The following is an 82,665-nucleotide window of genomic DNA, read 5'->3' as shown; positions in this document are numbered from 1 at the left end:
GCGGGGTGGAGAGAAACGAGGAGAGGGGGGGGGAAGGAGGGGAAGAAAGGGAGGGGGGGGGGGGGGGGGGAGGGGGGAGGGGGGGGAAAAAAGACCAAACAAGGAGGGAACGCGGCGGTGTCCCCCCCCCCCGCCCCTTCTTCCCGGACGGGCGCAGCCGGGTGAAGATGCTGTGCCGAACACACGAGCCCCCGATGAATCTCCTGTCACACCCCCGGCGTACGCTGTATGGCTGTCATAGGCCGCACCTGCCGCTCCCCCGCGACGTCGCGGCACGGCACGGACCGGTCACGGGGGTAAACGGGGAGTTGCGGTGCTCGAGGGTCTCGAGGACATGGGTTCGCTGACAGCGGCCCCATGGATCTATGTGGTGGTAGCACTGTCGGTCCTGCTGGACGTGTTCGTCCCCGTCCTGCCCAGCGGCGTCCTGGTGATCACGGCCGCGACGGCGGCGGCCGCGGGCTCGGGTGCCGCGACCGGACAGGTCCCCGGCGAGGTCCCGGACATCCTGGCCCTGACGCTCTGCGCCGCGACGGCCTCCGTCCTGGGCGACCTGGTCGCCTACCGCCTCGCCTGGCGCGGCGGCGACCGGCTGGACCGCGCGATCGCCCGCTCCCGCCGCCTGACAGCAGCGCAGGAACGTCTCGGCACCGCCCTCGCCCGAGGCGGCGGCGCCCTGGTGGTCCTGGCCCGCTTCGCCCCCGCAGGCCGCTCGGTGGTCTCCCTGAGCGCCGGCGCCGCCCGCCGCAGCGCCCGCGACTTCCTCCCCTGGTCCGCCCTGGCCGGCCTGACCTGGGCCACGTACAGCGTGGCCCTCGGCTATTTCGGCGCCCAGTGGCTGGGCGCGACGTGGCTCGCGACGGCGGTCTCGGTGGGGGCACTGTTCGCGGCGGGTGCGGTGGCCACGTATCTGATGCGCCGGAAGCCCGCGTAGGCCCTCCGCCCGGGTTGCGGACGGCGAATGGCCGTACGCCGCCGGGCTCGGGAGGAGCAGTCGGGTGCCCCGACCCCGCGGACGCGGGGCAGGACACGGATCCGTTCGGGCGGCGCACCCGCCCGCAGACACACCACAGGGCCCCGTACGGCGGCGGGCCCGCCCGCCTACGGAGTCGGATCCGTCCCGTGCGCTACCCGGCCCTGCTCGCCACCGTGGCCCCTCGCACCTCCAGGCCGTCGAGCAGGTCGGCCGTGGCCTGCGCGATCAGGTCGACGGCGCGGTCGAAGACCTCCTGGTTGTGCGCGGCCGGGGCCCGGAAGCCGGAGACCTTGCGCACGTACTGGAGGGCGGCGGCCCGGATCTCTTCCTCTGTCGCCTCGTCGGGCAACGCGGGCGGACGAAGCGTCTTGATGCTGCGGCACATGTCCAACAGTCTCCCTCGGGGAGGGGCCTGTCTGCCATGATCACCTCAGAGGCGGCCACCGTCGAGGGGCCGACCGACGAGAGGAACCGCATGACGGCACACCACACGACGGCGAACGACCCGCTCACCGTGGCGGTACTGGGCCCGGGCGGCATCGGCGGCCTGCTCGCCGCGCTCCTGTCCAGGGCCGGCCACCGCGTCGTCTGCCTGGCCGGCGACGAGACGGCCAAGGCCCTGCGCACGACCGGAGTCCAGGTCCGCAGCGCCCTCTTCGGGGACTTCACGGCCGAGGTCGAGGCGGACACCGAACTGCGCGAACCGGTCGACGCCTGCCTGATCGCGGTCAAGGCCACCACCCTCGACGCGGCCCTGACCCGCGTCCCGCCCACCGCACTCGGCGACGCCCTGATCGTCCCCTTCCTGAACGGCGTGGAACACCCGGCGACCCTGCGCGCCCACTACGGCCCGGACCGGGTCGCCCCCGCCGTCATCCGCGTCGAGTCGACCCGCGTCGCCCCGGGACGGATCGAGCACGCCAGCCCCTTCGCCGAGATCGACCTCACCGGCGACGCGGTCCCCCGCGACCGCCTCGACGCCCTGGCGCGAGCCCTAGACACGGCGGGCCCCACCACCCGCGTCCTCACCGACGAGACGGCGGCCCTCTGGGCGAAGATGTCCTTCCTGGCCCCGTTCGCCCTGCTGACCACCCGCCACGCCCTGCCCCTGGGCGACGTACGCACGCTCCACCGCGAGGAGTTGACGTCCCTGGTCGAGGAGACGGCGGCCGTCAGCCGCGCCTGCGGCGGCACCGCCGACCCGGCCCAGGCCCTGGCCCGCTACGACGCCTTCCCGCCGAGCACGAAGTCGTCGATGCAGCGCGACGCGGAGGCGGGCCGCCCCCTCGAACTGGACGCCATCGGCGGCGCGTTGCTGCGCGCGGCGGAGCGCCACGGGGTTGCGGTGCCGGCAACGGCGGGCCTGGTGAGGGAGTTGAGGGAAGCCGGCCACTGACCGGCCTCCCCGGGGCCGGACGGCCCGGGCCCACCGAGCACCGGCCTTCCACACACTCGTACGCATGAACCACCCTGAGAAGCTCGCAACCCAAAATCGAACAGGCGTAGCATTGGCCCGTGGCTACGCCCTATGACTTTCCGAGTGACCTCCTAGCCGGCCAGGAGGAACTGCATCAGGTCCGGGCCGAGCTGTCGGCCCTGTTGAAGCGGCTCCCCTGGTCGGTCGTCCCCCTGGACGCCTTCAGCGACGACAACGGCTGGCGCAAGGTCGAGCGCCCCGCCTCCCCCGGCTGGACGGAGGACGAACAGGCCGAGGTGGAGAAGCTCCGGCAGCGCGAGCACGAGCTCGCGGTCTTCGTCAGCGGCCACCGCTTCTGGTCGGAACTCACCGGGACGGAACGGGTCGACGCCCGCACCCGGCTGAAGCACGCCCACAAGGCGCCGCCGACGCCCCAGGAAGGCTGAAAAACACGGAGGACCCCGACCGCGAACGGTGGGGGTCCTCTGCTGTGGTGGGCGCGGACGGTTTCGAACCGCCGACATCCTGCTTGTAAGGCAGGCGCTCTACCCCTGAGCTACGCACCCGTGAGTGAGTCGACAGCCTACCCTGCCAGGGGCCATGCCCCGCAAACCCGTATCGCGGACGGTCCGGGACGTCCGGGGAACACCTGGGGTTAACCCCACCACGGATCCGGGAGCGGCCCGGATGCCCCGGCGGGCGCGAGGTCCGTACGGTCGAAGGACCGTCGCAGTCCTGGGCCGTCGAGGTCGGTCTCAGGGAACTCGCAGAGAAGTCTCAGGGGGAGATCGCCATGGCCCGTACCGTTCCCGTCCGCGCCGCAGCCGTTGCCGGTGCCGTGGTGGTGCTCGTCGCGGGTCTCGCCGCCTGTGGCGCCTCCGCGGGGGACGACAAGGATCCCGAGCACCGGTCCTTCGCCCTGGAGGGACGGACGCTGACCATCGACTCCGACGACTCGGCGCTGGAGATCGTCGCCGCCGATTCCCACAAGGCCGGCACGGTCGAGGTCACCCGGTGGTTCCAGGGGTCGGTCGCGATCGGCTCGGACCCCAAGGTGACCTGGGCGATGGAGGACGACCGGCTGGTGCTGCGGGAGAAGTGCTCGGGCATGATCGCCAACTGCTCGACCAAGCACCGCGTCGAGGTGCCGCGCGGCGTCACCGTGAAGGTCGAGGACGGGGACGGAAGCGTACGGGCGCGGGGGTTTAAGGACGCGCTCAGCATTCGCACGGGGGACGGGTCCGTGCATGTCACCGACTCCAGCGGTCCGCTGGACCTGAGGACCGGCGACGGCTCCATGCGCGTCGCCGACGTCTCCTCGCGCAAGGTGAGGGCGCAGAGCGGGGACGGCTCGGTGCGGCTCGAACTGGGCACCGTGCCGGACCTGGTGGAGGCCCGCAGCGGCGACGGTTCGGTGACGATCGAGCTGCCCCGGGCGACGTATCGCGTGACGACCGAGACCGGTGACGGCTCGGTGGATGTGTCCGTGCCCCGGGACGAGACCAGCTCCCATGTGGTCTCCGCCCACACCGGCGACGGAAAAGTCACGGTGCGAACCGCGAACTAACCGGCCCGTGTGTTCGTCCTAAACCGGTGGGAGAATGAACCGGCAGGGTGAATGACAGCACGGGAGAGGGATGTGACGGCGACACCTCCGCAGCCGAACTCGCCGTCAGTGCCGGGCGCGCAGGGGCACCCCGCGCGGCAGGTCCCACAGCTCGCGCGTCGCGCCGGAGGCGATACGGTCCGCGTCCCTCGCGGCACCCTCCGCAGCACCCCGTCCGGCGCACGCCGCGCCCTCCGCGACACCCTCACCCTGGTCGCCCTCCCCCTTGTCGCCGCCCTCGCCCTGCCCGCCGCGTTCGCCGGCGGCGGCACGCGGCGCTGGTTCGGCGGGCGGGCCGAGACCCAGCGGGCCGAGGCGCAGGCCGCGAAGGACGCCGCGGCTGCCGCGTTCTACGAGCTGGACACCGCCCAGCGGGATCTGCGGATCTCGATCGAGACGATCGCGGCCGTCGACGACACCCCGGCCGCCCGCCGGGCGATCACCGACTTCGAGGCGCTCGGCCGCCGTATCGACGAGGCCAGCCACCAGTACATCCAGGCCGTCGACGCCCACGACCTCGACCGCGACGACCTGGAGGCCTCGGCCGCCGCCGGCGCCCGTACGCAGCTGACGAAGGCCAAGGACGAGCTGGGGCGTGTCAAGCAGGAGCTGGACCGGTTCGCGGACGGGCTGGGGCCGCTGCTCGGCAAGGCCGAGACCCAGCTGGCCCGCCTCGCCCCGGCCGTGGAGCGCGCCCGGCAGGGCCTGCTCGCCGCCTCGAACGCCCTGGACGCCGTACGGCAATCGGGGCTGACGGCGGACGACCTCGCGGCGCGGCTCGCGGCCCTCGCCCCGGCGCTGACCAAGCTGAACCAGGGCGCCGGCCAGCATGGCGTCCCCCAGACGCTGGAGCGCGCCGAGCGGGTCGCGCGGGAGGCGGAAGCGGTCCGGGTGGAGGCCGACCGGCTGCCGGAGAAGGCCGCCGAGATCGATCACCGGCTGGTCTCGTTGCGTACCCGCGCGCAGGCGCTCACCACGCGTGCCGGGCAGGTCGAGCCGGTGCTCAGCGAGCTGCGGCGGCGGTTCACGGTGGCCTGCTGGCAGGACCTTCAGAGCGTGCCGGACGGGGCCGCGGAGAACGTACGGCAGGCCGAGCTGAAGCTGAAGGAGGCGCAGACGGCCCGTGACGAGCAGCGCTGGCCGGACGCCACCGCGCTGCTGTCGACCGTGCGGGCGCTGCTGAACAGCACCGACGAGTCGGTGTCCGCCGCCGGTGACCGGCTGCGCCGGCTGAACGCCGTCCAGAAGGACCCCCAGCAGGAGATCGACCGGACCCGCTTCGCGATCCGGGACGCCCAGCGGCTGGCCATGGCGGGCCGCAACACACCCGACCCGCGGCACGCGCGCCCCCTGGACGACTCCGTCGCCCGGCTGGAGCGGGCGATCGGCACGCTGGAGGGCCGTCACCCGGACTACTGGCACTTCCTGACCGAGACGGAGGCGGTACGGCAGTCGGTGGCCGGTGTCGTCGCCCAGATCCGCGAGGAGCGCGGTGGCGCCCACTGACCGGGCTAACCTGTGCGCATGCCTCGCTACGAGTACCGCTGCCGCAGCTGCGGCGACACGTTCGAACTGAGCCGTCCGATGGCGGAGTCCTCCGCCCCCGCGAGCTGCCCGGCCGGGCATGACGACACGGTGAAGCTGCTCTCGACGGTGGCTGTGGGCGGCACGGCCACCGCCCCCGCGGCGCCGAAGCCTGCCGGCGGCGGGGGCGGTGGGTGTTGTGGTGGGGGCTGCTGTGGCTAGGTAGGCCCCGGTGCGTTGTTTGCCGCGGGTGCGTGGGGGTTGATCACGCAGTTCCCCGCGCCCCTATCGGGGCGCCTCCGTGCGGGTTGCCTTCAAGAACTCCCGCAGGATGCGCTCCCCCGCCAGCACCCCCCGCTCCGGCAGCGCACTGATCGCCGGGGCGGTGAAGTCGGTGTCGGCCAGCTCGCCGTGGCCGGGGCGCCAGCCCCGGTCGGCGGCGAGGAGGAGGTCGGCGTCCAGCAGGGAGTCACCGGCCGCCAGCGTCAGTTCCGCGCCGGTGCGGCGGGCGACCTCGTGCATGGCGGCGCTCTTGGTGAGCGGCTTGGGGACGGCGTAGATCTTGCGGCCCTGCAAGGACACCGTCCAGCCGCGGTTCTCCGCCCACACCGCGAGTTCCTTCACCCACTCCTCGGGCAGCAGCTCGCGCTCGACGACCAGGTAGGCGAAGAGGTCCTCGGCGATGCGGTGCTTGCGCACCCAGGCCGGGGACGCCGACGCCATCAGGTGGTCCTGCACCTCCGCGAGCGGGGCGCACTGCTCGGCCAGCCGGGCCTGGACGTGGGCGTTCCAGTCGGGGTCGGAGACGCCGTCGACCAGCAGATGGCCGCCGTTGGCGCAGATCGCGTACTTCGGCTCGGGGCCCGGCAGGTTGATCCGCTGGTACTGCTTGCGGGTCCGGGTCGTCGTCGGCACGAAGACCGCCGCGTCGCCGAGGTCGGTCAGCAGCTGGGCCGCCGTCTCGGTCATGTACGACAGCGGCCTGCTCTCGTGCACCTCCACGCACAGCAGCCTCGGCGCCCTCGGGTCAGGCATGGTCAGCGCGAGGGCCGCGGCGGAGTAGATGAGCGTACGGTCGAGGTCGCTCGCCACCAGCACCGGCATCAGAGGTTCACCGCCCTGCCGTCGGCACCCGTCGCGCCCCGCGTGTACTTGGGGTGGATCAACCCCACGCAGGTGTACGGCAGTTCGGCCACCTCTTCCACCGGAACCCCTCTCTGTTCGGCCAGCAGACGTACATGGTCCAGGTCGGCGCCGGCACCGGCCCGCGCCAGGATCTTCCAGGGCACGCGGCGCAGCAGCACGCGCGTGGTCTCGCCGACACCGGGCTTGACGAGGTTCACGTCGTGGATGCCGTACTCCTCGCTGATGCGCTCGACGGCCGCCCAGCCCTCCCAGGTCGGCGCGCGGTCACCGGAGAGCAGCTCCTTGACCGTCGCGTCGACCGCGTCCAGGACCTCCGGGAAGCGCGCGGACACGGCGTCGAGGAAGGCCACGGACACGTCACTGCCGGCGAGTTCGCGGTAGAACTTCGCGCCGTGGTAGTCGTGCGGGCCGACCAGGTCGGCGCGCAGGACGGTGCGCGAAATGAGGCCGGACACCGTGGAGTTGAGGCACGCGGACGGGATGAGGTAGTCGTCGCGGGTGCCGTACGTCCGCACGCACGAGCCCGGGTCGGCCAGTACGGCGATCTCCGGGTCGAAGCCGGTGATGCCGTCGGACGCCTCGAACTCCCGTATCGCCGCCGTCAGTTCACGGGTGATCGCACCCTTGCCCGTCCAGCCGTCGACGAAGACGACATCACGCGGGTCGTGGTGCGCGGCCAGCCAGCGCAGGGCGTTGGCGTCGATGCCGCGGCCGCGCACGATCGACACGGCGTAGTGGGGCAGTTCGAGGCCGTGCCGGAACTGGGCCCAGCGGCGCATCAGGACGCCGACGGGGGTGCCCGCGCGGGCGAGCGAGACCAGCACCGGGCGGGGCGAGCGCTCCGCCAGCACGATCTCCGTCACCGCGCCGGCCGCCTGCGCGAGTCGGGCCGCCGACTCCTCCAGCGCCGCGTGGAACAGCGCCTGGTACTGCTCGCTCGGCTGGTACTCCACCGGCAGCGACTCCGCGTAGTGCGCGCCGCCGCTCTGGATGGCCTCCTCGCGCTCCTCGGTCGGCGCCTCCAGCGTCACGTCCGAGAGGTCCTGGAGCAGCCAGCCGACCTCCTCGGGGGCGTACGAGGAGAAGGCGGGGCCACGGAGGGGCTCGGGCAGCATCGGGTGCCTTTCGGGAAGGGCCTGGGGTCCTGGGACGTACGCCGGTACGACCGCGAGGAGGACGTGCGGGGTGTGCGCGGCGAGCTGCGCCAACAGGCCCTCGGGCGCGTGCAGTTCGGGGGTGTCGGCGGCCGAGTCGACGACGGCTATGACGGCGTCGAAGCCGGCGCCCGCGACGTTGTAGGCGTAGCGCTCGCCGGGGCCGTCGGCGGGGTCGTCGTGGGCCGGGAAGACGAGGCGGGTGCGTATCGCGTAGCCGGGGTCGTCGACGGCGAGGACGGGTGAGCGGGTGGTGGTCGAGTAGCGGACCTCTACGCCCTCGGCGACCTGCTCCAGCTCACGGGCGAGCCTGAGCGGCGCGTACATCAGCTCCTCGAAGCCCAGTACATGCACGCGCCGGGGACCCTCGGGCAGCGCCTCGGCGAGCCGTGCGGCCATGGCAGGGAGGGCGGCCTCCAACCGCGCCCGGTGCGCAGGGGTGAAGCCGTGACGACCTCCGTCGGGGAGGCCGGGGGGCCAGTGCAGGTCTACGCGGGCGATGTGGGGGTGGGTGCGCTCGTCTGCCGGGTGCGGGCCGGTGGGGGCTGGTCGCGCCCACGCGGCGGTAGCCGCAGATTCAACACAGCCCCGCGCCCCGAGGGGGTCGCCCTGCACGTCGGCTGCAACGGCAACGCCGCCGTCCGGGGGCGCGGGGAACTGCGCGACCGGCCCCAACGCACCCGCAGACGACGAACCACCCTCCGCGGCACTCTCGGCCTCGTACCGCGCCACCAACTCCTGCCCCTTCTCCAGCACCCCCTCCGGCAGCCGTACCGTCCCCGAGGCGGCCGCCACCAGATCCACCCGGGCACCGATCTCCCCGGCGAAATCCGCGAGGCGCCCCGCGTCGGCAGCCGACCGCATGTCGACCAGGGCGACGACCACGTACCTGCGCCGCGGATACCGCTCATGCAGATCCCGGATGGTGTTCAGCACCGTGTTCCCGGTGGAGAACTCGTCGTCGACCAGGACCAGCGGCCCGTCGCCCGCCAGCAGGGCGGGATCCTCCGGCAGCAGCAGATGCGACGTGGCGTGCGAGTGGGACTCCTCAAAACCGCCCGCTGGGGCGACCCCGGCGACCGGACGCCGCGTGGAGTGCAGATACGGCGCGTCACCGACCCCGTCGGCGACGGCGTGGCCGAGCCCGGTCGCGGTCTCCGCGTAACCGAGGACGACAGCGTCGCCCGCTTCCTCCGCGCCCAGAAGCTCCCGTACCCGGCGGCCGAGGGCGAACCCGGCGCCGTACACCACGGACGGCGACTGCGGGACGTGCTTGCCGAGCACGTTGGAGACCAGCAGATGCGCCCGCTTGGGGTTGCGCCGCAGGGCGAGCCCCAGCATCCGCTTGAGCTCGTCGTCGCCCATGAGCTGGACTCCGAGCCGCTCGGCGACCCAGCTCCCGGACCAGACCCCGTCGTTCACTGCGTTGTTCATGCGTCCCTTGGATATAGAAGCCGGTCAGCCGGCTCGCGGCCAGTCGAGCGGTCGGAGGCCGTCGGCCCGGTCAGCCCGGGATCCCGGCGGCGAGGAGCTCCACGAAGCCGATGTCCTCGTTGGCGACACCGAATGCCTCGGCCCGCAGCAGGGTCCGCTCGGCCCAGGCGCGGTGCGGCTTCACCTCGTTCATCTTGTTCGTGTACTGCGACCTGAGTACACCCCCGCCGCAGCGTTCCGGCCGCAGGATGTCCTTGGCGTCACTGAACTCCTCGTGACTGACCACGGACAGTGCGTGCACGGGCAGTACGTGGGAGGGGTGGATGCACGTCTTGCCGAGGAGGCCGTTGGCGTGGTCCAGCGTGATCTCGCGCAGCAGGCCGTCCATGGAGTGCTCGATCAGCGCCTCCCGCAGTTCCTCGGCCTGGCCCTCCAGGAAGGGGCTGCGGCGCAGCTGAGGCTTGAACATACGTTCCTGCACCCGGAAGTACTCCCACACCGGGCCGGTCACCGTGAACCCGGTGCCGTCGGCTCTGCCCAGCATGTTCACCACGTCGGCGATCACGGAGGCGACGATCTGGACGTCGTACGCGGTCATGTCGGGGGCGCGCCGCAGGCCGTACGACGAGCAGAAGTCGGTGACCCCCAGCCGCAGCGCCAGCACCCGCTCCCGGTACTTGTCGACCGCGCGGGAGATGCCCTCCAGGGTCTCCACGCGCGACTCCCGGTACATCAGCTCGGGCGACTCCAGCACCGGCATGGCGAAGAGCCGCCGCCCGCTCTGCGCCTCGGCGCTCGCGAGGGCCTCCAGGAAGGGCATGCCGGGCTCTTCGGTGAACTTCGGCAGCACGAACCCGGACAGCAGCCGGACGGTGGGACCGAGCCTTTGTACGAGGTCGGGAATCTGCTCGGGGGTGCGGACCCGGATGAAGAGCAGCGGCGGCTCCACCGCGCCCTGACGTCCCGCGAGGTCGGCGAACTGCCGGACGAGGTTCTCCTCGCCCTCCGCCACGTCCTCGTCGCCGATCGAGTCCTCCAGGCACAGCACCATCGAGGCCACGCCGCGCCCGGCCTGCTTGACGATGTCGTCGGCGAGCCGCGGGCGGGTCGCCGGACTGTAGAGCGTGGCGCCCAGGGCCGCGGCGAGCAGCCGGGCCGGGGAGTCGGCGGAGAACTCGCACGGCTCCTGGTGGAAGAGGCGCTGCCGCACCTCCGGGGCGATGTGCCCGAAATGACGCATAGAGCTCCCCCGTGGTGACTCCAGTGGCCCCTGTGACCGGTTCACAGGTGGCCGGTAATAGTACGTAGATACCCATGTCAGGGGTTCCCGCAGGGCATGAATTTCTGGTAACGCGGACGAACACAGGCGCGCACGGTCCGTCGCACCCCCGCGTTGTCGTGACCAGGACGGAGAGGGCAGGATGACCGTATGACGCACGCGATGTTGAAGGGGTCGAACGTCCCGCTCGAAGCCACGACGGTACGCGCCGTGCTGCGCTGGACGCCCGGGCAGGGGGTCCCGGATGTCGACGCCTCGGCTCTCCTCCTCGGCCCCGACGGACGTGTGCGCTCCGACGAGGACTTCGTGTTCTACAACCAGCCCCGGCACCCCTCGGGGAAGGTCTGGCGGCTCGGCAAGAAGCGGGGCACCGAGGGCCTCACCGACACGATCCAGACAGATCTGGCCGGTGTCGAGTCCGGCGTCGGTCAGATTCTCCTGGTCGCTTCGGCGGACGGCGTCGCCTTCGACCGCGTACGAGACCTGCGCATCGTGCTGTACGACGCGGCAGCCGCCGACGGCGACCCGCTGGCGTACTTCGACATCAAGCCGGAGACCGGCCAGGAGACGGCCCTGGTCTGCGGCGAGCTGTACCGCCGCGGCGAGGGCTGGAAGTTCCGCGCTCTCGGCGAGGGCTACTCGGACGGCCTCAGGGGCCTGGCCACGGACTACGGCATCTCGGTGGACGAGTCGGAGGCCATGGCGGAGTCCACGCCGACCCCCGTGCCGGAGGTCTCGCAGCCTCTTCCGCCGGAGCAGCCGACGACCGTGGTCCCGCCCCAGCCGGCCTACGGCTACCCCCAGCAGCCCCCACCGACCCAGCCGGCCTACGGCTACCCCCAGCCCACCAGCCAGCCGGCCCTGTCCGCGTCGGGCTACGGCTATCCGCCCCCGGTCACGGCAGCACCGGGCCAGGAGTTCCGCCTACCGCCACAGGGCCCACAATTCATCGGACGGTAGCTGTCACCCCCCAGGGGCGCGGGGCTGTGTTGAATCTGCGGCTACCGCCGCGTGGGCGCGACCAGCCACAGCCCACCTGCACACTCGAGACGACACGGAACCCCGAGCTATTGGGCGCACCGGCCAAGACCCAGCGTCAGCGCTCCGCCTTCGTCTTGTATCCGCGCCCCCACTGCAACCCCCACCCGAACAACCGGTCCAGCTCGGCCTGGAACCCGTAGACGAACTTCACCTCACGCCGGACCCAGATCTCGCCCTTCACGTTCTCGATCATCACCACCGCGCAGGACCGTGCCTGCGGGTGCCGCTCGTCGAGGCCTATCTCGATCCGGGGCCCGTTGCTCGGGTACAGCGTGACGATCGCGTGCGTGCGGTCGAACGCCGGCGTCTGGTCGTAGATGTACACAAAGACCAGCAACCGCTTGATGTTCTCGCGGTGATCGAGGTTGACGTAGATCGTCTCCCCGGACGCCGACCCGAACCGGTCGTCCCCGCTGAGCTTCACGTACGGCGGCGCGTTGACGTCCCCGAGGAACCCGCCCAGTGGCTGGACGACGCCCTTCGTCCCGTCGGTCAGTTCGTACAGCGCCCCGAGGTCGAGGTCGACGTTGACCATGCTCTGGCTGTGCCCGAGCACCTCCGGCGGCTTGAGCGCCCTGAACGGGTGCCGTAGCAGGCTCTCCCGCTGCGACCCCCCGATGTCGGACGTACGCATCCGCCAGGTGAGGTTGATCCGCAGATGCCCGGTGGCAGCGCCCTGCTTGGTGAGCGAGACCCGGTCGTGCCGCTTCGTCAGCTCGATCGAGTTCGATGACGCGCTGCCCGAGTCGAACTCGGCCTCCCGGCCGCGCCGGAGTCCGTCCAAGAAGCCCATTCCGCCCCCACGTCCCACGAAAGAACCGCGTTCACCACGAGAAAACCACGGTCACCTGGAAAAACCGGCGGGGCGGCCGGAGGCCCGGCCGCCCCGCTCAGAGCGTTCCTCACCCGCAGGGGTGTCACACCCCGGACGAGACCTCAGTCTTCTCGTCCGAGCCCTCCGCTTTTCCCTCCGCGGCCGCCAGCGCACGGTTGCGGCGCACCGAGGACCAGAAGGACCAGCCGATCAGGATGACGCCGATGGAGCCGGTGATGAACTCGTTGATCTCGTACTGGATGGTGACCAGCAGGATCCCGGCGAGGGCGCCGATGGCGTAGTGCGCGCCGTGCTCCAGGTAGACGTAGTCGTCGAGGGTGCCCTCGCGGACCAGGTACACGGTCAGCGAACGGACGTACATCGCGCCGATACCGAGGCCCAGGGCCATCAGGACGATGTCGTTGGTGATGGCGAAGGCGCCGATCACGCCGTCGAAGGAGAAGGACGCGTCCAGGACCTCAAGGTAGAGGAACATGAAGAACGCGGCCTTGCCGGCCATGGCGACGGCGGTGCGGGGCTTGCCGGAGCGCTCGGCCGCTTCCTCGGCCTCGTGCTCGCGCTCCTCCTCCTCTTCGAGCTTGTCCTCGAAGTACCCGGAGAGACCGCCCACGATCAGGTAGGTGATGAGGCCCCCGATACCGGAGAGCAGAACCGTCTCCGCCTTGTCGACATGTGCGCCGCCGTGCTGGTGGGCGTTGGTCGCGAAGGTCATCGCGCTGATGAGCAGCACGATCAGGGCGATGCAGACGGTCAGCATGTCGACCTTGCCGAGCTTGGCCAGCGGGCGCTCCAGCCAGCCCAGCCACTTGATGTCCCGGTCCTCGAAGATGAAGTCCAGGAAGATCATCAGCAGGAACATGCCACCGAACGCGGCGATCGCCGGGTGGGCGTCGGTGACGAGCTGCTGGTACTGGTCCTTGTCGCTGAGCGCGAGGTCGACGGCCTCGATCGGCCCGAGCTGCGCGCTGATCGCGACGATGACGACGGGGAAGACCAGTCGCATACCGAAGACGGCGATCAGGATGCCGATGGTGAGGAAGATCTTCTGCCAGAAGGCATTCATCTTCTTCAGGATTCCGGCGTTGACCACCGCGTTGTCGAACGACAGCGAGATCTCGAGGACGGAGAGGATCGCCACGATACCGAGGGCGGTCCACCCCCCGAAGAGGACCGCTGCAACCAGGCCGAGCGCGGTGACCGCGAACGACCAACCGAAGGTTTTCAGAACCACTGGCTACCCAATCCTGTGTGTACGGGGCTCCCCCGCGCCGCACTCGGCTTTACGAACTTTTGAAGCCGAAGTCTAGTTCGGCACCTCTTCGCACCCCTACCCCGGCCCGGCTTTTGCTCATATCGCGTTATGAGACGTTGACTCCGAAGTCGAGCGCGATGCCCCGAAGGCCCGACGCGTACCCCTGTCCCACTGCCCGGAACTTCCATTCGCCCTGGTAGCGGTAGACCTCGCCGAAGATCATGGCGGTCTCGGTGGAGGCGTCCTCGCTCAGGTCGTAGCGGGCGAGTTCCTGGCCGTCGGCCTGGTTGACCACACGGATGAAGGCGTTGCTCACCTGACCGAAGGTCTGGCCGCGCTCGTCGGCCATATGGATCGAGACCGGGAAGACGATCTTGTCGCAGTGGGCCGGCACCTTGGAAAGGTCGATCAGGAGCGACTCGTCGTCGCCGTCACCCTCACCGGTGAGGTTGTCCCCGGTGTGCTCCACCGAGCCGTCCGGGCTCTTGAGCTGGTTGTAGAAGACGAACCACTCGTCGCCCAGGACGCGCCCGCCGCTGCACACCAGTGCGCTGGCGTCGAGGTCGAAGGGGGCTCCGGTGGTGGAGCGCGCGTCCCAGCCGAGCCCGATCATCACCTGGGTGAGATTCGGTGCGGCCTTGGACAGGGAGACGTTTCCTCCCTTGGCGAGCGTGACGCCCATGATGCTGGTCCCTCCCCGCGTTTCACTTCTCTGGTTGTCCTGCGCATCCGGCGCCGCACCCAAACGGATGCGGCGCCGGACTCAGCCAGTGGTGTCCTGGACGGTCACCTCGGATGCGAACTCAGACGTTCACACCGAAGTCCTGCGCGATACCGCGCAGACCCGACGCGTAGCCCTGGCCGATGGCGCGGAACTTCCACTCCGCACCGTGCCGGTACAGCTCGCCGAAGACCATCGCGGTCTCGGTGGAGGCGTCCTCCGAGAGGTCGTAGCGCGCGATCTCGGCGCCGCCGGCCTGGTTCACGACGCGGATGAACGCGTTGCGCACCTGGCCGAAGGACTGCTGGCGGTTCTCGGCGTCGTAGATCGAGACCGGGAAGACGATCTTCTCCACGTCCGCCGGGACACCGGCGAGGTTGATCTTGATCTGCTCGTCGTCGCCCTCGCCCTCACCGGTGAGGTTGTCGCCGGTGTGCTCGACCGAGCCGTCGGCGCTCTTGAGGTTGTTGAAGAAGACGAAGTTCGCGTCGCTGCCGACCTTGCCTTCCGGGTTCAGCAGCAGTGCGCTGGCGTCCAGGTCGAAGTCGGTGCCGGTCGTGGTGCGGATGTCCCACCCCAGACCGACGATGACCGCGGTCAGACCGGGCGCCTCCTTGCTCAGTGATACGTTGCCGCCCTTGCTGAGGCTGACTCCCACGAGTCCTCCATTGGTGTCCAGGGGCGGGGAGCCCCGCCGTGCGTTTGATATCGGATCAACGAGTCGATCCTAGTGACGGGTTCCCGTACCTCGCAGGCCCTGGTGCCGAAGAATCACAGGTGTCGGCCACCAGGGGGAACGGACGGGATCGGACGGATCAGAGGGTGTCGAGTGCCTTGACGTACTCGCTCAGGTCACGCGCGTCCGGCAGGGCGTTGACGACGGTCCAGCGGACGACGCCCTCCTTGTCGATGACGAAGGTGCCGCGCACCGCGCAGCCCTTGTCCTCGGCGAAGACTCCGTAGGCGCGGCTGACCTCGCCGTGCGGCCAGAAGTCGCTGAGCAGCGGGTACTCCAGGCCCTCCTGCTCGGCGAAGACCCGCAGGGTGTGGATGGAGTCGTTGGAGAGGGCGAGCACCTGCGTGTCGCGGTCGGAGAACTGCGGCAGGTTGTCGCGCACCTCGCACAGCTCGCCGGTGCAGACGCCGGTGAAGGCGAAGGGGTAGAAGAGCAGGACGACGTTCTTGGAACCACGGAAGTCGGAGAGCTTCACGACCCTGCCGTGGTTGTCCTTGAGCTCGAAGTCGGGGGCCTTGTCGCCGACCTGGATCGCCATCGTCGTGGATGTCCCTTCGGTGGGGCTGTTCGGGTGGAACCCCACCCTATGCAGCGACCACCGCGGCCCGTGCAGGAGGCCGGGCCGGGCCTTTCGGCCCGGCCCGGCACCGCCACCGGTTACTTCTTGGACTTGGCGGCCTTGGGCGTCACCAGCCGGCTGCCGCTCCAGTCCTTGCCGACGCTGACGCTCTTGGATGCCGACAACCCCGCCGTGGTGGAGGCTTCCGAGATTTCGCTGGGCTCCACGTAGCCGTCACGGCCGGTCTTCGGCGTCAGCAACAGGATCGAGCCGCCCTCTTCGATGTACGTGGTGGCGTCCACCAGTGCATCCGTCAGGTCGCCGTCCTCGTCGCGGAACCACAGCACCGCGGCATCGGCGACGTCGTCGTAGTCCTCGTCCACGAGCTCTGTGCCGGTGACTGACTCAATGGCCTCGCGGAGTTCCTGGTCTACGTCGTCGTCGTAGCCGATCTCCTGGACCACCTGCTCGGGCTGGAACCCCAGCCTCTCGGCAAGGGTCCGCTCCTCCGCGTGGTCCGCGGTCGCGCTCACGGGTTGCCTCCTGATCATGTTTTGGGAATGTCTCAGCCACGCGCGTGCGCGAAGCATTGGCCGTAGTCCACACGGGCGGGGCGGATCGCGCAAGTACCCGGCCGTTCAGACCGCCGAAACGGTGACGATCCTGAACGTGTCACCGCAACTCCAGGCACACCCTCATCGTCTCAGGGTGACGCGCACCACACCAATCTGCCCCCTTTGTTCTTTTGGGAACCAACCGTTGCGGCTCCACCGTTCCCCAGGAAACGGTTACCCCACAGTAGAGATGACGTTTGGCGCCCCGAGGTACACGATGGGGAGCGGTGCAGACACCCAGAAACCCCCAAGACACGGCCCTCTGACAGGTAAGGAACAGCGTGGCTTCCGGATCCGATCGCAACCCGATCATCATTGGCGGCCTTCCGAGTCAGGTTCCTGACTTCGATCCCGAGGAAACCCAGGAGTGGCTCGACTCCCTCGACGCCGCCGTGGACGAGCGCGGCCGGGAGCGGGCCCGCTATCTGATGCTGCGACTGATCGAGCGGGCCCGCGAGAAGCGTGTCGCCGTGCCCGAGATGCGCAGCACGGACTACGTCAACACGATCCCCACCAAGAGCGAGCCGTTCTTCCCCGGCAACGAGGAGATCGAGCGCAAGATCCTCAACGCCACCCGGTGGAACGCCGCGGTCATGGTGTCCAGGGCCCAGCGCCCCGGCATCGGCGTCGGCGGTCACATCGCCACCTTCGCCTCCTCCGCCTCGCTCTACGACGTCGGCTTCAACCACTTCTTCCGGGGCAAGGACGAGGGTGACGGCGGCGACCAGGTCTTCTTCCAGGGCCACGCCTCGCCGGGCATCTACGCCCGCGCGTTCCTGCTGGACCGCCTCAGCGAGCAGAACCTGGACGCGTTCCGCCAGGAGAAGTCGAAGGCGCGGTACGGCCTGTCGAGCTACCCGCACCCGCGGTCGATGCCGGACTTCTGGGAGTTCCCGACCGTCTCGATGGGCCTCGGCCCGATCGGCGCGATCTACCAGGCACGGATGAACCGCTACATGGAGGCGCGCGGCATCGCGGACACCTCCAAGTCGCAGGTCTGGGCGTTCCTGGGCGACGGCGAGATGGACGAGCCGGAGTCGCTCGGCCAGTTGTCCATCGCCGCCCGCGAGGGCCTGGACAACCTCACGTTCGTGGTCAACTGCAACCTCCAGCGCCTCGACGGCCCGGTGCGGGGCAACGGCAAGGTCATCCAGGAGCTGGAGTCGATCTTCCGCGGCGCCGGCTGGAACGTCATCAAGCTGATCTGGGACCGCACCTGGGACCCGCTGCTCGCGCAGGACCGCGACGGCATCCTCGTCAACCGGATGAACACCACGCCGGACGGCCAGTTCCAGACGTACGCCACCGAGACCGGCGGCTATATCCGCGACCACTTCTTCGGCGACGACCAGCGGCTGCGCGCGATGGTCGAGGGCATGACCGACGACCAGATCCTGCACCTGGGCCGTGGCGGTCACGACCACAAGAAGATCTTCGCGGCGTTCTCGGCGGCCAAGGCGCACAAGGGCCAGCCGACGGTGATCCTCGCCAAGACGATCAAGGGCTGGACGCTCGGACCCAACTTCGAGGGCCGCAACGCCACGCACCAGATGAAGAAGCTGACAGTCGACGACCTCAAGCGCTTCCGTGACCGGCTGCACCTGCCGATCGCCGACAAGGACCTCGACAGCGGGGTTCCGCCGTACTACCACCCGGGGCGGGACTCCGAGGAGATCCAGTACATGCACGACCGCCGCAAGGGCCTCGGCGGTTACGTCCCGACGCGTGTCGTGCGGTCGAAGCCGCTGGCGCTGCCGGAGGACCAGACGTACGCGACTGTGAAGAAGGGCTCGGGCCACCAGTCGATCGCGACGACCATGGCCTTTGTCCGTCTCCTCAAGGATCTCATGCGGGACAAGGAGATCGGCAAGCGGTTCGTGCTGATCGCGCCGGACGAGTACCGCACGTTCGGCATGGACTCGTTCTTCCCGAGCGCGAAGATCTACAACCCGCTCGGCCAGCAGTACGAGTCGGTCGACCGCGAGCTGCTGCTCGCCTACAAGGAGTCGCCGCAGGGCCAGATGCTGCACGACGGCATCTCGGAGGCGGGCTGTACGGCGTCGCTGATCGCGGCGGGTTCGGCGTACGCCACGCACGGCGAGCCGCTGATCCCGGTGTACGTCTTCTACTCGATGTTCGGTTTCCAGCGCACCGGCGACCAGTTCTGGCAGATGGCGGACCAGCTGGCGCGCGGTTTCGTCCTGGGCGCGACCGCCGGGCGTACGACGCTGACCGGTGAGGGCCTCCAGCACGCGGACGGCCACTCACAGCTGCTCGCCTCGACGAACCCGGGCTGTGTCGCGTACGACCCGGCGTACTCGTACGAGATCGCGCACATCGTGCAGGACGGCCTGCGCAGGATGTACGGCAGCTCGGCCGAGCACCCGCACGGCGAGGACGTCTTCTACTACCTCACCGTCTACAACGAGCCGATCCAGCACCCGGCCGAGCCGGCGGACGTCGACGTCGAGGGCATCCTCAAGGGCGTCCACCGGATCGGCGAGGGCACGGCGGGTTCCATCCCGGCGCAGATCATGGCGTCCGGCGTGGCCGTCCCCTGGGCGGTCGAGGCGCAGCGGATCCTCGCCGAGGAGTGGAACGTCAAGGCCGACGTCTGGTCGGCCACCTCCTGGAACGAGCTGCGGCGCGAGGCCGTGGAGTGCGAGGAGCACAACCTGCTGCACCCGGAGGAGGAGCAGCGGGTGCCGTGGGTGACGCGAAAGCTGAGCGGCGCCGAGGGTCCGTTCGTGGCCGTCTCCGACTGGATGCGGTCGGTGCCGGACCAGATCGCGCGGTGGGTGCCCGGGACGTACCAGTCGCTGGGCGCCGACGGCTTCGGTTTCGCGGACACCCGCGGTGCGGCCCGCCGCTTCTTCCACATCGACGCGCAGTCGATCGTGGTGGCGGTGCTGACCGAGCTGGCGAAGGAGGGGAAGGTGGACCGGTCGGTGCTGAAGCAGGCGATCGACCGGTATCAGCTGCTCGACGCGTCGGCCGCGGACCCGGGGGCGGCCGGGGGCGACGCGTAGCGTCCGTCAACTGATCGATGGGGTGGTGTGCCCGTGGGTGACCTGCGGGCTACACCACCCCTTCACATTTCCTACGATGCGGCCATGAAGCAACCGCCCGCGCAAGTCCGTTGGGAACGGCTCACCCAACGGCCCCTGTTCGGTCTGGCCCTGGTGTTCGCCGTGGCCTACGCCGTGCCGATCGTCGAGCCCGACGCGAGCCGTGACGTGGTGGCCGTGTGTCTCGCGGTGGAGTGGGTGGTGTGGGGCGCGTTCGCGCTGGACTACGTCGCCCGGCTCGCGCTCGCGGAACGCCGCCTGGAGTTCGCACGGTCGCACTGGCTGGACCTGTGCGCGGTGCTGCTGCCGTTGATTCAGCCGCTTCGGTTGCTGCGCCTCGTGTCGACGCTGACGCTGGTGGGCCAGCGGGCGCGGATGGCCTCGCAGATACGGCTGACCACGTATGTCGCCGGGGCGGTGGTCGGGCTGCTGATGTTCGGGTCACTGGCCGTGCTCTCCGTCGAGCGGGACTCACCGGACGGGAACATCAAGACGCTGGGTGACGCGGTGTGGTGGTCGTTCACCACCATGACGACCGTGGGGTACGGAGACCACGCGCCGACCACCGGCGTGGGGCGGATGCTCGCGGTGGGCCTGATGCTGTCCGGGATCGCCCTGCTGGGTGTGGTGACCGCGAACATCGCGGCGTGGTTCATAGCGCGGTTCGAGATGGACGACGTGGAGGAGCGGCGGCAGACGGAGGCGATACGGCTGTTGACGGAGGAGGTTCGCGCACTGCGCGCGGAGGTCGCTTCGCTGTCGGGGCCACGGGTGCCGGAGCAGGTGGGTGAGGAGAGGGCGCGTTAGCTCTGGCCCGGGGCGGGGGCCGGCCGGGGGTTGGCCGACCGCCGGCGCTACGTGCCGGGGCAGGTGGGGTGCGGGTAAAGCCCGCTGGCCGCGGAACTCGGGGCCTTGGGTTCGACGGGGGCTGCGGGTGGTGGTGGCTGCGGGTGGTGGTGGCTGGTCGCGCGGTTCCCCGCGCCCCTGAGGGGGCGCTGCGCGCCCCACCCAGGTCGGCCCCGACACGGGCGAGCGGCCCGCTAGAACAGACCGCCGCCCGGGGCTGCCGCACCCGCCAGCCAGATGATCGCCAGCAGGGTGTCGATCCCGCCCAGGACCAGGGCGATCAACGCCGGGACGGGACGGGCTCCTGACCAGGTGCGGTTCATGGACAGCCAGCCGCAGACCATCGCCGCCGGGCCGAGGATGATGCCCAGTACGAAGAATCCGGCGAAAGCGCAGACGGCTCCGATGATCCCCAGTGTCGCGCGATCCGGCCCGGTCCGTGACCACGTCCGGCCACGTGAGCGGGGGTGCCTGCGCGTACCGTGCGAGAAGCCCGCCATCGTCAACTCCCTGAATCGGCGTTCGACTTGGCGAGTACCCACGGTGCGCTTGTCATGCCTACGCGTCCGGGCCTGAGCGCGCTGACCCCCTCCGGCAGCGCGCCACAGGCCCTGGCTTGACCCACTGTGACCTGCGGCGCATGCCGGTGGGAGGGATCTTCGGCGTTGTCACCCTGATAGGGGAACTCCCGCCCTCGCTCCCTCCGTTCGTCAGATGTGCGCCGCGCCCGCACCCGCCTCCGCGTTCTCACCGCGCTTGGTCAGGAAGGCCACGAAGACGGCGACGACGGCCACACCGGCGGCGACCAGGGACGCCAGGCTCATGCCCGAGATGAATGTGTCGTGTGCCACGTCGGTGATCTTCGCGGCGATCTGCTCGGGAGTACCCGGGGCCAGCGGCGGCACGCCGACCTGGACCGCCTCGGAGGCCTGGGCCTCCTGGGCAGCGGTCAGCGGCGGCAGGCCCGCGGACGTCCAGTTGCCGGCGAGGTCGCTGTCGACCTTGGAGGCCATCACGGCGCCCAGCACGGCCGTACCGAGGCTGCCGCCGATCTGCATCGCGGCCTGCTGGAGACCGCCGGCCACACCGGACAGCTCCATGGGCGCGTTGCCGACGATGACCTCCGTGGCGCCGACCATGACCGGCGCGAGGCCGAGTCCGAGCAGGGCGAACCAGAGCGACATGACGGCGCTGCCGGTGTCCGTCTCCAGCGTGGACATGCCGTACATGGCGATCGCGGTGAGCGCCATGCCGCCCGCCAGCGGGACACGCGGGCCGAGCTTGGTGATCATCGCGCCCGCGAGCGGGGAGCCGACGATCATCATGCCGGTGAGGGGAAGCAGGTGGAGGCCGGCGTCGATCGGGCTCATCCCGTGGACGTTCTGGAGGTAGAACGTCACGAAGAACAGGCCGCCCATGAACGCGATGGCCATCAGGACCATCAGGACGACACCCGCGGAGAGCGGCACCGAGCGGAAGAGGGCCAGCGGGATCAGGGGCTCCCTGACCTTCGTCTCCCAGAACGCGAAGAGCGCGAAGCCCACGACCGAGCCGGCTATGAACAGCCACGTCCTGCCGTCGCCCCAGCCCCACGCCGGGGCCTTGATCAGGGCCCAGACCAGGCAGAACATCGCCGTCGAGAGAAGGGCTATGCCCAGGACGTCGAAGGAGCGCGGGGCGTTCTCGGGGCGGTGGTCGAGGAGGATCAGCACGCCGAGGACGACGGCGAGGATGCCGACCGGCACGTTGATGAAGAACACCGACTGCCAGTTGACGTGCTCGACGAGGACGCCGCCGAGGATCGGGCCGCCGGCGGTGGAGGCGCCGATGACCATGCCCCAGATGCCGATGGCCATGTTGAGCTTCTCGGCCGGGAAGGTCGCGCGCAGCAGGCCGAGCGCGGCCGGCATCAGCAGCGCGCCGAACAGGCCCTGGAAGACACGGAAGACGACGACCGCGGCAATGCTGCTGGACAGTCCGATCGCGCCGGAGGCGGCGGCGAAGCCGACCACGCCGATCAGGAATGTCTGGCGGTGGCCGAAGCGGTCACCGAGCTTGCCCGCGGTGATCAGGGCGACCGCGAGGGCGAGGAAGTAGCCGTTGGTGATCCACTGCACCTCGGCGAAGGACGCGCTCAGGTCCTTCTGGATGGCCGGGTTGGCGATCGCCACGATGGTGCCGTCGAGGGCCACCATCATGACCCCGACCGCGACGGTGATGAGGGTGAGCCAAGGGTGGCCGCGCAGCCCCTTGGCCGGCGTCGCGTCCGACGGGGTCGCTGGTGCCTGGTCCCCCGGCCCCGTCGTCTTGATGGTGGTCTGACTAGTCATGTGTTCGAGGCTAGTGACAGCCACTGACAATTGACAAACCAATTCACAAGTCGGTAACTGACACCTATGGAAACACTGCGCGAACGCAAGAAGCAGCGCACCCGGGAAGCACTGCTGCGTACCGCGCTGGAGCTCTTCACCACCCAGGGGTACGAGCGCACCACCGTCGACGACATCGCGGAGGCCGTCGACGTGTCGCAGCGCACGTTCTTCCGCTACTTCGCCGGCAAGGAGGAGGCGGCCCTCGCCCTGATGGAGGTGACGGTGGCGCACTTCCTCCAGGGGGTGCGCGAGCGCCCGCCGCACGAGGCGCCCATGGAGGCGCTGCGCCAGGCCGTGCTGGAGGGCTGGGACACGCTCAACGACGTGATCCAGGCCATCGCGCCGGTCGAGCTGTATCTGCGCATGTGCCGGGTGATCGAGTCGACACCCGCCCTGCTCGCCGCCCATCTGCGCCGCTCGGTGGAGGTCGAGGAGGCGATGGCGGGCATCCTCGCCGAGCGCGAGGGGGTCGACATGGACACGGACCCGCGACCGCGGCTGGCGGTGGCCGTCTTCGGCGGTGTGATGCGGCTGACGGAGCGTCAGTGGAGTGTCGGCGAGGACTTCAGCCTTGACGCCATGCGGGCACTGACCGTCTCATATCTCGAACAGGTGGGTCCGGCACTCAGCGAGAGCTGGCGAACACACTGAGGTCATCGGCGTGTTAACACCGCCTTGATCGAAACGTGATACCTGTCACTTGGTTAACGCGAGACCCTGTCGTTCTCCTAGTGTGTCCTCCCAGTGACTTCCTTCGATACGTCCCCGCAACTGAACGTCTGGCGCGCTCTGCTCGCACTGGCCGTGGTGTTCGTGATGCTGGCGACCACCGGCTGGACCGCCCTGCGCCACCACCGGACCCCGGCACCGCTCCAGGCCTCGCTCAGCGCCTGGGAGCACGGCAGCATCGCCGGTCACCCGCTGCCGGCCGTGAACTCCTCCCCCACGCGGCTCGCCCAGTTCTTCACCTCGCTCACCGACGGACAGCGCGCCGACCTCGTACGCCGCTTTCCGCTCGCGGTCGGCAACATGAACGGCGCCCCCGTCGAGCTGCGCTACCGCGCCAACCGCGTCGCCCTCGACGAGGCGCGCGAGGTCGAGCGCAAGCGCATGCACGACCAGAAGCTCACGCCCGACGGACAGCGCGAGGCGGGCCGTCGTATGCATCGCTTCGAGTCGATGATGGGGGCGGACCGGCGCATCCTCGCCTTCGACCCCGAGGGCTCGGGGCGGGCCGCCGAGGTGTTCGGCGACTTGGCCGGGGCGGAGCGGATCTCGGTCGTCGTGCCCGGCGTCGACACCGACCTGCTCACCTTCCAGCGCTCCAGCCGCCAGTACTCGGCGCCGGCCGGTATGGCCCAGTCGCTGTACGCGGCCGAGCGCGAGGCCAGCCCCTCGACGCGTACGGCCGTGATCGCCTGGGCCGACTACACCGCGCCGAGCGGGCTCGGCATCGACTCGGCGACGGCGATGCGGGCCGCGGACGGGGCCGTACGCCTGGAGGCGCTGGTGCGCGGACTGCCCGGCGGTTCACCGGTCTCCCTCTTCTGCCACAGCTACGGCTCGGTGCTGTGCGGGATCGCCGCGCCCACCCTGTCGGAGCGGGTGGCCGACATAGCGGTGGCCGGGAGCCCCGGAATGCGGGTCTCGAAGGCCGCCAACCTGCGCACGTCCGCGCATGTGTGGGCGATGCGGGACGCGGACGACTGGGTGCAGGACGTGCCGTATCTGGAGGTCGGCGGGCTGGGACACGGGGAGGACCCGATGTCCTCGGTCTTCGGGGCCCGGGTGCTGTCGGCGCGGGAGGCGAAGGGGCACGGCGGCTATTTCGAGCCGGGTACGGACAGTGTGGCGAACTTCGCCGAGATCGGGGTTGGCGCGTACCGCTCGGTGCGGTGCGCAGACGATGCCGAGGCCTGTCGGGCGGGTTTGTCCGACACGGCGTCGGCCGGACGCGCGTAGAGGCGCAGGAATCGCGGTGTGCGCGGGGTGGCGACGGAGAAGCACGTGCCGCATACGATGAGCCGCATGGGTGACGTACTGGCCGGATTTCATGCCGCCTGGGAGTTCGAGTCCGACTCCGTGCTCATCCGCTACGAACGGGGCATTCGAACACCCAAGCTCTTCCAGTCGCTGGGGGAACGCCGGGTGCCTCTTGAAGCGATCGGCGGGGTCACGCTGACGCCGGGGAAGCGCGGGACGGTGGTTCTGCGCCTGGAGCTGCGGCCCGGTGCCGATCCGTTGATGGAGGCGGCTGCGGGGCAGTTGAAGGAGGGCGGCGATCCGTATCGGCTGGTGCTGCCGGCCGAGCGCGAGACGCTGGCCGAGTACTACGCCGACGAGTTGCGCGCGGAGCTGACGGCGTCGGGGCCGGCCGAGGAGTTCCTCGTGGGGGCGCCCGATGTGCCGTTGCAGTTCAAGGCGTACGACGGGAAGGCGTCGTTCGACGGACAGACGGTGCGGTTCCGGTGGTTCTGGACGGGTGCGTCCTCCGCGAAGTGGAAGGCGGGGGATCAGAGTTTCTCCGTCGCCGAGTTGAGCGGCGTCGAGTGGCGGTCGCCCGAGGTCTTCGAGGGGTACCTGCGGTTGCTCCGGCGGGACTCCGCCGACGAGCGGCTCGCGCCGGAGCAGGTCGATCACGATCCGGCGGCCGTGGTGTTCGGGCTGGGGTACGGGCCGGTGCACGAGTCGTTGCCGTTCGCTGCGGCGGTGTTGTCGGCGGTTCGCTCCGCCGGGGTGGCGGTGGCGGCTGTCCCGGCGGCGGCTGCGCCGCGCCGGGATCCCGCCGACATCGCCGAGCGGATTCGTCACCTCGGGGAACTGCATCAGGCCGGGTTGGTGACGGATGAGGAGTTCTCGGTGAAGAAGGCCGAGTTGCTGGCGGAACTTTAGGGCTGAGCGTCTGCCGGGTTCCGTTGTCGGTCGGGTGCGGGCCGGTTGTGGCTGGTCGCGCAGTTCCCCGCGCCCCTGAAAGCCTCTCCCCCGCGGCCCGCCGAGAAGACCTGCTCCTCCCCGCCGGCCAAGACCTCTCCCCTCCGCCCGCCGAAGCCGCTACTCCCGGCCCGCCGACGCGAACCGCATGTCCGCGTACCTGTCGCCCGCCACCTGGGCCGCGATCGGGTCCAGCAGGGCCAGCTCCTCCCCGCTCAGCACGATCCGCGTCGCGCCTGCGTTCTCCTCCACTCGCGTCGGCTTGCGGGTGCCCGGGATCGGGATCACCGGGAGGTCGTGTACGGCTGCCTGCTGCTGGACCCAGGCCAGCGCGATCTGCCCCGGCGTGGCCCCGTATGCCTCGGCGACCTTGCGGATCGGGTCCAGGAGGGCGGCGTTCGCCGTCGCGTTCTCGCCCGTGTAACGGGGCTGTTGGCGGCGGAAGTCGCCGGCCGTCAGGTCCTCGGCCTTGGCGAAGGAGCCCGTGAGGAAGCCCCGGCCCAGCGGGGAGTACGGGACGAGGGCGACGCCCAGCTCGCGCGCCGTCGGGACCACGTTCGCCTCGATGTCGCGGCTGAACAGGGACCACTCGGACTGCACGGCCGCGATGGGGTGGACCGCCTGCGCGGCGCGCAGTTCCCCGCCCGTGATCTCGCTCAGGCCCAGGTGCTTGACCTTGCCCTCACGGACCAGCTCGGCCATCGTGCCGACGGTCTCCTCGATGGGGACGTTCACATCCCGGCGGTGCATGTAGTAGAGGTCGATCACGTCGACGTCCAGGCGGCGCAGGCTCGCCTCCACCGCCTGGCGGATGTACGGCGTGTCGTTGCGGATGATCCGGCGCGTCGGGTCGTCCGGCGGGATCGCCAGGGCGAACTTCGTGGCGATGACGACCTCGTCCCGGTGCGCCTTGAAGAACGGCGACAGGAACCTCTCGTTCTCGCCCGCCCCGTACGCGTCCGCCGTGTCGTACAGCGTGACGCCCAGTTCCAGCGCGCGCTCCAGGGTGGCCCGGGACTCGTCCGCGTCGGAGGGGCCGTACCCGAAGCTCATGCCCATGCAGCCGAGGCCCTGGACGCCCACCTCGGGGCCCGTCGCGCCGAGTCGTGCCGTCGCGATCCTGCTGTCCGTCATCCGGCCTTCTCCACCTTTTCCGTCTTGTGCTGCTCGTACGTCTTGTCCTGCTCGTACAGACGCCCCGCGTCCGCGTAGAAACTGATCTTCCGGTCGAGGACCGCCAGCGTGTCCTGGAGTTCGGCGATCCGGGCGAGGACGTCGCTGCGGGTCGTCTCCAGCAGCTCGAAGCGCTCGCCGAACGTGTGGTCGCCCTCGCGCACCAGCTCGGCGTACCGGACCATGTCGGCGACCGGCATACCGGTCAGCCGCAGCTTGCCGACGAGGTCGAGCCAGTCCAGGTCACGGTTGCTGTAGCGGCGCTGGCCGGTGTGCGAGCGGTCGATGTGCGGCATGAGGCCGATCCGCTCGTACCAGCGCAGGGTGTGGGCCGTCAGACCGGTGAAGGCGACGACCTCGCTGATCGTGTAGCTGTCCTGGCCCTGCGGCCGCCGGTGCGGGTGCGGCGGAGCGGCACAGCTGTCGGTCCTGGTACTCGTGGTCTCCATCACCGTCATACGCTCAACGCTATGGCCTTGGAGTGCGCTCCAAGCAAGCGGAAAGGGTAAGAAATGCACGGGACATGGCGTGATCGTCGCCGCTAGCGTGCGGGCATGAGTCTCGTACGCCGTGCCACACCCGAGGACGCGGAGGAAGTGCTGCGTCTGCGCCAGGTGATGATCGACGCGCTGCCCGGCGGGGACACGTCCAGGGAGTGGCACGCGGGCTCGCTCCCGGCGCTGCGGGGGAAGCTGGGCGCGCCGGACGGGGACTTCGCCGCGTTCGTCGTCGACCACCCGGACCGGCCGGGGGAGCTGGCCGCACTGGTGGTCGGGACGGTCGACTACCGGATCGGTAAGGCGGGCAATCCGGGCGGGCTGGCGGGGTACGTCTTCAGCGTCGCCACCGACCCGCGGGCCCGGCGTCGCGGGTACGCGCGCGCGTGCATGGACGAGTTGCTGGCGTGGTTCCGGGAGCGGGGTGCCGGGCAGGTCATGCTCACCGCGTCGGCGGAGGCCGAGCCGATGTACGCCTCCCTCGGCTTCGTCCACAAGCCGGACCCCACGATGATCCTGAAGCTCTGAGCGCCTTAGGCTCGTGAGCATGTCCTTGCAGAGCCTCGCGCTGATCGAAGACTGGCCGGTTCCCACCGCCGCGGCGGGTGTCGTACGGGCGGACGGCACCGTCCTGGGTACGCACGGTCCGGTCGGGCACCGCTTCCCCCTCGCCTCGGTCACCAAGCCGCTGGCCGCCTACGCCGTGCTCGTCGCGTACGAGGAAGGGGCGGTCGAGCTCGACGAGCCGGCCGGGCCGCAGGGCTCGACGGTGCGTCATCTGCTCGCGCACACCTCGGGGCTGGCGTTCGACGAGCACCGGGTGACGGCCCCGCCCGGGGAGCGGCGGCTGTACTCCAACGCCGGATTCGAGCAGCTCGGGGACCATGTCGCCAAGGCGACGGACATTCCGTTCGCCGAGTATCTGCGGCAGGCGGTGCTGGAGCCGCTGGGCATGACGGCCACGTCCCTGGAGGGATCCCCGGCGAAGGACGGCGTGTCGACGGTCGAGGATCTGCTGCGGTTCGCGGCCGAGGTGCAGGCGCCGCGTCTGCTGGACCCGCGCACGGTCGCCGAGGCGATGACCGTGCAGTACCCGGGGACGAAGGGCGTGCTGCCGGGGTACGGGCACCAGAACCCCAACGACTGGGGGCTCGGCTTCGAGATCCGTGACGGCAAGTCCCCGCACTGGACGGGCGCTTCGTCGTCGCCGCGCACCTTCGGTCATTTCGGGCAGTCGGGTACGTTCCTGTGGGCCGACCCGGACGCGGGAGTGGCCTGCGTCGCGCTGACGGACCGGGCGTTCGGTCCCTGGGCCGTCGAGGTGTGGCCGACGTTCACGGACGCCGTGCGCGCCGAGGCCGGACGGTAGCCGCGGTCACCTGTCCCGGGGGGACCCCGGCTCCGGCAGGGCGCCGAGTTTCTCGCCGGTGCCCTCCGTGTCGATGTGCGGCAGGATCCGGTCCAGCCGGCGCGGCGTCCACCAGGCGTGCCGGCCCAGCAGTGTCATCACGGCCGGCACCATGAGCAGCCGGACCACCGTGGCGTCGATGAGCACGCTGACGGCGAGGCCCAGCCCCAGCATCTTGACCACGATGTTGTCGCTGATGATGAAGGCCGCGAAGACGCTCACCATGATCAGCGCGGCGCAGGTGATGACGCGCGCGGTGATCTCCAGCGCGTGGGCGACCGAGTCCTTGGCGTCCCCGGTGCGCAGCCATGCCTCGTGCACCCGGGACAGCAGGAAGATCTCGTAGTCCATGCTGAGCCCGAAGATGATGGCGAACATCATCATCGGCACATAGCTCTCGATGGGCACCTTGCCGTGGACCCCCAGGGCGGGCCCGCCCCAGCCCCACTGGAACACGGCGACGACGACGCCGTACGAGGCCGCGATCGACAGGACGTTGAGGACGGCGGCCTTCACGGCGACGAGCAGGCCGCGGAAGACCGCGAGGACGATCAGGAAGGCGAGGCCGACCACGACCGCGATGATCACCGGCAGCCGCTGGGCGACGATGTCGCGGAAGTCGACCTGGGCGGCCGTGGTCCCGGTGACGTAGCCCTTGGCGTCGGTGCCGGACAGCGCGCCGGGGAGGGTGTCGTCGTAGAGCCGGTTCGTCAGGTCGGTGGTGTCCTTGTTCTGCGGGGACACCGACGAGTAGACCGTGCCGACCAGGACGTCGCCGTCCTGGGTCGGCTGCAGCGGACTGACGAAGGAGGTTCCGGACGCGTCGTTCAGGGCCTGCTGGGTCTTCGAGGCCACGTCCGAGCGCTGTGAGTCCGGTACGTTCGTCTGGTCGACGACGATGGTGAGCGGCCCGTTGGAGCCCGCGCCGAACGCGTCCGTCATCAGGTCGAAGGCCCGCCGGTCGGTGAAGGACGTGGGGTCGGCGCCGTCGCCGATGTGACCGAGCTGGATCGAGAAGACGGGGATGGCCAGCACCGCCACGGTGACCACGCCGGCGGACAGGTACCGCCACGGATGGTGCTCGACGCGCTTGGCGTAGCGGTGCCAGGTGCCCTGGGTCGTGTCGCCCCCGGGCTCGGTCTCGGCGATCGGCCTGCGCACGTGCCAGCGGTCGACGTTGCGGCCGATCAGCCCCAGCATGGCCGGGACCAGGGTCAGCGCGCCCAGGACGGCGGAGACGACCGTGACGGCCGCGGCGACGCCGAGCAGGCCGATGAAGCTCACGCCGGACACCCACAGGCCCATCAGGGCGACGATCACCGTGGTGCCGGAGACCAGCACCGCGCGTCCGGAGGTGGCGGCGGCGTGGCCGGCGGCGCGCACCGGATCGGCGCCGTCCATGAGGCCCTGCCGGTGCCGGGTGAGCAGGAAGAGGGCGTAGTCGATGCCGACGCCGAGGCCGATCATCGTGGCCAGGGTGGGCGACACCGTGGCGAAGGTGAACGCGATGGCGAGCAGCCCCAGGCAGGCGAGGCCGCCGACCACGCCGACCAGCGCGGTGACCAGCGGAAGTCCCGCGGCGAGCACACTGCCGAAGCCGATCAACAGGACGACGATGGCGACGCCGAACCCGATGGCCTCGCTGATCCGGTCGTTGCCGGCGGGCCGCTCCAGCTCGCCCAGCGATCCGCCGTACTCGACGTCGACGCCGGCCTGTCTGAGCGGCTCCACGGCGTTGTCGACGCCGGTCAGGTAGCTGTCGCCGAGGAGGGAGGGCTGTTCGTTGAAGCGGATGGTGATGTAGCCGGTCTGCCCGTCCGAGGACAGTGGCCCGACCTTCGAGGAGGTGGCCTCCAGCGGGTTCTGCACGGACAGCACGTTCGGCAGCTTCTGGAGGTCTGCGACGGTGGTCGAGATCTGCGAGCCGACCGAGGTCAGGGGCTTGTCGGCGTCGTGCATGACGATCTGGCTGCCGTAGCCGCCGGCCTGCGGATCGTGCTCCTTGAGGACGTCCAGGCCCTTCTCGGACTGCACGTCGGACAGCGCGAAGTTGTCCGAGTACTCCCCGCCGTGGATGTGGTTCAGCGCCTGGAGCGCGCCGAGCGCCACGACCCAGGCGACGATCACGATCACGAAGTGCTGGGCGCACCACTCACCGAGACGTCGCAGCCCCCCGGTCGGGGCGTCCCCCCGTCCCCCTGCGGTCTTGCGTCTGGCCATGGGCTCGGCTCTTCTCTGCCGGGCGGCAGTCGGACACATCCATTGGACGCCGCCCCGACCACTTGGGCATCTTGAGCCCCACGCCTAACGGGCCATCTCCCACATCAGCAGCTCGGCCGGGCTCACCCCCACCGCCTCCACGTCCTTGGCGTCCGTGAGACGCGCGGAGTCCCCGGCGCCCAGGTCCTCGCCGTCCAGGAGTACGTCACCGCGCACGACATGGACGTACAGGTACGCCCCGTCCGGCACCGCCGTCCGCTCCCCCGCCCCCAGCCGCCGTACGTGGAGCATCGCGCCCGCCTCCGGGACGGCGTACGGCGTCGAGTCCGCGATGCCGTGGACGATCTCGTACGCCGGGTCGCCGCCCGGCGTCAGCGGGGCCAGCCAGGTCTGGAGGAAGGTCAGCGGCGTGTCGGCGTCGTTGCGCTCCACGTGCCGAACGCCGCCCGCCGAGCTCAGCCGCTGCACGTCCCCGGGGCCGACCCGGGTCTCGTGGCCGGTGGAGTCGCGGTGGGTCAGCTCGCCCTCGACGACCCACGTCACGATCTCGGTGTGGCTGTGGGGGTGCTCGTCGAAGCCGGCGCCGGGGGCGAGCCGCTCCTCGTTGCAGGCGATCATCGCGCCGAAGCGGAGGTTGTCGGGGTCGTAGTGCGGGCCGAAGGAGAAGGCGTGGCGCGACTCGATGCCCACTGCCGGATCCCCTCCGGGGTAGCGCTCCGCGGCGCGCCGTACGTCCATCACGGGACCACGTTAGCCCTGCCGGATGCCGGACAGCCGGACCGCGCCACCAACACCCTGCGGTCCGTTCCCCCGCCCCCGCCGCCCCTACCCGTCCCATCCCCTGAAGGGGCTCCGCCCCTTCGACCCCGGCAACCGCCGGACGGGCTGGAGATGCCCCCCGGCCGAGCCGTCAAGCCCTCGACCACAACCCCCTCTGGCACGCACCCCCGTCCCGATAAGGCAGTCTTGTCCCCGTGCCCGAACCCGTAGCCCGTAATTCCGAAGCCGCCGCGCACGACGTCCACCCGCACTCCGCGACCCTGAAGCGGCTCGAGAAATCCTCCGGTTCTCTCGCCGCGCAGGCCATCGCGCGGATGGACGAGACGCTGTCGTGGTACCGGGCGATGCCCCCGGAGAACCGTTCCTGGATCGGTCTGGTCGCCCAGGCCGGTATCGCCGCCTTCACCGAGTGGTTCCGGCATCCCGACGCCCCACAGGCGATCTCCACCGATGTCTTCGGGACCGCGCCGCGCGAGCTGACCCGCGCGATCACCCTGCGGCAGACCGTCGAGATGGTGCGGACGACCATCGAGGTCATGGAGTCGGCCATCGACGAGGTCGCCGCTCCCGGTGACGAGAACGTGCTGCGGGAGGCGCTGCTCGTCTACGCCCGTGAGATCGCCTTCGCCACCGCCCAGGTGTACGCCCAGGCCGCCGAGGCACGCGGTGCCTGGGACGCCCGCCTGGAGTCCCTCGTCGTGAACGCCGTGCTCAGTGGCGAGGCCGACGAGGGCGCCGTGTCGCGGGCCGCCGCGCTGGGGTGGAACTCGCCGGAGCACGTGTGTGTCGTGCTCGGGACCGCGCCCGACGGGGACAGCGAGCTGACCGTCGAGGCCATCCGGCGGGCCGCCCGGCACGCCAAGCTCCAGGTGCTGACCGGGGTGCTCGGGGACCGGCTCGTCGTCATCGCGGGCGGCAGCGACAATCCCATCGCCGTGGCGAAGTCCCTGATCGGGCCGTATGCCGCCGGTCCGGTCGTGGCGGGGCCCGTCGTACCCGATCTGCTGGCCGCCACCCGGTCCGCGCAGGCCGCCGCCGCCGGGCTGAAGGCATGTTCCGCCTGGCAGGACGCCCCGCGGCCGGTGCTCGCGGACGATCTCCTGCCGGAGCGTGCCATCGCCGGGGATCCCAGCGCGCGCGAGCAGTTGGTGGAGGAGATCTACAGACCGCTGGAGGAGGCCGGGTCGGCCCTTCTGGAGACGCTCTCGGTCTATCTGGAGCAGGCGAGCAGCCTGGAGGGGGCCGCGCGGATGCTCTTCGTGCATCCCAACACCGTGCGCTACCGGCTTCGACGTGTGACTGACGTCACCGGCTGGTCGCCGTCCGATGTACGCTCCGCGTTCACTCTGCGGATCGCGCTCATCCTGGGGCGTCTGGTCGACGCCGATCTTCAGCTCTAGGGTTTTGTCGGGGGCCCACAAAACCCCCTCGTGTTCTTCGTCCTTGTCCCCACGGGCGGCCGTGCCCGTCCCCAAGAGAGAGTGTGAGAGTGCTCGTACTCGTCGCTCCCGGCCAGGGCGCCCAGACGCCCGGCTTCCTGACCCCCTGGCTCGAACTCCCCGGTGCCGCGGACCGCGTCGCCGCGTGGTCCGACGCCATCGGACTGGACCTCGCCCACTACGGCACCCAGGCCGACGCGGACGCCATCCGGGATACGTCCGTGGCGCAGCCGCTCCTCGTCGCCGCCGGCCTCCTGTCCGCCGCGGCACTCGGTGCTGAGACGTCGGCCGCCGACGCGGCGGGCCGGCTGGGCGCCGTCGCGGGACACAGCGTCGGTGAGTTCACCGCGGCCGCCCTCGCGGGTGTCCTCGACGACACCGCCGCGCTCACCCTCGTACGCAAGCGGGGCCTGGCCATGGCCGAGGCCGCCGCGATCACCGAGACCGGTATGTCGGCGCTGCTCGGCGGCGACCCCGAGACCTCCGTCGCGCACCTGGAGAAGCTCGGTCTGACCCCGGCGAACATCAACGGCGCCGGTCAGATCGTGGCCGCGGGCACCATGGAGCAGCTCGCCGCGCTGAACGAGGACAAGCCCGAGGGGGTGCGCAAGGTCGTCCCGCTGAAGGTCGCGGGCGCCTTCCACACGCACCACATGGGCCCCGCCGTCGAGAAGCTGGCCGAGGCCGCCAAGGAACTCGTCGCCGCCGACCCGAAGCTCACGTACGTCTCCAACAAGGACGGCGAGGCGGTCGCCACCGGCGCCGAGGTGCTGGAGCGCCTCGTCGGGCAGGTCGCCAACCCGGTCCGCTGGGACCTGTGCATGGAGACCTTCAAGGCGCTCGGCGTCACCGCCCTGATCGAGGTCTGCCCCGGCGGCACGCTGACCGGGCTCGCCAAGCGCGCGCTGCCCGGCGTCAGGACGCTGGCCCTGAAGACCCCCGACGACCTCGACGCTGCTCGCGCGCTCATCGCCGAGACGACGACACCTGCCGCTGACGCGGCGGGCGCCTGACAAGGAGCCCGAGAGCATGACGAAGCTGAAGCCCAGCAAGGGCGCCCCGTACGCGCGCATCCTCGGTGTCGGCGGTTACCGGCCGGTCCGGGTGGTGCCGAACGAGGTGATCCTGGAGAAGATCGACTCGTCCGACGAGTGGATCCGTTCGCGCTCCGGCATCGAGACGCGGCACTGGGCGAACGACGAGGAGACCGTCGCCGCGATGTCGGTCGAGGCGTCCGGCAAGGCGATCGCCGACGCCGGGATCACCGCCGAGCAGATCGGCGGCGTGATCGTCTCGACCGTCTCGAACTTCCGGCAGACCCCGGCCGTCGCCACCGAGATCGCCGACAAGCTCGGCACGAACAAGGCCGCCGCCTTCGACATCTCGGCCGGCTGCGCGGGCTTCGGCTACGGCCTGACCCTCGCCAAGGGCATGATCGTCGAGGGTTCCGCCGAGTACGTCCTGGTCATCGGCGTGGAGCGGCTGAGCGACCTCACCGACCTGGAGGACCGCGCCACGGCCTTCCTGTTCGGCGACGGCGCCGGCGCGGTCGTGGTCGGCCCCTCCCAGGAACCGCACATCGGCCCGACCGTGTGGGGTTCCGAGGGCGACAAGTCCGAGACGATCAAGCAGACGGTGCCGTGGAACGAGTACCGCGTCGGCGACCTCGACAAGCTCCCGCTCGACAGCGAGGGCAACGTCAAGTTCCCCGCGATCACGCAGGAGGGCCAGGCGGTGTTCCGCTGGGCCGTGTTCGAGATGGCGAAGGTCGCCCAGCAGGCGCTGGACGCGGCCGGAATCACCCCGGACGACCTGGACGTCTTCATTCCGCACCAGGCCAACGAGCGGATCATCGACTCGATGGTGAAGACACTCAAGCTGCCGGAGCACGTCACGGTCGCCCGCGACGTGCGCACCACCGGCAACACCTCGGCCGCCTCGATCCCGCTCGCGATGGAGCGGCTCCTGGCGACCGGCGAGGCGAAGAGCGGCGACACTGCACTAGTCATCGGATTCGGGGCGGGTCTCGTATACGCCGCCACGGTCGTTACTCTCCCCTAGGCACTCCGTGCCGGATCTTGTGAGCCGGCCCGGGAAGCGCACCACCCGCCGCTGCCGTGGCGGGAGCCAAAACTCAGTACAACCTGAACAAACAACGAAGGAGCGCCAAGATGGCCGCCACTCAGGAAGAGATCGTCGCCGGTCTCGCCGACATCGTGAACGAGATCGCCGGCATCCCGGTTGAGGACGTCCAGCTGGACAAGTCCTTCACCGACGACCTGGACGTCGACTCGCTGTCCATGGTCGAGGTCGTCGTCGCCGCCGAAGAGCGCTTCGACGTCAAGATCCCCGACGAGGACGTCAAGAACCTCAAGACCGTCGGCGACGCGACCGACTACATCCTCAAGAACCAGGGCTGATCCTCCGATCACAACCCTGGGCTGACTGCCCCGCCACCCGGCGGTGGCGCCGCTGAATCCCCATTCCTTGGAGAAAGAATTCCCGTGAGCCCGACCAATCGCACCGTGGTCGTCACCGGTATCGGCGCAACCACACCGCTGGGTGGCGACGCAGCCTCTACCTGGGAGGGCCTGATCGCCGGCAAGTCCGGCGTCAAGCCCCTGGAGCAGGAGTGGGCCGCCGACCAGGCGGTCCGTATCGCCGCGCCGGTCGCCGTGGAGCCGAGCGAGGTCATTCCTCGGCCGCAGGCCCGCCGCCTGGACCGCTCGGCGCAGTTCGCGCTGATCGCGGCCAAGGAGGCGTGGGCCGACGCCGGGTTCGAGGCCAGGGCCGGTGAGGACCCGACCGTCGATCCCGACCGTCTGGGCGCGGTCGTCGCCTCCGGCATCGGTGGCGTGACGACACTGCTCGACCAGTACGACGTGCTGAAGGAGAAGGGCGTCCGCCGCGTCTCCCCGCACACCGTCCCCATGCTGATGCCGAACGGCCCGTCGGCCAACGTGGGCCTGCTCGTGGGCGCCCGTGCGGGCGTGCACACGCCGGTCTCCGCCTGCGCGTCGGGCGCCGAGGCCATCGGCTACGCCATCGAGATGATCCGGACCGGCCGCGCCGACATCGTGGTCGCCGGCGGCACGGAGGCGGCGATCCACCCGCTGCCCATCGCCGCGTTCGGCAACATGATGGCGATGTCCAAGAACAACGACGACCCGCAGGGCGCGTCGCGTCCCTACGACGTCGCCCGCGACGGCTTCGTCCTCGGTGAGGGCGCCGGCGTGATCGTCCTGGAGTCCGCGGAGCACGCGGCGAAGCGCGGGGCGCGCGTGTACGCCGAGGCTGTCGGGCAGGGCATCTCGGCCGACGCCCACGACATCGTGCAGCCGGAGCCGGAGGGCCGCGGTATCTCGCAGGCCCTGCAGAACCTGCTGGATCGCAACGACCTGGACCCGGCGGAGATCGTGCATGTCAACGCGCATGCGACGTCGACGCCGGCCGGTGACATCGCCGAGCTCAAGGCGCTGCGGAAGGTGTTCGGTGACGATGCCGACCACATGGCCGTCTCGGCCACCAAGTCCATGACGGGGCACCTGCTGGGTGGTGCCGGCGGTGTCGAGACGGTCGCGACCGTGCTCGCGCTGTACCACCGGGTGGCTCCGCCGACCATCAACGTCGAGAACCTGGACCCGGAGGCCGAGGCGAACGCCGACGTCATCCGCGGGGAGGCGCGCAAGCTGCCCGTCGAGGGGCGGATCGCCGCGCTGAACGACTCGTTCGGCTTCGGTGGGCACAACGTGGTGCTGGCGTTCCGGTCGGTCTGATCGCGGCGTCAGTCGAGGATGGCCCGGACTCTGGGAAGAGTCCGGGCCATCGCTGTGGGTGGTGCGGTTGTGTGCCGGGTTCCGGTTTCTAGACCACCTGGTGCAACCAGCGGACCGGGGCGCCTTCGCCGGCGTACCGGAACGGCTCCAACTCGTCGTCCCACGGCTTGCCGAGCAGCTTGGCGATCTCCGCCTCCAGGTCGGTCTCGCCGCCCTGTGAACGGGCCAGGGCCGCCCTCAACCGGTCCTCGGGGATCAGGATGTCGCCGTGGATGCCGGTGACGGCGTGGAAGATGCCCAGGTCGGGGGTGCAGCTGTAGCGCTCGCCCTCGGCGGTGGGGCAGGGCTCGGACGTCACCTCGAAGCGGAGCAGATGCCAGCCGCGCAGGGCGGAGGCCAGCTTGGAGGCCGTGCCCGCCTCGGCCTGCCAGGAGAACTCCGAGCGCCAGGTGCCGGGCGCGGCCGGCTGCCGGATCCAGTCGAGGTTGACGCGCGTGCCGAGCACCCCGGCGACGGCCCACTCGACATGCGGGCACAGCGCGCGCGGCGCGGAGTGCACGTACAGAACTCCACGTGTCGTCACCGGGACCTCCGGGCAGAGCGGACATCTTGCGAACTGGCGGACGATAGTGGCCGGGCAGCCACGTTGATGGCGAGGCTACCGTGCGGCGGCGCAAGGAGTGTGACGTACCGTCGGTCCCGGTGCCGCCAAACGCCCGCCATTCACCCGGCAGGACGCTTGTACGGGTGTGAGCCGTTGCATGAGCCGGACGGGAACCCTTGTGCGTTGTTATGGGTTGGAGACCATGACAGGCCGAGCGAGGGGATGGACCACGGATGCCGAAGCGACGGCACCTTTCGCGCGCGGTCTTCGCCGCCGTGACCGCGACCGTGCTGGGCGTCGCCGGCTGTGACGCCGTGGGCGGCAACTCCCCGGCGCCGTCCGGATCCGACGCGCCGAGCGCCCGGCCGTCGCCGAAGCCGACGCCGACCTGGGACCGCAGTCCCGCGTCGGTCGCGGCCGTGGGCGACTCCATCACGACCGGTTTCGACGCCTGTGCGGTCCTGTCGGACTGTCCCGAGGTGTCGTGGGCGACCGGCAGCAGTCCTCAGGTCGACAGTCTCGCCGTACGGCTGCTGGGGAAGGCGAACGCCGCCGGGCGCAGCTGGAACCACGCCGTGACCGGGGCGCGGATGACGGACGTGGCCGGGCAGATGGCCCGGGCGGTGGCGCACAGGCCGGAGTTGGTGACGGTCATGGCGGGGGCGAACGACGCCTGCCGGGACACGCCCGACGCGATGACGTCGGTGGCCGACTTCCGGACGCAGTTCGAGGACGCCATGGGCACGTTGCGGGAGGCGCTGCCGAAGACCCAGGTGTACGTCGCGAGCGTGCCGAACCTGATGCGGCTGTGGGAGCAGGGCCGTACCAGCCCGGTGGGCAGACAGGTGTGGAAGCTCGGCATCTGCCCGTCGATGCTGGGCGACGCCGAGTCCGTCACGGCGGCGGCCAACCAGCGGCGCGAGACGGTGCAGGCGCGCGTCGAGGCGTACAACAAGGTGCTGGAGGAGGTCTGTGCGAAGGACCGCCGGTGCCGGTTCGACGACGGCGCGGTGTACGAGTTCCGCTTCGGCGGCACCCAGCTGAGCCAGTGGGACTGGTTCCATCCGAGTGTGAACGGTCAGGCGCGGCTGGCCGAGATCGCCTACCGGACGGTCACGAACTAGGGTTCCGCTCATGAGCGAACACTTCGGCACACTTTCCGACGGCACACAGGTCCTTCGCTGGACTCTGGAGCGCGGGGACGTTCGGGTACGGGTGCTGTCGTACGGCGGGATCGTGCAGTCGCTGGAGGTGCCGGACCGGGACGGGCACCGGGCGAACGTGGTGCTGGGGTTCGCCGACCTGGAGGGGTATCTGACCCACCCGGGGCCCTATCTCGGCGCTCTCGTCGGCCGGTACGCCAACCGGATCGCGGGCGGCCGCTTCCCCCTGGACGGCCTGACGTACGCGCTCGATCCGAACAACGCGCCCAACTCCCTGCACGGCGGCGAGCGCGGCTTCGACAAGCGGGTGTGGGACGCGACGCCGGTCGAGCACGGTGTGCGCCTGAGCCGGGTCAGCCCGCACGGCGAGGAGGGCTTCCCGGGGCGTCTCGAAGTCTCCGCGACCTACACCCTGGAGGCCGACGGGGCGCTGCGGATCGCGTACGAGGCGGTGACGGACGCGCCGACCGTGGTGAACCTGACCAACCACAGCTACTTCAACCTCGCCGGGGCAGGCTCGGGCAACGCGGGCGGCCATGAACTGCGGCTGGCCGCGGCCCGGTTCACACCGGTCGACGCGGATCTCATCCCGACCGGCTCCCTGGACGAGGTGGCGGGCACCCGCTTCGACTTCCTCCAGGCCCGGAAGGTCGGTGCCGGGTACGACCACAACTTCGCGCTGGACAAGGGGGTGACGGGGAGTGCGGAGGAGGTCGCGGAGCTGTACGACCCGTCGACCGGGCGGGCGCTCACGGTGGCGACGACCGAGCCCGGGCTCCAGCTGTACACCGCCGACCATCTCGCCGAGCCCTTCGCGCCGGGCGACGGCATCGCGCTGGAGACCCAGCACTTCCCCGATTCCCCGAACCGGCCGGAGTTCCCGAGCACGGCGCTCAGGCCGGGTGAGGTGTTCCGTTCGGAGACGGTGTACGGCTTCTCGGCCCGCTGAGGTGTCGCAGGTAGCCCCGGCCCGGGCGTCAGGACCCGGACCGGAGCTGTTCCTGGGGTACTTCTCCCGGATCAGACGTTAATCGTCGCGGTCACTCGGCGGTCGGTGATCGAGCGGCTCACCTGGATCTCGTACGAACCCTTCACAAAGGTCCACGAATTGGTCGTCCCGTCCCACGTCTCGAACGCCCGGCGCGGGATGTCGATCACCGCTTCGGCCGTCTCCCCCGGCCCCGCCGCCACGCTCGCGAAGCCGGCCAGCCACCGCGCCGGGCGGCCGACGTCGGGCTCGGTCGGCGCCAGGTAGACCTGCACGACCTCGCGCCCCGCGCGCTCGCCGGAGTTGCGGACGCGGACCGTGACCGTGGTGCCCTCCACCTTGGCGGACTCGTAGAGCCACTCGGTGTAGCCGAGGCCGTGCCCGAAGGGGTACGAGGGGACGCGGCCCGCCTTCTCCCAGGCGCGGTAGCCGATGAAGACGTCCTCGGTGTAGGCGAGTTCGCCGTCCGCGGGGACGACCTGGGTGACGGGGGCGTCGGTCAGCGAGCCCCAGGTGGTGGGCAGCCGACCGCCGGGCTCGTGCGCGCCGGTGAGGACGTCGGCCAGGGCGGCGCCGCCCTCCTGCCCGGGGAACCAGCTGAGCAGCACGGCCGCGACGTCCTCCCGCCACGGCAGCTCCACCGGGGAGCCGGAGTTGACGACCACGACGGTGCGCGGGTTGGCGGCGGCGACGGCGCGGACCAGATCGTCCTGGCGGCCGGGCAGGGTCAGGTCAGCGCGGTCGAAGCCCTCGGACTCGACGCGCTCGGTGGTGGCGACCACGACGACGGCCGTGTCGGCGGCCCGGGCGGCCCGGGCGGCCTCGGCGATCAGCTCGTCGGGGTCGCGCTGCGGTTCCTGGTGGGAGAGCGTGAAGGCGACGACCTTCATGGGGATGTCCGCGGCGAACTCGACGACGTAGGTCAGGGAGACCTCGACCGGTTCGCCGGCGGTGAGTTCGGGCCGGCCGTGGGCGACGGGGGCCCCGAAGAAGGTGATGAAGGGGTCGTCCTTGGCGGGGCGCTGGTCGTCGTCGAAGTACGTGGTCCCGTCGACGGTGAGCTTGAAGGCGCCGATGCCCTTGATGCCGAAGGTGTGCGCGCCGGTGTCGCGCGGGGTGAAGGTGCCGGTGAGCTCGACGGTGTGCAGCGTCTCGTGGGTCACGCCCTCGGGGAGGTCGTCGCCCATCCACTGGAGCTGGCCGCTCGGGGCGGAGCCGGTGCCGATGACGTTCCCGTCGGCGTCCCGGCACACGGCCCGCAGCTCGAAGCCCTGGTCGGCGACGCCGAGTTCGGTGTTCGGGTCGGCGCCGACCGAGTAGGTCAGGGCGCCCTCGGGGAGGGCGGCGGTGAGGCCGTCGAGCGGGGAGACGATCCGGTCGGGGAAGACGGTGGCGGAACCGCCGCCGAGGACCCGGGCGTCGCGGGCGGCGGCGCCGACGAGCGCGACGGTGCCGGCCGGCCGCAGCGGCAGGGCGCCCTGGTTGCGGACCAGGACGAAGGAGCGGCGGGCGATCTCGCGGGCCAGTTCCGTGCCGTCGACGGTCGCGGGGAGGTCGGTGACGGCGGGTTCGGCGCCCGGGAGGATGCCGACGCGGGCGGCGAGCCGCAGGACGTTGCGTACGGCGTCGTCGACCCTGGCCTCGGCGACCTCGCCGTTCCGTACGGCCCGGGCGAGGGGCTCGCCGTAGACGGTCTGCGGGCCGGGCATGGCGGCGTCGAGGCCGCCCTCGATGGCGCCCTTGGCCGAGCGGGCGGCCATCCAGTCGGAGACGTTGTAGCCGTCGAAGCCCCATTCGCCGCGCAGGACCTCGTTCACGAGGTACCGGTGCTCGGTCATCGTCGTGCCGTTGACCGTGTTGTAGGCGGTCATGATGCCCCAGGGGTGGGCGTTCTCGACGATGATCTCGAAGGGCGCCAGGTACAGCTCGCGCAGGGCGCGTTCGCTCACCCTGTTGTTCACGGTGAAGCGCTCGGTCTCGGCGTCGTTGGCGACGAAGTGCTTGACGGTGGTGCCCACGCCGCCGGACTGGACGCCGTTGACATAGCCGGCGCCGATCGTCCCGGTCAGATACGGGTCCTCGCTGTAGGCCTCGAAGTGCCGCCCGCCGAGCGGGGAGCGATGGAGGTTGACGGTCGGGGCGAGGAGCACATGGACACCCTTGCGGCGGGCCTCCTGGGCGAGCAGCACACCTGCCCTGCGGGCGAGTTCCGGGTCCCAGGCGGCGGCGAGGGCGGTGGGTGAGGGCAGCGCGACGGACGGGTCGTCGGCGGTCCAGCGCACGCCTCGGACGCCGATCGGGCCGTCGGACATCACGAGGGACTTCAGGCCGATCTCGGGGAGCGCGGGCAGGGTCCAGGTGTCCTGGCCGGAGAGCAGCCGTGCCTTCGCGTCGAGGTCGAGCCGGGCGAGGGCCGCCTCGACGGCCGCCTCGCGCGCTTCGTCGGCCTGGGTGCGGGTTCCCGCCATCGCGGTGCCTCCTCGTTGAGTCCGGAGCTGTGCCTGCCCCCATCCTGCATCGGCTACCTGTAGACCGGTAGGTTTCGTTATTTTGCTGTTATATATTCAGTACGACGATGTCGTACGGTGACGCCATGAACGCGAGGGTCAGAAGCGAGGAGCGGCGCGCCGAGATCGTCCGGGCGGCCCTGGAGGTGATCGCGGAGCGCGGTTACCGGGGGGCGAGCCTGGCCGCGGTCGCGGAGCGGGTCGGTCTGACGCAGCAGGGGCTGCTGCACTACTTCCCGACCAAGGACGCCCTGCTCGTCGCCGTGCTCCAGGAGCGGGACCAGTGGGACGCCGTGCCCAACACCCGGTGGCGGATCGACCTTTTGGCCTCGCTCGTCGAGTACAACGCGATGCGGCCCGGCATCATCCAGACCTTCTCGGCGCTGCTCGGCGAGAGCGTCACGGAAGGGCACCCGGCGCGCGCGTACTTCACCGAGCGGTACGCGGACGTCCGCGCGAGCATGGCCGAGGTGCTGCGCGCCGAGTACGGCGACCGGCTGCCGAACGGACTGACACCGGAGCGTACGGCTCCGCTGCTGGTCGCCGTCATGGACGGTTTGCAGTACCAGTGGCTCCTGGACCCCGAGTCGGTGGACATGCCGGGCGCGTTCCGGGACTTCCTCGGACTGCTGGGCGAGAACCCGACGGATCCGGCCTGACGGCGAGGACGGGACGGGGACGGGACGGGGACGGGGGGTCCTTCCACCATGGCGTGGACCACTCCCGTCACGCGATACTTCCGGCGTCCCGCACCACGCTCCCCCACCGTGACGGAAGGACCGTAACTGCCTTGAACTGCATACGCGTCAGGACCGGCGTTCTCGGCTTGGCCCTGCTGGCCGGCCTCTCCGTCCCCACGACAGCGGCGGCCGCCGAGCCGGCGAGCGCTCCCGCGCCGACCGTCGAGGAGCAGCGTCTCGACCGGGCGGCCCCGCAGGAGATCCTGCGCCGCTCCGGATTCGACGCCCCGGCAACGGAGTTCGCCGACGAGCTCGCCGCCGCGCGCTCCTACGCGCAGGCCCGGCGCCTCGTCGTACGGGAGGGGTCGGCGCTGTGGCGGCGGGCCGTCGACCGGGCGCAGGGGCGCGGGGCGGCGGGCGGTGATCTGAGCCGGGACGACGATCGGCCGTTGTACTGGGCGCGGTTGTCGATGACGCGTGAGGTGCGCACCCTGGAGCCGGCGTTCGGGCTGAGCGAGGGGCAGCGGGGGGCGCTGCTGGACACCTTGGAGCGGACCTCGCGTGGGCAGAGCGACATCCGGTACCCGCGCGGCGGGCTCAAGCGGGTGCTGGTCACCGGCTTCGACCCGTTCACCCTCGACCGCGACATCCGTATCTCCAACCCGTCCGGGGCCACCGCGCTCGCCCTCGACGGCACGGTGATCGAGACGGCGCGGGGCCCGGCGCGGGTGGAGACCGCCGTGTTCCCGGTGCGCTGGCGGGACTTCGCCGAGGGGACGGTGGAGCGGACGCTGCGGCCGTATCTGAAGCAGGTCGATCTGTTCACGACCGTGAGCCAGGGGCGCGTCGGCCGGTTCGACGTCGAGCGCACCAACGGGGCCTGGCGGGGCGGCTTCGGGGACAACGACAACATCGGCCGCACCGAGACCGTCCCCGTCACCGACCCGGCCTCGCAGCCGCAGTGGACGTCGACGACCCTGCCGTACGAGGACATCGTGGCCGCGGACACCGGGCGTTTCCCCGTGTACGACAACACGAGCGTGACCGAGATCCCGGCGGGCGGCACGCAGGCCGTCGTACGCCCCGACGGGCGGACAGCCGGCTCGACCGCGCGGGCCGGGGGCGGCGGGGACTACCTGTCGAACGAGATCGCCTACCGGGCGACGTTGCTCCGGCACCGGCTGGGGCTGCACGCCACGCTGCCGGGCGGACATGTGCACACGCCGGTGCTGCAGTTCGGGGCGGACAACACGGACCCGGCCTCGGGGTCGGTGACCGACCCCGAGTTCGTGCGCAACCGGCTGGACATCATCGCCCAGGTGCGGACGATCCTGAAGGTGGCGGCGGGCAGCCCGGTCACCAGCTGACGGTCTCTCCGACGGGCGCGGGCGCCGCTTCTTCCTCCCGGGTCTCCTCCCCGAGCAGCTCCCGCGCCATCAGCGTCGCGCCGGCGACCGCGCCCGGCATCAGGAACACCGCGACGAACGGCACCAGGAAGACCGCGGCGAGCGGGGCGCCGAAGCCCCAGACGAGGGTCCTGCGGGAGCGGAGCAGGGCGAGACGGTCACGGAGTTCGACGCGGCGGCGCTGGAGGGCGACCGCCGTGAGCTCCTCGGTGAGGAAGAAGCCGGTGACGACGACACCGACGACGGGTACGACCGTCTGGCCGACGACCGGAATGAAACCGAGGGCGAAGAGCAGCACGCCCCACACGGCGGCGCGCAGCACGATCCGCAGGCTGTCGCGGCCCGAGATCCACAGCTCGCGCCAGAGCGGCAGGCCGGACTCGGGGGCCGTGCCGTCCGGGGAGACGTCCCGGTCGACCTTCTCGGAGAGGTTCTCGTAGAAGGGCTGGCCCAGCAGGAGCGTGACCGCGGTGAAGGTGACCACGGACAGAAGCAGGCCCAGGGCGAACAGGACGGCGGTGAGGAAGCCGCGGAAGAGGCCCTGCCAGGGGCTCGACCAGTCGTCGGCGAACGGCGTCGACCAGGACACGAAGTCCTGTCCCCAGAGCGCGAGCGCGACCAGCGCGGCCGTGTACAGCACCAGGGTGATCAGCCCGGGGATCAGCCCGAACCCGAACTGCTTCCCGTGCCGGGCCACCCACCGCTGGCCCTTGAGGAGGTACCTGAACCCTGTCCCGAGATCGCGCATGGAGGAAACTCTAGTCGGGCCGTGTCACACGACCGTCACGGCCGTTTCGACACCAGGTCACCGCCACGACGGTCGCTCCCAGAATCCCCTTCCGGCCCTGGCGGGATGCGCCATCCGGGGCATCCGTGACACCAACTCCCTCTTGTTGCGGTTGAGTCGAACAGGTACACCTCGCCGTACCGATCTTTGGAAGTTCCGGAGGAGGTACGCGTGCACCACACGAGAACCGTTCCTGCGAGACCCGTTCTGCTCACCGCCCTCGCCCTCACCACGGCGGGCTCCCTGCTCCTCACCCCGCACACCGCGACCGCGGCGGATCCCCGGCCCCCGGTCCACCGCGAGGCCGCGCTCGACCTGGAGGCGGCGCGGACACCCGCGAGCGCCGCCCGGCGGGCCCTCGGCACCGACGGTTCGGCCGCCGAGGCGATCGGTGACGACAGCCGCGGCTACCCCCGTCGGCAGGTCCTCACTCCCGACCCCGAGAACCCGGCCGACAAGTCCCTCAAGCTGGGCCTCACCCCGTACCACGCCATCGCGCCGCGGCTGAACGCCCTCCAGGCCCTCGGCGACCGGGTGAGCGTCGAGGTCGCGGGGCGCTCGGCCGGCGGGCACCGGCTCTACCTCGTCACCGTCACCGCCCCCGAGACCGCCCGCCAGGCCCGTGCCCAGGCACGGATGCGCGAGCTGATCGAGGGGGCGCCTGCCCTGGCCGCCAAGTCGCCCGAGATCAAGCGGACCTACAAGGCCCCCGTCTTCCTCAACAACAACATCCACGGCAACGAGTGGGAGGGCACCGACGCCTCCCTCAGGCTCATCGAGCGGCTGGCCACGGCCGAGGACGCCCGGACGCGCGACCTGCTCTCCCACAGCCGCCTGTACTTCAACATCACGGCCAACCCGGACGGCCGTATCGCCGGGACCCGCGCCAACGCCAACGGCTTCGACATGAACCGGGACTTCGTCACCGCCTCGCAGCCGGAGGTGCGGGCGATGCGGCAGATCATGGTCGACAAGCAGCCTGCCGTCATGCTCGACCTGCACGGCTACGTCAACGGCACCCTCATCGAGCCCACCACTCCCCCGCACGGCGAGAACTACGAGTACGACCTGTTCCTGAAGAACACCTACGCCAACGCGCTCGGCATGGAGGCCGCCGTCAACGGCCTCGGCTACACGCCCGAGAAGGACGACGTCCAGCCGGCGCAGATCCCGTTCCGGGACCAGGAAGAGGGCTGGGACGACTGGCCGCCGATCTTCACCCCGCAGTACGCGGCCTTCCACGGCACGGTCGCCGCGCACACGGTGGAGATCCCGCTGACGGTGAACAACCGCGCGTACGACACCCTGCCCGTCACCGAGCTGCGCCGCCGGGCCGCGATCAACGTCGACGTGGCCGGGGCCGCCCTGCGCGCCACCCTCGACTTCGTGCGGTCGAAGCGCGCCTCGCTCGTCGCCGACCAGATCGAGGTCTTCCGGCGGGGAGCCACGGGCGCCGCGCAGGTGCCGGTGTCGGCGCGGACCGTCCCGGGCGTCCCCGGCATCGGCCCCGAGGACGTCTACACGACGGCCTTCCCCCGCGCCTACGTCATCCCGGCCGCGGGCACGGCCGCCGCCCGCCTCGTCGACCACCTGCTCGCCAACGACGTGCGGGTCACCCGCGCGACCCACTCCTTCCGGCTCGCCGGACGGACGTACGCCAGGGGCTCGTACGTCGTCGACATGCACCAGCCCAAGCGCGGGCTCGCGAACGTGCTCCTCGCGGACGGGCGGGACATCAGCGACCGGGTCTCCGCGATGTACGACATCTCCGGCTGGAGCCTCGGCCGGCTGTGGGGCGCGACGGTGGAGAGCCTGCCGCGCCTGCCGTACGGCGGTGTCCTGCGCCCGGTGCGGGCGGCGTCCTCGGTCGCGTACGTCGCCCCGCGCGGCGACCTCCGGCTGCGGCTCGACGACCCGAACGAGGTCGCCGCGCTCAACTCCCTGCTGCGCGAGGGCGTCGAGGCGCGCCGGGCCGCCGACGGCAGCGCGATCGTGCCGGGCTCGGCGCGGCGGCAGGCCGTGGCGGCCGCCCGCGCGTACGACGTGGCCTTCCACGCCACGAAGCTCACCGGCACCGCCCCGCTGCACCGCACCCGGGTCGCCGCGGCCGTCACCGCGGGCGAGCTGTTCGCGCTGCGTGAGATGAACTTCGAGGTCACGCCGGTCTCGACGGAGGTGCTGAACGCCGGGTTCGACTGGTCGGCGGTGGATGTGCTGTTCGTGTCGGCGGGGCTCGACCACGCCGATCTGAATGCCGGGGCCCGTACGGCCCTCGACGCCTTCCTCGGCGGACACGGTCTGGTCGGCCGCGGTGCCACCGGTGCCGCGCTCAACTCGGCGGCCGGGCCGCTGGCGGCGAAGGCGGTCGAGGGCAACGGGGACGCCAACGGTGTCGTACGGGTGCGGAACTCGGGCGGCGTTCTCACGAGCGGCGCTCCGGACCACGGTTTCGTCTACGCGCCCGTGTGGTTCACCGACCTGGGCCCGGACGTGCGGGTCGAGCAGGTGTACGGGACCGGGAACCCGCTCGTCTCCGGGCACTGGCGGCCGTCGCAGGACGGCTCCGGCGGGCCGGCGGACGCGGCGGGCCGGGCCTCGGTGGTGAGCGGACCGGGAGCCGTCCTGTTCGGCACGGAACCGCTCTTCCGGGACCATCCGAAGGGGGAGTTCGCCCAGGTCGGACGGGCGTTGTTCAGCATGGCGAGGACCAGTGGCAGCAGCTGAGGAGAGCGGATGACGCAAGGGATCCATGGCACCGTCGCGGACGGCTTCGAGGCCGTACGAGATGAGTTCGCCGCGTTCGTGGCGGGGGAACCGCCCGACTACGAGGGCCAGTTGTGCGCGTACGCGCACGGCCGCAGGGTCGTCGACCTGTGGGCCGGTGACGGGTGCGAGGCCGGCTCCCTCTACGGCGTGTTCTCCTCCACCAAGGGCGCCGCTCACCTGGTGGTGGCGCTTCTCGTGCAGGAGGGGACACTCGAACCGGACCGCAAAGTGACGTACTACTGGCCGGAGTTCGGGGCCGAGGGCAAGGGTGCGCTGACGCTGCGCGATCTGCTCGCCCACCGGGCCGGGCTGGTCGGGCTGGACGCCGGGTTCACCAGGGACGAGCTGGCCAGCGACCGAGCGATCGCCGAGCGGCTCGCCGACCAGCGGCCGTTCTGGCGCCCCGGCACGGCGTTCGGCTATCACGCGCTGGTCCTCGGCGCGCTGACCGGTGAGGTCGTACGGCGTGCCACCGGCCGTACCCTCCAGGAGGTGTACGAGGAGCGGGTGCGGGCGCCGTACGCCCTGGACTTCCACCTCGGGCTGCCCGAGGAGCTGGAGCCCCGTTTCCGCTCCGCGCTGCCGATGGCGCCGACGCCGGAGCAGCGGGCGGTGCTGGACTCGGTGCCGCAGGGGCCGCACACCCTGTCGTCGATCGCGTTCAACACGCATGTCCCGGAGCCGGGCACGGTGGTGGACTACGCCAACTCCCGTGCCGTGCGCGCGGGCGGGCCCGCGTCGGCGGGCGGTGTCGCGTCCGCGCGCGGGCTCGCCGGGATGTACGCGGCGGCGATCAGCGAGCTGGACGGGCGGCCGCCGCTGCTGAAGCCGGACACGATCGCCGAGGTCGGGCAGATCCATTCGGCCGGGTACGACCTGGTGACGCGGGCCCACCGGTCGTACGGCCTGGGCTTCCAGGCGACGGCGGACGCCTGGTACCCGTTCCTGGGCGCCGGCACCTTCGGTCACGGCGGCATCGGCGGCTCCCAGGCGTTCGCGGATCCCCGCGGGGGCCTGGCGTACGGCTACACACGGCGCCGTTGCGCCTTTCCGGGCGGGGCGGCACCGGAGAACGAACGGTTCGTGCGGGCCGTTCACTCGGCGGCGCTCGCGAGCTGAGGCACCGCGCGCGACGCACCGCGCACGACAGAGGCCGCACCCCACGTCCAGGGGTGCGGCCTCCGCCGTAGCAACGAACCGTGTCAGAAAGGCGTCACGGTTCAGACCAGCGTCACCGTGATGTTGCCGCGGGTCGCCTTCGAGTACGGGCAGACCTGGTGGGCCTTCTCAATGAGCCCCTTGGCGATCTGCTCGTCGACGTTCGGGATCTCGGCGGAGATCTCGACGATGATGCCGAAACCGTCGTCGTTCCTGCCGATGCCGACCTTCGCGGTGACGGTCGAGCCGGAGATGTCGGCCTGCTCCTGGCGGGCGACGACGCCCAGGGCGCCCTGGAAGCAGGCGCTGTAGCCGGCCGCGAACAGCTGCTCCGGGTTGGTGCCGGCGCCGCTGCCGCCCATCTCCTTGGGCGGGTTCACGACGACGTCGAGCTTGCCGTCATCGGTGGCGACCCGGCCGTCGCGGCCGTTCTCGGCGGTGGCGACGGCGGTGTACAGGACGTCGGACTGCTGGATGGACATGCGGTGTCTTCCTCCTCGGTCCGCCGCGACTCGCGCCCACGATCGCGAACGGAATTCGGAAAGAAGTTACCGCATGCCGGAAATCCAGCACAGACCTGAGTCTGAGCGGACCTGCGCCCGCCGGGAGAACTACAGCTTGACGATCATCTTCCCGGTGTTGTCGCCGCGCAGGACCCCGAGGAACGCCTCCAGGTTGTTCTCGATGCCCTCCGCGAGGGTCTCGCGGTACTTGAGCTGCCCGGAGGCGACCCAGGGCCCGACCTCCTGGACGAACTGCGGCTGGAAGTCGTAGTGGTCACCGACGAGCAGGCCCTCGATGCGGCCGCGGGTCGCGATGAGGCGGGCGAGGTTCTTCGGGCCGGGGGCCGGCTCGGTGTTGTTGTAGACCGAGATCATGCCGCAGATCGCGATCCGGCCGTGCACGTTGAGCTGCCCGATCGCGGCCTCGAGGTGGTCGCCGCCGACGTTGTCGAAGTAGACGTCGATGCCGTCGGGGGCGGCCTCGCGCAGCTGCTCGCTCACCGACCCGTCCTTGTAGTTGAAGGCGGCGTCGAAGCCGTACTCCTCGACGAGGAGCTTCACCTTCTCCTCGGACCCGGCGGAGCCGATGACCCGGGAGGCGCCCTTGAGCTTGGCGATCTGGCCGACCTGGCTGCCGACGGCACCGGCCGCGCCGGAGACGAAGACGACGTCGCCCTCCTTGAAGGAGGCGGTGCGCAGCAGACCGGCGTAGGCGGTGAGGCCGGTCATGCCGAGGACGCCGAGGTAGGTGGACAGGGGCGCGGCGTCCGGGTCGACCTTGACGGCGTTCTTCGCGTCCACGGCGGCGTACTCGCGCCAGCCGAAGAAGTGCAGGACATGGTCGCCGACGGCGATGCCCTCGGCGTTGGACTCGACGACCTCGCCGACGGCGCCGCCCTGCATGACCTTGCCGAGCTCGAAGGGGGCGACATAGGACTTGGCCGACGACATGCGTCCGCGCATGTACGGGTCGACGGAGAGGTACTTGTTCCGTACCAGCACCTGACCCTCGGCGGGGGTCGGCATCTCGGCCTCCACCAGGGCGAAGTCTTCCGCCTTGGGCCAGCCGACGGGGCGGGAGAGGAGGTGCCATTCGCGGTTGATCATGGGGGGTGCCCTTCCGACGTACTGCGGTTGTGCCGCGTGCATTTACTTAAGCCACTGAAACAACCATGCTCCTGAATATTTCATGATGTCAAGTAACGGGGTTACCCTGAGAGCATGGCCACCCCACACAAGACCCGCCGCCCCGATGAGCTGACCCTCGAAGTCGTCGACCTCATCGGCTCCGTCGTGGCCCGCTACCACGAGGAGTACGAGGGGGCCGCCGCCGAGCACGCGCTCACCGGCGCCCAGGCGCGGCTGCTCAGCCTGCTGGCCCTGGAGCCGCTGCCGATGCGGAAGCTGGCCCAGCGGCTGCGCTGCGAGCCGTCGAACGTGACGGGGATCGTGGACCGCCTGGAGACCCGGGGTCTGGTGGAGCGGCGCCCGGACCCGGCGGACCGCCGTGTGAAGCTGGCGGCGGCGACGGACGAGGGCCTGCGGGTGGCCCGCAGCCTGCGGGACTCCCTGCGGTTCGCCCGGGAGCCGCTGGCGGGGCTGTCGGACGAGCAGCGGCTGACCTTGCGGGACCTGCTGCGGCGGATGCTGGGCGTGGACGTCTAGGACGGGCCCGGGAGCTGTCCGGGGCGCCACTTGCGGGTGGCCTGGCCCGGGGTGAGGATCGGAACGTGGTGTTGTACCGCTCGGGCATCCATAAGGGGTGTGATGGGCGTGAAGGCGCGCTCCGTCGGAGGGGGCCACGGCGATGTCACGGTGACGGGGGTGACGCCGGACGGCGACCCGGTGCTCGCCGCCCGGCTCACGGTGCCGACGGTCCCGGCAACGTTCGTACGCAGGGCCCGGCTCGTCGAGCAGCTGACCGAAGGCGACCGAAGTCCGCTGACCCTGGTCAACGGTCCCGCGGGCGCGGGCAAGACCCTGCTGGTCGCCGACTGGATCACGGCCTGTGAACCGGGGAGCTTCGCCTGGCTGACCGTGGAGCCACAGGACAGCGCGCCCGGAGTCTTCTGGTCCTACGTCCTGCACGCCTTCCGGCGCCACGGGGTCGCCCCGCCCGACTCCGTCGGCAGCCCGGCCCGGCCCGGCGAGGTGGACCACTCGCTGCTGGCCCGGCTGGCGGCCTGGCTGAACGAACGGGACGGCCGGGTGATCCTCGTCCTGGACGAGTTCGACCGGGTGGCCGGCTCCGCCGCGGTGGCCGACGAGCTCCAGTTCGTGCTCCGCCACGCCGGCGACGGACTGCGGCTGGTGGTCATCAGCCGCACGGAGCCGCTGCTGCCCCTGCACCGCTACCGGGCCGCCGGTGAACTCGTCGACATCCGCGCCGACGACCTCGCGTTCCGCGCCGAGGAGACCGCGGCCCTGGTCGACCGGCACGGGCTGCCCCTGTCGGCCGAGGCCGCGCGCATGCTGACCGAACGCACCGAGGGCTGGGCGGCGGGGCTGCGGCTGTGTGCCCTGGCCGCGCAGCGGGCCGACGACCCGGAGAGCTTCCTGAAGGACTTCGAGGCCGGGCACAGCACCGTGGCCGACTTCCTGCTGGGCGAGGTGCTGCGCGCCCACCCCGCCGAGACCCAGGACCTGCTGCTGCGCACCAGCATCCTGGAGAAGACCCACCCGGATCTGGCCAACGCCCTCACCGGGCGGGAGGACGCGGAGCCGGTCCTGGAGGAACTCCAGCGGACGAACGCTTTCGTCGAGCCCATCGGGCGTTCGTGGTACCGCCTGCACTCGCTGTTCGCCGAGATCCTCAGGGTGCATCTGCGGGTGCGCCACCCCGGCCTGGAGCCGGAGCTGCACCGTACGGCCGCCGCGTGGCTGAGCAGGGCGGGCCTGCTCGACGAGGCACTGGGGCATGCGGCGGACGCGGGTGACTGGGAGCTCGCCGCCACCGAGCTCGTCGGCCATCTGGCGATCGGCCGGCTACTGACCGGCCTGGCCGCCGAGCGGCTGGACGTGCTCTTCGCCCGGATGGCGCCGGAGGCGTCCGGGCCCGCCCCCGACCTGGTGCGCGCGGCGCGCGAGCTGGCCCACCACGACGTCGACCGGGGTGTCGCGTATCTGCGCCGCGCCGAGGAGAACCTGCCGGGCGGCGACAGCGACGACGCCGCGGCGGTGCGGTTGACCTGTGCGGTGCTCCGGGTGCTGGCCGCCCGGGTGGCGGGCTCGGCGGACCTGGCCGAGACGGCGGCGAGGGACGCCGCACAGGCCGAACACACCCTCCCCGCCGACCGGTTGGAGCGGAGCCCGGAGCTGACGGCCCTGATGCTCACCGACCTCGGATCGGCGCAGCTGTGGGCGGGCCGCTTCGATGCCGCGCGCACCACGCTGTCCGCCGCCGTCGCGGCCGCCCAGGGGCTCTCCACGGCCTTCGCCCGGCACGAGGCTCTCGGCAGGCTGGCGCTGATCGACTTCCTGCACGGCCGGCCCGGTCAGGCCGAGGCTCATGCCCGGGGGGCGATCGCCGAGGCGGAGCAGTCGGGGCTGCCGGTGTCCGACCGGACCGGGATGGCGCAGCTCGTGCTGGCCGCCGTCGCCATCGACCGCGACGATCTGACGGCCGCCGAGGGCCATCTCGGCCAGGCCGCCGCCACGTCCGCCGCCGCCCGCGATCCCATCGTGGCCGTGGAGCTGGCGATCCTGCGCTCGCGGATGCTGGTCGCGCGGGGGGACTCCCGGGCGGCTCTGGCGGCGCTCGACGACATGGCGAGGCAGCCCCTGGTCTCCGCCGAGCCCTCCCCGTGGGTGAGCGACCGCATCGCCATGGCCACGGCCTCGGCGCATCTGGCCGACGGTGATCCGAAGGCGGCGGTCAAGGTCTTCGAGGAACAACCGCTGCACAGCCCGGAGAGCCTGGCCGCCGAGGCCCGGGCACGGGTGGCCGCGGGCGACAGCGAACGGGCGCTGGGCATCCTCGACGAACTCCCCGAGCCCGGGAACCGGGGACCGGTGATCGACGTGTGGGTGCTGCTGACCCGTGCGCAGGCCGTCGACGCGCTCGGTGACTCCGTCGCCGCGGAGAGCCTGCTCCCGCGGGCCCTGGCGGCCGCCCGTCCGCATCACCTCAGACGGCCGTTCCTGGAAGCCGGGCCGTGGCTCAGGCGGCGGCTGCTGGAGCGGCCCGCGCTCGCCCGGGAACATGCCTGGCTGGCCGGCACCCTCGCGCCGCGGCCCGCCGCCCCACGGCACCGGGAGGAGTCCGTGGGCCCGCGCCCCGAGCCGCTCAGCCCGCGGGAACAGGACGTCCTGGAACGGCTGGCCGAGCTCATGTCCACCGAGGAGATCGCCGCCGACCTCCATCTGTCGGTCAACACGGTGAAGACGCACCTGAAGGGCATCTACCGCAAGCTGGCCGCCACCCGGCGCGGCGAGGCGGTCCGCCGGGCCCGCGAGCTCGGACTGCTCTGACTCCGGCTCCGGCTCCGGCTCCGGCTCCGCGGACCACGGCCGCCGCTCACCTCGTCGGGGTGATGCCACCTGCCGCCCGGGTCGCACAGCATGAGGGCATGCGCTACGAGATCCGTGTCGACGGACAGATGTCGGAGGAACTGACCACGGCGTTCCCCGAACTGGACTCCTTCGTCGTCCCCCACCAGACCGTGCTGTACGGCAAGGTCGACGACGAGGCCCATCTGTACGGCCTGTTGATACGGTTCCAGTCGCTGGGCCTGCACATCGTGGAGTTCCGCCGGCTGCCGGAGTGAGCCGCCGGTCGCGGGCGGCCGTACGGCTCAGCCCGCCAGCACCTTCTCCTTGGCCCGCTCGTACTCGGCGTCGGTGATGTCGCCGTGGTCGTGCAGCCCGGCCAGCTTGGCCAGTTCGTCCGCGCGGGTCGCCCGCATCGCGCCGCTCTCCGGGACGTCGGCGGCCGCCTTCTGGACGTAGGAGCGGAACGCCTCCTCCTGGCGCTGCATCTGGCGCACGTCACGCTCGCCCATGCCGCGCCCACGGGCCATCAGGTAGACGAAGACGCCGAGGAACGGCAGCACACAGACGAAGACCGTCCAGCCCGCCTTGCCCCCGCCGCTCATGGTGTCGTCGCGGAAGATGTCGCCGATGACCCGGAACAGCAGCACGAACCACATGACCCAGAGGAAGAACCAGAGCATGGTCAGGAACGCGTTGAGCAGCGGATAGTCCACTGTTGCCTCCAGATGCCGGCCGCCGTGGCAGCACGGCGGCACTCCAAGCCTGATGGCTCCACGCTGCGCCTGTCGGCCCGGGACGGCATCACCCGAATCGGGTGGGGTGTCGCTGTCCGTGGCAGCGCGGCCGTCGGGCGCGGCGCCGGGCCGACCAGCCGGAAGGCCCCGTGCCGTCGGCGCGCCCGGCGCCGCGGGTTTCACCTGTCAGGGGTGAAGTCCCGCCCCGGGCACGCTCGAACGATGAAGGTGAGCCGTCCCAGGAGCGCATCGGCGTACCCGGTGGACGACAGGAGGCACAGTGGACCGCTATCCGCCCATCGCCGAGCACGGCATGGTCGGCGACCTCCAGACCGCTGCTCTGGTGTCGTCCGCCGGAACCGTCGACTGGTGGTGTACGCCGCGCTTCGACTCACCCAGCGTCTTCGCCTCGCTGCTGGACAGCGAACGCGGCGGCCACTGCCGGCTGGCCGTGGATCTCCTCGCGGGCGAGGGGCTGACGGTACGGCAGCTGTACCTGTCCGACACGGCGATCCTGATCACGCGCTACATGGCGCCGGGCGGTGTCGGCGAGGTCGCCGACTTCATGCCGCCCGTCGACTCCACGCTGCCGACGGACCGGCACCGTCTCATCCGGATCGCGCGGGTCGTCCGGGGCAGCCTGCCCTTCACCTTCGTCTGCCGTCCCCGCTTCGACTACGCGCGCGCCCCGCACACCGTCACCCTCCCGCAGGACGACGGCCGCTCCGCGCACTTCCACGGCCCGGGAACCGATCTGCACCTCCAGTCCACCACCGGGGTCACGTTCCGCACCGAGGGGGACGACGTCACCGCCCGCTTCACGCTCTCCGCCGGGCAGGCGGTGGCCGTCGTGCTGACCGGCACCGCGAGCGGGGCCGCCCCGGCGCCCGCGCCGAGCCTGGGCGGCGTGATCGACGACATGGCGTCGTGCCGCACCTTCTGGCTGTCGTGGCTGCGCTCCTGCACCTACCGGGGACGCTGGCAGGACATCGTGAACCGCTCGGCGATCACCCTCAAGCTGCTCACCTACGCCCCCACGGGCGCGCCCATCGCCGCCGCCACCATGGGACTGCCCGAGCAGATCGGCGGCGAACGCAACTGGGACTACCGCTACACCTGGGTGCGGGACGCCTCGCTCTCCGTGCGGGCCCTGATCGATCTGGGCTTCGAGACGGAGGCGTACGCGTTCCGCCACTGGCTGCTCGCACGCGTCGAGGCCGGCAGTGCCGCCCCCGGGGACCCCCTCCAGATCATGTACCGGGTCGACGGCGACCCCCGGCTGGCCGAGGAGACCCTCGACCACCTGGAGGGCTACCGGGGCTCACGGCCGGTCCGGGCCGGCAACGCGGCCGCCGACCAGCTGCAGCTCGACATCTACGGCGAGGCCGCCGACGCGCTGGCGGTGGGCGGCGACATGGGGACGATCCGCGGCTGGGGCGCCATGCGCGACGTACTGGACTGGCTCTGCGACCACTGGGACCAGCCCGACGAGGGGATCTGGGAGACCCGCGGCGGCCGGCAGAACTTCACCTACAGCCGGCTGATGACCTGGGTCGCCTTCGACCGCGGCGTCCGCGCGTCCAGGCTCTTCGCCCGCCCGGGGCAGGTCGGCCGCTGGACCGAGACCCGGGACACGGTCTTCCGGCAGATCGTCGAACACGGCTGGCACGACAAGCGCCAGGCGTTCGTCCAGCACTACGACACGGACGTCCTGGACGCCTCGCTGCTGCTGATGCCGCGGGTCGGTTTCCTCTCACCGCACGACCCGGACTGGCTCACCACCCTCGACGCCATGGACCAGGAGCTGGTCAGCGACAGCCTCGTCTACCGCTACGACCCCCAGGCATCCCCCGACGGGCTGCGCGGCTCCGAGGGCACCTTCAACCTGTGCAGCTTCTTCTACGTCGAGGCCCTGGCCCGCAGCGGACGGCTCGGGCGGGCCCGGTACGCGTTCGACAAGATGCTCACCTACGCCAACCATGTCGGCCTCTTCGCGGAGGAGATCGGCCCCTCGGGCGAACAACTGGGCAACTTCCCCCAGGCGTTCACCCACCTCGCCCTGATCACCGCGGCCATGGCCCTGGACGAGCAGCTCGGCCAGGCCGAGGCGCATCCGGCGCGGGGCGACGACCGGCACGCGACACCGTACGGATTCACCGTCCCCGTCCGCTCGGCGGCCGGAGGCGACGGCGGTGGCTGACACGGACCGCCCACGGGAGCCGGGGCGAGGGCGGGGGACCGTGCTCGCCGCCCTCGCGCTGGCCCAGTTCATCTGCAGCTTCGCCGGCTCCAACATGAACGTGATGATCAACGACATCAGCGAGGACCTGGACACCACCGTGCAGGGCGTACAGGTGGCCATCACGGTGTTCCTGCTGGTCATGGCCGCGCTGATGATCCCCGGCGGCAAGCTCACCGACCGCTACGGCCGCAAGCGCTGCTTCCTTACGGGTCTCGTCGTCTACGCCGTCGGAGCCCTGCTGTGCGCGGTCGCGCCCGGCCTCGGCGTGCTGATCCTAGGCAACTCGATCCTGGAAGGCATCGGCACGGCGCTGCTGATCCCGCCCGTCTACATCCTCGCCACCCTCCTCTACCCGGACCTGGTCTCCCGGGCCCGCGCCTTCGGGGTGATCATGGCACTGGGCGGCATCGGGGCGGCCGCCGGTCCGCTCATCGGCGGACTCATCACGACGGCGATCAGCTGGCGGGCGGCGTTCGTCTTCCAGGCCCTGGTCATCGCGGTGATCGTCGTGCTCAGCCGCAGGATGCAGGACCCGCTGCCGCCGGATCCGGCCCGTTCGTTCGACACCGGCGGGGCGGTCCTGTCGGCCGTGGGTCTCGTCCTGATCGTGACGGGCATCCTGGCGGCGGACGACAACGTCTGGCTGATGCTCGGCCTGCTCGCCGGGGGTGTCCTCGTGCTCGGGTGGTTCTTCCACCGGGTCCGCGCGGAGGAGGCGTCCGGCCGGGAGCCGCTGCTGTCCCTCAGCCTGTTCCGCGTCCGCACGTCCAACCTCGGACTCGTCACCCAGAACGTCCAGTGGCTCCTGCTCATGGGCACGTCGTTCACCGTGGCCGCCTACCTCCAGGTGGTCCGCGGCTACGACGCCATCGAGACCGGGGTCATCTTCACGGCCGCCACGCTCGGCCTGCTCGCCTCGTCCCTGGCCGCCGAGCGCCTCTCGAAGCGCCGGTCGCAGCGCACGCTCGTCATGACCGGCTTCGTCCTGTCGGTCGGGGGCATCGCGATCCTGATCGCCCTGGCGAGCGCGTCCACCAACCCCTGGGCCTACGCCCCCGGGCTCCTGCTGATCGGGCTCGGTCTGGGCGTGATGCTCACGCCGTCCGTCAACGTCGTCCAGTCCAGTTTCCCCGAGGAGCGGCAGGGCGAGATCTCCGGGCTCTCCCGCAGCGTCTCCAACCTCGGCTCCTCGTTCGGTACGGCCGTCGCGGGCACGATCCTCGTCTCCGGACTCACCAGCGGCGCCTACGCCGTCGCCCTGCTCGTGCTGGGCGCCGTCGGCATCGTCGGCCTCGTGGCCGCGGGACTGCTGCCGCGGGAACCGGCCCCGGGCGCGGCGCCCTGACGGCGTCAGACCGCGAGGACCTTCGCCTTGGCCCGCTCGTACTCGGCGTCGGTGATGGCGCCCTGGTCGTGCAGCGCGGCCAGCCTGCCGAGTTCGTCCGCCTTGGTGCCGGTGCCGGGTGCCATGGGTTCGGGTGCGGCGGCCTCCTGGACGTACGCCCTAAAGGCCCGCTCCTGGTCCCGCGCCCGGCGCATCTCGCGCTCGCCCATCCCGCGCCCGCGGGCGACCAGGTAGGCGAGGACGCCGGCGAACGGCAGCGCGCACACCAGCAGCGTCCAGCCGGCCTTCCCCCAGCCGCTGAGGGCGTCGTCCCGGAAGATGTCGGCGACGACGCGGAACAGCAGCATGAACCACATGATCCACAGGAAGAACCAGAGCATCGTCAGGAACACGTCGAGCAGGGGATAGTCCATGATCGCCTCCGTCGGCCGGCATCCGCGCCGACCATGCGGCGCCCGGGGACTCGTGACCCGTCGGCTTCACGGTGCGCCCGACCGGTCCCCCGCGGCATCACCCCCCACGGGTGGCCTGCGCGCAGCCGAAGGCCCGCACCCAGCGCGGTACGGGCCGGCAGCCGGCAGGAGTTCGCCCTAGTCGGAGAGGGGGTCCCGCTTCACCACGCACAGGGCCCAGATGATGAACGCGTACAGCGCGATCAGGGTGAGCGACCAGACCGGGTAGTACGGGATGGACAGGAAGTTGGCGATGAGCAGCAGTGCCGCGATGCCGACGCCGACGACCCTCGCCCACGTCTTCGCCGTGAAGAGGCCGAAGCTCACGATCACGGCGATCGCCCCGAACAGCAGGTTGATCCAGCCCCAGCTGGTCAGGTCGAACTTGAAGATGTAGTTGGGGGTGGAGACGTAGACGTCGTCCTCGGCGATCCCCATGATTCCCCGGAAGACATCGAGGATCCCGGCGATGAACATCATCACCCCTGCGAACAGCGTCAGACCGGAAGCGGCGACCTGCTTCCCCTCCCGGTGGCGCGTAGTGGTGGTGGCCATGTCCGGCTTCCTTCCTCACCGGGCTGCGGCGCGCAGCCGTACACCATCGAGCGTGGTTCACGAGGGCGCGCCCGTCGTCACCCCCGGAGGGTGAGGCCCGTCGGCCGGGTGCCCTGCTGCCATGGAGCGACGGGGCGGGCGCCGGGCCCGAGGAGGCTGCGCGATGAGCGGTGGTGCCTGGACAGGGCTGGCGGTGGCGGGTGTCACCGCGGCCTACGCCCTCGGTTCCCGTCGGCTGTCGGCCACGCCGGTCACCTCGGCGATCGTGTTCACCGGCAGCGGCGTGCTGATCGGTCCCGCCGTCCTCGGCGTCGTCGACATCGAGCGCTTCGCCGCGCCGGTCACGGCCCTGATGGAGGCCGCCCTGACCCTGCTGCTGTTCACCGACGCCATGGCCCTGCGGCGCCGGGACCTGGCCGCGGGCGGCTTCCTGCCCGCCCGGCTGCTCGGCATCGGCCTCCCGCTGTGCATCGCGGCGGGCTGGCTGCTGGCCTGGCCGCTGCTGCCGGGACCGACCGTGTGGGAGCTGGCCCTGCTGGGGGCGATCCTCGCGCCCACCGACGCCGCCCTGGGCAAGGCCGCCATGTCGGACCCCCGCGTCCCGTCGCTCGTGCGCCACGGGCTCAACGCGGAGAGCGGGCTGAACGACGGTCTGGTGCTGCCGTTCTTCCTCGTCTTCGCCGCGGCCGTGCCCGGCACGTCCTACGCGCAGGAGGGCGTCGCGGGCGCCTTCTGGCGCACCCTGCTGCTCAGCGGCGTCCTCGGGCTGCTGGCCGGCGACATCGGCGGGCGGCTGCTGCGGGCGGCCCGGGCCCGCGGCTGGGTCGCGGGCCCGGGAGCGCAGGTCTATGTGCTCGGTGTGGCCGTGGTCGCGTTCGAGCTGGCCGTCCTCACCGACGGCAGCGGCTTCATCGCGGCGTGGGTCGCCGGGTTCGCCTTCGGACACGCCGTGCGGCGGCCCCGCACGGGACGCTCGCCCCGCCCCCCGGGTCCGGACCGCACGCCCGAGTTCGCCGAGAACCTCGGCGAGCTGCTGGCGTCGATCAGCCTGATGCTCTTCGGGGCGGTGCTGCTCGGCCCGGCGCTGAAGCATCTGACCTGGGAGATCGTCCTGTACGCCGTGCTCAGCCTGACGGTCGTGCGGATGGTCCCGGTCGCCCTCGCCCTGCTCGGCAGCGGGCTGCGGTGGCCCACGGTGCTGTACCTCGGGTGGTTCGGGCCGCGCGGCCTCGCCTCCGTCGTCCTGGCGCTGCTCGTGGTGGAGGAGCAGGTGCCGGGGACTCAGACGCTGGGGCGGGCGGCCGCCGTCACCGTGGCCCTGAGCATCCTGCTCCAGGGCGCCTCGGCCGTGGCACTGGCCGAGCGGTACGGCCGCTGGTACGCACGCGCCGCCGCCGCCACCGACGGGCGGAGGCTGCGGGAGCGCGACGACGCGCCGGACGCTCGCGTGCCGGAGGGCACCCGGGTCAGGCCGTCAGGTCGGTCCGGGCCGTGACGCGTCCGGCGGAGACCGCGTCGGTCAGTGCCTGGTGGTCGCGTTCGTTCTGGTCGGCGTAGGCCCGGGCGAACCGCACCAGGGCGCGGTCGAAGGAGTCACCGCGGCCGAGGTAGGCGGCGATGGCGACCGGGTCGCCGGAGCGGGCGTGCGCGCGGGCCAGGGAGGCGCCGCAGAGGCGGGCGAACAGGCCCAGGGTCCCGGCGTCCATGGTCTCGGGGCGGGCGATGCCCTTCCAGTCCCTCAACTGCCGTACGTAGAAGTCGCGTTCGCGGCCGTCGATGCCCGTGACGTGCTCCCAGCCGAGGAAGATGTCACTGGCGGCCTGCATCAGCCGCTGCCCGGTCACCACCCGCTCGCCCTGGTTGTCGTACGCGCTGGCCCCGCAGAAGGGGGCGAGGACCGAGTCGCCCGCCTCCTTGGCCTGGAGCAGGAGCGGGTCCTCGTCGTCGCGGCCGAGCAGCAGGATGATCCAGCAGCGGGTGCCGACGCTGCCGACCCCGACGACCTTGCGCGCCATGTCGACCACGTGGAACCGGCTCAGCAGCCCCCTGCGTTCCGACGACAGGCTGGCCGTGTAGTCGGAGACCAGCTCCCGCAGGGTCCCTGCCAGGCCCTCGCCCTCCGCGCCGGGCAGCAGTTCGGAGAGCGGGGTGATCAAGGGGGGATCCGAGATGATCCGGAGTTCGCCGTCCACCACCCGGGTCAGCTTCGCGGCGGCCTGGAGGCTCGTGCGGGAGCGTGCCTTCTCCGACGCCCGGGCGGCCCGCTGCTTCTCCTCCCGGCCCGGCCGCCCGGGCAGGAGCTCGTCGATCCGGTCGAAGTCGTCGCGGGCGTACCAGACGTCGAGGGTGCGCATCCCGGCGAACTCCCGCATGCGTTCGCGGTAGGACTCCACTCCGGCGCGGACGACGGTGTCGCAATGCTTCGCCGGGAACCCGTTGGCCCGGCCCGCGATCACCAGGCTCGCGGCGAGCCGCTTGACGTCCCACTCGAAGGGGCCCGGCAGCGTCTCGTCGAAGTCGTTGATGTCGAAGACGAGATGGCGTTCGGGGGAGGCGAGGAGCCGGAAGTTCAGCAGATGGGCGTCACCGCACAGCTGGACGGTGAGCCCGGTGTGCGGGGCCGCACCGAGATCGGACGCCATGATCGCCGCGGCTCCCCGGTAGAAGCGGAACGGCGATTCGAGCATCCGGCCGTACCGGACGGGGACGAGTTCGGGAACGCGGGCGGCCGACTGCCGCTCGATGATCTCGACGGGATCGGGCCGCTTCTCGTCGTGTTCGAAGAGGGCGTGGCCGGAGCGCGGCACGCGCGCGCGTGCCTCCTTGCCGAGGGCCGCGCGCTCGGTCGGGGAGAGCGCGTGGTGGATCGTCGGGGCGAGCGGGGCGTCGTGCAGCGTGGCCATGACCGGACCTCCTTGCCCGCATCGTCACAGCCGCGTTCTTCGGGGGGATCACCCGCGACAGGTGATGCGGGTCCGGCGCGCGGGCGGTGGGATGCCTCTGTGGGCGGTACGCGGAAGCCCGTTCGAACGTCCGGCCCGGCCGATCGCCCCCGTGCGGCGGCCCGGCGGTGGGCGGCACGCCTGGCGCTGTTGGTGGCGGCAGGCGCGATCGCTCTGCTGCTGGCGGTCGCCGGGGTCAGGAGCCTCGCGCTGCTGGTCGTCGGCCTGGCGGGGCTCGCCGCGACCGCGGCCGCGCTGTGGTGGACCCTGGCCCGGCACGGAGCGGCCCGGGCCGTGGCCGCCGCGCTCGCCGTGCTCGTCCCGCTCGCGGTGCTGGTGGCCTACGCGACGGTGGGCCTGCTGTGGGTCGTGCTGTCGGTCCTGGTGCTGTGGGCCGTGGCGATGCTGATCGGGCGGGCCGCCCTCGCCGCGGACGTCGGGCCGGCCGGTCCCCGGCAGTACGCGACCGCGCCGCCACGGACACCGTTCCTGATCATGAACCCCCGCTCCGGGGGCGGAAAGGTCGGCCGGTACGACCTCGTCGCCAAGGCCCGCGCCCTGGGCGCCGAGGTCGCCGTGCTCGATGCGGCTCACCCGCAGGACGTCGCGGAGCTCGCCCGCCGGGCCGTGGCGCGGGGCGCGGACCTGCTGGGGGTCGCCGGCGGGGACGGCACACAGGCGGAGGTGGCGGGCGTGGCCGCCGGGCACGGGGTGCCGTTCATGGTGATCTGCGCCGGCACCCGCAACCACTTCGCCATGGACCTCGGCCTCGATCGCACCGACCCGTCCACGGGCCTCGACGCCCTCACCGACGGGGTCGAACTCCGCGTCGACCTGGGCGTCATCGGTGAGCGCGTCTTCGTCAACAACGCGTCCTTCGGCGTGTACGCGGCCGTCGTGCAGAGCCCCGCCTACCGCGACGGCAAGGTGCCCACCATCCTGCGGGAGCTCCCGGACCTGCTGACCCACGAGAACGGACCGCGACTGACGGTTCGCGCGGGCGGCGCGGTCATCGACGCGCCCCAGGCGGTCCTGGTCAGCAACAACCCCTACCAGCTGGGCGACGCCGCGGGGCTGGGCCGGCGGGCGCGGCTGGACTCCGGTGTCCTGGGCGTCCTCGGGATCACCGTGGACAACGCGGCCCAGGCGGCCGGTCTGCTGCGCGGTCACCACGGGCGCGGACTCACCACGCTGGCCGGGCACGAGGTGGTGGTCGACGCCGACGCCCCCGACATCCCGGTCGGCGTCGACGGCGAGGCCCTGCTGCTGCCCACGCCCGTGAGGTGCCGTATCTCGCCCGGCGTGCTGCGCGTCCGCGTGCCGCGCGAGCGGCCGGGAGTGCCCGGCGCGAGGCCGTCGGTGGACTGGCGGACGCTGGGCCGCCTGGCGTTCGCACGTGACGTTCCGGCAAGCGGTGACGATCACCGGGATGCGCGGAACTGAGCGATCAGGTGCACCACCACAGGAACCGGTCGCACTCCGTCTCCGAGGGCGACGGGTCCGGGGTCGGGTCGGACGTGGTCGGGTCCGCGGTGGGCGCCGGGGCCTCCGGCTCGGAGGTCGGGGCGGGGGCCTCGGTGGCGGTGCCGGAGCCGTCGCCCGCCGGCGCGGACTGCCCGTTCTTGTCGGGGGTCTTGTCCTTGTCCTTCTTCTCGTCCTCGTCCTTCGGCGACTTCGAGGCCGAGGGCGACGCCGAGCGGCCGGGCGACGGCGAGTTCCCGTCCGTCCTCGTCGTGCCGTCCGTCGCGTCGGGGGACGCGGAGACCTCTTCCGACGCGGCGCCCTCCGCCGACTCGTCCCCGGCGGCCGCCGGCTTGGGACTCGTGCCCGGGGCGTCCATGCCCAGCTCCGCGAGGCTCAGGCCCCCGGCGGCCAGGACGAAACCCGCGGCGATCAGCAGGGTCCGGCGACGGCGGCGGCGATGCGCGGCGGCCTTGCGATCGCGACGGCTGGCGCCGGCCGTACCGGACTCCTCGTCCAGGTCGTCGTCGTACTCGTCGTCGTACTCGTCCTGTTCGGCGTACCCGGCGTGCTCGTCGGGCTCGGCGTGACCGCGTCTGCGGCCCCGCCGCTGCGCCGCCCGGCGCGCGGCCCGTCCGCCGACCGGCGCGACCTCGGCCGCCTCACCGGCGTCCGTGTCCGGGTCCGCGGCCTCTTCAAAGTGGCCGGCTTCGGCATGGCGGTCGCCGTACTCGCCACCGCCGTACTGCCCCGCCGCGACCCCGTAGTGCCCCTCGTACGCTTCGTAGGAGTACTGCCCGCCCACCGCTCCCGCGGGCGCCTGCACGGCCTGCTGCGGGTACGACTCGCCCGGCGGGCCCGCGTGCACGCGCAGCTCTTCGATCGCGGCGCCGCACCCCGGGCAGGCGAGGGCGCCGTTGAGGTGCCTGCGGCACGGGTGGCAGTAGTCCATGACGCGGGAAGACTAGGGAACCGACCTGCACCTTTCCTAGCGGCTGCTGTGAAGGTTGTGTGCGGAACTGGCCTTTCCGGTTTGGTCGGTGGGGGTCAAGCCCGACTATTCGGCGCGATCCCCCGCGCCGGGTCCGTACGGCGACTCAGGCGGCCCGTCGCACGTACGCCGTACGACGGGCCGCGTCGGCCCAAGTGCCCGGATCCGGCCTATGTTTGCCTGCGTGTCGTCATCGCCCGCTGGATCAGGATGAACGCGCACAGCAGCACACCGGTGGCGATCTTCGTCCACCAGGAGCTGAGCGTGCCCTCGAACTGGATGATGCTCTTGATCAGGCCCAGCACGAGGACGCCGAACAGGGTGCCCAGGACGTAACCGGAGCCGCCCGTCAGCAGCGTGCCGCCGATGACGACCGCGGCGATCGCGTCGAGTTCCATGCCGACGGCGTGCAGCGGGTCACCGGACTGGATGTACAGCATGAACAGCAGGCCGGCCAGCGCCGAGCAGAAGCCGCTCACCGTGTACACGGCGATCTTCGTGCCGCCCAGCGGAAGCCCCATCAGCAGCGCCGACTGCTCGTTGCCGCCGATGGCGTACACCCGGCGGCCGAAGCGCGTGTAGTGGAGTATGTAGAAGGCGGCGGCGAGGACGACCAGGGCGACGAGGGCGCCGATCGACAACTCCCCCAGTCCGAGCGGCACCCGGGTCTGGGCCATGCTGCTCACCGTGGAGTCGCTGATGGAGATGGACTCCTTGCTGATGACCAGGCAGAGGCCCCGGAAGAGGAAGAGCCCTGCGAGGGTCACGATGAACGGCTGGATCTCGAAGTTGTGGATCACATAGCCCATGAGGAACCCGCCGAACGCGCCCACCCCCAGGGCGAGCGGGACGACCAGCAGCAGCGGCAGCCCCTGACGCTCCACCAGCCACGCCGTGAACATGGTGGTGAAGCCGATCAGCGAACCGACGGACAGGTCGATGCCGCCGGACATGATGACGAAGGTGGCGCCGACGGCGGCGACCAGCAGATAGCTGTTGTCGATGAACAGGTTGAGGAAGACCTGCGGTTCACCGAAGCCGTAGTTCTGGTAGCGGCTGAGACCGCCGACGTACATGACGAGGAACAGGCCGGCCGTGACCAGGACGGGCAGCCGCCGGTCGCCGAGCAGACGCGCGGCGGCGGACGCCCGTGCCGCCGTGGACGCCGTACGGCCTTCCGCCGCCGCAGGGGTCTTGGTGGTCGCGTTCATCGCGACACCTCCATCTTCGGGGCGGCGTCGGCCGGGGTGGCGGGCTCCGCCGGGGCGGTGGTCCGGGCGCGTCCCTTCGCGCCGAAGACCTTGGCCCGGAACTTCGGGGACTGCAGCAGGCAGACGACGATGACGACGAGGGCCTTGAAGACCAGGTTGGTCTGGGTGGGCACGCCGATGGTGTAGATCGTGGTGGTCAGGGTCTGGATGACGAGGGCGCCGATCACGGTGCCGCCGATGGAGAACCGGCCGCCGAGCAGCGAGGTGCCGCCGATGACGACCGCGAGGATCGCGTCCAGCTCGATCCACAGGCCGGCGTTGTTGCCGTCCGCGGCCGAGGTGTTGGAGCTGATCATCAGGCCGGCGATGCCCGCGCACAGGGCGCAGAACATGTACACCATGATCTTGATGCGCCGGGAGCGGATGCCGACCAGGCGGCTGGCCTCGGCGTTGCCGCCGACCGACTCGACGAGCAGGCCGAGCGCCGTACGGCGGGTCAGGGCGACGGTGACCGCCACGACGGCGGCCACCACGAAGATGGAGAAGGGCAGCGTCAGCCAGTAGCCGCCGCCGATGAGCTTGTACGGCTCGCTGTTGATGGTGATGATCTGGCCGTCGGTGATCAGCTGGGCGACACCGCGTCCGGCGACCATGATGATGAGGGTCGCGATGATGGGCTGGATGCCCATCCGGGCGACCAGGAAGCCGTTCCACAGGCCGCAGACCACTGCCGCCACCAGGCCGATGCCCATGGCGAGGAACACCCCGGCCAGCGCGTTCTGGTCGGCCTGGTCGCTGATGTACGAACAGGTCAGGGCGCCGGTGATGGCGACCACGGCGCCGACGGAGAGGTCGATGCCGCCGGTGGCGATGACCAGGGTCATGCCGACCGCCACCAGGATCAGCGGCGAGCCGAACAGCACGATCGAGACGAGGCTGCCGTAGAGGTGGCCGTCGGCCATCCGGATCGCGAAGAAGTCGGGTGTGAAGGGGACGTTGACGAGCAGCAGGGCGATCAGGACCGCGACCGGCCAGAACAGGTGGTGGTGCGTCAGTGCTCGCCAGCGGGAGGGGGTGGTCGCTGATGGGGTACTCACTGGTGCTCTCCGCTCGCGATGGTCTCCAGGATCCTGCTGGTGGTGATCTCCGGCCCGTTGGCCAGCTGTGCCACGAGCTTGCGGTCGCGCAGCACTCCGATGGTGTGGCTGAGCCGGAGCACCTCCTCCAGTTCGGCCGCGATGTACAGCACGGACATGCCGTCCTCGGACAGGGAGACCACGAGCTTCTGGATCTCGGCCTTGGCGCCGACGTCGATGCCGCGCGTGGGCTCGTCGAGGATCAGCAGCTTCGGCTGGGTGATCAGCCAGCGGGCGAGCAGCACCTTCTGCTGGTTGCCGCCGCTCAACTGGCCCACGCGGGCCTCGGGGTTGGCAGGGCGGATGTCGAGGGCCTTGATGTACTTGGCGACGAGTTCGTCGCGCTGGGCGGCCGGGATGGGCCGGGTCCAGCCGCGGGACGCCTGGAGGGCGAGGATGATGTTCTCGCGCACCGTGAGATCGGGGACGAGGCCCTCGGTCTTGCGGTTCTCCGAGCAGAACGCGACACCGGCGCCGATGGCGTCGTTGGGGGCGCTCATCGAGACCTGATTGCCGGCGACGCTCACCTTGCCGCTGTCGGGCTGGTCGGCGCCGAACAGCAGCCGGGCCAGTTCGGTGCGGCCGGAGCCGAGCAGTCCGGCGAGGCCGAGCACCTCGCCCTTCTTGATCTCCAGGTCGAAGGGGGCGATACCGCCGGTGCGGCCGAGGCCCTCCGCCTTGACGAGCGTCTCGCCGACGTCGGAGCGCAGCTGGTGCTCGTGCAGCTCCTCCAGCTGGTCCAGGGCCTTGCCGATCATCAGCTCGATCAGCCCGACCTGGTCGAGGTCGGCCACCATGTGCTCGCCGACGAGGGTGCCGTTGCGCAGCACGGTCATGCGGTCGCAGATCTCGTAGATCTGGTCGAGGAAGTGCGACACGAAGAGGATCGCGACGCCCTCGTCCCGCAGCCGCCGCATCAGGCGGAACAGTTCGAGGACCTCGTCGCGGTCGAGGCTGGAGGTGGGCTCGTCCAGGACGAGCACCTTGGTGCCGGAGCCCTCGCCGTCGCTGTCGCCGTGGCCCACCGACCGTACGATCGCGACCAGTTGCTGCACGGCCAGCGGGTACGAGGACAGCGGTGCCGTCACGTCGATGTCGAGGCCGAGCCGGTCGACCATCTCCGCGGCCTGCCTGCGTATCTGCTTCCACTGGATGCGGCCCGCGCGGGTGGGTTCACGCCCGATGAAGATGTTCTCCGCCACCGAGAGGTTGGGGCAGAGGTTGACCTCCTGGTAGACCGTGCTGATGCCGGCGTGCTGCGCCTGCAGCGGGCTGCCGATCCGTACGGCCTTGCCGTCGAGGGTGATCGTGCCGCCGTCCAGGGTATGGACCCCGGTCAGCACCTTGATGAGGGTGGACTTCCCGGCCCCGTTCTCGCCCATGAGGGCGTGGATCTCGCCGGGGAAGAGCCGGAAGTCGACGTCCGACAGAGCCCGTACCCCCGGAAACTCTTTGACAATGCCCGTCATCTCCAGGACGGGCCGCGGCTCTGCCATGGCAGCGCTCCTCTTGAAATGGGTTCAGGCCCGCAGGGAGCCTCCCGGGACCGGATGGTCGCCGGCCGGCCGGAGGCTCCCTGCCGGTGGGTGCGGTCGGTCAGTACTTACGGGTGGGGAGCGCGTCCTTGGCCTGGTCCTGCATGAAGTCGCTCTCCTTGGTCTTGATCCAGCGCTCGACCTTGCCGCCGTCGTGGACCGTCTTCACGACCTCCATCAGCTGGGGGCCGAGCAGCGGGTTGCACTCGACGATGGCGTTGATCTTGCCTTCGGACATGGCGATGAAGCCGTCCTTCACGCCGTCGACCGTGACGATGAGGATGTCCTTGCCGGGCTTCTTGCCGGCCGCCTCGATGGCCTGGATGGCGCCGAGGCCCATGTCGTCGTTGTGCGCGAACAGCACGTCGATGTCCGGGTTGGACTGCAGGAAGGCCGCCATGACCTGCTTGCCGCCGGCGCGGGTGAAGTCACCGGTCTGGCTGACGACGATCTCCCAGTCGTCCTTGTGCTCGGCGTCCATGACCTCCTTGAAGCCCTTGGCGCGCTCGATCGCGGGGGCGGCACCGGTGGTGCCCTCCAGCTGGGCGATCTTCACCTTGCCCTTGTGGCCGGCCTTCTCCAGGACCTTCTCCAGGATCTTGGCGGCGCGGCGGCCCTCGTCGGTGAAGTCGGAGCCGACCAGGGCGACGAACAGGGACTCGTCGCTCTCCACGGACCGGTCGGTCAGGACGACCGGGATCTTCGCGCTCTGGGCCTCCTTGAGCACGGCGTCCCAACCGGTGACGACCACCGGCGAGAAGGCGATGACGTCCACCTTCTGCGCGATGAAGCTGCGTATCGCGGAGATCTGGTTCTCCTGCTTCTGCTGCGCGTCGGAGAACTGCAGCTTGTAGCCGGCCTCCTTGGCGGCCGACTTCACCGAGTCGGTGTTGGCGGTGCGCCAGCCGCTCTCGGAGCCGACCTGGGAGAAGCCGAGGGTGATCGTCTTGCTGCCGCCGGAGGAGGAGTCGGAGGAGGAGCCGTCCTCCTTGGCGCAGGCCGCCAGACCGGCCGTTGCCGCCACGCCGACCGCCGCAGTGAGGAAGTTCCGTCTGTTGAGCATGTTCTTCTCCTTTGAAGAGCCGGTCCGGGGATGGACCGCTGGTACTCGTCTGGTACTCGGGTGGACCGGCTGCACTGCGTCCAGCCTGTCGATCATCGTTCGAAATATCGGTCACGCTGGACCCGAAGGACGCGGGGCGACCGGGTGGTGCGGCGTCAGCCGGGAGCGGCTCCCGGTTGAGGCAGGTACGGGAACGTGCTTGCGCGGACGACGAGTTGGGGTTCGATGGAGACCTGGGACGCACCGGCGGGGGTACGGCCCTCGATCAGGTCCAGCAGCAGGGCGATGCTCCGCTGGCCCACCGTCGCGAAGTCCTGCCGGACGGTGGTGAGCGGCGGGGCGAAGAACTCCGACTCCGGGATGTCGTCGAAGCCGGCCACCGCGACGTCCTGGGGCGTACGCACGCCCGCCTCACGCAGCGCCCGCAACACCCCCAGTGCCATCTGGTCGTTGGCCACGAAGACGGCGGTCAGGCCGCGCCCCACCCAGCCCGCCAGTTCCTGGCCGGCCCGGTAGCCCGACAGCGGACTCCAGTCCCCCCGCAGCAGCATCGGTGGTTCCACGTCCGCCTCTTCGAGGGTCGTCCGCCAGCCCTCGACCCGGTCCACCGCCTCCTGCCAGTCCTCGGGCCCGGCGAGATGCCAGACCCTGCGGTGGCCCGCGGCGAGCAGATGGCCGGTGGCCAGCCGCGCGCCCAGATTCTGGTCCACGTTGACGCTGGGGACCCCGGCGCCCGAGCCGGTGCCCACCGCCACCACCGGGAACGGGTGGCGGAGTTCGGCGAGGGCCTCGACCGCCGACCGCTGCGGGGCGATGGCGATGACCCCCTCCACCCCGCCCTCGCTGAGGCGGTCCACTGCCTCGGACAGCGTCTCCACCGTCAGCCTGCGCAGACTGACCGTCGAGACCAGATAGCCCTCGGCACGCGCCGCCTCCTCCAGCGCGAACAACGTACTGGCCGGACCATAGAGCGTGGTGTTGGAGGCGACCACACCCAGGGTCCGGGTGCGCCGGGTCGCCAGTGCCCGTGCAGAGAAGTTGCGGCGGTAGCCCATCTCCTCGATCGCGCGCAGCACCTTGGCCCGTGTCTCGTCCCGCACATTGGGGTGGTCCCCCAGCACGCGGGACACGGTCTGGTGGGACACACCGGCCTGGCGGGCCACGTCGGCCATGGTGGGCGGCCGAAGCTGCGAGTGGGTCACAGCCGCGCCTCCTTGGCGGTCGTCTGCCGATAAGACCTGTGGCGGGGGCCGATGGTTCGGCGCCGGCCGCGTCACGCCGGTGTTCCGGATGGACCAACGGCACGGGGCGGGAAGGCGAGTTGAAGCACTGCTGACACGACGCTCATACCTCCTTGCACGCCGTCGGGGCCGACTGGTGAACGCGGACGTATTGTGAGCGCTAACAATTCATGCCGGTCAAGAGGGCTGCGTCAGAGAAGTCGTCACGGTTGAATAACGCGACGGGCGGCGGAGGTTGCGGGGACGAGGGTGTTCTACCTGGTCAGGAGCCATCCGAGGACCCACCGGGGGAGGTGTGCGCGCACCCTTGAAGAGCCCGGCGGCCCTCGTGGCGCACCGCGCCGCAGCCGCCTCGCCGACCGTCTCCGGCGTCGCGTCGAAACCGTTGTTTGTAGACCCATTGACACTCGCATGTGGTCGTCCCTACTGTCGCGACCAGCATTTCGAACGAGTGCCGAAATTTCGAACAGACCGAAGAGGACAGGGAGTACCGTGCGCATCACGGGAATCAGCACACACGTGGTCGGAACGCCGTGGCGGAACCTGACCTACGTCCAGGTGCACACCGACGAGGGACTCACCGGCGTCGGCGAGACCCGCATGCTGGGCCACACCGACGCGCTGCTCGGCTATCTGCACGAGGCGAAGACCAATCACATTCTCGGTTCCGACCCGTTCGCTGTCGAGGATCTCGTCAAGCGGATGAAGTACGGCGACTACGGCCGGGCCGGCGAGATCGTGATGTCGGGCATCGCCGTGATCGAGATGGCCTGCTGGGACATCAAGGGCAAGGCGCTCGGCGTGCCGGTCTGGCAGCTGCTCGGCGGCAAGGTCACCGACAAGGTCAAGGCGTACGCCAACGGCTGGTACACCACCGAGCGGACGCCCGAGGCGTACCACAAGGCGGCCCAGGGGGTCATGGAGCGCGGTTACCGGGCGCTCAAGATCGACCCGTTCGGGACCGGCCACTTCGAGCTCGACCACGAGCAGAGCCTCTACGCGGTCTCCCTGATCGAGGCCGTGCGCGACGCCATCGGCCCGGACGCCGAACTGATGCTGGAGATGCACGGCCGCTTCTCCCCCGCCACGGCCGTCCGCCTGGCCAAGGAGCTGGCGCCCTTCAAGCCCGCGTGGCTGGAGGAGCCGGTGCCGCCGGAGAACCTGAAGGCGCTGGAGAAGGTCGCCGCCAAGGTCGACATGCCGGTTGCCACGGGTGAGCGCATCCACGACCGCATCGAGTTCCGGGAGCTCTTCGAGAGCCAGGCCGTGGACATCATCCAGCCGGACGTCGGCCACATCGGCGGCATCTGGGAGACCCGCAAGCTGGCCGCCACCGCCGAGACGCACTACATGCTGGTCGCGCCCCACAACGTGGGCGGGCCCGTGCTGACCGCCGCCTCCCTCCAGGTCGGCTTCACCGCCCCCAACTTCAAGATCCTTGAGCACTTCAACGACTTCGCGGACGCGGAGATCAAGAAGGTCATCAAGGGCGCCCCCCAGGTGAACCCCGAGGACGGCTGCTTCCACCTCTCCCACGAGCCCGGTCTCGGTGTGGAGCTGGACGTCGACGCCGCCGCGGAGTTCCCGCAGCAGCAGGCCCGGTTCGACCTGTGGGCCGACGGCTGGGAGCAGCGCAAGCCCAAGGGCACCGAGTGAGCGCCCACACCCGCCGGCCCACGACCAGGGGGACCCAGTGAGCACCGCCGTCGTGATCGAGGCTCCGGGCGAGCAGCGGCTCGTCCCGCACGAGCCGCGGCAGCCGGAAGCGGGCGAGGCCCTGGTCCGGGTGCACGCCTCGGGGATCTGCGGCAGTGACCGCGAGGTCTTCCAGGGCAACCGGCCGGAAGGCTACGTCCGCTATCCGCTCACGCCGGGCCACGAGTGGTCCGGGACGGTGGCGGCGGTCGGCGACGGCGTCCCCGCGGGCCTGGTGGGCCGCAAGGTCGTGGGCGAGGGCTTCCGGAACTGCCAGGTCTGCGACCGCTGCCACGCGGGCGAGACCACGCTGTGCACGGCGGGCTACGAGGAGACCGGCTTCACCCAGCCGGGCGCCATGGCCACCACCCTCACGCTTCCGGCCCGGCTGCTGCACGTGCTGCCGGACGACGCGGATCTGACGGCGGCGGCGCTGCTGGAGCCGGCCGCGTGCATCGCGGCCGCCGCGCTCAAGGCGAACGCGGTGCCGGGCGAGCGGGTGGCCGTGGTGGGCACCGGGACGCTCGGGATGTTCGCCGTTCAGTTCCTGAAGGCGGGCTCGCCGGCCGAGTTGCTCGTCGTGGGGACGCGTCCGGACCGGGCCGAGCTGTCGAAGCGGTTCGGGGCCACGGACTTCCGCACCAAGGACGAGGAGCTCCCTGACGATTTCGACGTCGTCATCGAGACCGCCGGGTCGGCGGACGCGGCGCGCACCGCCGCCGCCCTGCTGCGGCGCGGTGGACGGCTGGTCCTGACGGGCATCCCGGCGCCGGGCGCGGACGGGCTCGACCCGACCGATCTCGTCGTACGGCAGCTGGAGGTGCAGACCGTGTTCGGCGCGGCGCCGGATGCCTGGGCGCACACCGTGCGGGTCTTCGGGGCGGGACTCCTCGACCCGCTGCCGCTGGTCACGCACGAGCTGCCGCTGGAGGAGTTCGCGCAGGCCATCGAGTTGGTGGGGTCCGGCGACCCGAAGGTCGGAAAGGTCCTGCTGCGGCCGTGACACACCCCTGAGCCGTACGCCGGTACGGGGTACCTGACGACTTCGTACCGGCGTACACCCAAAGCCCCGCACGACCAGAGCCGCGACCCTCGTCCGAAATATCGAACATAAGGACAGCTTGTGACCGACACCACCGCTCCGACGCCACGCCGCCCCGGCGAGCAGGCGCTCGCCGCACTCGGCCTGGAGGCGCCCGCCCTCGACCCCTCCGACGCCTCTCCGCACACCTTCCCCGGCGGTGGCCGCTGGCGCACCGAAGTTCCCTCCGTGGAGGGCCCCGAGGCGCTCGCCGTGGTCCTCAAGGAGTCCTCGCGGCTCGATGTGCCGGTCCACCGGATCAGCCAGGGCAGCGGTATCTGGATGCTCACCGACGCCGAGATCACCGAGATGGTGGAGGCGACCGCCGCGCGCGACATCGAGCTCTGCCTGTTCACCGGCCCGCGCGGCACCTGGGACATCGGCGGCTCCACCCGTACCGACTCCAAGGGCGCCGGACTGCGCGCCCGGGGTCACGACGCGGTCGCCGGGTGCGTCGAGGACGCCGTCCGGGCCACGGAGTTGGGCGTCAAGTGCCTGCTCGTCGCCGACGAGGGCGTGCTGTGGGCGCTGCACCGGGCGAGAGCCGCCGGGATCATCCCGGCGGACACGACGCTCAAGGTGAGCGCGCTGATCGGCCCCGTCAACCCGGCCGCGTACGCGGTGTACGAGAACCTCGGCGGCGACTCGATCAACGTGCCGAGCGACCTGACGCTCGACCACCTCACCGAGATACGGCGGGTCTCCGCCGCCCCCATGGACATGTACATCGAGGCCCCGGACGATCTCGGCGGCTACATCCGGATGTACGAGGTCGCCGAGCTGATCCGGCGCGGCGCACCGCTCTACCTGAAGTTCGGGCTCTCCAAGGCCCCGGGGATCTACCCCTACGGGCACCACATGCGGGACCTGACGCTGGCCACCGCCAAGGAACGCGTACGGCGCGGACGCCTGGCGTTGGACCTGCTCGCACGGCACGGAGCTGACGGCGACATGGCGCCTCTCGGTTCACGGCTGCCCGGAACTCTGAAGCGATTCGAAACTCCCGCATAACGTTCCGGACAAACCCCCTTCACAGAAGACGACGCAGTCGAACACAATCCCACACACCCGGGGTCTGCACCGTTCAACCCTCGAAGCGTCTTCGCCACCGCCCGACCGAGCCCTGCTCACACACATCAAGGATGATGACCATGCGCACTCGCAGAGCCGCACTCGCCGCCATAGCCGGAGCCGCCTCCCTCGCCCTGACCCTGTCCGCCTGCGGCCAGAGCGGCGAGGGCGGCAGCAAGGACGACGGCGGGGACGCCAAGGGCGGGACCATCGGCATCGCGATGCCGACCAAGTCCTCCGAGCGCTGGATCGCCGACGGCAAGAACGTCGTCGCGGACCTGGAGTCGAAGGGCTACAAGACCAAGCTGGTCTACGGCGAGGACGACCCGGACCAGCAGGTCTCGCAGATCGAGAACCTGATCACGCAGGGCGTCAAGGCGCTGATCGTCGCGGCCATCGACAACAAGTCGATGAACAACGTGCTCCAGCAGGCGGCCGACGCCAACATCCCGGTGATCTCCTACGACCGCCTGATCCTCGGCACCAAGAACGTCGACTACTACGCGTCGTTCGACAACGAGAAGGTCGGCGAGCTCCAGGGCAACTACATCGTCGAGAAGCTCGGCCTGAAGGACGGGTCCAAGAAGGGCCCGTTCAACATCGAGCTGTTCGCCGGCTCCAACGACGACAACAACACGCGCTACTTCTTCGGCGGCGCGATGAAGGTCCTGCAGCCCTACATCGACAAGAAGCAGCTCGTCGTCAAGTCGGGCCAGACCCAGCTGACCCAGGTCACCACCCTGCGCTGGGACGGCGGCACCGCCCAGAAGCGCATGGACGACATCCTGACGTCGAAGTACCGCTCGGGCCGGGTCGACGCGGTCCTCTCGCCGTACGACGGCATCTCCATCGGCATCCTCTCGGCGCTGAAGTCGGACGACTACGGCTCCAAGGACAAGCCGCTGCCGATCGTCACCGGCCAGGACGCCGAGGTCGCCTCGGTGAAGTCGATCATCGCCGACGAGCAGTCGATGACCGTCTACAAGGACACCCGTGAGCTCGCCAAGGTGGCCTCGAACATGGTCGACGCGGCGCTCAACGGCAAGAAGCCCGAGGTCAACGACACCAAGACCTACGACAACGGCGCCAAGGTCGTTCCCGCCTACCTGCTCACGCCGGTCAGCGTCGACAAGACCAACTACAAGAAGGAGGTCGTCGACACCGGCTACATCAAGGAAAGCGACCTCAACTAACCGCCGGCCCACTCTGATTGGAAGGCACGACCATGGCGGGACCCGTCCTGGAAATGCGCTCGATCGTCAAGACCTTTCCCGGCGTCAAGGCGCTGTCGGACGTCACGCTGACCGTCCAGCAGGGCGAGGTCCACGCCATCTGCGGGGAGAACGGCGCCGGTAAGTCGACCCTGATGAAGGTCCTCTCCGGCGTCCACCCGCACGGCACCTACGAAGGGGACATCCTCTTCGAGGGCGAAGTCTGCGAGTTCAAGGACATCCGGGCGAGCGAGCACCACGGCATCGTCATCATCCACCAGGAGCTGGCGCTGTCGCCGTTCCTCTCCCTCGCGGAGAACATCTTCCTCGGCAACGAGCACGCCAAGGGCGGGTTCATCGACTGGCGGGAGACCCTGCGGCACGCCACCGAGCTGCTGCGCCGGGTCGGTCTCTCCGACCACCCGGACACCCGCGTCGCCGACATCGGCGTGGGCAAGCAGCAGCTCGTGGAGATCGCGAAGGCGCTGTCGAAGAAGGTGAAGCTGCTCATCCTGGATGAGCCGACCGCTGCCCTGAACGACGAGGACAGCGACAAACTCCTGGATCTGATCCTGGAGTTGAAGAAGCAGGGCATCACCTCGATCATCATCTCCCACAAGCTCAACGAGATCCGCAAGGTCGCCGACTCGGTGACGATCCTCCGCGACGGCCAGACCATCGAGACCCTCGATGTGAAGGCCAAGGAGACCACCGAGGACCGGATCATCAGCGGGATGGTCGGCCGCGACCTGGAGAACCGCTTCCCGGACCGCACCCCGCACGAGCCGGAGGAGGGCTCCGCCCCCGCCCTGGAGATCCGCAACTGGACCGTGCACCACCCGATCGACCAGCAGCGCAAGGTCGTCGACGACGTGTCGATCGAGGTCCGGCGCGGCGAGATCGTCGGCATCGCGGGCCTGATGGGCGCCGGCCGCACCGAGCTCGCGATGAGCGTCTTCGGGCGCACCTACGGCCGTCACGCGGGCGGCACGGTGCTCAAGGACGGCAAGGAGATCCGTACGAAGTCCGTCCCCGAGGCGGTCAAGCACGGCATCGCGTACGTCACCGAGGACCGCAAGCACTACGGCCTCAACCTCATCGACACCATCAACCGCAACATCTCGCTCAGCGCGCTGGGCAAGGTCGCCAAGCGGGGCTTGGTCGACGAGCACGAGGAGCGGCAGGTCGCCGAGGGCTTCCGCAAGTCCATGAACATCAAGGCGCCGACCGTCTTCGAGCCGGTGGGCAAGCTGTCCGGCGGCAACCAGCAGAAGGTCGTCCTCAGCAAGTGGATCTTCGCGGGTCCCGAAGTGCTGATCCTGGACGAGCCGACGCGTGGCATCGACGTCGGTGCGAAGTACGAGATCTACACGGTCATCGACCAGTTGGCCGCCCAGGGCAAGGCGGTCGTCTTCATCTCCTCCGAGCTGCCGGAGCTGCTCGGCATGTGTGACCGCATCTACACGATGGCCGCGGGGCGGCTGACCGGCGAGTTCTCGCGGGCCGAGGCCTCGCAGGAATCGCTGATGCGTCAGATGACAAAGGACAAAGAGGTATCCCGATGAGCACGGATGTGACCGCCAAGACCCCGGCCCCCGCGCCGCCGGGCAAGAGCGGAGGGGCCGCGGGCGACGGCCTGCTCCAGCTGGTGCTGGACGGTATGCGCCGCAACATGCGGCAGTACGGCATGCTGATCGCCCTCGGCCTGATCGTGGCGCTGTTCGCCGTGTGGACCGACGGGGACCTGCTGCTGCCGCGCAACGTCTCCAACCTGGTGCTGCAGAACAGCTACATCCTGATCCTCGCGATCGGCATGATGCTGGTGATCATCGCGGGCCACATCGACCTGTCGGTGGGATCACTGACAGCGTTCATCGGATCCATGGCCGCGGTGTTCATGGTGAAGAACGATCTGCCATGGCCGGTCGCCGTCGTCCTCTGCCTGGCCATGGGCGCCGTCGCGGGTGCCGCACAAGGGTTCTTCATCGCGTACGGCGGCATACCGTCCTTCATCGTGACCCTGGCGGGCATGCTGATCTTCCGCGGTCTGACGGAGATCTTCCTGGAGGGCCAGACGCTCGGCCCGTTCCCGGAGGGGCTGCAGAAGGTCGCCAACGGGTTCCTGCCCGAGGTCGGCCCGAACACCAACTATCACAACCTCACCCTTCTGCTCGGCTTCGGGATGATCGCGTTCGTGGTCTTCCAGGAGTTCCGTGACCGCCGCCGCCAGCAGGAGTTCAACCTCGACGTTCCGCCCTTCAACCTGTTCCTGCTGAAGCTGGTCGCGCTCGGCGCCGCCATCCTCACGCTGACGATGCTGCTGGCCAGCTACAAGGGCGCCCCGATCGTGCTGCTCATCCTGGGCGTGCTGCTCGTGGGCTTCGGCTACGTGATGCGCAACGCGATCATCGGCCGCCACATCTACGCGATCGGCGGCAACCTGCCCGCGGCCAAGCTGTCGGGTGTGAAGGACAAGAAGGTCACCTTCCTGATCTTCGTGAACATGGGCATGCTCGCGGCCCTGGCGGGTCTGGTCTTCGCCGCCCGCTTCAACGCGGCCTCCCCCAAGGCCGGCCTCAACTTCGAGCTGGAGGCGATCGCGGCCTCGTTCATCGGCGGCGCCTCGATGAGCGGCGGCGTCGGCACCGTCCTCGGCGCGATCATCGGTGGCCTGGTCCTGGGCGTGCTGAACAACGGCATGAACCTCGTCGGCATCGGCACCGACTGGCAGCAGGTCATCAAGGGCCTGGTGCTGCTGGCGGCGGTCGGGTTCGACGTCTGGAACAAGCGCAAGGTCGGTTCGTAAGTACAGCAGGGCCCTGCCGCCGGATTCCCGGCGTCCGCCCGAAGGGCGGGTCTCGCGGCGTCTGGTGCGTGCGATCGCAAGGCGCCGGAGCGCCCTCGATGGGGGTGCCCCCGCGCGAGTCGAGCGAAGCTCGGTTCGAGCGTGGGGGAGGAGCCACGTGGGCGGTTCGGCAACGCGGCGAGCGTGCGTGCCAGACGCCGCGAGACAGGCGGGAATCCGGCGGCAGGGCCCCAGGGCCCCGCCGGAAGGCGGGGCCCTGTTCTTTTCAGCGACGGAGGCAACACGCCGGTGAAGTCCCTCTTCGGCACCCTCGCCGACGGCACGAAGGTCCACAGCTGGTCGCTGGCCAACGGCGGCACGCGGATGAAGGTCCTCTCCTACGGCGGCATCGTGCAGTCCCTGGAGGTCCCGGACCGGCGCGGCCAGTACGCCAACATCTCGCTGGGCTTCGACAACATCGAGGACTACGTCGCGGGGAGCCCGTACTTCGGCGCCCTGATCGGCCGGTACGGCAACCGCATCGGCAAGGGCCGGTTCACCCTGGACGGCAAGAGCTACCAGCTCTCCGTCAACGACGGCGAGAACAGCCTGCACGGCGGCGCCGAGGGCTGCGACAAGCACGTGTGGGACATCGAGCCGTTCACCAAGGGCTCGGACGTCGGCCTGTACCTGCACCGCACGTCCGCCGACGGCGAGATGGGCTACCCGGGCACGCTCAAGATGAAGGTGACGTACACCCTCACCAAGCACGGCGACTGGCGCATCGACTACGAGGCCACCACCGACAGGGCCACCGTCGTCAACCTCACCAGCCACGTCTACTGGAACCTCGCCGGCGAGGGCAGCGGCACGATCGAGAACCACGAGCTGAAGATCGCCGCGTCCCGCTACACCCCCGTCGACCCGGGCCTCATCCCCACCGGTCAGCCGGCCCCCGTCGCGGGCACCCCCTTCGACTTCCGTCGTGCCAAGCGCATAGGCGAAGACCTGCGCGCAGCCCACCAGCAGTTGCTGCACTGCAAGGGCATCGACCACAACTGGGTGCTCGACAAGGGCATCTCGCCCCGCCCCGAGTGGTGCGCCACGCTGAAGGACCCGGCCTCCGGCCGCACCCTGCGGATGGCGACCACCGAGCCGGGCCTGCAGTTCTACTCCGGCAACTTCCTCGACGGCACCCTCGTCGGCCCGTCCGGCCGCACCTACCGGCAGGGCGACGCCCTGTGCCTGGAGACGCAGCACTTCCCGGACTCGCCGAACAGGCCGTCGTTCCCGTCGACGGTGCTGCGACCCGGCCAGACGTACCGTTCGACGACGGTGCACTCGTTCACCTGCTGACGCCTCTTCACAGGTGCCACACAAGTTCTTACCGATTTCTCAGTGGTTGAACAGCGCCACCCCAGCCTTCGTATGTAAGGGCGGCCCGTGCTCCCCCGCGCGGGCCACCCAGACACGGAGGTTCCATGGCCGACAACGTCACCTCGCTGTTCCGCAGCACCGCGGCACACAGCCCGTCGATGGCGGCGCTGACGCGTGAGGGCGGCGACGGGGCCGGTCCGGTCGACTTCTGCATTCCCTGCAACCCGTACTTCCCGACGCCGGAGATGTTCCAGGACATGGGGGCGCGGCTGCGGGACATCATCACGTACTACCCGAGCAGCGCCGACACGATCACGGCCGAGCTGTGCAGCCTGCTCCAGCTCCCGCCGCAGTGCGTGGCGATGGGCAACGGATCCACGGAACTGATCACCTGGATCGACCACCTCCTGGTCCGTGAGTCCCTCGCCATCCCCGTCCCCACCTTCGGCCGCTGGACCGACCAGCCGATGGAGACCGGCAAGCGGGTCGACATGTTCCCGCTCCAGGAGTCCAGCGGATTCGCCCTGGACCTCGCGCAGTACGCCGAGTTCATCCGGGCCCGGGGCACCCGGGTCGCGGTGATCTGCAACCCGAACAACCCCGACGGCGGCTACCTCCACAAGCACGCGCTCGTGCAGTTCATGGACGCCATGGCCGACCTGGACCTGGTCATCATCGACGAGTCGTTCCTGGAGTTCGCCGACGCCGAGCAGGACCCGTCGGTCGTGCAGGAGGCGATGCTGCGCCCCAACGTCATCGTGCTCCGCAGCCTCGGCAAGAACTTCGGCCTGCACGGCATCCGCTTCGGCTATCTCGTCGCCAACCCGGCACTGGCCGGGATGGTCCGCTCGATGCTGCCGAAGTGGAACCTCAACGCCTTCGCCGAGCACGTGGTGTTCATGCTCAAGAACCACGGCGCCGAGTACGCGCAGAGCCTGCACCAGGTGCGCAAGGACCGCCTCGACATGGCGAGCCAGCTCTCCTCGCTGCCCGGCCTCACGGTCTACCCCTCGCAGGGCAACTTCCTCTTCGTGCGCCTCCCCGTGGGCGCGGAAGGCACCGTGGTCCGCGACCGGCTGCTCACCGAGCACCGGATCCTGGTCCGTGAGTGCGGCAACAAGATCGGTTCGTCCAGCCGCTTCCTGCGACTCGTGGTGCGCCCCCAGGTGGACGTGCGTCGCCTGGTGTCCGGCCTGGAACAGGTGCTCTACGGGACCAGGAGGGGAGCCGCCGTACCCGAGCTGGGTATAGGGACCAACTACAGCTCGGGTACGGCGGCCGTGGACCGGTTGGTCAGCTCCACCAACGGCGCCGGCATGCCGGGCCTCGCCGCCCAGGCCATGGGGGTCGGTGCCGCGATGCCTGCGATGCCCGCGGCGCCCCAGCCGCAGCCGGCCGCCGCGCAGATGCCCATGCCGGCGCCGATGCCTGCGCCCGTGCCCGTCGCTCCGGCGCCGGTCGCCCCCACGCCGATGCCGGCGCCCGCGCCTGTCGCCCCAGCCCCCGCGCCGATGACGTTCCCGTCGCCTGTGGCGCCCGCCGCGGCTGTGGTGCCGCCCGGGCCCACGCCGCCCGGGGTGCCGGCTCGGGGTGGGCTCACGGCGGCGCAGGTACGGGGTACTACGGGGCCGGCGCCCGGACTGTCCCCGGCCCCGGCGACCGGGTGGCCCAACAGCCAGAGTTGGCCGAATGCGGCGGGGATGCAGACCGGGTAGCGCCCTTTCGCCGTAGGGGGCGAGTGCGTTTGCGACTGCGGGTGCGTTGTGGCTGGTCGCGCAGTTCCCCGCGCCCCTGGGTAGGCAGGCTACCCCGGCGTCAGACGCCACTGTTGGCAGGTGTTGCCCAGCCATGCCCACTGGCGTACGTCTGTGCCGTCCGTCGTTCCGCAGTCGGTGACGTCGGCGACCTTGCCGGTGGCCTGGTTGGTGATGCGGACGTAGCCGCTGTCTGTCGCGATGAAGCGGAAGCGTTGGCAGGTGTTGTTCAGCCAGGACCACTGGCGGAGGTCGGCCCCGTCTGCCGCGGAGCAGTTCTCGGTGTCCAGAACCTTGCCCGTGGCGACGTTGACGAGCCGGTGGGTGTCGTCGCCCTGGTCCTCCAGGCGCCACTTCTGGTTGTTGCCGCCGCTGCACGCCCACTGCTGGACGTTGGCGCCGTCGGCGGTCGAACTCCCGGCCACGTCAAGGCACTTGCCGCTGTTGCGGTTGGTGATCGTGTAGGTGGTGGACGCCGTGGACGGCTCTCCGGAGGGGCCGGTCTGGGCGGCGCCGAGGCGGACCGGGGTGCCGAGGTTCGGGGTGCCGTCGGAGTTCCAGGTGAACTTCTGGGCGCGGGTCGTACGGCCGTTGTCGCAGCCCTCGCTCGCGCTGTCGTTGGCGTGGTAGACGATCCAGCTCTCGGTGCCGTCGGGCGAGGTGAAGAAGCCGTTGTGGCCGGGCCCGTAGACGCCGTTGGCATCGTTGCGCTGGAAGACGGGCGTGGACTTCTTGGTCCAGGAGGCGGCGGCCAGCGGATCGGAGCCGGTGAGTTCCAGCTGGCCGAGCTTGTAGTCGGGGGTCCAGCAGCCGCTGGCGGAGTAGACGAGGAAGGTCCGGCCACCGCGTTGCAGTATCTCCGCGCCTTCGTTGACCGTGCCGCCCTGCCGCTCCCAGTCGTACGTCGCCCTGGAGATCGTCGAGTA

71 protein-coding genes, 1 tRNA gene and 1 pseudogene (1 of these 73 only partly in view) are annotated in these 82,665 nt (G+C 70.7%); 40 read left to right on the top strand and 33 right to left on the bottom strand.

Annotated features, from left to right (window positions below; genetic code table 11):
• The first annotated feature begins 334 nt into the window (after window positions 1-334).
• Window positions 335-934, top strand: a complete 600-nt coding sequence (locus ACFU95_RS16675; protein ID WP_383827868.1) for a DedA family protein — start codon at window positions 335-337, stop codon at window positions 932-934.
• Window positions 935-1,127: 193 nt separating this feature from the next.
• Here the strand turns inward: ACFU95_RS16675 and ACFU95_RS16670 are convergent, their stop codons facing one another.
• Entirely contained in the window at window positions 1,128-1,361 is a 234-nt protein-coding gene (locus ACFU95_RS16670) for a DUF2277 domain-containing protein (protein ID WP_383827766.1), read from the bottom strand.
• Window positions 1,362-1,451: 90 nt separating this feature from the next.
• On the opposite strand from ACFU95_RS16670, the gene ACFU95_RS16665 reads away from it, so the two are divergent.
• Together ACFU95_RS16665 and ACFU95_RS16660 are read left to right on the top strand one after the other, a co-directional pair.
• Entirely contained in the window at window positions 1,452-2,372 is a 921-nt protein-coding gene (locus ACFU95_RS16665) for a ketopantoate reductase family protein (protein ID WP_383827866.1), read from the top strand.
• A 119-nt stretch (window positions 2,373-2,491) separates the two neighbouring features.
• The gene (locus ACFU95_RS16660; RefSeq protein ID WP_383827764.1) at window positions 2,492-2,839 is read left to right on the top strand and encodes a hypothetical protein; all 348 of its coding nucleotides are present in this window, start codon (window positions 2,492-2,494) and stop codon (window positions 2,837-2,839) included.
• Between the two features lie 45 nt (window positions 2,840-2,884).
• Here ACFU95_RS16660 and ACFU95_RS16655 read toward each other — a convergent pair.
• A tRNA-Val gene (locus ACFU95_RS16655) sits at window positions 2,885-2,959 on the bottom strand.
• A 227-nt stretch (window positions 2,960-3,186) separates the two neighbouring features.
• Here ACFU95_RS16655 and ACFU95_RS16650 point away from each other — a divergent pair.
• The 3 genes from ACFU95_RS16650 (at window position 3,187) to ACFU95_RS16640 (ending at window position 5,745) form a co-directional block, all read left to right on the top strand.
• On the top strand, window positions 3,187-3,960 hold the full coding sequence (locus ACFU95_RS16650) for a DUF4097 family beta strand repeat-containing protein (protein WP_383827762.1): 774 nt from the start codon (window positions 3,187-3,189) through the stop codon (window positions 3,958-3,960).
• 72 nt (window positions 3,961-4,032) lie between these two features.
• Window positions 4,033-5,505, top strand: a complete 1,473-nt coding sequence (locus ACFU95_RS16645) for a hypothetical protein (protein ID WP_383827761.1) — start codon at window positions 4,033-4,035, stop codon at window positions 5,503-5,505.
• A gap of 18 nt (window positions 5,506-5,523) precedes the next feature.
• Window positions 5,524-5,745 (top strand): zinc ribbon domain-containing protein, encoded by a 222-nt coding sequence (locus ACFU95_RS16640; RefSeq protein WP_383827759.1) that lies wholly within the window; start codon window positions 5,524-5,526, stop codon window positions 5,743-5,745.
• Window positions 5,746-5,808: 63 nt separating this feature from the next.
• On the opposite strand, the gene ACFU95_RS16635 is transcribed toward ACFU95_RS16640, so the two are convergent.
• From ACFU95_RS16635 to ACFU95_RS16625, 3 genes are all read right to left on the bottom strand, one after another.
• The gene (locus ACFU95_RS16635) at window positions 5,809-6,627 is read right to left on the bottom strand and encodes an HAD family hydrolase (RefSeq protein WP_383827757.1); all 819 of its coding nucleotides are present in this window, start codon (window positions 6,625-6,627) and stop codon (window positions 5,809-5,811) included.
• A complete protein-coding gene (locus tag ACFU95_RS16630; protein ID WP_383827755.1) occupies window positions 6,627-9,257 on the bottom strand; it encodes a phosphoribosyltransferase in 2,631 nt (876 codons plus the stop codon). Before ACFU95_RS16630 ends, ACFU95_RS16635 begins: the two co-directional genes overlap by 1 nt.
• A 70-nt stretch (window positions 9,258-9,327) precedes the next feature.
• Window positions 9,328-10,497, bottom strand: a complete 1,170-nt coding sequence (locus ACFU95_RS16625) for an HpcH/HpaI aldolase/citrate lyase family protein (RefSeq protein ID WP_383827753.1) — start codon at window positions 10,495-10,497, stop codon at window positions 9,328-9,330.
• Between the two features lie 189 nt (window positions 10,498-10,686).
• Between ACFU95_RS16625 and ACFU95_RS16620 the strand changes: the two genes are divergently transcribed.
• Complete coding sequence (locus tag ACFU95_RS16620; RefSeq protein WP_383827751.1) at window positions 10,687-11,496, top strand: TerD family protein; 810 nt, start codon at window positions 10,687-10,689, stop codon at window positions 11,494-11,496.
• A 136-nt stretch (window positions 11,497-11,632) separates the two neighbouring features.
• On the opposite strand, the gene ACFU95_RS16615 is transcribed toward ACFU95_RS16620, so the two are convergent.
• From ACFU95_RS16615 to ACFU95_RS16590, 6 genes are all read right to left on the bottom strand, one after another.
• Window positions 11,633-12,370 carry a Tellurium resistance gene (locus ACFU95_RS16615; protein WP_383827749.1) on the bottom strand — a complete coding sequence of 246 codons (738 nt, stop codon included), beginning with the start codon at window positions 12,368-12,370 and terminating at the stop codon, window positions 11,633-11,635.
• Window positions 12,371-12,494: 124 nt separating this feature from the next.
• Entirely contained in the window at window positions 12,495-13,643 is a 1,149-nt protein-coding gene (locus ACFU95_RS16610) for a DUF475 domain-containing protein (protein ID WP_383827747.1), read from the bottom strand.
• A 127-nt stretch (window positions 13,644-13,770) separates the two neighbouring features.
• Window positions 13,771-14,346: a TerD family protein gene (locus tag ACFU95_RS16605; protein ID WP_030054589.1), complete on the bottom strand. Its 576-nt coding sequence runs from the start codon at window positions 14,344-14,346 to the stop codon at window positions 13,771-13,773.
• Window positions 14,347-14,467: 121 nt separating this feature from the next.
• Window positions 14,468-15,043 (bottom strand): calcium homeostasis/redox stress adaptation protein, encoded by a 576-nt coding sequence (locus tag ACFU95_RS16600; RefSeq protein ID WP_345010743.1) that lies wholly within the window; start codon window positions 15,041-15,043, stop codon window positions 14,468-14,470.
• 157 nt (window positions 15,044-15,200) lie between these two features.
• On the bottom strand, window positions 15,201-15,659 hold the full coding sequence (locus tag ACFU95_RS16595) for a peroxiredoxin (protein ID WP_383827745.1): 459 nt from the start codon (window positions 15,657-15,659) through the stop codon (window positions 15,201-15,203).
• Window positions 15,660-15,778: 119 nt separating this feature from the next.
• A complete protein-coding gene (locus ACFU95_RS16590) occupies window positions 15,779-16,213 on the bottom strand; it encodes a DUF3052 domain-containing protein (RefSeq protein ID WP_383827743.1) in 435 nt (144 codons plus the stop codon).
• Between the two features lie 362 nt (window positions 16,214-16,575).
• Here ACFU95_RS16590 and aceE point away from each other — a divergent pair, with 362 nt between their 5' ends.
• Together aceE and ACFU95_RS16580 are read left to right on the top strand one after the other, a co-directional pair.
• Window positions 16,576-19,323 carry a pyruvate dehydrogenase (acetyl-transferring), homodimeric type gene (aceE, locus tag ACFU95_RS16585; protein WP_383827741.1) on the top strand — a complete coding sequence of 916 codons (2,748 nt, stop codon included), beginning with the start codon at window positions 16,576-16,578 and terminating at the stop codon, window positions 19,321-19,323.
• Between the two features lie 84 nt (window positions 19,324-19,407).
• Entirely contained in the window at window positions 19,408-20,169 is a 762-nt protein-coding gene (locus tag ACFU95_RS16580) for a potassium channel family protein (protein WP_383827739.1), read from the top strand.
• Between the two features lie 233 nt (window positions 20,170-20,402).
• Here the strand turns inward: ACFU95_RS16580 and ACFU95_RS16575 are convergent, their stop codons facing one another.
• Both ACFU95_RS16575 and ACFU95_RS16570 read right to left on the bottom strand, forming a co-directional pair.
• Window positions 20,403-20,708 carry a small hydrophobic protein gene (locus tag ACFU95_RS16575; RefSeq protein WP_383827737.1) on the bottom strand — a complete coding sequence of 102 codons (306 nt, stop codon included), beginning with the start codon at window positions 20,706-20,708 and terminating at the stop codon, window positions 20,403-20,405.
• Window positions 20,709-20,918: 210 nt separating this feature from the next.
• On the bottom strand, window positions 20,919-22,538 hold the full coding sequence (locus tag ACFU95_RS16570) for an MFS transporter (RefSeq protein ID WP_383827734.1): 1,620 nt from the start codon (window positions 22,536-22,538) through the stop codon (window positions 20,919-20,921).
• Between the two features lie 66 nt (window positions 22,539-22,604).
• On the opposite strand from ACFU95_RS16570, the gene ACFU95_RS16565 reads away from it, so the two are divergent.
• The 3 genes from ACFU95_RS16565 (at window position 22,605) to ACFU95_RS16555 (ending at window position 25,472) form a co-directional block, all read left to right on the top strand.
• On the top strand, window positions 22,605-23,231 hold the full coding sequence (locus ACFU95_RS16565) for a TetR family transcriptional regulator (protein ID WP_383827732.1): 627 nt from the start codon (window positions 22,605-22,607) through the stop codon (window positions 23,229-23,231).
• 93 nt (window positions 23,232-23,324) lie between these two features.
• A complete protein-coding gene (locus ACFU95_RS16560) occupies window positions 23,325-24,542 on the top strand; it encodes an alpha/beta hydrolase (RefSeq protein WP_383827730.1) in 1,218 nt (405 codons plus the stop codon).
• Between the two features lie 57 nt (window positions 24,543-24,599).
• Window positions 24,600-25,472 carry a DUF4429 domain-containing protein gene (locus ACFU95_RS16555; RefSeq protein WP_383827864.1) on the top strand — a complete coding sequence of 291 codons (873 nt, stop codon included), beginning with the start codon at window positions 24,600-24,602 and terminating at the stop codon, window positions 25,470-25,472.
• A gap of 159 nt (window positions 25,473-25,631) precedes the next feature.
• Here the strand turns inward: ACFU95_RS16555 and ACFU95_RS16550 are convergent, their stop codons facing one another.
• Together ACFU95_RS16550 and ACFU95_RS16545 are read right to left on the bottom strand one after the other, a co-directional pair.
• Window positions 25,632-26,645 carry an aldo/keto reductase gene (locus ACFU95_RS16550; RefSeq protein WP_383827728.1) on the bottom strand — a complete coding sequence of 338 codons (1,014 nt, stop codon included), beginning with the start codon at window positions 26,643-26,645 and terminating at the stop codon, window positions 25,632-25,634.
• Complete coding sequence (locus ACFU95_RS16545) at window positions 26,642-27,142, bottom strand: MerR family transcriptional regulator (protein ID WP_383827726.1); 501 nt, start codon at window positions 27,140-27,142, stop codon at window positions 26,642-26,644. Before ACFU95_RS16545 ends, ACFU95_RS16550 begins: the two co-directional genes overlap by 4 nt.
• 96 nt (window positions 27,143-27,238) lie before the next feature.
• Between ACFU95_RS16545 and ACFU95_RS16540 the strand changes: the two genes are divergently transcribed.
• Window positions 27,239-27,709 carry a GNAT family N-acetyltransferase gene (locus ACFU95_RS16540; protein ID WP_383827724.1) on the top strand — a complete coding sequence of 157 codons (471 nt, stop codon included), beginning with the start codon at window positions 27,239-27,241 and terminating at the stop codon, window positions 27,707-27,709.
• Between the two features lie 19 nt (window positions 27,710-27,728).
• Window positions 27,729-28,550, top strand: coding sequence for a serine hydrolase domain-containing protein (locus tag ACFU95_RS16535; RefSeq protein WP_383827722.1), 822 nt, complete (start codon window positions 27,729-27,731; stop codon window positions 28,548-28,550).
• A 6-nt stretch (window positions 28,551-28,556) separates the two neighbouring features.
• Here the strand turns inward: ACFU95_RS16535 and ACFU95_RS16530 are convergent, their stop codons facing one another.
• Together ACFU95_RS16530 and ACFU95_RS16525 are read right to left on the bottom strand one after the other, a co-directional pair.
• Entirely contained in the window at window positions 28,557-30,809 is a 2,253-nt protein-coding gene (locus ACFU95_RS16530; protein WP_383827720.1) for an MMPL family transporter, read from the bottom strand.
• A gap of 84 nt (window positions 30,810-30,893) precedes the next feature.
• Complete coding sequence (locus ACFU95_RS16525) at window positions 30,894-31,547, bottom strand: pirin family protein (RefSeq protein ID WP_383827862.1); 654 nt, start codon at window positions 31,545-31,547, stop codon at window positions 30,894-30,896.
• 236 nt (window positions 31,548-31,783) lie between these two features.
• Between ACFU95_RS16525 and ACFU95_RS16520 the strand changes: the two genes are divergently transcribed.
• The 5 genes from ACFU95_RS16520 to fabF all read left to right on the top strand — a co-directional run bounded on the left by ACFU95_RS16520 (window position 31,784) and on the right by fabF (window position 36,804).
• Window positions 31,784-32,989, top strand: a complete 1,206-nt coding sequence (locus ACFU95_RS16520) for a PucR family transcriptional regulator (protein ID WP_383827718.1) — start codon at window positions 31,784-31,786, stop codon at window positions 32,987-32,989.
• A gap of 89 nt (window positions 32,990-33,078) precedes the next feature.
• Window positions 33,079-34,041 (top strand): ACP S-malonyltransferase, encoded by a 963-nt coding sequence (locus tag ACFU95_RS16515; RefSeq protein ID WP_383827716.1) that lies wholly within the window; start codon window positions 33,079-33,081, stop codon window positions 34,039-34,041.
• Between the two features lie 16 nt (window positions 34,042-34,057).
• Complete coding sequence (locus ACFU95_RS16510; RefSeq protein ID WP_383827714.1) at window positions 34,058-35,089, top strand: ketoacyl-ACP synthase III; 1,032 nt, start codon at window positions 34,058-34,060, stop codon at window positions 35,087-35,089.
• A gap of 110 nt (window positions 35,090-35,199) precedes the next feature.
• Window positions 35,200-35,448 (top strand): acyl carrier protein, encoded by a 249-nt coding sequence (locus ACFU95_RS16505; protein ID WP_019067091.1) that lies wholly within the window; start codon window positions 35,200-35,202, stop codon window positions 35,446-35,448.
• Window positions 35,449-35,532: 84 nt separating this feature from the next.
• Entirely contained in the window at window positions 35,533-36,804 is a 1,272-nt protein-coding gene (fabF, locus tag ACFU95_RS16500; protein WP_383827712.1) for a beta-ketoacyl-ACP synthase II, read from the top strand.
• An 88-nt stretch (window positions 36,805-36,892) separates the two neighbouring features.
• Here fabF and ACFU95_RS16495 read toward each other — a convergent pair whose 3' ends face one another.
• Entirely contained in the window at window positions 36,893-37,387 is a 495-nt protein-coding gene (locus ACFU95_RS16495; protein ID WP_383827710.1) for a DUF3145 domain-containing protein, read from the bottom strand.
• A gap of 254 nt (window positions 37,388-37,641) precedes the next feature.
• Here ACFU95_RS16495 and ACFU95_RS16490 point away from each other — a divergent pair, with 254 nt between their 5' ends.
• Both ACFU95_RS16490 and ACFU95_RS16485 read left to right on the top strand, forming a co-directional pair.
• Window positions 37,642-38,532, top strand: a complete 891-nt coding sequence (locus ACFU95_RS16490) for an SGNH/GDSL hydrolase family protein (RefSeq protein WP_383827708.1) — start codon at window positions 37,642-37,644, stop codon at window positions 38,530-38,532.
• A gap of 10 nt (window positions 38,533-38,542) precedes the next feature.
• Window positions 38,543-39,520 (top strand): aldose epimerase family protein, encoded by a 978-nt coding sequence (locus ACFU95_RS16485; RefSeq protein ID WP_383827706.1) that lies wholly within the window; start codon window positions 38,543-38,545, stop codon window positions 39,518-39,520.
• 71 nt (window positions 39,521-39,591) lie between these two features.
• Here the strand turns inward: ACFU95_RS16485 and ACFU95_RS16480 are convergent, their stop codons facing one another.
• On the bottom strand, window positions 39,592-42,027 hold the full coding sequence (locus ACFU95_RS16480; protein ID WP_383827704.1) for a glycoside hydrolase family 3 protein: 2,436 nt from the start codon (window positions 42,025-42,027) through the stop codon (window positions 39,592-39,594).
• Window positions 42,028-42,134: 107 nt separating this feature from the next.
• Between ACFU95_RS16480 and ACFU95_RS16475 the strand changes: the two genes are divergently transcribed.
• Together ACFU95_RS16475 and ACFU95_RS16470 are read left to right on the top strand one after the other, a co-directional pair.
• Window positions 42,135-42,725 carry a TetR/AcrR family transcriptional regulator gene (locus ACFU95_RS16475; protein WP_383827702.1) on the top strand — a complete coding sequence of 197 codons (591 nt, stop codon included), beginning with the start codon at window positions 42,135-42,137 and terminating at the stop codon, window positions 42,723-42,725.
• Window positions 42,726-42,856: 131 nt separating this feature from the next.
• The gene (locus ACFU95_RS16470) at window positions 42,857-44,113 is read left to right on the top strand and encodes a pyroglutamyl peptidase (RefSeq protein ID WP_383827700.1); all 1,257 of its coding nucleotides are present in this window, start codon (window positions 42,857-42,859) and stop codon (window positions 44,111-44,113) included.
• Here ACFU95_RS16470 and ACFU95_RS16465 read toward each other — a convergent pair.
• The gene (locus tag ACFU95_RS16465) at window positions 44,103-44,900 is read right to left on the bottom strand and encodes an EI24 domain-containing protein (protein WP_383827698.1); all 798 of its coding nucleotides are present in this window, start codon (window positions 44,898-44,900) and stop codon (window positions 44,103-44,105) included. The two genes, ACFU95_RS16470 and ACFU95_RS16465, sit on opposite strands and share 11 nt — an antisense overlap.
• Before the next feature lie 210 nt (window positions 44,901-45,110).
• On the opposite strand from ACFU95_RS16465, the gene ACFU95_RS16460 reads away from it, so the two are divergent.
• Both ACFU95_RS16460 and ACFU95_RS16455 read left to right on the top strand, forming a co-directional pair.
• The gene (locus ACFU95_RS16460; RefSeq protein ID WP_383827696.1) at window positions 45,111-47,663 is read left to right on the top strand and encodes a M14 family zinc carboxypeptidase; all 2,553 of its coding nucleotides are present in this window, start codon (window positions 45,111-45,113) and stop codon (window positions 47,661-47,663) included.
• A 9-nt stretch (window positions 47,664-47,672) separates the two neighbouring features.
• Complete coding sequence (locus ACFU95_RS16455) at window positions 47,673-48,824, top strand: serine hydrolase domain-containing protein (protein WP_383827694.1); 1,152 nt, start codon at window positions 47,673-47,675, stop codon at window positions 48,822-48,824.
• Between the two features lie 101 nt (window positions 48,825-48,925).
• Here the strand turns inward: ACFU95_RS16455 and ACFU95_RS16450 are convergent, their stop codons facing one another.
• Together ACFU95_RS16450 and ACFU95_RS16445 are read right to left on the bottom strand one after the other, a co-directional pair.
• Window positions 48,926-49,345, bottom strand: coding sequence for an organic hydroperoxide resistance protein (locus ACFU95_RS16450; RefSeq protein ID WP_383827692.1), 420 nt, complete (start codon window positions 49,343-49,345; stop codon window positions 48,926-48,928).
• 129 nt (window positions 49,346-49,474) lie between these two features.
• Window positions 49,475-50,473, bottom strand: a complete 999-nt coding sequence (locus ACFU95_RS16445) for an NADP-dependent oxidoreductase (RefSeq protein WP_383827690.1) — start codon at window positions 50,471-50,473, stop codon at window positions 49,475-49,477.
• A gap of 114 nt (window positions 50,474-50,587) precedes the next feature.
• Here ACFU95_RS16445 and ACFU95_RS16440 point away from each other — a divergent pair, with 114 nt between their 5' ends.
• From ACFU95_RS16440 to ACFU95_RS16430, 3 genes are all read left to right on the top strand, one after another.
• Window positions 50,588-51,031, top strand: a complete 444-nt coding sequence (locus ACFU95_RS16440) for a MarR family winged helix-turn-helix transcriptional regulator (protein ID WP_383827688.1) — start codon at window positions 50,588-50,590, stop codon at window positions 51,029-51,031.
• A gap of 102 nt (window positions 51,032-51,133) precedes the next feature.
• The gene (locus ACFU95_RS16435) at window positions 51,134-53,836 is read left to right on the top strand and encodes a LuxR C-terminal-related transcriptional regulator (RefSeq protein WP_383827686.1); all 2,703 of its coding nucleotides are present in this window, start codon (window positions 51,134-51,136) and stop codon (window positions 53,834-53,836) included.
• A gap of 98 nt (window positions 53,837-53,934) precedes the next feature.
• Window positions 53,935-54,132: a hypothetical protein gene (locus tag ACFU95_RS16430; RefSeq protein ID WP_383827684.1), complete on the top strand. Its 198-nt coding sequence runs from the start codon at window positions 53,935-53,937 to the stop codon at window positions 54,130-54,132.
• Between the two features lie 27 nt (window positions 54,133-54,159).
• Here ACFU95_RS16430 and ACFU95_RS16425 read toward each other — a convergent pair whose 3' ends face one another.
• Window positions 54,160-54,537: an SHOCT domain-containing protein gene (locus tag ACFU95_RS16425; protein WP_383827860.1), complete on the bottom strand. Its 378-nt coding sequence runs from the start codon at window positions 54,535-54,537 to the stop codon at window positions 54,160-54,162.
• A 316-nt stretch (window positions 54,538-54,853) separates the two neighbouring features.
• Here ACFU95_RS16425 and ACFU95_RS16420 point away from each other — a divergent pair.
• Both ACFU95_RS16420 and ACFU95_RS16415 read left to right on the top strand, forming a co-directional pair.
• Window positions 54,854-56,791 (top strand): annotated as a pseudogene (locus tag ACFU95_RS16420) (glycoside hydrolase family 15 protein); the annotation flags it as partial.
• Window positions 56,784-58,178: an MFS transporter gene (locus tag ACFU95_RS16415; protein WP_383827682.1), complete on the top strand. Its 1,395-nt coding sequence runs from the start codon at window positions 56,784-56,786 to the stop codon at window positions 58,176-58,178. The pseudogene ACFU95_RS16420 and the gene ACFU95_RS16415, both read left to right, overlap by 8 nt.
• Window positions 58,179-58,183: 5 nt before the next feature.
• On the opposite strand, the gene ACFU95_RS16410 is transcribed toward ACFU95_RS16415, so the two are convergent.
• Together ACFU95_RS16410 and ACFU95_RS16405 are read right to left on the bottom strand one after the other, a co-directional pair.
• Complete coding sequence (locus ACFU95_RS16410; RefSeq protein WP_383827680.1) at window positions 58,184-58,591, bottom strand: SHOCT domain-containing protein; 408 nt, start codon at window positions 58,589-58,591, stop codon at window positions 58,184-58,186.
• A gap of 177 nt (window positions 58,592-58,768) precedes the next feature.
• Complete coding sequence (locus tag ACFU95_RS16405) at window positions 58,769-59,185, bottom strand: hypothetical protein (protein ID WP_383827678.1); 417 nt, start codon at window positions 59,183-59,185, stop codon at window positions 58,769-58,771.
• Window positions 59,186-59,348: 163 nt separating this feature from the next.
• Here ACFU95_RS16405 and ACFU95_RS16400 point away from each other — a divergent pair, with 163 nt between their 5' ends.
• Window positions 59,349-60,680, top strand: coding sequence for a cation:proton antiporter (locus tag ACFU95_RS16400; RefSeq protein WP_383827676.1), 1,332 nt, complete (start codon window positions 59,349-59,351; stop codon window positions 60,678-60,680).
• Here the strand turns inward: ACFU95_RS16400 and ACFU95_RS16395 are convergent.
• Entirely contained in the window at window positions 60,652-62,088 is a 1,437-nt protein-coding gene (locus ACFU95_RS16395) for a DUF2252 domain-containing protein (RefSeq protein WP_383827674.1), read from the bottom strand. The two genes, ACFU95_RS16400 and ACFU95_RS16395, sit on opposite strands and share 29 nt — an antisense overlap.
• 99 nt (window positions 62,089-62,187) lie before the next feature.
• Here ACFU95_RS16395 and ACFU95_RS16390 point away from each other — a divergent pair, with 99 nt between their 5' ends.
• Window positions 62,188-63,570: a diacylglycerol/lipid kinase family protein gene (locus ACFU95_RS16390; protein ID WP_383827672.1), complete on the top strand. Its 1,383-nt coding sequence runs from the start codon at window positions 62,188-62,190 to the stop codon at window positions 63,568-63,570.
• A 4-nt stretch (window positions 63,571-63,574) separates the two neighbouring features.
• Here ACFU95_RS16390 and ACFU95_RS16385 read toward each other — a convergent pair whose 3' ends face one another.
• The 6 genes from ACFU95_RS16385 to ACFU95_RS16360 all read right to left on the bottom strand — a co-directional run bounded on the left by ACFU95_RS16385 (window position 63,575) and on the right by ACFU95_RS16360 (window position 70,726).
• Entirely contained in the window at window positions 63,575-64,540 is a 966-nt protein-coding gene (locus ACFU95_RS16385; protein WP_383827670.1) for a hypothetical protein, read from the bottom strand.
• 209 nt (window positions 64,541-64,749) lie between these two features.
• Window positions 64,750-65,790, bottom strand: coding sequence for a galactofuranose ABC transporter, permease protein YjfF (gene yjfF, locus ACFU95_RS16380; protein ID WP_383827668.1), 1,041 nt, complete (start codon window positions 65,788-65,790; stop codon window positions 64,750-64,752).
• A complete protein-coding gene (locus ACFU95_RS16375) occupies window positions 65,787-66,887 on the bottom strand; it encodes an ABC transporter permease (RefSeq protein WP_383827666.1) in 1,101 nt (366 codons plus the stop codon). The genes yjfF and ACFU95_RS16375 overlap by 4 nt, the downstream gene beginning before the upstream one ends.
• Window positions 66,884-68,422 carry a sugar ABC transporter ATP-binding protein gene (locus ACFU95_RS16370; RefSeq protein WP_383827664.1) on the bottom strand — a complete coding sequence of 513 codons (1,539 nt, stop codon included), beginning with the start codon at window positions 68,420-68,422 and terminating at the stop codon, window positions 66,884-66,886. Before ACFU95_RS16370 ends, ACFU95_RS16375 begins: the two co-directional genes overlap by 4 nt.
• 100 nt (window positions 68,423-68,522) lie before the next feature.
• A complete protein-coding gene (locus ACFU95_RS16365; protein ID WP_383827662.1) occupies window positions 68,523-69,524 on the bottom strand; it encodes an ABC transporter substrate-binding protein in 1,002 nt (333 codons plus the stop codon).
• Window positions 69,525-69,679: 155 nt separating this feature from the next.
• Window positions 69,680-70,726 carry a LacI family DNA-binding transcriptional regulator gene (locus ACFU95_RS16360; RefSeq protein WP_383827660.1) on the bottom strand — a complete coding sequence of 349 codons (1,047 nt, stop codon included), beginning with the start codon at window positions 70,724-70,726 and terminating at the stop codon, window positions 69,680-69,682.
• Window positions 70,727-71,257: 531 nt separating this feature from the next.
• On the opposite strand from ACFU95_RS16360, the gene ACFU95_RS16355 reads away from it, so the two are divergent.
• From ACFU95_RS16355 to ACFU95_RS16320, 8 genes are all read left to right on the top strand, one after another.
• On the top strand, window positions 71,258-72,421 hold the full coding sequence (locus ACFU95_RS16355; RefSeq protein WP_189781173.1) for a mandelate racemase/muconate lactonizing enzyme family protein: 1,164 nt from the start codon (window positions 71,258-71,260) through the stop codon (window positions 72,419-72,421).
• A 37-nt stretch (window positions 72,422-72,458) separates the two neighbouring features.
• A complete protein-coding gene (locus ACFU95_RS16350) occupies window positions 72,459-73,463 on the top strand; it encodes a zinc-binding dehydrogenase (RefSeq protein ID WP_383827658.1) in 1,005 nt (334 codons plus the stop codon).
• A gap of 120 nt (window positions 73,464-73,583) precedes the next feature.
• Window positions 73,584-74,552 carry a hypothetical protein gene (locus ACFU95_RS16345; RefSeq protein WP_383827656.1) on the top strand — a complete coding sequence of 323 codons (969 nt, stop codon included), beginning with the start codon at window positions 73,584-73,586 and terminating at the stop codon, window positions 74,550-74,552.
• A gap of 134 nt (window positions 74,553-74,686) precedes the next feature.
• Entirely contained in the window at window positions 74,687-75,805 is a 1,119-nt protein-coding gene (chvE, locus tag ACFU95_RS16340; RefSeq protein ID WP_383827654.1) for a multiple monosaccharide ABC transporter substrate-binding protein, read from the top strand.
• A gap of 32 nt (window positions 75,806-75,837) precedes the next feature.
• A complete protein-coding gene (gene mmsA / locus ACFU95_RS16335) occupies window positions 75,838-77,388 on the top strand; it encodes a multiple monosaccharide ABC transporter ATP-binding protein (protein ID WP_383827652.1) in 1,551 nt (516 codons plus the stop codon).
• Window positions 77,385-78,629 carry a multiple monosaccharide ABC transporter permease gene (mmsB, locus tag ACFU95_RS16330; protein ID WP_383827650.1) on the top strand — a complete coding sequence of 415 codons (1,245 nt, stop codon included), beginning with the start codon at window positions 77,385-77,387 and terminating at the stop codon, window positions 78,627-78,629. Before mmsA ends, mmsB begins: the two co-directional genes overlap by 4 nt.
• Before the next feature lie 183 nt (window positions 78,630-78,812).
• Window positions 78,813-79,964 carry an aldose epimerase family protein gene (locus ACFU95_RS16325; RefSeq protein ID WP_383827648.1) on the top strand — a complete coding sequence of 384 codons (1,152 nt, stop codon included), beginning with the start codon at window positions 78,813-78,815 and terminating at the stop codon, window positions 79,962-79,964.
• Window positions 79,965-80,089: 125 nt separating this feature from the next.
• Window positions 80,090-81,700 carry a pyridoxal phosphate-dependent aminotransferase gene (locus tag ACFU95_RS16320; protein WP_383827646.1) on the top strand — a complete coding sequence of 537 codons (1,611 nt, stop codon included), beginning with the start codon at window positions 80,090-80,092 and terminating at the stop codon, window positions 81,698-81,700.
• A gap of 89 nt (window positions 81,701-81,789) precedes the next feature.
• Here ACFU95_RS16320 and ACFU95_RS16315 read toward each other — a convergent pair whose 3' ends face one another.
• Window positions 81,790-82,665: the 3' portion of a family 43 glycosylhydrolase gene (locus ACFU95_RS16315; RefSeq protein WP_383827644.1), read on the bottom strand. It continues 561 nt past the right edge of the window; only the last 876 of its 1,437 coding nucleotides appear in the window; its start codon lies off the right edge, out of view — the gene reads right to left on this strand; its stop codon occupies window positions 81,790-81,792.

The sequence above is a fragment of the Streptomyces sp. NPDC057623 genome, assembly GCF_042800355.1.
In the GTDB taxonomy this organism is placed as follows: Bacteria; Actinomycetota; Actinomycetes; order Streptomycetales; family Streptomycetaceae; genus Streptomyces.
The sequence above is the reverse complement of the archived record's forward strand: the minus strand, read 5'-3'. Positions and strand labels throughout refer to the sequence as shown.

Coding starts and splice junctions, on each gene's coding strand:
- ACFU95_RS16675 (WP_383827868.1), top strand. CDS start 335: ATGGGTTCGCTGACAGCGGCCCCATGGATCTATGTGGTGGTAGCACTG.
- ACFU95_RS16670 (WP_383827766.1), bottom strand. CDS start 1,361: ATGTGCCGCAGCATCAAGACGCTTCGTCCGCCCGCGTTGCCCGACGAG.
- ACFU95_RS16665 (WP_383827866.1), top strand. CDS start 1,452: ATGACGGCACACCACACGACGGCGAACGACCCGCTCACCGTGGCGGTA.
- ACFU95_RS16650 (WP_383827762.1), top strand. CDS start 3,187: ATGGCCCGTACCGTTCCCGTCCGCGCCGCAGCCGTTGCCGGTGCCGTG.
- ACFU95_RS16640 (WP_383827759.1), top strand. CDS start 5,524: ATGCCTCGCTACGAGTACCGCTGCCGCAGCTGCGGCGACACGTTCGAA.
- ACFU95_RS16635 (WP_383827757.1), bottom strand. CDS start 6,627: ATGCCGGTGCTGGTGGCGAGCGACCTCGACCGTACGCTCATCTACTCC.
- ACFU95_RS16630 (WP_383827755.1), bottom strand. CDS start 9,257: ATGAACAACGCAGTGAACGACGGGGTCTGGTCCGGGAGCTGGGTCGCC.
- ACFU95_RS16625 (WP_383827753.1), bottom strand. CDS start 10,497: ATGCGTCATTTCGGGCACATCGCCCCGGAGGTGCGGCAGCGCCTCTTC.
- ACFU95_RS16620 (WP_383827751.1), top strand. CDS start 10,687: ATGACGCACGCGATGTTGAAGGGGTCGAACGTCCCGCTCGAAGCCACG.
- ACFU95_RS16615 (WP_383827749.1), bottom strand. CDS start 12,370: ATGGGCTTCTTGGACGGACTCCGGCGCGGCCGGGAGGCCGAGTTCGAC.
- ACFU95_RS16605 (WP_030054589.1), bottom strand. CDS start 14,346: ATGGGCGTCACGCTCGCCAAGGGAGGAAACGTCTCCCTGTCCAAGGCC.
- ACFU95_RS16595 (WP_383827745.1), bottom strand. CDS start 15,659: ATGGCGATCCAGGTCGGCGACAAGGCCCCCGACTTCGAGCTCAAGGAC.
- ACFU95_RS16580 (WP_383827739.1), top strand. CDS start 19,408: ATGAAGCAACCGCCCGCGCAAGTCCGTTGGGAACGGCTCACCCAACGG.
- ACFU95_RS16575 (WP_383827737.1), bottom strand. CDS start 20,708: ATGGCGGGCTTCTCGCACGGTACGCGCAGGCACCCCCGCTCACGTGGC.
- ACFU95_RS16570 (WP_383827734.1), bottom strand. CDS start 22,538: ATGACTAGTCAGACCACCATCAAGACGACGGGGCCGGGGGACCAGGCA.
- ACFU95_RS16565 (WP_383827732.1), top strand. CDS start 22,605: ATGGAAACACTGCGCGAACGCAAGAAGCAGCGCACCCGGGAAGCACTG.
- ACFU95_RS16555 (WP_383827864.1), top strand. CDS start 24,600: ATGAGCCGCATGGGTGACGTACTGGCCGGATTTCATGCCGCCTGGGAG.
- ACFU95_RS16550 (WP_383827728.1), bottom strand. CDS start 26,645: ATGACGGACAGCAGGATCGCGACGGCACGACTCGGCGCGACGGGCCCC.
- ACFU95_RS16545 (WP_383827726.1), bottom strand. CDS start 27,142: ATGACGGTGATGGAGACCACGAGTACCAGGACCGACAGCTGTGCCGCT.
- ACFU95_RS16540 (WP_383827724.1), top strand. CDS start 27,239: ATGAGTCTCGTACGCCGTGCCACACCCGAGGACGCGGAGGAAGTGCTG.
- ACFU95_RS16535 (WP_383827722.1), top strand. CDS start 27,729: ATGTCCTTGCAGAGCCTCGCGCTGATCGAAGACTGGCCGGTTCCCACC.
- ACFU95_RS16530 (WP_383827720.1), bottom strand. CDS start 30,809: ATGGCCAGACGCAAGACCGCAGGGGGACGGGGGGACGCCCCGACCGGG.
- ACFU95_RS16525 (WP_383827862.1), bottom strand. CDS start 31,547: ATGGACGTACGGCGCGCCGCGGAGCGCTACCCCGGAGGGGATCCGGCA.
- ACFU95_RS16510 (WP_383827714.1), top strand. CDS start 34,058: ATGACGAAGCTGAAGCCCAGCAAGGGCGCCCCGTACGCGCGCATCCTC.
- ACFU95_RS16505 (WP_019067091.1), top strand. CDS start 35,200: ATGGCCGCCACTCAGGAAGAGATCGTCGCCGGTCTCGCCGACATCGTG.
- ACFU95_RS16490 (WP_383827708.1), top strand. CDS start 37,642: ATGCCGAAGCGACGGCACCTTTCGCGCGCGGTCTTCGCCGCCGTGACC.
- ACFU95_RS16485 (WP_383827706.1), top strand. CDS start 38,543: ATGAGCGAACACTTCGGCACACTTTCCGACGGCACACAGGTCCTTCGC.
- ACFU95_RS16480 (WP_383827704.1), bottom strand. CDS start 42,027: ATGGCGGGAACCCGCACCCAGGCCGACGAAGCGCGCGAGGCGGCCGTC.
- ACFU95_RS16475 (WP_383827702.1), top strand. CDS start 42,135: ATGTCGTACGGTGACGCCATGAACGCGAGGGTCAGAAGCGAGGAGCGG.
- ACFU95_RS16465 (WP_383827698.1), bottom strand. CDS start 44,900: ATGCGCGATCTCGGGACAGGGTTCAGGTACCTCCTCAAGGGCCAGCGG.
- ACFU95_RS16455 (WP_383827694.1), top strand. CDS start 47,673: ATGACGCAAGGGATCCATGGCACCGTCGCGGACGGCTTCGAGGCCGTA.
- ACFU95_RS16450 (WP_383827692.1), bottom strand. CDS start 49,345: ATGTCCATCCAGCAGTCCGACGTCCTGTACACCGCCGTCGCCACCGCC.
- ACFU95_RS16445 (WP_383827690.1), bottom strand. CDS start 50,473: ATGATCAACCGCGAATGGCACCTCCTCTCCCGCCCCGTCGGCTGGCCC.
- ACFU95_RS16440 (WP_383827688.1), top strand. CDS start 50,588: ATGGCCACCCCACACAAGACCCGCCGCCCCGATGAGCTGACCCTCGAA.
- ACFU95_RS16435 (WP_383827686.1), top strand. CDS start 51,134: ATGGGCGTGAAGGCGCGCTCCGTCGGAGGGGGCCACGGCGATGTCACG.
- ACFU95_RS16430 (WP_383827684.1), top strand. CDS start 53,935: ATGCGCTACGAGATCCGTGTCGACGGACAGATGTCGGAGGAACTGACC.
- ACFU95_RS16425 (WP_383827860.1), bottom strand. CDS start 54,537: ATGCTCTGGTTCTTCCTCTGGGTCATGTGGTTCGTGCTGCTGTTCCGG.
- ACFU95_RS16410 (WP_383827680.1), bottom strand. CDS start 58,591: ATGGACTATCCCCTGCTCGACGTGTTCCTGACGATGCTCTGGTTCTTC.
- ACFU95_RS16405 (WP_383827678.1), bottom strand. CDS start 59,185: ATGGCCACCACCACTACGCGCCACCGGGAGGGGAAGCAGGTCGCCGCT.
- ACFU95_RS16400 (WP_383827676.1), top strand. CDS start 59,349: ATGAGCGGTGGTGCCTGGACAGGGCTGGCGGTGGCGGGTGTCACCGCG.
- ACFU95_RS16395 (WP_383827674.1), bottom strand. CDS start 62,088: ATGGCCACGCTGCACGACGCCCCGCTCGCCCCGACGATCCACCACGCG.
- ACFU95_RS16385 (WP_383827670.1), bottom strand. CDS start 64,540: ATGGACTACTGCCACCCGTGCCGCAGGCACCTCAACGGCGCCCTCGCC.
- yjfF (WP_383827668.1), bottom strand. CDS start 65,790: ATGAACGCGACCACCAAGACCCCTGCGGCGGCGGAAGGCCGTACGGCG.
- ACFU95_RS16370 (WP_383827664.1), bottom strand. CDS start 68,422: ATGGCAGAGCCGCGGCCCGTCCTGGAGATGACGGGCATTGTCAAAGAG.
- ACFU95_RS16365 (WP_383827662.1), bottom strand. CDS start 69,524: ATGCTCAACAGACGGAACTTCCTCACTGCGGCGGTCGGCGTGGCGGCA.
- chvE (WP_383827654.1), top strand. CDS start 74,687: ATGACCATGCGCACTCGCAGAGCCGCACTCGCCGCCATAGCCGGAGCC.
- mmsA (WP_383827652.1), top strand. CDS start 75,838: ATGGCGGGACCCGTCCTGGAAATGCGCTCGATCGTCAAGACCTTTCCC.
- mmsB (WP_383827650.1), top strand. CDS start 77,385: ATGAGCACGGATGTGACCGCCAAGACCCCGGCCCCCGCGCCGCCGGGC.
- ACFU95_RS16320 (WP_383827646.1), top strand. CDS start 80,090: ATGGCCGACAACGTCACCTCGCTGTTCCGCAGCACCGCGGCACACAGC.